Consider the following 115,343-nt stretch of genomic DNA (forward strand, 5'->3'; position numbering starts at 1 on the left):
GTGACCGATCGCGATATCGAATTGTTCGCCGAAGTCTCGACCGATCGCAATCCCGTTCACCTCGACGATGCCTATGCGCAGGACACAATTTTCGAGGGGCGCATCGCGCATGGGATGCTTACCGCGGGGCTGATTTCCGCAGTCATCGGAGAACAATTGCCCGGGCACGGCACGATCTATCTCGGCCAGTCGCTCAAATTCATGGCCCCCGTCCGCCCTGGCGACATGGTACTGGCTGAAGTCACTGTGACCGACATCGTGCACGGAAAACGCCGCGTATCCCTTGATTGTCGCTGCACCGTGGGTGATACCGTGGTGCTGAAAGGCGAAGCCACTGTGCTTGCGCCAAGCGCCAAATTCGACTGACGCGCGGGGCAATCCCGCGAGGGAGCCCTATGCAGATCCACACCCATTGGACCACCCTGCCCGAGACCGCAAAAGGCACCTCGGCAGCGATCGGCAACTTTGACGGCGTGCATCGCGGCCATCGCCATGTGATCGACATCGCACGCAAGCACGGCCCTCTGGGCATCGTGACCTTCGAGCCGCATCCACGTGAATTCTTCGCCCCTGGTGCGCCGCCCTTCCGCCTAATGAACGCCGACGCCAAGGCCAGCCGCCTTGCCAAACTCGGCGTCGAACACCTTTTCCAACTGCCCTTCAACGCGGCCATGATGGCGATGAGCCCCGAAGAATTCGCGCAGCAAGTGATCAAGGATGGCCTCGGCCTCAGCCACGTGGTTGTAGGGGCGGATTTCTGTTTCGGGAAAGCGCGCGCGGGCACGGCCGATAACCTCGTAGCTTTTGGTCGCGAGATGGGATTTGGCGTGACCATCGCTCCGCTGCTTGAAACCGATGCGGGCGTGTCCTCCTCGTCAGCGATCCGCGTGGCGCTTGCCGAAGGCAAACCAACACAGGCCGCCGAAATGCTCGGCCACTGGCACCGTATCGAGGGCAAGGTGAACCACGGCGACAAACGCGGTCGCGAGTTGGGCTTCCCCACGGCCAACATCTCCATCGACGGTCTTCATGCACCGAAGTTCGGTGTCTATGCGGTTCTCGTCGATGTGCTCGACGGCCCGCACAAGGGCAGCTACGAGGGTGCGGCCTCCATAGGCGTCAAACCGACCTTCGGTGCGAACCTGCCCTGTCTGGAAACCTTCATCTTTGATTTCGACGGCGATCTATACGACACCCGTATATCGGTTGCTTTCGTCGAATACCTGCGCCCAGAAGAGACCTATTCCGACCTCGACGCACTCGTGACGCAGATGCACGCCGATTGCGATGCCGCACGGCAAATCCTCGGAGATCTGTCGTGACCCTGCGCAAGCGTTTCTGGGAGACGGTACCGCTCGACCAGATGAACGATGAGGAATGGGAAGCGCTCTGTGACGGTTGCGGAAAGTGCTGCCTGAACAAGATCGAGGATGCCGACACGGGCGAAGTTTACCTGACTCGCGTGGCCTGTCGCCTGCTAGACGATGCCACCTGCCGCTGCGGCCAGTATGACATTCGCAAGAGCCTCGTGCCCGAATGTATCGTGCTGCGCCCTTCCACCATCAACAAACATGCTTATTGGATGCCCCAAACCTGCGCCTATCGGCGGCTTTGGGCGGGTGAGACGCTGCCTGAATGGCATCCGCTCCTGACGGGCGACCCCGAAAGCCCCCATGAGGCGGGCATATCGTTGCGTGGCGCAACAGTTCCCGAGTTCGAGGTGGACGAAGAGGATTGGGAAGGTCACATTATCGAGGAACCAACCTGAAAGGCCCGCCGATGCAGTTCGCCTCCGACAACACCTCCGCCGCCCATCCCGAGGTGCTGGCCGCACTCACACGCGCCAATGAGGACTACGCCCCCGCCTACGGTGCAGACCGATACACTGCGGAACTGACCGAGCGCCTACGCGAGCTGTTTCAGGCTCCCGACGCGCTGGTCTATCCCATGACCTCGGGCACGGCGACGAATGCGATGCTTCTGGCTGCGATGAGCCCGCCTTGGGGCGTGATCTACTGCCACGAGGATGCGCATATCGAGGTAGACGAACGCGGAGCAGTGACGCTCTTTGCAGGCGGGGCAAAGCTCAAGCCCCTCCCCTCGCAAGACGGACGCATTGACCCCGCACAGCTTGCGCAAACGGTGACCGTCGAGGCCGCACGCAAAGACATCCACGCCATGCCGCCCGCCTGCGTTTCCATCACCAATATCACCGAGAACGGCGTCCTTTACACACTCGCCCAGATATCAGAGATCGCAAGCGCCACCCGCTTGCCGCTCCATATCGACGGGGCGCGGCTGGCCAATGCACTGGCCGCCTGCGGGGCATCCCCATGGGAGATGACGCGCGAGGCCACGGCGCTATCGCTGGGCGGAACGAAATTCGGCGCTTTCGGCGCGGAGGCGGCTGTGCTCTTCGACCCTGCCCTACAAGAGGCCTTCGAGAGCCAGCGGATGCGCGGCGGGCAGAACCTGTCGAAAGCGCGGTTTGTGTCGGCACAAATGCTCGCCCTGCTCAAAGATGACCTGTGGATCAGGCTCGGAGCCCACGCCAACGCGATGGCGGCGCGGCTGGCCGAAGGGCTAGTCGAGCGCGGCGCAGAACTGGCCTATCCCGTGGACGGCAACATGATTTTCGCACGTCTGCCGCTTGCGCGCCACATCACCGCATGGGAGCGCGGCGCGGCCTATCACCCGATGGAAGACATCGCCACCGCCTCGGCACAGACGCCCGTGCTCGCACGTTTCGTGGCCTCATGGTCCACCACGGAGGCGGAGGTAGACGCGCTCCTCGCCGCGCTGGACTGACGCTCTACAGCGTGCCTAGATAGGTATCGAGCGCATCGAGGCGGTCCTGCCCCCAGAACCGCTCGTCGGTCTCCGTCACGATATAGAACGGCGCGCCGATAACGCCCGCGGCAAGTGCCTCTTCGGTATTTCGGGTGTAGACCTCGGCGCCCTTAAGCATCCCCGTCATCGAGAGCATCGGATCAAACCCAGTCTCGGTAAGCGCCTCGGTGATCACGGCGTCATCGGCGATGTCGCGGTTCTCTTCCCATGTCGCGCGGAAAATCCGATAGATCAGTGCCCCGACATCACCACCGCCCGCTTCCTGCGCCGCAATGATCGCATAGGCTGAAGGCGCCGCGTTGGTCGGCCAATGGTCGGGTTGCGGGTTCATCGTCAACCCCTTCTCGGCGGCAATGCGACGGATTTCCTGCATCCGGTAAACCTTGCGACCTTCGGGACGGTCAGCGGGTCGCGGCGCGCCAAGGCGGTCCATCATCACCATGATGTCGAAGGGCTTGTAGCGGATCGTCGCGCCATGCTTGGCCGCTATCTCCTCCAACTGCGTCCCAGCGAAATAGGTGAAGACCGAAAGGGGTGAGAAATAGTAGTCGATGTGAGCCATTTGGTCTCTCCTGCGCGCGTGAGTGTTTGCAAGACCGTATCTGGGTGGTAAGCGGTGTCAACGTCACGATTCTGTGACGTCAATTGGCCTACACACACGGGGATCAGGACAATGCCCAGCACCGCCGAACCCAAACTTATTTCGGGCAACGCAAACCGCTTGCTCGCTAACAACATCGCGCGTCGCCTGTCGATGCACCGAGGCATGTCCGTCGAGTTGTGCGACGCCCGTGTCGAACGCTTCAACGACGGAGAGATATTCGTCGAAGTTTACGAGAATGTACGCGGCGAGGACATGTTCGTGATCCAGCCGACCTCGAACCCCGCCAACGACAACCTGATGGAACTGCTGATCATCACCGACGCGCTGCGCCGTTCCTCAGCGGGTCGCATTACCGCCGTGGTGCCCTACTTCGGCTACGCACGTCAGGATCGCCGCATGAAGGCACGCACGCCGATCTCGGCGAAGCTCGTCGCCAATATGATGGTGGAAGCAGGGATCGAGCGGGTTCTGACCATGGACCTTCACGCAACGCAGATTCAGGGCTTCTTCGACATTCCCGTCGACAACCTCTACGCCTCTCCGGTATTCGCGCTCGACATTAAGCATCACTTCAAAGAGGAACTCGACGACATCATGGTCGTGTCTCCCGACGTTGGCGGTGTGGCGCGAGCTCGTGAACTGGCCAAGCGCATCGACGCGCCCCTCTCCATCGTGGACAAGCGCCGCGAACGTGCGGGAGAAGTGGCCGAAATGACGGTGATCGGTGACGTCAGTGGCAAGAAATGTATCATCGTAGACGACCTAGTGGATACCGCCGGCACGCTGTGCAAAGCCGCCGAACACCTGATTGATCAAGGTGCTGCAGAGGTTCACGCCTACATCTCACACGGCGTCCTATCTGGCCCTGCTGTCGAGCGTGTGACCAATTCCAAGCTCAAGTCGCTCGTCATCACCGACAGTATTGAGGCCAACGACGAGGTTCGCGCCTGCCCCAATATCCGCATCGTGCCTATGGCGCCGCTCTTTGCTCAGGCGATCATCAACACGTGGAACGGCACCTCAGTGTCGTCGCTGTTCGAGAACAGGACGCTCGTGCCGCTTTACGAAGGGCTTTACAGCACTGAGTGAAGCTCGCGACCAAACCCATCGACCATCGGGCGCCCATGAGGGCGCTCGTTTGCGTTTGAGGGTTAGGCTAACAGCCGCGACCGACGAAGCAGCTTAGGCTTCAAGATCCCAATCATCCTCATGGCGGACTGCCCCCATAGCAGTCCAATCCGCGCGCACACGTGCGACGCGGGTGTCGCCCCATGTGCGGAAGACGATGACAAAGTCGTCGTTTGTGACCAATTCCGCAGAAATATCCACGCGGTGATTGGTGGCCTGATCAATGTCGAGCATGGAGAGGCTAACGTGAACAGCGGGCACGGCAGCGAAAGACTCACCAAACTCAACAACGCGCCGCATTTCGCGCGGACCAGTGCCCGTCCACATCGCACCGCCATCCTGAAAATCGGAAAACAAAAGGATTGAGCCCTGCTCGATCCCCAACTGGTGAGTATTAATGCGCTTCATGTGTTCTGCCCGTATCCCCTTACCCGAAAGAATGCCCCGAATCCGTGGCGGATGGAAAGAGTGAATTGGCGCCACTCCGATGCATCGCTTGGTCCCCAAAGGCAAAAGGCCCCACAGTTTCCTGCGGGGCCTTTCAAATGTCGAAGCTGTCATTCCACCCCAAAGGGCAGTCAGATCAGAGGTTCGCGTGGAACCCCATGTCCTCGACTACATGCACGAGGTCCGAAAGGAATTTCTCGGTCACGTGATGCTCGTCGGGATGCGCCTCTTCATGCGATTTGGTCGCTTGGGCGATGAGGTCGGTGACGACCTCCTGACTCATCTCGCCGCGCGGCAGGGCCATTTCGGCAAGAACCGAAACGTTGCTCGCAGCGATCTCGGCGAAACCGCCGACGACGATGAAGTCTTCCTCACCGCTGTCACCCTTCACGGTGAGAACACCGGGACGGATGGTCAGGATGGTGGGCTCATGGCCCGCCATCGCGGTGAGATCACCCTCGGCACCAGGGATCCGCACCTCTTGGGCCGAAACGGACGCAAGTTTCCGTTCGGGAGAGACGAGATCGAAGTGGATCGTATCAGCCATGAAAGGCCTCCTTGAGGGGTTGCGGCTTAGGCGGCTTCAGCGGCCAGTTTCTCGGCTTTTGCGAGCACTTCGTCGATGCCGCCAACCATGTAGAAGGCCGCTTCGGGAAGGTGATCGTATTCGCCAGCCACAACGGCTTTGAACGACTTGATCGTTTCTTCGAGCGGAACCTGCACACCGTCGGAGCCGGTGAAGACTTTCGCAACGTCGAAGGGCTGCGAGAGGAAACGCTGGATCTTACGGGCGCGAGCCACGGTAAGTTTGTCTTCCTCGGACAGCTCGTCCATGCCGAGAATAGCGATGATGTCCTGCAGCGATTTGTAGCGCTGGAGAATACCTTGGACGTCACGGGCCACGTTGTAGTGCTCTTCGCCAACGATTTGCGGATCAAGGATACGCGAGTTGGAGTCGAGCGGGTCCACAGCGGGGTAGATGCCGAGCTCGGAGATCGCACGGTTAAGAACCGTTGTCGCGTCCAAGTGAGCAAAGGTCGTTGCAGGTGCGGGGTCGGTAAGGTCATCCGCAGGCACGTAAACAGCTTGGATCGAGGTGATCGAGCCGTTCTTTGTGGAGGTAATACGCTCCTGCATTGCACCCATGTCGGTGGCCAGCGTCGGCTGGTAGCCCACAGCGGAGGGGATACGGCCGAGAAGTGCGGACACCTCGGAACCAGCTTGCGTGAAGCGGAAGATGTTGTCCACGAAGAACAGAACGTCTGTACCGGACTGGTCACGGAACTGCTCAGCCAGCGTCAGACCGGTCAGAGCAACACGTGCACGGGCTCCCGGAGGCTCGTTCATCTGGCCGTAGACCAGAGCCACTTGGGACTCTTCGAGGTTGTCGGGCTTGATGACGTTGGATTCGATCATCTCGTGGTAAAGGTCGTTCCCTTCACGGGTCCGCTCACCAACACCGGCGAACACGGAGTAGCCCGAGTGCACCTTTGCGATGTTGTTGATGAGTTCCATGATAAGAACCGTTTTACCCACACCAGCACCGCCGAAGAGGCCAATTTTACCACCTTTGGAGTAGGGTGCGAGAAGGTCGATCACCTTGATACCCGTGACGAGGATTTCGGAGGCAGTGGACTGCTCTTCGAACGCGGGAGCGGGTTGGTGGATCGCGCGGGTTTCTTCTGCGTTCACAGGGCCTTTTTCATCGACGGGCTCACCGACGACGTTCAGGATACGACCCAGCGTCGCGTTGCCGACGGGCACGGAGATCGGGCCACCAGTGTCGGACACTGCTTGACCGCGAACGAGACCTTCGGTCGCGTCCATAGCGATGGTGCGGACCGTGTTCTCGCCGAGGTGCTGTGCAACCTCGAGGATCAGGCGGTTGCCGTTGTTGTCGGTTTCAAGGGCGTTGAGAATGGCGGGAAGGTCGCCGTCGAACTGAACGTCGACAACGGCGCCAATCACCTGCGTGATTTTGCCAGTAGCTTTTGCCATGTTTCGTTACTCCGGTTCTTAGAGCGCTTCGGCGCCCGAGATGATTTCGATAAGCTCGTTGGTGATGACGGCCTGACGCGAGCGGTTGAACTCGATGGTCAGTTTGTCAATCATTTCGCCTGCGTTGCGGGTTGCGTTGTCCATTGCGGACATCCGCGCACCCTGCTCGGAGGCGCCGTTTTCCAGAAGAGCCGAGAAGATCTGCGTGGCAACGCCGCGCGGCAGGAGGTCGGCGAGAATGCCTTCCTCGGAGGGCTCGTAGTCGTAGAGCGTGGCCGCGCCGTCCTTGCTCTCATCCGCATCCGTCTCGTAGGCGGCGGGGATGATCTGCTGGGCCGTCGGGATCTGGCTGACGACGTTGACGAACTTCGCGTAGAAGATGGTCGCCACATCGAACTCACCCCCGTCGAAACGGGAGAGGATGTCCTTGGCGATTTCCTGCGCATTCGCATAGCCGACGTTCTTGACCTCGGAGAGATCAACATGGCCGATCGAAAGGTCGCCGTACTCACGCTTGAGTTGCTCACGGCCTTTCTTGCCAACGGTAAGGATTTTCACCTCTTTGCCCGCGGCTTTGAGTTCGGCAATGCGTGTGCGTGCGAGTTTCACAATGTTGGTGTTGAAACCACCGCACAGGCCTTTTTCCGACGTCATGACGACGAGCAGATGCACATCGTCCTTGCCCGTCCCGGCGAGAAGCCGGGGCGCGCTTTCGGAGCCACCAACCGAAGCCGACAGCGCACCCAGAACGGCATTGAACCGTTCTGTATAGGGGCGCGACGCCTCAGCCGCATCCTGGGCGCGGCGCAGTTTTGCGGCCGCGACCATTTGCATGGCCTTCGTGATCTTGCGCGTGGATTTCACGCTCGCGATCCGGTTTTTGAGATCCTTGAGGTTGGGCATTAAAGCTTTCCTTCAGGACTAAGCGTAGGTTTTGGCGAATTCGTCCAGAACCGCTTTGAGCTTATCGGCAGGCTCGCCTTTGATTTTCGGGTCTTCAGTAGTGATCCACTCGAGGATGTCTTTCTTCTGACCGCGCAGGAACTCGAGGAGTTTCTGCTCGTATGCGCCAACTTCGCTGACAGGAATGTCATCGAGGTAGCCGTTGGTGCCCGCGAAGATGATGCAGACGATCTCGGCGTTGGTCAGCGGCGAGTACTGCGGCTGTTTCATCAGCTCGGTGAGGCGCGCGCCACGGTTCAGCAAACGCTGGGTGGAGGCGTCGAGGTCGGAGCCGAACTGTGCGAAGGCTGCCATCTCGCGATACTGAGCGAGCGACAGTTTCACCGGACCAGCCACGGAGGACATCGCCTTGGTTTGAGCCGAGGAGCCAACGCGGGACACGGACAGACCCGTGTTCACAGCGGGGCGGATACCCTGATAGAACAGCTCGGTTTCGAGGAAGATCTGACCGTCGGTGATCGAGATCACGTTGGTCGGAATAAAGGCGGACACGTCACCACCCTGCGTTTCAATGATCGGCAGAGCCGTCAGCGAACCGCCGCCATGATCTTCGTTCAGCTTCGCAGAACGCTCAAGCAGGCGCGAGTGGAGGTAGAACACGTCACCAGGATAGGCTTCACGTCCCGGCGGACGGCGCAGAAGCAGGGACATCTGACGATAGGACACGGCCTGTTTGGACAGGTCATCGTAGATGATCAGAGCGTGCTTGCCGTTGTCGCGGAAGTATTCGGCCATCGCAGTTGCGGTATAGGGCGCGAGATACTGCATCGGAGCGGGGTCGGATGCGGTTGCGGCCACAACGATGGAGTATTCAATCGCACCGGTTTCTTCCAGCTTTTTCACAAGCTGAGCAACGGTGGAACGTTTCTGACCAATTGCAACGTAGATACAGTAGAGTTTCTTGCCTTCGTCGTCGCCGGCGGCGTCATTGTAGGACTTCTGGTTGAGGATCGCGTCGAGCGCCACAGCGGTCTTACCCGTCTGACGGTCGCCAATGATCAGCTCACGCTGGCCACGGCCGATCGGGATCATCGCGTCAACGGATTTGAGGCCCGTTGCCATCGGCTCGTGAACGGATTTACGGGGGATAATGCCCGGAGCTTTCACGTCCGCGATGCGGCGCTCGGAACCTTTGATCTCACCCTTGCCGTCGAGCGGGTTGCCCAGACCGTCCACAACACGACCCAGAAGACCTTCGCCAGCGGGAACGTCCACGATGGAGTTCGTACGCTTGACGGTGTCGCCTTCTTTAATGTCGCGGTCGGAACCGAAGATAACCACACCGACGTTGTCGGCTTCGAGGTTGAGAGCCATCCCGCGGATACCACCGGGGAATTCGACCATCTCACCGGCCTGAACGTTGTCGAGACCATAGACGCGGGCAATACCGTCACCGACGGAAAGCACGCGACCGACCTCGGCCACTTCGGCATCCTTGCCGAAATTCTTGATCTGGTCCTTCAGGATCGCAGAAATCTCTGCAGCTTGGATACCCATTTATCCGACCTCTTTCATTGCATTCTGGAGGGAGTTGAGTTTGGCGGCGATCGACGTGTCGATCATCTTCGAACCCACTTTAACGACAAGACCGCCGATGAGGCTTTCATCCACGGTCGCATTGATATTCACGTCTTTGCCGAACTGCGCCTTAAGCGTCTTGGCGAGCTTGTCGGTCTGCGTCTTGGTCAGTGCCTTTGCAGACACGACATCCGCCGTCACCTCACCACGCGCCTCGGCCAGCATCTCTTCGAGAGAAGCCACAAGCTGCGGCAGGACGAACAGGCGGCGTTTCTGCGCCATCAGGGCCAGCGTGTTGGCCGTGATCGTCGACAATTTCGCTTTCTTGGCAAATGCGCTTATGCCGCCTTCGAGATCATCGCGGGTCAGAACCGGCGAGGACACGAAGTCACGGAAATCCGCACTGTCATCAAGAGCGCCCTTGAGGGTCGCAACATCGCCCTCCAACGCCTTGACGGATTTACCTTCACTGGCCAGATCAAACATGGCCGTTGCGTAGCGTGCGGCGATACCGCGGGAGATCGAAGCTGGTTCGGACACGTCCACCCTTCCGCTGTCTTGGGGCCGTTACCTCCCCCGTGTGCATTTTGGCGTGCACAGGCGGGCAAAGTTCGGGCAGCTAAAACCGCCCACGCGTCATGCGTAGGCTGCAAAATCGGCGTGGGTGTAGCAGAGCATCATCCGTCCCGCAACCTTGTTGCGCGACTTTAGCGCCAACAGAAGGATTAATGCCTCTTAGCCTTTTCAGTGACTTAGTCAATTTTGAGCTTCAAATTGGCAAGAAAAGTCGAATTCGCCGCAGCCACCAAACGGGATTCGCGCGATTCCTGTGCGACTTTTGCCCCTCGGAAGTCGCTCGGAGCGTTGCGACACGAAAGTGTCGCGGCACTGATTCATCGGCTCAAACGGGCTTCGCTTCGGGCACGGGTCGCAACCCGTCGAGCACCCGCAACGGACGACGAACAGCCTCGGGGCTGCCCGTGCCGCTTTGCGCATAGACCCGCTTGGACACCTCGACCATCAACACGCCGCTGGCCAGCACGGTGGACAGGGATCGCCCGACCTTCTCCCACGCGGGCCCCGACCGCAGCCAGAACCGCTTATGTGACGGGGGCTGATAGAGTGCGGCGCGATGGCGTTCGGGTACGAAACCCGCCCCTTTGAGCTGGGTTTCCAACTGGCCGAGCGAATAGGGGCGCCCGTATCCGAAGGGCGTATTGTCCGAGCGCGACCACAGTCCCGCGCGGTTCGGCACAATAAAGAGCGCCTTGCCCCCCGGCCCCAGCACACGCCAGCATTCTTGCAACAATTCGGTCTGACTGTCGGAGGTCTCCAGCCCGTGCATGACCACCAGCTTGTCCACGAATCCCGTCTGCAACGGCCATAGCGCCTCTTGGCACAGGACCGAGACATTGGGCATTCCCGCAGGCCACGGCATCACGCCTTGTTGATCGGGCATCAATCCCACCACGCGCCGCCCGTCCGCAAGATAGGGACGCAACAACGGCACCGCGAATCCGAATCCCGCAACGGTTTGACGCGAGGCATCAGGCCAGAGATCAAGCATCTGCGCGCGAATTGCCCGTTGCGCCGCGCGGCCAAGCCCCGTGCGGTAATAAAAATTCCTTAGGTCGACGACGTCGAGATGCATTGCTTTTTCAGACCTCGGGATCAATTGTCCCTCACAATAGCCAAGTCGCAAGGAAACGCCATGCCTCTCGAAATCGTCACCGTCCCCGCACTCGACGTCTTTCTCAACTACTATTTCCTGATCCGCGACACCGAGACAGATACCGTTGCCGTCGTGGATTGTGGTGGCGCGGCCCCCGTGCTCTCGGCGCTGGATGCGCACGGATGGACCCTCGACGAGATCTGGCTGACGCACCACCATTGGGACCACGTGGACGGTGTCAGCGATCTGGTCGCGGCAACGGGTGCCAAGGTGCGCGGCAACAGCGCCGAAGCGCACCGCCTGCCCCCGCTCGATCTCGAAGTCACTAGCGGCACATCCTTTGATTTCTGCGGCACGCGGGTCGATGTGCTGCCCGTCGACGGCCACGCCAGAGGCCATATCGCCTTCCACATCCCTGCCGCCAAAGCGTTGTTTTCAGGCGATAGTCTCATGGCTCTGGGCTGTGGCCGCCTGCTGGAGGGGACCGCCGAGGAAATGCACGACACGCTCACCCGCCTCGCCGCCCTGCCCGCTGACACGTTGATCTATTCGGGCCACGAATACACCAAGGGAAACGCCGCATTCGCCCTGACCATCGAGGCGTCCAGCGAGGCTTTGCAAGAGCGCGCAGCGGCTATCAATGACGTGTTGGACGCAGGCGGCGCGACCGTTCCCTCGCTGTTGTCAGAGGAGCTGGCCACCAACCCGTTCCTGCGCACCCACCTGCCGCAGATCAAGTCAGCCGTGGGTATGGAGGGCGCCAGCGACATAGCGGTCTTTGCCGAAATCCGTGCGCGCAAAGACTCTTTTTGATCCCCAGACGCTTGTAAACGCCGCTCACGCCGTTAGATTCAATCTTGAAAAGTCGATTGGCGCGCCCCGCCGAAACCGCACAAAAACTGGCTGTTCACAAAAAAGATATGTGAGTTAACAGTTTTTTCCCTTGAAGAGCGCGCATTTCAATCGAACTTTAAGAGTATCAGGCCACGGTTATCGAGGGCCACGACCTTAAGCCCCCGACAGCCCCCGAAGTAAGGAGCACTATCGACGTGCCGTCATTTTCAAACTCTCTCGAACAAGCGATCCATTCTGCGTTGGCGCTGGCGAACGCGCGCCGCCATGAACTTGCGACGCTTGAACACCTGCTCTTGGCGTTGATCGACGAACCCGACGCGGCCCGTGTGATGCAGGCCTGTTCGGTCGATCTCGAAGAGTTGCGCAAAACGCTTCTCGATTACATCGAGGACGATCTTTCGACACTCGTGACGGATGTCGAAGGCTCCGAAGCCGTGCCCACGGCTTCCTTCCAACGCGTCATCCAACGCGCCGCCATCCATGTGCAGTCCTCGGGCCGCACCGAGGTTTCAGGTGCCAATGTACTGGTCGCAATCTTTGCTGAACGCGAAAGCAATGCGGCTTATTTCCTGCAAGAGCAGGACATGACCCGTTACGATGCCGTCAACTACATCGCACACGGTGTCGCCAAGGATCCCGCTTTTGGCGAGAGTCGCCCTATCACGGGCGCCGATGACGCGGCTGACGAGACCAACCACAGCACCACCGAGGGTGGCGAGGACAAGGAATCGGCGCTCGCCAAATACTGCGTCGACCTCAACAAGAAGTCCGCGAAAGGCGATATTGATCCACTGATCGGCCGCGCCCACGAAGTTGAGCGCTGCATTCAGGTGCTTTGCCGCCGCCGCAAGAACAACCCGCTTCTGGTGGGCGATCCTGGCGTGGGCAAAACCGCCATTGCCGAAGGGCTGGCCAAGAAGATCATCGACGGCGAAACGCCCGAAGTGCTGGCCAACACAACCATCTACTCGCTCGACATGGGCGCGCTACTCGCGGGCACCCGCTATCGCGGTGATTTCGAAGAGCGCCTCAAAGCTGTGATGAAAGAGCTTGAAGATCACGACGACGCGATTCTGTTCATCGACGAAATCCACACCGTGATCGGTGCAGGCGCCACCTCTGGCGGCGCGATGGACGCCTCCAACCTGCTCAAGCCTGCGCTTCAGGGTGGCAAGCTGCGCTGCATGGGGTCGACCACCTACAAGGAATTCCGCCAGCATTTCGAGAAAGACCGTGCTCTGTCCCGTCGATTTCAAAAGATTGATGTCAACGAGCCTTCGGTCGAAGATGCCGTGAAAATCCTTCAGGGTCTCAAGCCCTATTTTGAAGAGCACCACGACATTCGCTACACCCACGACGCGATCAAGACCGCCGTGGAGCTTTCCGCACGCTACATCCATGACCGTAAGCTCCCTGATAAGGCGATCGACGTAATCGACGAAGCGGGTGCCGCGCAGCATCTCGTGGCCGAAAGCAAGCGGCGCAAGACGATTTCGCCCAAGGACATCGAAGCGGTCGTGGCGAAAATCGCCCGCATCCCGCCGAAAAACGTCTCCAAGGACGATGCGGAAGTGCTCAAGGATCTCGAAAGCGCACTCAAACGTGTGGTCTTCGGTCAGGACAAGGCCATCGAAACTCTCAGCTCCGCCATCAAACTGTCCCGCGCAGGTCTGCGCGAGCCCGAGAAGCCCATCGGCAACTACCTCTTCGCTGGCCCGACTGGCGTAGGGAAAACCGAGGTCGCCAACCAGCTCGCCTCCTCGCTCGGCGTAGAACTCCTGCGTTTTGACATGTCGGAATACATGGAGAAACACGCGGTTTCCCGCCTCATCGGCGCACCTCCGGGCTACGTTGGGTTCGATCAAGGCGGCCTGCTCACCGACGGCGTCGACCAGCATCCGCACTGTGTCCTGCTTCTCGACGAAATCGAGAAAGCGCACCCTGACGTCTACAACATCCTGTTGCAGGTAATGGACAACGGAAAACTCACCGACCACAACGGTCGCACGGTGGACTTCCGCAATGTGATCCTGATCATGACCTCCAACGCGGGGGCCACCGAACAGGCGAAAGAAGCCATCGGTTTCGGCCGCGATCGTCGCGAGGGTGAGGACACTGCCGCAATCGAGCGCACCTTTACGCCCGAATTCCGCAACCGCCTTGATGCCGTGGTCTCCTTCTCGCCGCTGCCCAAGGAGGTCATCCTGCAAGTGGTCGAGAAGTTCGTGCTGCAACTCGAAGCGCAGCTCATGGACCGCAACGTCCACATCGAACTCACCCGCCCCGCTGCTGAATGGCTCGCGGACAAAGGTTACGATGACAAGATGGGCGCGCGTCCGCTGGGCCGCGTAATTCAGGAACACATCAAAAAGCCCCTCGCCGAAGAGTTGCTATTCGGCAAACTCGCGAAGGGTGGTGTGGTCAAGGTTGGCGTCAAAGATGGCGAGATCGACCTGCGGATCGAAAGCCCCGATGCGCCACGCATCGGCCGCTCGAAAAAGCCACCACTTCTGACCGCCGAGTAATCCGGCCTACATCGCAAACGAATTGAGGCCCCGTCGCTTGACGGGGCCTTTTCCTTGCGCAAGCTTGGCACCATGCCGCACGCTTCTTTCCATTGTCGTTACACCGCACTTCTCACAGCCCTTGCTGTGACGGCCCTGCCCCACACCGCGCGGGCCAAACCGCCCCTGCTCAATCCGCCTGTAGAATGCACGCTTGGCGAGACCTGCTACATTCAGCATTTCGTCGACACCGATCCCAGCCACGGCTTTGCCGATTTCACTTGCGGCACGCTCTCCTATGACGGCGCGAAAGGGACGAGTTTCGGCCTGCCCGACCGTGCCGCGATGCGTGCAGGTGTCGACGTGCGTCCCGCCGCACCTGGCACGGTTCGCGCGCTACGCGATGGCGAACCCGACCGCCCCTTTGACCCGAACATGGCCGACGAAATCAAAGGCCGCGAATGCGGCAATGGCGTAGTGATCGACCACGGCGACGGCTGGACCACGCAATATTGCCACCTCGCAAAAGGATCGATCTCCGTGCAGAAAGGCCAGCGTGTCGGTATGGCGTCCCCCATCGGCCAAGTCGGAAAGTCGGGCAAGAGCAACTATCCGCACCTCAACTTCATCCTGCGAAAGGATGGCGAGGTCGTCGACCCGTTCAACCCCGACGGCATCATCGCCTGCGACGACATTCGCAAACTCGGAGGATCGCTGTGGCAAGCGCCCATGGTCTACCAACCTGGTGGGTTGATCGGGCTAGGCGTGAGCGATGCCGTGCCCGAATACGAAACGGTCAAAGACGGCACAGCAGGACGCGCAACCCTGCCCGCGAGTGCACCCGCTCTCGTCGTTTTTGCCCTCGCCTTCGGCACGCAGGAAGGTGACGAGCTGCGTCTGTCGATCTCGGGGCCAGAAGGGGAAATCACCTATCGCGAGTTTACGCTGGAGAAGCAGCAAGACCTGACCTACCGCGCAACGGGAATGAGGGGCGAAAACTGGCCCGTCGGTTCCTACTCCGCAATCGCCCAGATGCGCCGCAAGGGAAAGACAATCGACACTGAATTGATACGGTTCGACGTTGCGCCCTAAACCCGCCCGCGCCTATTTCTCTGTCAGTTTCAACTCGATGCGGCGGTTTTGAGCCAGTGCCTCAGGGCTGTCGCCTTCGGCAACGGGATGGTATTCGCCGAAACCTGCTGCCGCCAAACGGTCAGGCGGGAAGCCCAGTTCTTCCGACATGTAGCGCACCACGGACAAGGCACGCGCCTGCGACAGCTCCCAGTTGTCGGCATATTCGCCCGTCCCCGACAAGGGCACGCGATCGGTATGCCCGTCCACGCGGATCACCCAGTCGATTTCTGGAGGAATTTCGCTGGCCACTTCACCAAGGATAGAGGCAACCCGCGCGATCTGCCCCCGCCCGTTTGCGCCGAGATCGGCGGAAGCAGGCTCGAACAACACCTCGGAGGAGAACACAAAGCGGTCGCCCACGATCCGCACGCCCTCGCGGTCGCCCAGAACTTCACGCATCCGCCCAAAGAACTCCGAGCGGTAATTCTCCAACCGTTTGGCCTCTTCCTCCAACCGTTTGCGCTCGGCCTCTTCCAAAGCCGCCCGCGCCTTTTCTTCCGCCGCGACCTGCGCAAGCGCGGAATTGAGGCGCGCGGTCAGCGTGTCGATCTGGACCTCCGCCTGCACATCGCGCGCCACACGGTCGTCCAGCGTGGCTTGAAGCGACGACAGTTGCCCGCGCAATTCGGCGATCTGTGCATTCAGGAGCGCCACCTTGCGTGCGCTCTCCGCTGATTGTGCCTGTTCGTTTTGGAGAGCCTGACGCGCGGTTTCCAGCAGCGCGGCTTGGCGCTCGGCCTCGGTCACTTCCGTGTCCAGCCGCGCCTCCAACTCTTCGCGCGAGGCATTCGCCGCCGCTAGCAGTGTCAGGGTCTCTTCCGCATCGCGCCGCTGCTCCTCAAGCGCAAGCGTCATCGCGGTCAGCTCCGCATCCGACTCCTGTAATTTCTCCCGAAGCGCCTCCAGCGCCGCCGCATCTGCCAGCCGCGCCTTTTCCGCCTCGCTCAACTCCGTCTCCACCGCCTCGGCGCGCGCTACCGCCGTGGCCAAAGCCGCATCGCGTTCAGCGGCTTGCGCACGAAGATCGGCCACCAGAGCATCCAGCGCCTCGCGTCGAGCGGCGGCCAGTCGGGCTGTCTCGGTCGCCGCATCAATCTCGTCGCGGGCCTGCGCCAACGCCAGTTGCAACGCCTCGCGCTCGGAAATAATCTGCGCATTGGCGGCTTCCAGATCGGCGAGATCAGCCGCAAGCGCCTCCCCTTCCGCACGCGCGGCATCCCGCTCCGCCAGAAGACTTGCAACCTGCTCCTCGAAGCTCGCGATCCGCGCCGATTGCGCCGCCGTCTGATCTGTGAGATCGGCGTTCTGTGCCTGCAGCGTGGAGATGAGCGCGGCCTGACGATCAGCCTCGGCGCGGGTTTCCGAAAGGGTCGCGCGCAGGCTACCGAGTTGATCCTCCAACCCCATAGCGCGCTGTTGCTCCAAGCCGAGCGCCAGAGCCAGTGCGTTGACCTCGGCACCAAGCTCGTCGAGTTCGTTTTGCTGGCCCGTGATTGTTTCGTTCAGCATGTCCTGAACAACCATAAAGATCGTCAGCACGAACATCAGAACCAGCAAGAGCGCCGTCATCGCATCCACGAATCCGGGCCAGATCGACCCCGACATGCGTTGCGAGGAGCGGCGCAGGACGGCCATGGCTACCCCCTTGGCTCGCTGGTATCACGCAAGGTGCGCGTGAAATTGGCAATCTCGCGTCGAATTTCCGTCAGACTTTCCTGCCGCCCTGCCGAAATTTCTTCGAGGATACGCAACAATTGAACGTCGATGGAGCGCAGACGCATACGGCTTTCGGCATCGACATGCGCGCCGCCCTCGACTTCACGCTCCTGTAGCGCCGCGATCAGGCGTTCCTGACCATCGGCCACCCGCCCCAGCACATCGGCAAGCGCGGCATCGCCCTCCATCTTGTTCACCATCCTGTCGACCGAAGTCACAAGATCACCGATCCGCTCGTCGATCATCGCACGCGAGATATCGGATTGCGTAAACAGCGATTGAAGGGCTTCCATCTGCTGGCTCATGTGATCGAGCACCGCCGCCGCGCCGCTCATCTCTCCACCATCGGAATCCGCGGCCGAGAACCCGATGCGCGTGATCGAGGACATCCACTCTTCCAACTCGCGGTAAAAGCGGTTCTGACCGTGTGAAGCGAAGAGCTCCAACATCCCAACGACCAAAGACCCCGCCAGACCGAGAAGCGAGGAGGAGAAGGCCGTGCCCATACCGCCGAGTTGGCGTTCCAGACCACTCATGAGGCGCGCAAAGACATCCGTTGCGCTCTCGTTTCCTGAGGGCGCGAGTGAGCGGATCGTATCGACAACTGCAGGCACGGTCGTCGCCAAACCGAAGAACGTGCCCAGAAGGCCAAGGAAAATCAGAAGGTTGGTGAGGTATCGCGTAAAGTCACGCGCCTCGTCGATCCGTGTGGCGACAGAGTCGAGAATAGAGCGCGAGGAGGCCGAAGAGATCTGCAGATTTTTCTCGCGTCCACGCAGAAGCGAGGCAAGTGGCGCCAAGAGGCGTGGCGCGCGCTTGGTGTTTGTATCGGGGCGCACTCCCGTGAACCGCTCGATCCAACTGACGGAGGCAACAAGCTGCACCACCTGCCAGAAACACGCCAATACCCCCACGACAAAGACAATCGCAATGAACCCGTTCAAATACGGGTTTGCGAGGAACACGGGCGCGACACGCGGCAGCGCAATGTAGAAGCCGAAACCCACCAGCCCCAGCACAACGATCATCGAGACGATCTGGCGCACGGGTTGCGAGAAGTGATGCTCGGCCTCGCGATCGGGTTGGTCCATTGTGGCCTTATCCTGATCTGTGATTAACTAATATTTGGTGTGAGGATAGGGGAGGAACCCAGTCCTGCCAACACGCGATTTGCCTCGCCTTGATCGCACGCCTTCTGGGCGACGTTTCAGGCGCGGCGGCGACGCACCATTTCGGCCAGTTCGCTCAACTCGCGGTCTTCCATTCCGATCTCGGCAAGGTGCAACGCGGTGTTGAAGAGATACTCGCAGTTTGGCCCGCGTCCGCCCACAGCCTGCGCGATTACATCGGCCTGCCGTTCAAGGCTCATTTCGCCAGTGTACTGCTCGTGCACACGGTCGACGACATAGGCAAGGCTGTTGACCCTGCGCCCGTCATCAAGCTGTAAATCCACCCGTGTCTCCACATAGGCCGAAGACACCAACTCGCGCTCACGTAGCGCGATCAGGGTCGCCTCGGCTACATCAGGCCCGACATGAAACGCCAGACCACGACAGGTTGCCCTTTGATCCGCGTCGAGGGCAAGCACAAGCCCCGGCGCTTCGGGACTGCCGCGATGGTGGATCGACCACATACAAAAACTGCGCGCGTAACCTTCAAGGGTCGCGGGCACCCGTTCGAGAAACTCGAAACCAGGGTTCCACATCAGAGATCCGTAACCGAAGACCCAAAAGCCCGCGCTCACATCGATCCGCCCTAAACCTGCCGCTTGCCACGCCACCGCGTTCCCCGCTTTCCTATGTGCAACGCTCCCGTTAAACACGGGCGCACAATGACATTGAAGCCCCGATCTTGAAAGGTCTGCCATGCGTAAGGTTCTCTGGCTGCTCCTCATCGCCGCCGCGCTCTACTCGGGCTACTGGTTTGTGGCCGCCACGGGGTCGGAACGCGCCATCGCCGCGTGGCTCGACGGTCGCGAGGCAGCTGGCTGGCAAGCGGAATACGAGGGCGTGGAGACGGGAGGCTATCCACTGCGATTCGAGCGGGTGATCATTGCGCCGCAACTCGCCGACCCGCGCACAGGCGTTGCCTACCGCGCGCCTTTTGTGGAGATTTCCTCGGCCAGCTACGCGCCAACCGCACTGACCACGACTTTTGCATCCGAGGCTACGCTCTCGACACCGCTTCAAAAGATCGAGATCACACAGGATGAGGCAACGGCCGACCTCTTCGTGGAAGCAGATTCGGCCCTGACGTTGGAGCGCGCCGCCGTTACATTGCGCGACCTGTCACTCACCTCGTCCCTAGACTGGGGCCTTTCAGTGGCGGATTTGCATGGCGCGCTGGTGCGGCGCGCGGATGGAGAAAACCTTTATGACATCAACGCCCACTTCACCGACCTTGCGCCCTCGGACGGGTTGATCGCGGCTCTGGATGCCGACGGGTTGCTCTCGGACCGTTTCGAACAGCTCGAATTCGTTGCGCGAGTCGCTTTCGATACACCGTGGGATATCACCGCTCTGGAGCACCGCCGTCCACAACCGACACGGATAGAGCTAGAAAATCTGGCTGCCCGCTGGGGTAAGCTCGACCTGCAGATCGCGGGCAACCTCGACATTGACGCGCGCGGAGTGGCGACGGGAAGAGTCGCGGTAAAGGCACGCAACTGGCGCGAGATGGTGGAGATTGCCGTTGCCACGGGAGCGCTCCCCGCTGATCTGGAAAGCCTCACCCTGCGCGCGGGCCAGATGCTCGCGGGCCTCAAAGGCAATGCCGACACGATTGATGCGGAACTGACGCTGTCGGACGGCATGATCTCACTGGGCTTTATCCCTATCGGGCCTGCTCCACGTTTCATCATCCGTTAGGACTTTAACGGCAGTAAGATCGCGAACGATATTGCGCTGTATCGAAGTGGAAATGATCGCGGTGGAAGCGGTCGGCATCAGGACCGAGCACAGTGCCAAAAGGACCGCAGGCTCCGCGATGCATCGTGCGCAGGGCCGTGCCCTTGGCCCCCTTCCCCCAATCTTTCAGGACCGAGATCGTATTGCCATTCGTGAGCCGGACCCCGCCGATATCAATCGCCCGCCCTCGCCCGTGTTCGGAAATCTTTGCGCCCTTCTGATTGTTGCGCGTGCGGCATGCATAAGACGCCATGACATGCAGGCCCGCAGCCTCGCCCAAGGGTCGCACAGCGGGCTTCGCACTTTCCTCGATCCATGTGTGAAGCGCCTTCGCCGTTGTGCAATCCATGGTCGCGGGGCTCGAGAATTTCAGCCCCGCAATTTCGGTCACGCGCACAGGAGCCTCCACGCCGCAGCCCTTGATCCGTCCAGGGATCGCAGTGCTCGCCTGACCGCGAATGGCCGCATTGCCACAGACCGACCCCTTGTGCCCATAGCTGACCTTGGATTTGGCGAGGGCGGCTTGCGCCCGTTCAGCAAAATCTTCTGGGCGGGCTTGCGGCAGGGGCGAGTGTTTAACGGCAGGCGCCGACGGCTGCCACTCAGCCTGTGGAGGTTTGGGCGTTTCGCGCCCGATGTCACCTGCAGGACGCAGCACGGGGATGGGCGAACGAACAATCTCACCTCGGGCGGCCGATGCAAGCGTGGCGACCAAAAGCGCCAGCGTGATCGCCCGCCGCGCGCGCATCAATCGCTCTTCTTCGCGCGCCCGAAATCGGGGGCATCGGTGTCCTGACCCGCCTCAATAATCCCACGACGAATTGCGCGAGTGCGGGTGAAGTAGTCGTGCAAATGCTCTCCATCGCCCTGACGGATCGCGCGCTGCAGGGCAAACAGCTCCTCGGTGAAGCGGCCCAGAATTTCGAGCGTCGCCTCCTTGTTGGTGAGGAACACGTCACGCCACATCGTCGGGTCGGAGGCGGCAATTCGAGTGAAATCGCGAAAGCCTGCGGCAGAGAATTTGATCACTTCCTGATCGGTCACGCGGCTAAGGTCATCGGCCACGCCCACCATCGTATAGGCGATGAGGTGCGGCGCATGGGAAACAACCGCACAGACAAGGTCATGATGCCCAACATCCATACGCTCCGTCTGCGATCCAAGCGCACGCCAGAAGGTTTCGAGCTTTTCAACCGTGGCTTCTTCCGCTCCTTCTGGCGCGACGATTAGGCACCAGCGATTGTCGAAGAGTTCCGCAAACCCCGCGCGCGGCCCTGAATGCTCGGTGCCCGCCATCGGGTGTGACCCCACGAAGGAAACGCCTTCGGGCAGTTGTGGTAACACAGCGTCGAACACGGATCTCTTAACGGAGCCGACATCCGTGACCAGCGCGCCTTTTTTTAGGACGGGTGCGATATCGGCCATCACATCAGCCATCGCCCCCACGGGCACGGCAAGCACAACCAGATCGGCATCCTTCACCGCGTCCTGCGCACTGTCGCAAACGCGGTCCACGAGGCTGATCTCTCGCGCGGTGTCACGGGTGGCTGCCGAGCGCGCATAGCCCGTAATTTCGCCCGCAATGCCTGCGCGACGCATGGCCAGCGACATGGACCCTGCGATTAGTCCAAGACCGATCAGCGCGACGCGCTCGAAACGCACGGCTTCACTCATCGCGTCTGCTCCAGAAACTGACCGATAGTATGGGCAACACGGCGACATGCGGGCTCGTCGCCCACGGTGATCCGCAGGCAGTTCGGCAGACCGTAACCCGCCACGCGGCGCACAATCAGCCCTTGAGACTTGAGGAAGTCGTCACAAGCTTCGGCCTCTTCCTGCGACTGGAACCGTGCGAGGATGAAATTGGCGCAGGAGGTATCCGAAGGCACCCCATGCTCCATCAGCGCCTCGGCAAGCCAGCCACGCAAACGGGTGTTATCCGCGCGGCATTTCTCCACCCATGCCGTGTCTCGCACAGCCGCCTCGGCAGCCGCAAGTTGTGGCTCGGACAGGTTGAACGGCCCGCGCACGCGGTTGAGAACGTCGATGATTGCTTTCGGGCCATAGCCCCAACCAATCCGAATCCCCCCCAGACCGTACATTTTGGAGAAAGTGCGGGTCATCACTACATTTTCGCGCGCCTCGACAAGTGACGCGCCGCCATCGTAGCCTTCGACGTATTCGGCATAGGCCCCGTCGAGGACAAGGATCGCTTGTGGCGGCACCCCTTCGGCCAGACGTGAAACATCCGCCGCACCGATCATGGTGCCTGTCGGATTAGCGGGATTGGCGATGAACACCAGCTTCGTGCGCTCGGTGCAGGCCGCGAGGATCGCGTCAACATCCACGACCCGCTCGCGCTCGGGCACGCATACAGGCGTCGCCCCTGCGGCACGCGCGGAAATCTTATACATTGAGAAACCGTGCTCGGTGTAAATCACCTCATCCCCCACGCCCGCGTAGGCCTGACAGAGGAAGGTGATGATCTCGTCGGATCCCACACCACAAATGACCCGCTCGGGATCAAGGCCGTGCACCGCGCCAATCGCCTCGCGCAGCGCGCGGTGGTCGGTGTTGGGGTAGCGATGCATGGTGTGGACGGATTTGACAAACGCCTCCTTAGCCCCCTCGGGTGCGCCGAAGGGATTCTCGTTGGATGAAAGTTTGACCACATTGTCGACGCCCGCGACATCGCTCGTTCCGCCCTGATAGAGCTTAATGTCGAGAATCCCGGGTTGCGGTTTGATCTGGCTGGTCATCGGTCCACTCGCAAGTTGATACCAGCCCCTCTTAGCGTCGGGCAGACACCATTGCCAGATACAACTCGCACGAGCAACGTCACGAGGGATACCCCGTGCCAAAAGGCGCACAGGTCACCCACTCTCCTCCGAAATGCAAAAGACCGCCCCGGAGGGCGGCCTTTCGTAATTCTGTCGAATGTCGGCTCAGAATTAGTTCTGAGCGTAGTATTCGATCACGAGGTTCGGTTCCATTTGAACCGCGTAGGGAACGTCGGACAGGCCCGGCGTACGCACGAAGGTCGCGGTCATTTTGGAGTGATCGACTTCGATGTAGTCGGGAACGTCACGCTCGGCGAGCTGGGTCGCTTCGAGAACAACTGCGAGCTGCTTGGATTTCTCGCGGACCTCGATCACGTCACCCTCTTTCACACGGTAGGAGGGGATATTGACGCGCTGGCCGTTCACGAGCACGTGGCCGTGGTTCACGAACTGACGTGCAGCGAAGACGGTCGCGACGAATTTGGCGCGGTAAACAACAGCGTCGAGGCGGCGCTCGAGCAGGCCAACAAGGTTCTCACCAGTGTCGCCTTTCACACGTGCGGCTTCGTTAAAGATGCGCTTGAACTGTTTTTCCGTCAGATCGCCGTAGTAGCCTTTCAGCTTCTGCTTGGCGCGCAGCTGGAGACCGAAGTCGGACAGTTTGCCCTTGCGGCGCTGACCGTGCTGGCCGGGGCCATATTCGCGGCGGTTGACGGGTGATTTGGGGCGACCCCAAATGTTTTCACCCATGCGGCGGTCGATTTTGTACTTGGCAGACGTGCGTTTGGTCACGATCTGGATCCTTTCAGTTTTGGTGCATTGCGGCTTGCGCCCCGAATGCAAATGAAAGGTGCTGTCCTTTCCGTCGGACCCTCATGGTCCTCGGGCGACAGGCGTTCCCTTGCGGGAGCCACCAACACCAATAAATAAGACCGCCACCCTTTCGGGCTGCGGATGAGCGGGCTTATACCGCCGTTTGTGGGGGAGTCAAGCGAATGGCCTGCGTTTCAGGCGGCGGCGTGGAGCAAGATGGCCGCTTCCGCCGAACTTAACGTCCGTCGCGCGGCGGGACCATAGAGATCGGCACCACGATCAAGCTCGGGCATAACCGTCAGAAGGCGCTCCTGCTGCCCTGCATCAAGGGCGCCGAGATCGGTGAAGGCGGGGTGAAAACTTTCCGTCTCCAGCCCATTGGCAAAGAGCACCTGATGGCTTTCGAGCATGAGGTGGATATAGCTCACCTCACGGATGTGGCGGTCCACGACGATGGAGCGGTCGTTAACGAGATCCTGCGCGGCAACCAGCACTTCATCCGCGTTGAACAATTCACGCGCTGCCGCCCCTCCGATCAGCATCCTGTGGTGGGGCGATACAACAAGGTCGCTCGTCGGCTCCCCTACTCCGAGCGCATCGGCGCGCAATCGCACAGGTCGCAATTCGGGCATGGCATAGAGCCGCGCACCGCTAATGCGCCGACCGCCGATCCACATGATCTTCTGCGGGCCGTTATCCTTGGTCAGAACCCAGTCGCCTTCGGAGAGTTCAGCTACCGCGCGCGCGCCCTGCGGCGTCTCGATCATCGTCTGCGGGGTGAAGCAGATGGCTCCGCCCTGACACGCCTCCTCGGCCTCGCGCAGCGCCGCGATATGGCAGTCTGTCACCCAAAGGTCGACCCCTTCGGGCGGCACATCACCCAAACACATTACAAGTGGCGCGCCAAGTTGGGGCATGTCTATGAGGGTTAGCTCGTATTTCTTCAACCCGTCGGTCACATCGAAGCCGCCATCGAAAAGACGGTCCTGCGGCCCTGCTGGCGCCACGCGCCCGTCGAGCGCCGTCCCGACCAGACGTCGCACCATCCGCGCCGCGCGTTGGTGAAGTTCCGCGTTGCCGATTGCCTGATCAAGAACCAAGACACTGCGCGCACCATCGACGCACACCGCCGTCCCAGACCAGCGCATCGTCGCGCCAATCGTCACCGCCGAAAGAGGAGTATTGTGGAAACCATCGATCTCCACCTGCGCCCATGCGATGACAAACGTGCTTAAAGAGCCCGTCCCCATACCTGCTGCCTGCCATTTTATCGTCTTTTTATTGAGGCCAGCCTATCACAGGTGATTCGCAGTGTTAACAAAATTTGTCAGAGGGGCTGGAATGGGACCTGCCGACGCTTCTGCGCGCTCTACAGATAACGTATTGGGCCATGACTGTCGGCTACAAGAAGTTAGCACCCGCGCAAACGTCGATGCTCCCGAAAAAAGGTAAGGCAATTTCATGGTTCGCTTCACAATGGGTCAGTAGTCAGACCCATTGTGAAACCTGTTCTTCCATTAAGTGTGGTTTGCGCGGCTCTATAACGTGACGATCCCACTCACAGTTACGCCTCGGCATTCTCCACGATCACAGCGATGCCTTGACCGCCGCCGATACACATGGTGACAAGGCCAAACCGCCCTTTAATCCGTTTCAGTTCATAGGCCAGCTTGACCATCAGGATAGCACCCGAGGCACCGATTGGATGACCAAGCGCAATCGCGCCACCATTCGGATTGGTCTTGTCCTCGGGAAAGCCCAGATCCTTTGCAACCGCGCACGCCTGTGCGGCAAAGGCTTCATTGGACTCGATAACATCCATGTCGGCAACGCTCAAACCAGCGCGGTCCAAAGCTTGCTGTACCGCTGGAATTGGCCCAAGCCCCATAACATCAGGCGCAACGCCTCCGTGGCCGTAAGACACAATTTTTGCCAAAGGAGTGAGCCCCCGATCCGAAGCGACCGCGCTTTCCATCAGAACGACAGCAGCCGCTCCGTCATTGATGCCCGAAGCATTGCCTGCCGTAACCGAGCCGTCGCGGTCAAAAACAGGTCTTAGCTTGCGCATATCCTCAAGAGTTGCCCCATCACGAACACGCTCGTCGGTGTCAAATACGGCTTCAGAACGCCCCCTCTTCACAGTGATCGGAAGAATTTGCTCCTTGAAGCGACCCTCGGAGATTGCCTGTGCTGCGCGCCGATGCGACTCCACGGCCAAACGATCCTGAACATCTCTTTCGAGGCCATATTGTTTAGCTACATTCTCGGCGGTAACCCCCATATGTCCGTTTCCAAAAGGATCCGTCAGGGCGCCAACCATCATGTCGGTTGCGCGAATGTCTCCCATTTTCTGACCGAACCTCGCTTGCGACATCAGATGCCCCGCACGGCTCATGCTTTCTGCGCCACCTGCGACGGCAATTTCGGCGTTCCCGAGCAAGATGGCTTCCGACGCGGTAATGATCGCTTGCAAACCCGACCCGCAGAGACGGTTCAAAGTGAGTGCCGGGGAAGTTTCGGGAATACCGGCACGGATGGCAGCGACACGTGAAAGATACATATCCTCTGGCGCAGTGTGGATCACATTGCCAAACACTGTCTGCCCGACGTCTTTCGCATCTGCGCCAGATCGCGCGATAGCCTCTCGCGCGACAGTAGCGGCAAGTTCACAAGGCGATATACCAGCTAGTGCGCCACCCATTTCTCCGATGGCCGTCCGAACACCCGACGCGATGACAACTTCTCTGCAACTCATTTTCTTGGTCCTCTAGATTCATGGCCCCGCTCCTTACGGAGTTTCTTCGGGCGCTCTTGTACTTTAAGCCACATGACGATCGTCACCATGCCTATATGACGTGCTCTCGGCCTTCAACTATTTCGAGCGCTCGCTCGGCAAACCGCTCTGCAAGCAAGCCAACTTCGGCGGCATTTTCCGCCGCTGCATTACCCGCCTTTGCCCTGTCGGCGATCCCCACGAAGATCACGGCAAAACGAAACAGGGCGAATACCTTATGAAATGGAAGAAGCGGCCCGCTATCGGGCATCCCTTCCATATAGCGTGCCACAAACTCGCTCTCGTCAGGTATGCCGAGCGCCAAATGGTCGAGACCGAGAATCCCTCCATATTCTTCAGGCGTGGTATGCCATGGCATTACGCAAAACCCGAGATCTGCAAGCGGATGGCCAAGTGTTGAAAGCTCCCAATCAAGGATTGCTACCACTTCTGGCTTGCTGGGGTGGAACAACATATTTCCCATTCGGAAATCGCCATGCGCCAGTCGCACCATCCCGTCATCTTCGGGCAGGTTTGCAGGCAACCAGTCGGCCAATACATCGAGCGCAGGAATCGGCCCGCCGCTAGACTGGCGCCATTGCTTGCTCCAGCGGTTGATCTGACGCTCGAAATAGTTGCCAGGCTTCCCGTAGTCGTCCAGCCCAACTTTTTCTGGGCGGACGGCATGCATTTTGGCCATCGCATCAGCAAGCGCCATCCAGATGCCGCGCCGCTCTTCTGCTGGAAGCTCCTCCAACGCGCAATCGTCGAACACTCTGCCTTCGACCCGCTCCATCAGATAAAACGGTGTGCCCAGAAGTGCGGGATCCTGATGAAGCACCAACGGTTTTGCGACGGGAACACCCGTCGGATAAAGGGCCGACATGACGCGATACTCACGTTCAATCGCATGAGCCCCTGGCAAGATGGGACCAGCAGGTTTTTTTCGCAGCACCAGCCGACGGTCGCCATGCGTAACGAAATAGGTAGGGTTGGATTGCCCTCCGGAAATCTTCTCGATTTCAAGATGATCATGCGCACCGAAGTGATCATCGAGAAAGCCATGCAGCGCTTCGGGCGCAAAGTCGGGGGCAGAATTGGTTATAGAAGTCATGACGGACTAGCTTCCTTGTTCACTTGTCTGGTGTCGCAGCTCAAACTTCATGATTTTGCCCGTGGCTGTCTTTGGAAGCTCGGTAAAGACGATCTCGCGCGGTGCTTTGAAACGCGCCAGTCGCTCTCGGCAGAAATTCCGCAACTCTTCGGGTTCGACCGACCAACCTGATCTGACCTCGACAAAGGCACAGGGGACCTCACCCCATTTCGGATGCGGCTTCGCTACAACTGCGGCCAAGGCCACCGCGGGGTGAAGGTGCAGAACGTTTTCGACTTCAAGGCTCGAAATATTCTCTCCACCCGAAATAATGATGTCCTTTGCACGATCCTTGATTTCGATCTGTCCGTCGGGATGCATGACCGCCAAGTCTCCAGTGTGGAACACCCCATCCCGAAACGCGTCTTCGGTTGCTTGCGCGTCCCCGAGGTAGCCCGCCATGAGAGTGTTCCCTTGCAACACGATTTCACCAATCGTGTTTCCGTCCGAAGGAACCGAATTCATCGCGTCATCTACCACCCGAATGCGGTTGGCCGTCACATGACGGCTCCCTTGACGGGCAAGCAAATTAGCTCGCTGACTGGTTTCAAGTTCTTCCTCGGAGTCATCCAAGGTCCGCAGCGAAACTGGGCCAAATGACTCGGTCATCCCGTACAGATGAATAAACCCGAAGCCTATCTCATCCATTTGGGAAATGAGGGTGCTTGTCGGCGCGGCCCCGCCAGAAGCGACCGTCACACGGTTTGACGGATTTCGTAAATTACGTGCCTCGTGGTTGAGCAACATATAAAGAACAACCGGCGCACAGGCCATATGCGTGACGCCCGCGTTTTCGATGCTCCGGAAGATTTCCGTCGGCTCGACCTGATCGAGACAGACATGCACGCCACCTGCCGCCGTGACCGCCCAAGTGTGGCACCAACCGTTGCAATGGAACATAGGCAGAATCCAAAGGTAAACGGTTTGCTCATTGAAACCGAGTGCCAGCATATTGCCGAGCGCATTCAGGTAGGCTCCGCGATGGTGGAGTATCGCCCCCTTCGGGAGACTGGTTGTTCCAGATGTATAGTTGAGTGCAATCGGATGCCATTCGTCTGTAACTCGAGAAGCCATATCGACCGCAAGTGCAGGAGCAGCGCCAAGGAGCGCAAGCCCAGTCTCCTCATCACGCCCATCTGGGGCAAGACCGATGCATGGCAAACCGACCTTAACTGCCGCAGCCTTGGCAACGGGTTCACACAATGGATCGGCGATCACCAGACGGCTTTTGCTATGGCCGAGGATGTATTCAACCGCCTCTTCATCAAGCCGCGTATTGATCGAATTCAGCGTGGCCCCGAGCATAGGCACCGCGTAATGTGCCGCCAGCATTTCTGGTCGGTTAGAGCACATCATCGAAACAACGTCGCCTTGACCTATGCCCTGCTCCTCCAGCCAGGCCGCAAACTCCAATACGATGCCGTTAAATTCTCCATAACTCCAGCTTTGATCGCGCCAGATAACGGCTGTCCGATCCGAGTAGATGGACACAGATCTTTCGAGAAAATCCAATGGCGTCAACGGCCTGAAGTTGGCGTCCTTCGGCGCAAGGTATGCTTCATCCCGCATTGCTGATACCTCCTCAGTTTTCAGTGACATCCCAAGACCAGAACCCGCGGCCCTGTGCCTCGACGTGCCGATGCAGAACCATTTTGTGAACCTCATCCGCACCATCGACCAACCGAGCCTGACGGGCATAGCGATAGATCCACTCAAGCGGCGTGTCTTTGGAATACCCACGCGCCCCGTTGATCTGGATCGCTGTATCGGCGGCTTTGTGCAGAACATTGGCCACATGCACTTTTGCCATCGACACCTCTTTGCGGGCATAACTGCCGCGGTCCAATTCCCATGCGGCCTTCATCACCAGCATACGGCCGATCTCGATCTGCATAGCAAGATCCCCGAGCATCATTTGAACGCTTTCACGCTTTGAAAGCCGCTCGCCAAAAGCAAAACGCTCGTGCGCATAGGTGCTGGCGATTTCGACACACCGTTTGCTAAGCCCCAACCAGCGCATACAGTGGGTCAAGCGCGCAGGTCCAAGACGGATCTGGGTCACTTTCAGCCCATCTCCCTCGTTCATGAGCAGGTTCTCGGCTGGGATTTCCATGTCCTCATAAACGATCTCGCAATGGCCACCATGCTCCTCCGGCCCCATAATCGGAATACGCCGGTCAATACGGAAACCTGGCTCGTCCTTGCTGTGCAGGAACGCCGAAAGGCCTTTACGCGGATCATCCGACGTGCGCGCCACAAGGATAAAATGATCCGCGTCCTCGGCACCTGTGATGAACCACTTCCGTCCGCGGATTACATATTTGTCACCCTTTCTGGTCGCGGTGGTCAGCATCATGCCCCCAGGATCCGAGCCGGAACCGGGATGCGGCTCGGTCATGACGAATGCCGAACGAACCTTGCCTTGCACGATCGGCTGCAACCAACGTTTCTTCTGCTCCTCGCTCGCAACCTTTTCCAGCACCATCATGTTGCCATCATCAGGAGCCGCCGAATTAAAGACGGCGGGCCCGAAGATCGAGCGGTTCATTTCCTCATAGCAGACCGCCATACCCGCCTTATCAAGGCCCTGCCCGCCACTCTCTTCCTTGAGTTGCAAGCACCAAAGCCCCTCTGCGCGTGCTTTCTCTCGAAGATACTCCAGAATATCCGTCCTGATGTTTTCGTGCGGATCATAGTTCGCGCGATCTTCTTCAAGGGGTAAAATCTCGTCTTCAACGAACCGTGCAATGCGGGCACGAAAGTCCTCGACGCGGGGGGAAATAGTAAAATCCATATCAGATCCTTAGAGCGATGAAACAAGGTGGCCACCATCGGCCACGATCTCTGTTCCGGTCATGAAACGACTGGCATCAGAAGCAAGCAGGAGAAGCGGGCCATCGAGGTCTTCGGGTTGTCCAAGTCGTCGCTGTGGAACGCGACGGATCAAAGCCTGCCCAGCGTCAGATGCGAAAAAGTCCCTGTTCAGGTCAGTCTCGATATAGCCAGGGCATAGCGTGTTCACGCGAATGCCGTGCCGCGCCCATTCCAAAGCGAGCGAACGGCTTAACTGGACCACACCTGCCTTGGCCGTCGCGTAGGCGGCAACGTGGCCCGCGACCCGAAGGCCAAGGATGGAGGCAATGTTGATAATGCTGCCCTGTCGTTTTTCATCGACCAGACGTTGCGCCGCCGCTTGCGCCACGGTGAAGACCCCAGTCAGATCGGTATCGATCACCCGTCGCCAGTCTTCAGGCGCTGTCTTGAGCGCAGGACCGTCATGGGTCACTCCCGCATTGTTGACAACGATATCGTAAGCGGGCCCTTCGAAGACCGCTTTGACTGACGCAGTATCACCGACATCCAGCACAACATGGCTGGCACGTCCGCCTGCTTCTGTGATCTCGGCGACAGCCTTTACCAACGCGCTTTCACGCCGCGCACCCAGCGTCACAACCGCACCTTCCCGCGCAAGAACTTTTGCGAAATGCAATCCCAGACCACCTGAGGCGCCAGTTACGAGCGCCCTTTTACCTTCAAGTTGCCTCATGCTCGCACCTCGAGCAAAGCATCCGCCGCGGTTGCGCCATCGGTCGTAGTAATCAACGGATTGATATCAACCGCGAGCACATTGCCTGCCGAAAGCAATTCAGCGACTCCCCGAGCGGCCTCGAACACTGCCTCAGCGCACAGCCCTTTGCCACCGCGCACCCCATCGAACAGAGGGCCGATCCGTAGCCGTGAGAGCGCCGCCGCCACATCCTGTTGCGTAAAGGGAGGCATCAGCAGGCAATTATCAGGCATGGCCTCGACGGCGATTCCTCCGTCGCCAACGACGACAACTGGCCCGAACACCGGATCCAGATGCCCACCCACGACAAGTTCATGCCCTGACGAGAGCATCTCGGCAGAGAGAACCCCTTCGAATGCGACGTCCATTTCCTCGAGCTTCGCTTCAATTTCAGAAAAGTGCCGCGCGACTTCTTCAGGCGTCCGCAGACCTACACGCACGAGCCCGTGTTCGGACTTATGCGGAATTTGCGGGGAATTCGCTTTCAGAACTATTCCATCAGGACATCCAGTAAGGAAATTTTGCGCTTCTTCGACCGTGGTACAAATCTTCTGCTGAGGCACACGAACTCCTTTTCCCGCCACTTGGGCGAGTGATGCGAATTCGTCGAGTGTTGTCCGGCCATTGCCAGCTTCGACCACAGGTCTAACCGGGCCCCCAATGGCATTGCGAATGAGCGCAATATGATCGACAAATTGCGCCAGCGCACGTATCGCTCCGTCCTCGGTTTCGAAAGTCGGGATTCCCTTGCGCGCAAATGCTTCACGAACAAAGCGTTGTGGCGCCGCCAGAACCACTGGTTTTCCGAAAGCCTGCACGAAGTCAGCGGTGTCCTGCGCGAAACGCTCGAAATCATATCCCTTCCCGCTCACTGGAATACCAATCATCAGGATATCGATATTCGGATCCGCACCCACCTTGGGCAGCACTTTGCCGAACAGGCCGCTGTCGGTCAGCAATGCGGCGGTAATATCAATCGGGTTTTGGCTTGCCGCAAAATCTGGCAGCACGTCGCGAATGGCTTCTTCTGTTTGCGGCGCCAAAGGTGCCAGGTCCAGCCCGTAACGTTCGGCCGCATCGGCTGAAAGCACGCAAGTCGCGCCGCTGTTCGACACAACGGCGATCCGCTTGCCCGTCGGGTTCCAGCCTTGAAGATACAGCTCCGCCGCCTGAACCATCGCTTCTGTCCCATCTGCACGCCAAATTCCGTGACGTTCCAGAAAAGCGTCGATCACACGGTCCTCGGTTGCAATGGCACCAGTATGTGAGGCGGCAGCACGCTGCCCATCGGGAGAGCGCCCTGACTTCAGAGCAATAATCGGCACACCACGCACCCGCGCTCTTTCTGCGGCAAGCGCCAGATTAGCGGGATCCTGAAGCGTTTCCAGATAGAGAATGCAGAGCTTCACCTTCGGGTCGAGCACTACTTCGGCTGCCAGTTCACTTACGCTCACATCGGCATCGTTGCCTGTAGCATGGCAATGCCCAACACCGATACCGCGCTGACGTAGCAGACCATAGGGCACAACACTCATTGCGCCGCTCTGGCTGATGCAGGCCACTGGCCCAGCCTCGGGGGGCTCTTCGATAAACATCGTCGAAAAGCTCAAGATCGCGCCAGTGTTGAAGTCGGCCAACCCCTGACTGTTCGGCCCCACTATCCGCATCCCGCTACTGGCGGCAATGGCACGCATCTCTTCTTCAGCCTGCCTACCATCCTCTCCAGCTTCGCCAAACCCGCTGGCCATAACAACACAGGCCTTCACTCCACGTTCAGCACAACGGTGTAGCGTCTCGAGAACACGTTCTTTAGCGACCGCGATGATCGCCGCCTGCGGAACTTCAGGAAGCGCGTCTAGATCCGGGTAACATGGCAGATCCTGCACACTCTCGCGGACAGGGTTGATCGGATAAATCCGCCCTGAATACCCCATCTCTTTCATGAAGCGGATTGGACGCCCGCCAATTTTTTCAGGATTCTGGGAGGCCCCGAAAATCGCAACACTGGTAGGGTTGAGAAGAAAGGAAAGGCTCATGTTGTCACCGTAGGTTCGAAATAGGGAAGATTGTGAACGGGCTGCTCCCGCAGGCGCGCCGTATCTCCAGCGCGCAAATTGTTGTCGGCCAACGCCATAACGCGTAGCCCTTCTGCAATGTCGATCAGGGCAATGGCGTAGGGCAACCGTGCCTTCCACTCGGAGGTTGGTGCGCGATGCATGGTCGCGCAGGCCACGACTTTTCCGGCCCCTTCAGCTTCACGCCACTCTGGCTCGGGTCGTAGACAGGAGACACAAAAATCCCGCGCAAAAATCTGATTATGCCCGCAGCCGGAGCAATGCTGATAAACGATGCGCCCAGCTTCATTAGCCGCCGAAATATGGTCATCAATTGCTTTCATTCCGTCACCCCCGATCCGTTTCGAGAACAAGTCCGACGTGAGCCGAAAGCACCCCGCCATCGGCGTGGACATAGCCCGTGCGCGCTGGCGAGGGCACTTGCCGCTCCCCCGCGCGCCGCTGCATTTGCCGCGTCACCTCGACCATATGCGCCATCCCGCCTGCAACGCCCGGATGTCCATAGCTCAGCAATCCGCCATGTGTGTTGAGCGGCAGTGCGTTACCCTCATGAGCACCCTGCGCAATTTGACGTCCCGCCTGTCCGCGAGGGGCAAATCCGGTTTCCTCAAGCAAAACCGCGAGGGTCACTGTGAAGCTGTCATAGATTCCGAGAATCTCGACATCTCCGCGTTCCACACCGGCCTCGGCGAAAGCACGTCCTGCGGCGTCGGCTGCCCCATAGTTTTTGGAGTCTGTTGCGATTGAGATGTGCTGATGGTGATGCGCCTGACCTGAGCCAGAAATCCGCACTGCGCCATGTTCAGAGGGCTTCGATGAAATAACAAAGGCCGCCGCACCATCGGAAATCGGACAGCAATCAGCCAGCCGCAGCGGCGTCGCTATCGGACGAGAGGCGAGCGCCTCTTCAAGACTAAGTGGTGTGGTAATATGAGCGCCTTCCGTGCGTATCGCCTGTCGGCGCATGTAGACCGCAATCTCAGCCAGGTCCTCTTCAGTCGCTCCAGTCTGGTGAAGGTATTGCCCCGCCAAAAGCGCATAATAGCCAGGGATCATCGCACCAAACGGCACCTCTTGCCGCGCATGACCCACCTGCGCCAATGTCTGGATCGCCTGATCGCGACCGCCCACATTGGTCAATCGGTTCTCGCCGGCCACGACGAGAACATTCTCGCACTGGCCCGATTGAACAAGCAGTTTAGCCAGCATGATAAGCGCTGCACCCGTTGCCCCGCCAAGTTGCAGCGCATTGGCATAAGACGGGCGTAGACCAAAATGTTCGGAAAACAATGTCGCCAACATCAGGTGCGGCATCGCGGTAGAATAGCCCGTCACCAGCCCGTCGACTTGATTGCGTTCCAAACTTGCGTCGTCCAACGCGGCCCTTGCTGCACGGCTCATAAGATCAAGCGTGTCTTCTCCCTCACATCGGCCGAAAGCCGTAAGGCCTACACCTGCGATAAATGCGTTTTTCATTGCGCATTCTCCCGTTCTTCAGAGGACATCTCGATTTGGCTGAGTGCTGGACGAGAGACGGCAAAACCGATTCCGATTAGGATAAGTACAGCGCCAGCAACATCCGTGGGGACACCAGGGATAAGCATCAGCAGCGCACCTGCGGCCAGCGGCAAGCGCGAAACAAACCTGATCCTACGCCACAGCGAGCCAACAATCGCGCCAGCAAGAGCAACAACACCGACGATGGCCGTTGCAACAGAGACGAGTATGTCCAGCCAACCACCCTGCAGTAAGAGCGCCGGATCGAGAACAAACATGTACGGGACGATGAAAGCGGGAACGGAAATCGCAAGAGCGGTCCATCCCGTGCGCGCAGGGTCAGCTTGCGCCACGCCTCCTGCCGCATATGCCGCCACTGCAACAGGAGGGGTCACATTGCCAAGAATTGCAAAGTAGAAAACGAACAAATGCGCAGAGATCGGCTCGACCCCAAGAGAGACCAGCGCCGGAATAGTCACCCCAGCCTGCACGAGATATGCCGCCACGGTCGGCAACCCCATTCCGAGAATGAGTGACGAGAACATCGTCAAAACGAGCGCAGCCCAAAGCGATTGCCCAGCCAAGTCCAGAATTGCGTTATTGAGCGCGAGCCCGAGCCCAGTCAGGCTCAGCACCCCGACAATCATCCCAGACGCAGCACAGGCCACCGCAACTGGGCCCATCGCACGTGCGGCAGCCTCAATACCTTCGAGAATCCGACGAGGCAGTTGCCCGATTTCGCCTCGAAACAGCATGTAGGACGCGGCGACAACAAGCACCGAGGCGCTTCCCAAAACGCCAGCGCGCATAGGAGAATAGGCAAACACCGCAGCGGCCACGACGCCGATCGGCACGAGATACAGCACCCCGGTCCAGAGCCCGCCATCGATGCGCTCGCTTGAACGCGTGATCCCCTGGCGCACAGCTTCGAAGTGCACGGCACAGAAAATCCCGAGATAGAACAGGAAAGCGGGGACCACCGCCGATATCGCGATGTCCTGGTAGGGACGACCAACAAATTCTGCGATAACAAAAGCCGTTGCGCCCATAACTGGCGGCATTAGCTGCCCTCCAGAGGACGCTGCCGCTTCGACCGCTGCCGCGAAATGCGAGCGGTAGCCGTTGCGCTTCATCAACGGGATAGTGATGGCACCAGTCGTCACGACATTGGCGACGGCTGAGCCCGAAATCGTCCCCATCATTGCGGAGCCAACAATTGCCGCCTTGGCTGGGCCGCCCCGCAGACGGCCGGTCATAGCCAGTGCGAGATCAATCAGGAACTTGCCTCCGCCACAGCGATCGAGCAAAGCACCAAAGAATACGAAAAGAAAGATATAGGTCGCCGAGACCCCGAGCGGGATGCCAAACACCCCTTCTTTCGTATAGTAGAGGTGATCCACGATCCACGAGAGCCCGAAGCCGCGATGCCCGAATGCTCCTGGCAAGACCTGCCCGAAGGCGACATAGATCAAGAATGCAATAATGATCAGGCCAAAGGCCCACCCCATCATCAAAATTGCGACAACCAGAAGTCCCGCCATACCTAGAAGCGCCATCACGATAGACAGCCCATCGAGAGGCGTGACGTATGCCATTCTGTTGGCAAAGAAGTCCGCATTCACAAGGTTATAGATAAGAGAGATCGATAGCAGGACACTTGCCACCGCCATGACTTTATGGCGCAATTCGCCCGCCTGGCGACTTCTGCTCAGCACAAAAGCGGTGGTCGCAGCGAGCACCAAAAGCAGATGGGTATTCCGCTGGGTGAAACTCTCAAAAACGCCACTAGTGGCCGTCCAGAAGTGAAAGGCTGCAAGCAAGATACTTGCCGCGATGGCAACATGTCTCACGTTCTGTCTCCTTTTCAGAGCAAGCCAGTCACGCGTTCAGACACGCAACTGGCCCACATCTTCGAGCGTAATTATTGCTGGCTGAAGTAAGCGGCCGCGCCGGGATGGAGCTCTGCCCCGATACCGTTAGCAGCCGTGTCTGGCCCAAAGTTATTCAGGGCTGCATTGACCGCATGGAGCTTCTCGGCGTTCTCAACAATCGCGCGCGTGATTTTCTCCACCAGATCAGCATCAAGATCAGCGTTGGCGATCAGAACGTTGTTCATACCGATGGCTGAAACAGGCTCGTCTTGCCCCTTGTACGTACCGCCTGGGATCTCCACGCTGACGTAGCCACCGTTTTTCTCTTTCAGCTTCGAGATGCTGTCCTCATCCATCGGGATCAAACGCACACCACGACCAAGGGCAGCTTCGGTGATTGCCCCCGAGGGAACCGAAAGGATGCCCGAGAATACATCGAGATGCCCGTCCTTGAGCTGCATCGAAGCATCGGCATATGACAACCGCTCAACACGATCCATGTCGTCATAAGACAACCCGTTGAGGTCGAGAACAGCTTGCGTCAAAACATCAGTCGCACCCCCGACAACGCCTGGATTGATCACCTTACCCGAAAAATCCGAGATCGTTTGGATGTCGCTGTCCGCAGAAACCGCCATTTGATAAGGTGCTGGGTAAAACCCAACAACACCGCGAATGTTGTCCTGCGAAGCAGGGAATGAAGCTCCAACGCCGCCAATCGCGTCCACATTCGACGTCGAAAGCGACAGCGCCAAATCGTATTGCCCCGCATTAGTGCCAAGGATATTAGACACGGTCACGCCATTCACGACGCTCACGCGAGTACCAGGAATTTCCTCTTCGATAATTTTGGCAAGTGCCGCGCCCAATGGGTACCAGGTCCCTCCCGATGGCCCCGAGGCCAGAGTCAGGTTCTGCGCCTGCACGCCGCCTGCAAAACAGGTCATGCCAGCCAGCACAACTGCCTTAAGTGTTTCTATCTTCATCATTTCCTCCTCCTTGAAATTTAACCGTTACACGGCTTCGCCATCTCGCCCATCGTTGTCATTTTGATCAACGGGTCGGCCCGCCCCAGCCGCTAGTTGCTCCTCGACCATTGCGGCGGCCTCCTGCAACGCTGAGACAGCCAAATCACGGCGGCTACCTCCAAGCCGCTCGGAAATCGCCGCGACAGATAGCGCACCAACCACAACTCCTGACGGATCACGCACGGGCATTCCCATGCCCGTCATACCCTGAACAACAAAACTGGGAAGGTCCGTGTAGCCATCTGCGCGCGCCTGCTCGACTGCGACGGCAATGTCCTCCACATCAACGCGGTACTTTCCAAGCCTCCCACGCTGCATCTCGATCAAGCGGTTCCGCTCGCCTTCTTGTTCCCAAGCTAGGAGCGCCAAGCTGCCCGCCCCGACACCCAGCGGACGCCGACCACCGACATTGAGCGACAATGCCTGAATCGGATATGAGCCGATGTTTCGGCTAACACAGAGGGAATCGAGCCCATTGGGTACGGAAAGAAATGCAACATCCTCAAGCCGTTCGGACAGCATCCCTAGCGCAGGTCGCGCCGCCTGCCGCAACCGTGTCGTCGTCAGCGGTGTACCAAAGCTGGCCCGGAAATCGTCGGAAATCCGATAGCACCGGTTCCTGTCACGGTCGACGACACCAAGACCGATCAACGTTGAAAGCATCCGCGACGTTGATGTCTTATGCATGTCGAGCGCTTCTGAAATATCGCGCGACCGCAGTCCTGGCTCAGGAGCCGCGCCGATCAGACGCAATACAGCAACAGCGCGGGTAACGCCCATCATCGCTTTGCCTGGCGTATCCTCCGACGACGAAGGAGCAGGCGACGAGGACGCGCCGGACTGACCGCCCGATCCGCCGCCTGTTTGGCCTTGAGATTTTTTGTTTGCTTCTTTCATCATGTCCCTCTCAAAGAAACACATTCATCTCAGCATTCAACTTAAAAACATAGCTCTTGAGAGATAACGCGGCGCTCGTTTCGTTCAGCGCAACAGATTACTCAACGCAGATACCCCACAAGCGCGGCTGGAACATCTATCGGAATATCAAGCACTGCAGCGGCAAGCGTTTTGCCGTAGTTGTCCAGACACAGGTTCCGTGACACGCCGCCGCCCAACGCGCCTTCACAAACGAAATTCAGAACGCCCAACCCATCAATTTCGTATCTGTTGACGGGCCCCGTAAACGCAGCCCCAAACCGAGCGGCCACACGCTCGGCGGTGAGTTGGTTCAAAAGAAGCGGATAAAATGCGGGTTCATAGGATATGACGGCAATATTCGAGGTATTGCCTTTATCTCCCGAGCGAGTATGCGCCAACCGCCGCAGCATGACATCCATTGCAGCCTCCTAAACGAATTCAACCCGGCCCGATGCCGCTGTTTTATCAACCAGAGCCGACCAGATGCCGACCACCTCGCGCACACGCTCCTGAAACGGCACTCGCTTCCCAGTCGATGCGACCCCTGAGACAGCCATTCCGTCGACCTCTCGCCCGACCTTCAACGCTTCAGCGCGATCCATACAACGTGCGGCAACTCGGACGGCAACTTCATAGGGCTCGCAACTGGGCTCTGGTGAGGCCGCGCCGTGAATCGCATCGACCCCCAGAATGTCGATGCGCACATCCTCGGCTTTTAGCCCTACTATGGCGAAACGCTCCAAAAGGATGCGGCGCGCCAACTCGGCTTTCGCACGCGCGCCCGAGCCCGCGTAAAAGAACATATCTTCCCCGATGAACCCTTCGTGCGCGCCAACGGAAACCTTGTAACTCCCCGTCGCAGGCTTACCCGAAATGCCGCTTAGACGAACCTGATCAGGACCAGTCTCCTCAATCACAGCCGTTGAAAAATCCACGATGACATCTGGCGTGATGTAATTCGCTGGATCGTGCACCTCGTAGAACATCTGCTCAAGAACGGTGCGTCGGTCGATGAGCCCGCCAGTTCCAGCAATCTTTGTAAACGTCGCGCTGCCATCGGGCTCGATTTCCGCAATAGGAAAGCCGAGGTTCCACGGCTCGGGAACGTCCTTCACGCCAGGGTCGGCGAAATACCCACCCGTCAGCTGCGCACCGCATTCCAGCAGATGTCCAATCGCCGCGCCGCGTGCAAGGCGTGTAACGTCGCCTTGGTCCCAGCCGAATTCATGGATCATGGGCGCTAGGAACAACGAAGGATCGGCCACGCGCCCAGTGATCACCACGTCCGCCCCAGCTGCCAGCGCATCCACGATCGCATCAGCGCCCAGATAAGCTTCGGCCGAGATCAAATTGTCTCCAAGTGACGCCAGCGGTGAGCCAGTCTCGAGGATTGGGATTTGCGCCCCCCGCACCGTATCGGTGATAACCGCCCCCGTGACAGCGGCAACTTTCCAATCACTTCGCCCCATGGCATCAAGCATCCGACGAACCGTTTGCGCAGCACCTAACGGATTGATCCAACCTTGGTTCGAAATGATCCGCGTACCGTTTTTGACACAATGCGGCAGGACGGCACGCATCCGATCCTCCAGATAAGTGTCGTAACCGGCAAATCCCTCATCCGAACGCGCCCGAACCTGCGCCGTGGATATCGTAGCCTCGGCCATAGTTTCAAAGCACAGGTAGTCCAGTCGACCTTCGCGTGCGCTCAACTCTGCTGGAGAAATCCTATCACCCCACCACCCCGAGCCGCTGCCAATTCTGATATGCATTGTATCGCTCCCCCCCTCGTGACGGCCCTTCGGGCATCACGGCAAAAATCGTTCCTGACGATAGATGCCGAACCACTTTCGAAACATGTCCTCGGTATCAATGCAGTCGTTAAAGCCTGCCTGTCGAATTTTAGTCGTGCTCGCGATCACAGGATTGGGCGCCATCTCTTTACCGGTGGCCATCTGCCAGTCCGTGTAGCCCAAACTCTGTCCGACCACCTTGCGAATATCGCGCGGCGCGCGCAGCCCCTGCTCATCGACAATCGTGGCCCATTCCTCAGGGCTTGAACCATCAAGGAGAGTTTCCAGAAAAAACGGGCGCGCCTCCCCCATCTCCATGTCGAGCACATCGCAAATCGCTGGCCAGACGTTCTGCCAGACGAAGACATCCCCATTGTCGATATTGAAGATTTCGTTGCGGGCTGTTGGTGCTGTCGCCGCCCATGCACAGGCCCGCGCGATCAGATCCGCGTCTACTGCCTGATTGATCCGTTCCGGCCCGCCAGGATAATGCAGCGGCTCTCCCCGCCGGCGTTGGAGCGCCGCATAGACGCCAATCGCCGAAATCGGGTTCATATTGCTGCCGAAGGCTCCGCCGAACACGATACGGGGACGTAAAACTGTAAACGCCCAATCTTGCCCAGCTTGCTTGTCGCGAAGGTAGTCTTCTTGCAGCCAATAGAAGTTCTTGTGCTGGTGACGCGGCCACTTCTCTTTTGCGGGAATGGGCACTTGCGGCTCGATATGGCTGCCATAGGCCTTCGACCCCTGAAACAACGTGACATGCTCAAGCGGGCTGCCACCTGCCAACAGCGGCTCCATCACGTTGCGCAGCATTCGATCATTGTTCGCCATTTGCTCAGGGTCGCGCCAACCCTCAATCAAGCCATCTGGCTTTTCATAAACAGCAGCATACAGCACGTGAGTGATGTCATCCAAAGCGCCCAGAACTGAGGCGCAGGCTTGGGTATCGAGCAGATCAAGACGCAAAAACCTGTCATCGCCCTCGGGAACGCGCCGCGCGACGGGCAATACCGACCACCCCTCCAACTCACCAAAATGCCGCAGCGCGGCCTGTCCGATCACGCCAGTTGCGCCAAGAATTAAAATCTTTTTCTTATCAGCCACTTGGGGTTCCCCCGATCATTTCATTGTATTTGGCAGCCAGAGCGTAATCTCTGGCCATGTGACAAGTGCGATCACCACGATGAGCACAGCCAGAATGGGTTTAACCACACCCGCAAAGCAGTCACGCAGAGGGATGCCAGACACTGAAGACACGACGAAAACGTTCATCCCAACTGGCGGTGTAACAATACCGATCTCGGCCAGAAGGATGATCACGACCCCGAACCAAATTGGATCAAATCCAAGATGCTGCACGACGGGAAGCATCACTGGCACGGTCAAGATCAGGATCGAGATAAGGTCCAGAAACAGACCAAGAAACAGATAGATGAGCACGATTGCCCCTAGCACCACCACGAGTGGCACTTCCGATCCTCCCACCGCAGACGCAAGATCCCGCGCGATGCCTGACATCGTGATGAAATATCCAAAGATTTGCGCACAAACGATGATCAGCCCAATCATGGCTGTAACTGCGCACGTGTTTGAAAAAGCCTGCTTCAGCCCTTCAAATGTGCACGTCCGCGTCACCACCGCAAAGGAAAAGGCGGCAAGAGCGCCAACCGCGGAAGACTCAACGGGCGTCGCAATGCCAGTATAGATGAGCCCAGTTACCGTCCCAAACAGAAAGAGAAATGGCATCGCCACGCGGAGAGATGCGAATCTCTCCGCCCAACTGTATTGAACTGCGTTTTCGCGTCTTGGGGTCGTAAGCCAGATCGTCAGCGATAGCACCAACGTAACGAGCAGCCCCGGCACGATCCCCGCGATCAGAAGCGCCGAGATATTTGTGCCGCTCAAAAGGCCATAGAAAATCAGCGCAACACTCGGCGGGATCAACATGGCGATTGTGCCTGCCATCGACACGATGCCAGCGGCCGTGCGTGGCTCTACGCCATCCTCCAACATCGCGGGAATGCTGGTTCGAGCCAATGTCGCCGCAGCTGCCGTGCTCGACCCAGAAACAGCACCAAAAAGGGCCCCGGTTATAACTGTGGAAATGCCAAGTCCGCCCTTCAAACGACCAGCCCAGACCGAAACAGCACGAAACAAATTGCTCGATATGCCGCTCATTCCAATGAACTCAGCCATCAGAATGAACATCGGAATGGTCAAGAGCTCATAGCTCGCCAGTGAGGACTTCGGTGCCGTCGAAAGAATACCGATCAACGAGGGCATTCCCTTGAGAAGGTAAATCCCGACAACCCCGGCCAAGGCTAGGCTCAACGCCACCGGAACGCTCAACACGAGCAGGATCAACAGCAAGACAATAGGCAAAATGACATCAATCATAGTCAATCCTCGAGAAAGGCGACACGCCAAGCGATCAAAGCCAGCCGAACGGATAGCACCAGAAAACTGCCGCTGATGATTGCGCCCGTGGGCCATGTCGGCCACCGCACTGAGCCAAGCAGCGTCTCGCCCGCCAAAAAGCCTGCCATTGCCTCATCGGCAATCAGCCATCCGATCACGGCGACAAGCGCCGCGGCAACGAGCATCAGCACGGGATAGACGACTCGCATCAAAGGCTTGGGGAAGTTGTCGGCAAAGAAGTCGACAGACAAATGCGCGCCTTTTCGCATCCCTTGTGAAAAGGCGAGATAATAGGCCGCAGGCATCAGATAGAGCATTACAAAATCAAACGACCAGCCTAACGGACTGCTAAACCCATAGCGCAGGAAGACATCCACGGCTGTCAGCACCATTGCCACAGCAATGGCAATTGCACAGATAATGAAAAGCAGGCTTTCGATCACCTTCGTCACGGCATCAATCTTGCTATAGACCCCGCGAAATAGGCCGCCTCCGCTAGGGGATGGCGTGTCGGAAATGGAGTTCATAGATTTGCTCCCGATCTAGAATGATTGCCACCGCCCGAAAGGGCTGCGCGATGATGGCTGGATGCCAAATCTCTCTGGCATCCAGTTACCGAATGGTCCGATTATCGGTTTGCGATCTCGCGGAACTGGTCGTAAACGACTTGGCTCGAAACTGGGCGCCCAGCCAGCCCCTCGACCCATTGCTCGTGCACCTGTTCAAACCGCTCCTCAGCTTTTGAAAGCTCCGACGCAGGAAGATCCAGCGGTTGAATGCCATGTACAGTTTCCAACTGCTCAAGGCTCTCGGCCCATGTCTGGTTGACGAAGCCACAATAGTGCTCGGTGGCGTATTTACCTGCTTCCAGTAGCGCCACTTGTTCCGTCTCGCTCAACCGATCCCAAGTGCTGTCGCTGATCGAATAGGTCACGACAAAGCTGCCCGTGCTAAGATTGGGCGTGACATTATTCAACGCCTCTTCCAGCCCCCAATCCTCGACCAGCGGCACGGGCCAAAGCAAACCATCAAGCGTCCCGCGCGAAAGTGAAGGAAGCGTTTCCGATCCCGTCATGCGGATCGCGTTGGCCCCTAGTTCGGTCGCCGTCATTTCCATAGGGCCACCAGCCGTGCGGATGTTAAGCCCTTCGATATCGGCGAGCGTCGCAATTGGCGTCTCGGTCGTCAGAATGCTGTAGGGCCCAAGGTTCCCAGCAAACAGAAGTCGGATGCCGTTCGGCTCGAACTCGGCCTCGTAGAGCGCTCCACCAGGCTGGGCCATTTCATAGATTCCATTCGCCAGCGCACAGGAATCGAGCGGCATCCCTGGAAGTTCGGCCACCGTGGTCAGTGGAAATTTGTCAGTAATATAGGCGGGTGACACATGCGAAACATCCGCGACGCCAGTCTGAAGCAGACGCAGCATCTCGCCACCCTTGCCAAGCTGTTCGGCTGGGAAATAATCAAAGGCGATCTCCCCGCCCGACAGCTCTGTTGCCTTATCCATGAAGACCTTCGCGGCCTCGCGAGTCGTCGAGGCTGCGGGCACCTGCCAATCCGCAAATGTCAGCGTTGTTTCGGCCAATGCCGCATGCGCGTATACGCTCAGTGTCAGCCCGATGGCGAGCTTGTAGGTTGTCTTGATCATCCAGTTTCCTCCCTTTGGTGATCTAATAAATTATCGTGCCAGTTGCCTGGTCAGACTGTGGCAACAGGCGTGACTGGTGATCCGACCGCCCCGGGCAGTCGAAGCGGCGGAGCCGTAAGCAGAAACCTGTATCGGCCTCTTTCCGCCAACCATTCCGCCAGTGGCGTCAGGTGCCACAATTCACCAAGATGGATGCCCAGCCGAAACAGGCAGAGATTGTGTAGCGGCAAGATTGAACAGCATGGATTTGGCAATGATGCCGGATAGTCCTCGACGGCATAATTGTCGGTCGCAATCACTGATATCTGCGAATTCGTGATCCATTCCTGAAGTTTCGGATCACCGCCATCCAGAACAGCGCAACTGGTGTTGATGACTTCTGGATCGGGATCTTTTTTCATCCCAAGAATAAGATCGGACAGCCCAGTGTGAAGGCACAGCATATCGCCTGGCTCGACAACCACACCGTCTTGCGCCATCACCTCCATCAATTCGTCGTAGCCCACCACAGTGCGCGCATCGCCGAAGTGGCGGCGGAGGTCGACCATCACTCCGCGCCCCTGCACGCCAGTCTCGGCCATATTTTCGATGCCGAGAGCCTTTGCACCCGAAGTGCTGTGTGTCGAAATCGGCCCAGAGATTCCGCAATCGTCTGCACTATCAGGGCCCACGACGTCCTGATCCGCCCGATAACCGTTGTAATAGACGGGAATAGGATTGCCATCGTCATTCACATCAAACACCGCGCCAACATGACAAAGCCCATCCCATTGCGTCGAATATTGCAGATGGAGAATTGCGAGATCATCGGACAGAACATCACGAGAATCGGCGTTTTGGCTGGAGTAGACGTAGTTCATGTTCACCCCGCCGTGCCGCAAACACGGACGCAGGATCGGCGGGTGGCGGTTTTCGTTCATCCGATTTCCACCAGGATAATCGAGAGGCAAGCTAAGGCAGAACGAATGGCCCTCCTGCACTTCCCTAGCGGCGGCAAGAACGCGCTGTGGCGTCAACAAGTTGAGACGCCCTTTTTGATCGTCTGGCCCAAAATCTCCCCAATTGGAGCCTTCGGGTCGTTTTTTCCAACGCATGCTCATCCCAACAGATCCTCCGTTCCGTTGCCGCCGACAAATGCGGCCTCTGTCGGGGTGGCCAGACGCTCCGCGACACTCAACGGGCACCGCGTTTGGCTTTCAAATACCTTCACTATCTGGCTATGTGGCTACTTCTCTCCTCAGGAAAGCAGCCCGCGTCCTCCCCAACGCATAGCTATGGAAAGCGACAAGCATCACGGCAATCAACCTGCAACTTTCGGACGAAGCGATTAACTTACCAACTGTTTCGCACAGCGGAACTATTTGTGAGAGAACCCTAGAAACACAGGCAAACAAAAGACCTCAGAAGCCTTTTCAAGACAGAAACAAGCTAGTTATGCAGCTATTGGGCGCCAGCCGCAGCAGCGTCTGCGGGACGAATCCGTTCCTCGTGGCGCAACCACAGAATCCCACCTGACTGAAAAACTATGGCGACCCACCCAAGAAGTTGAACATTTACATGATACTTCGCAGATGCGTAGGTAATTCTCGATGGAAAGGGGGGCGCAACATGATGTCGGCAAACGAAATCGCCGAGGCGCTGGCGAAAGACATTCTGGCAGCGCCTCGTTCGGGCAAACGGAAACTTATCGCTTTGGCGGGGCCGCCCGCTTCGGGGAAAACAACCCTGTCGTGGGGGTTGGCCGACCTCCTGTCCCAAGCTGGCCACCGCACCGCCGTGGTACCCATGGATGGCTTTCATCTCGACAATCGGATCTTGGCCGATCTGGACTTGTTGCATCGCAAAGGCGCGCCTGAGACTTTTGATGCGGCGGGTGTGCTTCGATTGGCGCAGGCCTTGCCCAATGCGGACAGAGTTTTCTATCCGACCTTTGATCGCGACGAAGATTTCTCGCGTGCAGGTGCAGGAATGGTCGATGACGCCTGTGACTGTGTTGTGATCGAAGGCAACTACCTTCTCTACGATGCGCCAATTTGGAAAGATCTGCACCCCCTTTGGGATGTCTCGATCCGATTGGACGTTCCGCACGACATCCTGCGAGAAAGGCTGTTTCAACGATGGATCGATTTTGGCCTGTCTCCCCAAGATGCCGAACGACGAGCCGTGAACAACGACATGGTAAACGTTGAGGCAATCGCAAACCGCGCCCTGCCCGCAACAATCACGATTTGCGCAGAGGCGTCTACCAACGCTCCTTAACCATGGCGAGACTTTGATCCGTGCAACCACATACTCAATAACCGTTTTCGGAAGGGGTAAATCGCGAGCAAAATGCGTCTTTTGGGGGACGTAGGAACGTTTTTTCAAAAAAGTTTCGAAAAAGTAGCCTGCACTGCGACGGAAACCGAAGGTTTGGTCGTAGAAGGACGGATACACACAACAGGCTGACATAAAAAATGTTCAATCCAGAAAACAGGCCAGACGACTTCGGGCCCCAAGGCCGAGGTGGACGGATGGCTTTGTCTCGTGATTTTAGCGGCACGCCATTCGGGGCCCAACGCGCGGCACAAATATTGATTGCGGAGTTTCGGACGCCATGAAAATTTCAAGAAATCTGATCGTTGCCACCCTCTCTGCGGGGGTTTTGGCTGTGGCTTACGGGGTCGCGTTTGGCGTTCCCGCGAGTATTACCCAACTTTGGAGCGGCACCGCGACAGAGGGCGCCGCGACAACTGGCAACGCCAGTGCACAAGCGCCCGCACGAGGGCCACGTGGACAAGGGCGAGCGACGACCGTGGTTATGGAGCCGCTTGAGGAAAGCAGTTACACCCTCGACCTGCGGACAGTCGGCAGCGCCGTGTCCCTTCACAGCGCAGAGGTTATTGCGACAGAAGCGGGAGAAGTTGTCGAGACCGCGCTGCGTGCGAACCAGATGGTTGAAAAGGGCGATGTTCTGGTGCGTTTGGATGATCGCACCGAACAGCTTGCTTTGGAAATCGCGCGGGCGAACCGCGATCAGGCACAAGCGACAGTCACCCGCTACGAAGAGTTGAACAAGAACGGCAGCGCCGTCGTCACGCAGGTTGCCTTGTCGGAGGCCGAAGTGGCGCTGCGGCTGGCCGAAGCCAATGTCGGCCTCGCCGAAGATGCACTGGAAAGCCGAACCATTGTTGCGCCGATCTCGGGCCGTCTGGGTTTGAGTGATGTGAGCGTAGGTGATTACCTGTCCAATGGTGACGCGATCGTCACTGTGGATGACACCACCACCCTGCTCGCCACCTTTGAGGTGCCTGAGCGCTCGATCGGGTTGCTTGCAGAAGGGAAGCCCGTGTTCATCACAACGCCAACCTACACCGGTCGGATTTTCGAGGGCGTGATCACCGCTTTCGACAGCCGCCTCGATAGCGTCACACGCAGCGCCACGGTTCAGGCCGAGATCGACAATTCCGACGGGTTGCTCCTTGCAGGTATGACGTTTGCGGTCCGCGTGACCGATGAGACCGACCCACTACCTTTAGTGCCATCGACCGCAATCACATGGGATCGCACGGGTGCAGGTATCTGGGTCGCCGAAGACGGCGTCGCCAACCGCGTGCCTGTCACCATCCGTTACCGTGACGGAGATCAGGTTTGGGTCGAGACAGAGGCCCCGATTGGTGCGCAAATCGTAACCGAAGGCGCATCGAAACTGCGTGACGGATCGCAGGTCGCAACGGCTGAGACCCGCAGGAGACCAGAAACATGAGTTTCGAGAAACGAGCGCACAAGGCAGGTTTCGCCGACACCTTTATCGCGCGACCGATCCTAGGGATCGTTCTCAACCTGCTGATCATCATCGCGGGCCTAACAGCACTCAATAGCGTCGACATTCGTGAAATGCCCGATGTGGACCAGCCTGTTCTGTCCGTGCGAACAACCTATAACGGCGCAGTCGCAAGCACCGTTGACACGGAAGTCACACAGGTGCTGGAAGATGCCCTGAGTGCGCTGGACGGTATGTCTTATATCGAGTCGACGTCGAGCAGTGAATCAAGCCGCATCACCATTGACCTCTCCGATGGTACAGATGTCGACGTGGCCGCAAACGAGGCACGCGAGATTGTGTCGAACACGCTTCGGGCCCTGCCGGAAGACATCGACGATCCGAGCGTAAGCAAAAGCGATAGCAACGCAGATGCAATCATCCGTCTTGCCCTCTTGGGTGACGCGAGTTTCGACGAGCTTACGCAAATTGCCGAAGGTGCGGTCTACGAGCGCCTGTCGCTGATCGACGGCATCGCCGAGGTCACTGTGCGAGGCAATCGGGCCAACGAATTCCGTGTGGCGGTGAACCTGCCCTCGCTGTTGAGCCGCGGGTTGACGATCTTTGATGTCTCCGACGCCTTGACGCAACTGCGCGACGATACCGCTCTGGGATCGCTCTCAACAGAGTCCCAGTCCTTGTCCCTGCGCGTGGGCAACGAGGAGGTCACGGTAGAAACCATCAACCAGCTTCCTATCAATGACACCACGCAGGTCGCTGATGTTGCCTTCGTCCAACTCATTCCCGAAGACACTAGCGTCTACACCCGTGTGAACGGTGAAACGGCTGTGAGCCTCGACATCACACGGCAATCGGTGGGTAACACGCTGGAGATTTCGCGCGATGTGGGTGTCGCCGTTGAAGAGTTACGCAGTCAGCTTCCTGAGGGTGTGCAACTTCTGGTGACATCGGACGACGGGATCTTCATCGAAGGGTCCATCAACGAGGTCGTGAAATCCATCCTGCTGGCCACGGTTATCGTGGTCGCCGTGATCTTCCTGTTCCTGCGCTCGCCGCGCGCGACGCTGATCCCCGCTGTCACAATTCCCGTGGCGCTGATCGGCTCTCTGGCGGCGATATGGCTGACGGGCTTCTCAGTGAACACCATCAGCCTGCTAGCACTGGTTCTGGCGACAGGGATGGTGGTGGATGACGCCATTGTCGTGATTGAGAACATCGTACGAAAACGCAAATCGGGCATGGGTGCATTCGCGGCTGCGGCTGCGGGCACCAATGAAGTGTTCTTCGCTGTGATCTCGACCACGGCCACGCTTGCCGCTGTGTTCATCCCGATCTCCTTCCTGCCTGGACAGGCGGGCGGTGTGTTTTCGGAATTCGGCTTTGTGCTGGCGTTCTCGGTGACACTCTCATCGATTACGGCGCTAACACTGGCTCCTGTTCTGGCAGCCTTGTTCGATCCGGGAAAGACACAAGCAGCCACCAGCACCACCCCAAGTGCCTTTGCGCGTGCCTTTGATCGTGTGATGGATTTCGCGATCCGCACACCTCTCTTGGTGCTATCCGTCGCAATAGGCTTTGCCATGATCGCGGCAGGCGCGGCCATTACTCTGCCGTCGACCGTGACACCCGATGAGGACCGCGGATTCTTCCTCGTGCAGGCACGCGGTGCCTCCGACACGACCGTTGACTACCTCGACACGCAGGTCGAGATGGTCGAGGAAATCCTTGAGCCCTATCAGGAAAGCGGCCAGATCGAAGTCGTGCAGAGCATCATCGGCGTTGGCGGCGGGACCAGTGCCTTTATCGTCGTGCGCCTGCCCGACTGGACTGAGCGTGACTTTACGCAACAAGAGCTGATTGCCCAAATCAGTAACCAGCTCTCTTCCGTCCCTGGCGTGCAGGTTAGTGCGCGTTCGACCAACAGCCTCAACATTCGTGGCGCAGGCGGCGGGCTTTCATTTGCGGTCACTGGCACCAACCTCTCCGCCATGACCGAAGCCACGGAAGCACTTGTCGCAGCGATGGCTCAGGACGACACCTTCCTCAACCCGCAACTGTCCAACAATAGCGTCAATGCGGAACTGGAAGTGAACGTGGACACTGCCGCCGCCAGCGACATGGGGCTGAACAGTACGGACATCACATCCCTTGTCCGCGCACTTGTGCAGGGCAATGTCGCAGTCAGTGTCTTCGCTGATGGCATTGAGACGGACGTGAATGTTGTTCCTGGTGGACCGCCAATCGACGACGCCTCCGATATCGCCTCCATGTCGATCCGTCTCGATAGCGGCGCGTATATCCCGCTCTCCAGCTTGGCATCGCTCGAAATGGTCGTCAGCGATGCGCAGATCCAACGCCTTGGCGGAGCACTCGCAGTATCCGCACAGGCCAACCTTGGCGAAGGGGTCAACCTGTCCACAGCGATGGATCGGGTGCTGACAATTGCGGACGAGGTTCTGCCTGATGGTATGAACATCACCTTCACAGGCGAAGCCGCAACGCTCGATGATACGGCGACAGGCATGTATATGGTCTTCGGCGTCGCTCTAGTCGTGGTTCTTCTGGTCTTGGCCGCGCAATTCGAGAGCTTCGCCAGCGCAGTGGTCATCATGATGACGGTCCCCTTCGGCCTCGCTGCGGCATTGCTTGCGATTTCGATCACTGGCGGTTCGCTGAACTACTATAGCCAAATCGGTCTCGTTATGCTGATCGGCGTGATGGCGAAGAACGGTATCCTGATCGTCGAGTTTGCCAACCAGTTGCGTGAAGCAGGTGAGGACATCGACAGCGCGATCCGAAACGCCCTGCGCCTTCGCATCCGCCCTGTGATGATGACGATGGTCTCGACGGTTTTCGGTGGCTTGCCTCTCATCCTGACGTCTGGCGCAGGGGCCGAAGCACGTATCGCCGTCGGCTGGGTGATCGTGGGCGGGCTCGGTTTTGCCACCGTGTTCACCCTGTTCCTGACTCCGATCTTCTATCGTTGGGTCGCAGTCTGGGGTGCCGCACCAGGTGCCGCAGCACATCGCCTGGAGACCGAGATAGCCGAAGACGCGCGCGCGTAACTGCATCCCCGCCGGCCAACCGTTACCTGTAATTGCGATTGGTCGGCGCGGAACAAAGTGCTTCTATGGAAAACGAAAATGCCCCTCGCCAAGATCTGGCGGGGGGCATCACATTACAGAGCGCGGAAGCTCAATTCTCACGCACAGGCCCTTACCGCCCCGAGACATAGGGTTGTCCGAAAACGTCAGCGTAGCATCATGCAGGTTTGCGATGGTCTTTACCAAAGCGAGGCCAAGACCAACCCCGTCGGTGGTTCGGCTGCGTTCAAGGCGGTAAAGGGGCTTCGTGATATGTTCGACTTCTTCGGATGGAATACCCTCTCCATCGTCGGCCACACCAATTTCCCGCCCCCGCACAACTAGCCAAATCTCCGTGCCCTCGGCGGTGTGGCGTATCGCGTTTTCGAGAAGGTTCGCCAAGGCCTGTGTAAGCAACACACGGTCCCCTGACACGGTCGCGGGATCACTTATATCGAGCTTTAATGTTCGCCCTGATGCCTCGACCACATACTGGTAGGTTTCAAAAACCTCCTGCGCCAACTGCTCCAAATCCACCTTAGAGAAAGAGGCACGCGCCGTTCCAGCTTCGAGTTTGGCAATGCGGAGGAAGGCGTCAAAAATCGCGGTGATTTGTTCGGCCTGAACGATGGCGGCCTCAATGGCTGTGGCGCTTTCACTCTCCTCTTCGCTCGCCATCAAGGCGCGGTCCAAACGGATGCGCAGGCGTGAAAGAGGTGTTTTGAGGTCATGGGCAATGTTGCTGGCAAAATCCCGCGATTGACGGATCAGGACATCGAGTTGATCGAGCGTCATATCCAGTTGGCGCGACAGATCGCCGAGATCATCATGCCGCGCCACCCCGCCAACGCGCGCGGAAAGATCCCCTGCCCCGAAGTCTGTCAGCGCCGCAGAGATCGCGTTGATCCTGCGCTGTGTTCGCACGCCGAGATAGAGGCCAAGCAAGAGCGCTGAAAATGCCGCGCCGAGCGCCACGAGTCCCATCGTTTCCAGCATGATCTGCAAAAAGTCATCCTGACGCCGCAGGTCAGTGGCGACAATCAACTGCCCGCCCCTGACCGGACCTGCGAGATAGATCCAATCCTCAAACCCTTCTGGCGCGAGGTCGTCGGAAGACGGTGTTCGGTCGCGCGCCCAGAACCATTTGAGATCCAGCGAGTTGTGGATTCCAGGCGAGATCTGGCTCGGACCAACATGAAATTCGATGCGTTCGTTCTTGCCATCGGGATAGCGCGCGGGATCAAAGCCGTGATGTTCGATGTCCGTGCGTACTTCGGCAAATCGGCTTTGCAGATCATCCTCGATCCGCCGTTGCGTTTCGCGTTCAAACGCCGCAATCGCAACCGTCCCCGCCACTACAACGAGTAAAAGAAAAGCCAGCGTAATGGAGACGGCCTGACGCAGAGCCGACATACGCAGGAGCGCGGTTAGATCAGGAAACGGGTTCAAAGACATAGCCCGCCCCGCGTCTGGTTTTGATAACTGTGTCACCGAATGGCTTTTCGATCTTGGAACGCAGGCGGCTGACATGGGTTTCAACGACACTAGTGGTCGGGTCAAAGTTCATGTCCCACACCTTTTCCAGCAACATGGTCCGCGTCAGCACCCGCCCGTCCGAACGCACGAAAGTTTCCAACAGGCGGAATTCCTTCGGGTTCAAGTCGATCAAGATGCCTTGCCGCAGGCAACGCTGCTTGAGAAGGTCGAGCTGGATATCTCCCGCCACAAGGGTGGTCTCGTCCGCACGGGGCAGATCGGCGTGACGCCGCCCCAATGCGGCAACCCGCGCATCAAGCTCAGAGAAGGCAAATGGTTTGGGCAGGTAATCATCGGCCCCCGCATGTAGCCCCTCTACCCTGTCATCCACATCACCCAAAGCCGTAAGCAGCAAAACAGGCACACTGTTTTTGGCCGCGCGAATGGCACGCAAAACGGAGAGTCCGTCCAAGCCTGGCGTCATGCGGTCAAGGATCAACAGGTCATATGCGGAACTCGTGGCGGCAACCAGTGCCTCGCGCCCGTCCTGCACCCAATCGGTCACATGGCCCGAACGGGTCAACCCGTCACGCACCCAAGCACCGATTTCGAGATCGTCTTCCAACAACAGGATTTTCATGTTCAGCCATCATGCTCGGAGGTGGCGCGCCAAACAGAAGGCGCATTTGGTCAATGCCTCCTTCCTAATGGTGAATAGCCATAAGGACAAAATGCAAATACCTTACAAATTTGTAATCTTCGCTTCAGGCCACCGCAAAGACGCACCTGTATAGAGTGAAGCAGAAGCGGCCTCGTGCCCGTAAAAAGCAAGGACATCAATCATGCAAATGAAATTCGCACTGTTCGCTACCTGCCTTACTCTCGCAACCACAGCCCATGCCGAAACCTTTTCCGCCGACGTCTGGGTGGACAACTGGTTTTCCATGAGCGTCAACGGAGAACAGGTCGCCGAGGACAGCGTGTCGATCACCACTGAACGGTCTTTCAACTCCGAGAGCTTCACCTTCGAGGCGGAGCGCCCCTTTGTGATTGGTTTGACGATGAAGGATTTCAAAGAGAACGACACGGGCCTGGAATATATCGGCACACGCCGCCAACAGATGGGCGATGGCGGTGCAATCGCGCAAATTCACGATGCCGATGGCGGGCTTGTCGCGGTAACAGATGCGGGGTGGCAATGCCTTGTCGTTCACAAAGCCCCACTTGATACCGCCTGCGCCGAGGAAAGCGACCCTGTGGCAGGTGAAGGGGCCTGTGCCTTCGAGCTTACTGATGAGCCCGAAGGCTGGGATACGGCGGACTTCGACGCAAACGAATGGACTGCCGCCACGGAGCACAGTGTCCGCGAAGTCAGCCCGAAAGAGGGCTACGACAGGGTCGACTGGGACCAATCGGCCAAGCTGATCTGGGGTGCGGACCTGAAGACGGACAACACCATCCTGTGCCGCCTGACTGTCGAATAGGCCACCGAGACCATTGAGCCCATCCGCGCATGATGGCGCACAAATGCCTTCGCTTGCTCTCATTGAGAAAGATAAACCATGAAACAGATTTCCACCGCCAAACATCTAAGCGCCCTTGCCCTGCTTCTCGGCTCCGCGGGCCTCGCGTTTCCAGCACTCGCCCATGAAGATCATGACCACAGCCACGACACGCAGACGCATGATGCCCAAGCCCATTGCGATGCGGTTAAAGCCTCGGTCGAAGAAGCAGGCTTTGCCGATAGCGTGACAGTAACGTGCGAGAGCGGCAATGCGATCATCTCGTCGGACACCTATCCCGATCACGAGATGATGACTGGCATCGTTGGCACCAACGAACAGGTGCCAGTGCCTGCCAAACAATATGATGCCCCGATCCCGCTTGAGCCCGTTCTGGGCGACACACCTCAAACCCGTGACGCGGCCCTTGGCGTGGCGGTCAATGGCGTACCGATCTTCGATTATACCGGCGGCGGTGAGATGACACAGGAAGATCTCTATCACTACCAGACTCAGCACGACACCTATCAGACACAGCAGCTAGATGCCTGCGGCGGTCACGCAGGGCGCGGCGATGATTACCACTATCACATGAAGCCCGTATGTATGATCGCAGACATGGAAAACGCAGGCGATGATGCGATCATCGGATGGGCATTTGACGGTTTCCCGATCTATGGTGACAACAATCCTGACGGCACGCCGGTTGTCGAAGGGATGCTGGATGTCTGCAACGGCCAGACGGACGACATCTACGGCTATCGCTACCATACCTCCGAGGACGCCCCCTATATCGTGCAATGCCTGATGGGCGAAGTGGGTGACTTACGCGAACTGCCGCGCACAGCGCCTTTGGTCAATGCCGCCACAGGACAAGGCGCGGAGCCAGGACGCCCACCAGCAGGTGGGGTCGAGAACCTGATCTTCACGCAAGAAGAAGACGGCAGCCGCAGCATGGATTACAGCTATGAGGGCGAAGATTACTATATCCGTTACAGCCCCGCTGATACCGAGAACTGCTACAACTTCGAGACCAAAACCGTCACCAACGGCGGCGAAGTCAAAACTGGCGAGTTCTGCCGCTAGGATTGTACGCCAACGCTGCCCGCATTGCTAAACGGCATTGCGGGCAGTGTCCGTCTCAAAGCCCCTCACACACGGAAAATCTCGCCGCTCCCGAAAGCACGCCTTCTCTCGCGTAACCGAGAGTCCTATTCTCCACGGCGATAGAGTTCCGCCAATGGTGGGCTGTTAGGGGTCTATAGAGGTCAAGCCTGTTAAAAGAAGAACAATCAGTTCCGCTTGGCGACGGGTGCCCGTCTTGTCGAAAATATTGCTCAGATGGAACGCAACCGTCGTCGGTGCGATTGCGAGATCGCTCGCGATTTCGTCGCTTCGCAACCCGAGGGCAAGACGTTGGGCAACTTCAGCTTCTGTCGGAGTGAGGTTGAAAATGTCAGCCAGAACTTTGGCGGGCACAGCGGGGCGGCACTGGGGATCGGTTATGAAGGCGACACATTGCGCGTCCCCTTCAGAGGTGAAGGCACCCTCCAAAGCGCAGAAGGTCAAGTGGTAGTCCCGCCCTCCCGAAAGGCGCGGAATGGCAAGGCTGGAGAGGTAGTCGCGGCCTTGCGTCGACGCCTCACAAGCCGCGCGCCAACAGTCCCTCATGTCCGTCGAGATCTGCGCTGCGTCACACCGAATTCCCGTATCGACGGACAGCCCGTCGCCCATACGATGAATTTCCCGTGCGACGCGGTTTGCAAATACGACCTGCGTCGATGACAGCAAAACAACGCCGAAGGACAGCAGTTCAAAAACCTTGTGCAAGGCGTCGGGGGCGGGGGAGCCAGACGACTGGGCCGCCGACAACGTTTGACGCAGCTCCTGTATATTTTGGTCGATGCGATTAACTTCACGAAGTCGCGCCTCAATCGTGGCAAGCATGAGATCATAATCCACGGGCTTCACCAGATAGTCGTCAGCGCCAGCGCGCTTGCCACCGATGATGGCATCCCGCCCGTCGAGAGCAGTGAGGAAAACCAAAGGAACATCCGCGAGATCAGGGCGCTTGCTGCGCAGCGTTTTTAGAAACCCGTGACCGTCGAGCTGCGGCATACAGATGTCGCATAGAATGAGATCGGGACGTGTTGTGTCGAGAACGCTCAAGGCTTCGCGCCCTGTGGCCGCGCCTACGGCCTCATAGCCTGCCGCAATGAGTTCCTCGATAATATCCTGCCGCAGGTGTCGCTCGTCTTCAACGCACAGGATCGTCCTTTTCATGGTGTTGGCCGTTGTCGTCATTTCAAACAGTACCCCCAAAACCGCTCAAGCACCCGATGTAAACGGGAGCCCAGACGCGAACGCGCCATTGCGTCCGCGTCACCCGTTTCAGCACCCGTCAATCTCCACCTGAACAGGGGTTTCATCGACCACCTTCTCGCCGCCGCTGTAAACAGCTGTAACCAGTTCGGCCGACACGGCGTCGGATGAGAACGTAACATCCTCGTGGCTTCCGCCGCCACGTAGCAGCCATGTTGTCCGATCATCACTCAATGATGCGCTTCGTGCCTCGTCCTCCGTGGCTGCGGCGTAGACCGTAAACTGTGCTGGCTTGTATGTGGTCACGTAGATGACAAGATGAACATGCCCGCCATCGGGACCACTACCTGGTACCGTCATCCGAAGTTGCTGCGAAGCGTTGCGCCCCATGAGCAGGCAATTACCCGTGAAGCGATATTCATCGCCATCGACGGTCAGGACGGCTTCAGCTCCACGGGCGACCGTCTCGGCGTAGGTCGGTCCAGCCATAGCGATGCCGAGAACGATTGTTGATGTCACGGACTTGAGGGCCGTTTTCCACATCTGAGCGTATCCTTCCAAGTGATGCTGGTCATCATCGTAACGACAAACCAAGCGCATCTCCCCCTGCAAACGAAGGGGGACGGGCGGAGGCCAGTCCAATAATCTCCTATCCTATCAGAATACGCAGACTGGAGTTTCTGGCAAATGTGGGATTTTTCGATTGGCCGCGCGCTAAAGCTGATGGTGGCGACGCTGCCTTTTATCCTTTTGCGTATGGCCATCTATTTCGGCGCCGCGCTAGCCTATGTCCTGATGACGGGCGTGGGTGCGGGGATCGGCTGGGGCATTGGCGGCTTCGGTGACGAGGGATTCCGCGCGGCGACGACCTTCTGGGGCGGCGCGATTGGTTTTGGCGTGATTGCCGCCATCATGTATCTGGCGCGCGAATATATCCTCTACATCGTCAAGGCGGGCCATATCGCGGTCCTGATCAAATTGCTCGACGGTGAGAAGATGCCGCAGGGTCGGTCGCAAATCGCCTACGCACGCACGGAAGTAACGGAGCGCTTTGCTCAGGCTAGCGTTCTGTTCGGCATCGACCAGTTGGTGAAGGGTGTCCTGCGCGCGATCACGGGGCTGGTGCGGGGAGTTGTTACCATCCTGCCGATCCCTGGCGCGCAGCAGTTCGTGTCAGTCATCAAGGTATTTCTGAACATCGCAGTCGGGTTCATCGACGAGGTTATTCTCGCCTATGCCATCCGAACGGGCTCCACCAACGCATGGTCTTCAGCGCAGACAGGTCTGGTCCTTTATGCGCAAAATTACAAACCCATGCTCAAGAATGCCGCGTGGCTGGCCGTAATCGTCTACGGCCTGTCCTTTGTGATCTTTCTGGTGATGCTCGCCCCCGCGGCACTGGTTGTCTATCTCATCCCGGGAGCATGGGCGGCGGGCGGTGTGGTCTTTGCGCTGCTGTTCGCATGGTCTGTGAAAGCGGCCTTGCTGGAGCCTTTCGCAGTGGCCTGCATGATGGATGTCTACTTCCGCACAATCGAAGGTCAGGTCGCCGATCCCGCATGGGAAGCAAAACTGGAGAACCTGTCGGGCAAGTTTGCGCGTCTCAAGGAAAAGGCACAGAGTTACACGCCCCCCCGTGCGCAAGCCGATGTACCGCCCGCCACGGGACCGCATTCATGATGCGCACATGGGCTGACATTGGTCGGTTGGCCGCTGTCACTGCGCTCACGGTGGTCGCGGGTGCTGGTGCCTCTCACGTCGAAGCGGAGACGTGGGAGGCTGGCACAGTGACACTAACCCTCAACGAGCAACACTACGCGTTGCAGGCGTTCCAATGCTTGCGGGACTACCCGTCCCCCGTTGACGCTGACAGAACCGTCGCCTTCGCGCTGGATGCGGCAGCAACAGGGGTGCCCGATGATCTTCTCAATCCGCTGCGTGGTGTGCCCGAGGGGAGCGACGACGCAATGGTGGCACTGGTGCCCGTTCTCGCCCATGGCCCGATCCTGACCATTGCGCGCTATGCGGACGGAATGGAGGTGGTGGTTTTTTACCCTACGGCCAACCCCGACGAGGCACTGTTCGCAATGGCGACAAATGGCGGCTTGGACGTCTCACAAGAAGGCGTCAGTGGCGCGATATCTGTCAACACGTTAACGGGCGGCCCCGTCGGAACGCTTGAGATCGACGCAGCCTGTCCGTGAAACAGCGTGTAGCCCGTGGCGTAGACATCGCGCCAGAGGTCTGCTTTGCTCAAACCGCCAGCTCAACAACTTTAACTGGAGACACACAATGAACAGCGGCTATGCGCCAGTCATGTCCACAACAGGGCACAAAGATCATTGGGCGCCTCCCCTTTCGGCGCTGGCCGTAGTGATATTGGGTATAGGCGCAGCGGCAGCGCAGGCAGATGATCTGGACCTGCCCGCACCAACGGGCGAGGTCGTATTGACCATCACGGGAAACATCGCGCACCAAAACGCCCCTGATAGCGCTCTTCTTGATGCAGCCATGATCGATGCCCTGCCCCGTTTCGTTCTGGAGACAAGCACTGTGGTGACGGATGGCGTCAATCGCTTTGACGGTGTGTTGATGCGCGACCTCCTCGATCTGGTCGGCGCGGAGGGAAAGACGGTCACAGCCACCGCCCTGAACGACTACATTATCGACATTCCGATGGAGGACTTCGAGGGGTTCGACGTGGTCGCGGCCACTCATATGGATGGCGAACTCCTGTTGCCGAGCGACAAAGGGCCGTTGTGGATCGTCTATCCACGTGACGACCATGAGGAATTACAAGACATCCGTTACGACTACCGCTGGGTCTGGCAACTGATCCACCTCGACATCCAGTGATCCGTAGAACCGACAAACTGGCCTTTGTCGTGGCGTGCTGCGCCATTGCCGCTTTCGCGGTCCTGCTCGTCTTTGCCTTCTTCCGCCTTGCCGAGACAGAAGCCGAGATGCGCAGGAACGAAGGCGACAACATGCTCTGGGCGATCTCGCAGGCACATGCGGCGGCGCTTTTGGTTGATGCGGCAATTGCCAAGCAGGTCGGCCAAACGCAGACGGATGCCGAGATCGAGAGGCGCTATAATGTTCTTCTCAGCCGCCTGACGCTGCTCTCCGATGGACCTCAGGCGCGCTACATTGATGAACTTGGATTAGCGAAATCAATCGACGAAGCGCGGCGCGATATCATCGCGCGCGGCCCTGATATCCTCGGCCTGTCTCACGGAGACATTGAAGTGGCGGCGGGCCTACACGAGGAGTTGCAACCCTTGATCCGCGACCTCGGCCTCGCGGGCAACCGCTCGATGGTGCGGCAATGGGAAGGCAACGGCGCGCGCCTAGACAGGCATCGCGAAGCGATTACGCAAGTCATCATCTCGATCGTCGCGATCATTGTTCTTGGCGTGTTCATCTCGGTAACGATGCTGCGCGCCATGGCAGGCCGGCAGCGCTTTCGCCGATCGCTTGAGCACGAGCAGGAAATCGTGGAAGCCTATCGCAGCTTTGTCGCCTTGGTCTCCCACCAGTTTCGCACCCCGCTGGCCGTGATCGACTCTTCCATGCAACGCCTGTTGCGCAGCGGAGACTCCATGCCGCGTGCGGAGATTGCCAAACGGGCCGAGCTGGTTCGCGCCGAGGTCGGCGGCCTCACCGATCTGATCGGCACGACCCTCAACATTGCCCGCCTTGAAGCGGGACAGGTCACAACCGATCCGCAACGCTGTGAGATCGAAGACCTTGTTGAACAGATCCGTCGGCGACAACTGACCGAGACACCCGATCGCACCGTAGACGTGGTAATCGCTGATGAAGTCCCACCATACTTCGAAACCGACAGGCTTCTGGCCGAACAAATTCTGAACAACCTCATTTCCAACGCCGTGAAATATTCGCCTAGTTCCGAGCCTGTATCCATTCAGGTTTCCAGTAAGAACAGGCAGATACACTTTACGGTCACAGACAGTGGCGTGGGCATTCCCGAAGACGAGCAGGAGAAACTTTTCAAACGTTTCTATCGCGCGAGCACATCCGAGGGCGTCCCTGGTGTTGGCGTTGGTCTATCCGTTGCTCTTCAACTGGCAAGACTGCTGGGCGGGGATCTGGAATGCATCAGTCATGCGGGGCTTGGTTCAACCTTCGTTCTCAAACTGCCGATCGATTGGCCTGTATCGGACGGCAAGGCGGAGGGATAGCCCCTGTCCCACGCAACGCACCTGCGTTCCCCATGCGACGTTACCTGCCGACGGCCTCCATGCTGACACGGGTCCGCATCGCCATGCCGTCGACTATCCAGAAAGACTCTCCAGCGGAAAGCACGCCCTTACTCTCAGCAAAAATACGGATACTGAATTCGAACTGCCGCCCTTCCTGTGAAGTCCCGATCCCCTTTCCCGTCAAGCGGAGCAACGAATTGACATCGCATCCCTTCACAAGGCTCAGTTCACGGCTGCTGAGTTCGTGAATGTCGTCTTTGGACCATGTCCAGTCGTGTTCATCGTCGCCAACGGGCATCAATTCGACGGGGGGAACATCATCGGCATAGAACACAAGCGCCCCATCAACCAACGCAAGCGTTGCTTGGCTCGTTTGTACCTGAGGCAGCGGAACCACGTTCCCGCCCGAAATCAAGAAGCCCGGCCCTGTGATCACCGTGTAGTCCCCAACCAGATCCTCCAGTGACGGCTGATATTCGCAGTAGACCATTGGTTCGGCATCCTGAGCCAAAGCAGGAAGAGAGACGCAAACGATCGCGCAACATGCGAGTTTTCTAAGGCTTGTCAGGAGATCACGTTTCATATCTGGGGCCTCTCTTTTGGTGATGGGGACAACTTTGCAACGCTCTTTCGGCTACTCACCTGCCGCGGCGTTTACCCGCCCGAGAACGCTCTGATTGCTCAGATCAAGAAAACGCGCCTTCCTCATTTAGTCTGTAGCGCACGCCGTAAAAATCCAGCTCCGACATCGCGGTCATGATGACTCCGGCGGCGGACACCGACAAAGGGGCAAGCTCCCCAAAGACAGACAGAGTAATAGCGGTCTTCTCCATGTCGCCGAGCCTCGGAAAATTGGCTAACAAACGGGTAAATTTCGCTGCGCGAATACCCCAGAAACTACGCTGCGGCGGAGAATATGTCCCCCTTCGTTTAAAGGGGGCACTCCTGCGCCCATCATTCCAGCCGTATCTCTCCCGTCCCAAACGACGCACGGACGGGCCGTCATATCAAGACGCGCACCTCGACGTATCTCGTTCCCGTTAGAACGGTCAGTTATTGGGGGGAAGTGGTTTTTACCGCGGGCTATGCCGTGGTGGCCGTCACGCCGACTGGCGCTTGGAGTATGTCGGGGGCGATGAATATCCACCGCCCCCCGAAAGCCATCTATCTCAAAGCAGTTTCTTGCGAAGAGCCGATGAAATCACCTCACCTGCAATCACAAGAGCGAGGATCGTGAGCAAGACCATCGAGACTTCCTGCCATTGAAAGGTATCAATCGCGCCCTGCAAGATGATCCCGATGCCGCCTGCGCCGACAAGACCCAGAACCGTGGACTCACGCAGGTTGATGTCCCAGCGTAGGATGCTGATTGCAAAGAACGCAGGCATCACTTGAGGCACAATACCGTAGAGGACAACTTTGAACCGCGACGCGCCGCAGGCCTCAAGCGCTTCAACCGGATCGGTGTCGATCTCCTCGATTGCCTCGCCGAGCAGTTTGCCAAGAAACCCGATAGAGCGGAACATGATCGCGATGATCCCTGCGATGATCCCTGGCCCAAAGATGGCCACGAACAACAGCGCCCAGATGATCGTGTTCACAGAACGCGACGACACCAGAATGAAGCGGCCGATCCACAGGAACACCACATTCGGCGTCGTGTTCTGCGCCGAGATGTAGGCCACGGGCAAAGACAGCACGACGGCAAACATCGTTGCAATCGTGGCGATATTGATCGTTTGCCACGTGGCTTCAAGGATGGATGGCAGGTTGGTCGGATCTGGCGGCACCATGCGGGTGAAAAGGTCAGCCAGTTGCAATGGTGCATCCCAGACCCATTCCCAGATCACATCAATACTGCCAAGAGCCCAGACCACCACCAGCGTAACAGCCAGCAAAGCCACATAACGTTTCATACGCTGGGCGGGCGTAAACCGCGCCCATTCGAGAGTAGGATTCTGTGTCATGTCATCCGCTTTCTGATCATACCGCTGACGGCTTCGGAAATCAGGATCGCGCCGACGATAACCATGGTGATGGCAAGCGCGAAGTCGTAGTCGTAACGGCCAAACGCATTGGCAAGGGTCGCCCCGATGCCCCCCGCGCCCACGATCCCGACCACAGCAGAGGCCCGCAGGTTGCTATCAAGTTGATAGATACCCAGCCCGACAAGGCGCTGCATGATTTGCGGCACAATCGCGTAGATCATCGTGCTGAAGAACGGCGCCCCGACAGAACGCATGGCTTCAACCTGTCCAAAATCAATCTCTTCGATACGCTCCGCCAGAAGCTTGGCTACGAAACCAATCGAATAGACGGTCAACGTCAGCGTCCCAGCCAAGGGGCCGAAACCCACGGCCTTCACGAAAATGATCGCGACGATCACGGGATGGAAGCTGCGTGCAATAATGAAGATCCCGCGCCCCAGAAAGTAAACTGGTTTGGGCGAGATGTTGCGGGCCGCCATGAACGCCAAAGGTACGGACAGGAACATTCCAAGGGTCGTTGCAAGGATCGCGATTTTCAGGCTTTCCAAGAAGCCCGAAATCAAGAGACCCGAGCGATCAAAGCTAGGCGGAAAAGCACCGCTAAAGATGCGGGCAGCCCGTGTCATCCCCTGCGACGTGCGTTCCCAATCGACAGGCAAAGTTGCGACTGTCCCGACCACATAGGCCGCGACGGCGATATAAAACACCCATCGGACGACAGGTGATTTAATGAATGGCGTTTTGCGCCAAGTCGTCTGGGTGGTCATGCGACCGCCCCCATTTCCTGCCGATCCTCGGACGGGGTGCCCGCGTAGATTTCTTCCATCTGCGCGGCATCCAACGCGGCGGGTTTGTCGTCAAAAATGATCCGCCCGTAACGCATACCAACGATCCGGTCGCTGTATTCCTTAGCTTCGGTCACGTTATGGATGTTTATAATCACTGGCAGGTTCAATTCGCGCGCGAGGTCACGAAGGAGCGACATGATCTGCTCGGATGTTTTCGGGTCAAGCGACGCTGTCGGCTCGTCGGCCAACAGAATTTCGGGACGCTGCATCAGGGCACGAACAACTCCGACACGTTGACGTTCGCCGCCCGAAAGCTCGTCCGCACGTTTGTTCGCATATTGGGCAATGCCAACGCGCTCCATCAACTCGAACGCGCGCTCAATGTCTTCGGCAGGGTAACGCCGCGTGATCGCCGCCCATGTCGAGATATAGCCAAGCCGTCCCGACTGGACATTTTCCATTACGCTCAACCGATCCACCAGATTGAAGCTTTGGAACACCATGCCGATCCGACGACGCGCTTTGCGCAATTCCTTTGCGCCAAGTTTGGTGAAATCGGTGCCGTTCAGAGTGATGCTGCCCGATGTAGGCTCGACCAGACGGTTTACACACCTCAGAAGCGTACTTTTACCAGCACCAGACGATCCAATGATCGACATCAGCTGCTCACCCTCAACCGACAGGTTCAAGTCCTTAAGGACAGGCGCACCATCCCCGTATCTTTTCACGAGATTCTTAATTTCTAGCATGTTGCCTCTCAATTGCGCGCACCACCCCAGCCCGTTGGGTGGGGTGGCACAATGCAGATGGGATTAATTGTCAGCGAGGCCCTGTGGTGTGTATTCAACGCCGTTGGAGGCCTGAATTTCACGGATCACAGCCCACTGATCCTTATAAGTGATCGGGATGAACTTGCTCACGCCTTCGAATTCGTCACCCAGTGCGGTGCCCGCGAACTCAAAGGAGAAGAATGCTTCTTTGATCTTTTCGGCAAGCTCTGGATCCAGATCGTGCGCCAGCGTGAAGGAGGTTGTCGGGAACGGATCGCTTTCCCAGATCTTGCGCACGTCCGAAGGGTCGTAAAGCCCGCGTTCCGCCATGCGGTCCACCACTTCCGATGCAACGGGAGCTGCGTCGTAGTCGCCTGCAACTACGCCCAACATGGACTGGTCGTGGGAACCCGAATAGACCACTTCGTAATCTTCGTCAGGAACAACACCAAGCCCGGGGAACAAGGCACGCGGCGCTTGGTTGCCCGAGTTCGAGGTGGGCGACGTATGTGCCACGCGCTTGCCTGCAAGGTCAGACACATCTTGGATGTCGCTGTCAGCCTGAGTGAATACCTGAAGGCGGTAGCCGAACTGCCCGTCTTCTGCGCCCATGATCGCGAAAGGCACGGCGCCAGCGAGGTTCACAGCAAAGGGTGTGGGGCCTGTTGAGAAGCCTGCAACATGCAAGCGGCCTGAGCGCATTGCCTCGACCTCGGCGGAGTTGGATTGAACGGCAAAGAATTGAACATCTTTACCCGTTACGTCTTCGAGGTGGGAAATGAAGGGCGCCCAGATATCAGCATATACGGCAGGATCTTCAACTGGCGTATAGGCGAAAACCAATGTGTTCGGATCGTTCAGTTCCGCCGGATCGGTGGGGGTATCTGCAACGAGGTCGCCATTGGCATCGCAATACAGTGCGTCCAGAGCGCCGCGGTTGGGGCAGTCATCGGCGACAGCGGCACTAACACCACCAAGCACAATCAGACTTGCAGCCATAGCTGCATTGGTCAGTTTAAAAGTCATGTATCTCTCCCTAGTTTATTCTCGCTATCTGGTAGGATCCTCCAACCGCTACCACGCGATCCGGTCAGCCTAATCGCATCCCCCGGCTTGGCGCGAGGACGGCTGTGTTAACACTCCGTTACAACTATCCGATTTAATGTTAACAGTGTTACAGATGCGTTTTTTACGCCGACTTTTCCTTTATCCTCGCAGACATTAAGACAGGATTTGTCATAGCGCTGCATCGGGGAGGATCAGGGTGATGTCGGACATTCATAGCGACGAGCAAGCGCCGCCTGTCATCGCGATCATCGATGACGATCAAGAAGTGCGCGAAACCCTATGCGAATTGCTCAGCAGCAGTGGCTTCGTCCCGATCGCCTGCGAAAGCAGTGCCGACTTCATGAACCTTGGCGAGCCGCCCGCGGTCGATCTTGCGATCATTGATCTGAGATTGCGCGGCGAGTCAGGGCTCGATCTGGCCGTCCAGATTGGCGCGCGCTACGCTTTGCCTATTGTGATGCTCACGGGCGTTGGCGACGAGATCGATAAGATCATCGGCCTTGAAACGGGCGCAGACGATTATCTTATGAAGCCGTTCAACCCGCGCGAACTGGTCGCCCGCATACGGTCCGTCTTGCGCAGATACGGGCATGGGGTAAACCGCGCGCCCTCCCTGCCAGAAGACACGATTGTTTTCGGCAGAAAAAAGATCGACTTGAAAAGCCGTGTTCTTTTGGATGACGCGGGCCATGAAATTCCCCTGACAAACGGCGAGTATCGGCTCCTCGAATATCTCGCACGCAATCCGTCGCGGGTGATCTCAAGGCCCGAACTATTGTCGGAACTCGGCTCCGATATGGAACGCTATGTCGACAGAACAATTGACGTGTTGATCCTGCGCCTGCGTCGCAAGATAGAGGACAATCCCTCCAAACCCGTGCATCTGCAAACGCGTCGTTCGCAGGGGTATTTCTTCGAATTAGAGGCCAAATAGGTGCCCAATCCTCTTCGCAACCACAGCGTCAAAGCACGGCTTTCAATCGCGATCCTAACGCTATGCGCGGTGACAATGGTCATCTCGGTCGTGAGTCTTGTAATGCTCCGCAACGCCGAAAAATGGCTGGAGACAACGCACCGAGACACCCTGACGGAAGTGTCGCAGGCGATGGAGTTGTCACGCAACGCAGCCGACCTTGCAACGGCCGCCCCGTTTCTTTTGACGGTGCAGGTGCCCTACCAGCGGCAGGCCGATGCAGATGCTGTATTGGAAACGATCGAGCGCCTCGAAACGTTGACTGAGGGCAACGAGGATCTTGTATTACCACTTGCGCGCATCAGGGCGGCCATAGCCAGCCTGCTACGGGTGTCGTCCCCACAAAGCATGTTGCAAACTGAGGTCGCGCAGATTGATATGAATTTGGCGCGCCTACAGGTTCGGTTTCAGAGACAGGCCAATTCCACCGATGCGGCGCTTAACGACCGTTTGGTCTGGGCCGCATTGGACCGTCTGACCAGTGAGGCGCGCAGCGTTAGCCGTGCTCGTGAAATTCTGGAGGTGGGTGAGATCAACCGCCGCTACAATCAAAGCCGCGCCACGCTTCCCGACACCAAGGTTGCGCAGCGCGGGTTACAAGACATAGAAGCCGTTCTGACAAGCCAGTCCAGCGACCTGTTCCAACTCAAATACCAGTCCCTCACAGCCGCGCTGGATGCCGAAAATGCCCTTTTCCGTATACGTCAGCTATCGGGCGACATCAGCAGCTATGCCACCCAGCGTGTGCAAGCGGCGCAAGACCGCCTTGGCATGGCGCGGATGCGCACTACGAACGATCTTAAACTCGCGCAGGCAGGCGTTGCGCTCCTCGCACTCTTCAGCGCGGGCGTCGCCGTCATGTCGTCGCTCTATGTGTCGCGCTATGTGACGCGAAACCTGCGCCTCATTGCCGATGGAATGCACCAACTGGCGTCGGGCGACCACAATGTAACGCTGCCAGACAAAGACAATACGGGCGATGAAATCGGCCAATTGTTCAATGCGTTCGGCGTGTTTCGATCCAATGCCCGAAAGCTGGATCGTCGGACAGCGCAGATCATTCGCCAAAACACGCTCTTCTCCAGCGTCTTTAGTGGTATCAAGGACGGCGTGGCGATCCTCACACCACAGGGCTACATCGAAGCGGAGAATGACAAACTTCGCGAACTTCTGAATATTCCTGTTGATGCCGACACACATGCTAAATCCATGGACGATCTCTTTGCACTGTCTGCGTTTCGGCGACAGAACGATACGGATGATCGCGGGGGATACAACGAATATACGAACTTCAGAGGCGACGTGATCGAAGTGCGGTCCTCGCAACTGCCTGACGGGCGCTCGGTCTGGCTGTTGTCCGAGGCCACGGAGCGAAAACGCATCGAAGACCGCCTCGAAGAAATTCGCCGCGTCGAGGCACTCGGAAAGGTCACGGGCGAAGTGGCCCATGACTTCGGCAATATCCTGTCGACGATTTCGGGCAATCTGCACCTGTTGGAAACAGGAGATGCCGCTGCCACCTCTACCCGCCTGAGGCGCATCAGAACGGCTGTGGATATGGGGGTTTCGCTAACGGAGCGGCTGGTTGCATTTGCTCGCAAACAGCAACTTGAACCTGAGGTTGTCGATGTGGTGGCATTGGTTGAAGGAATGCAGGATCTGCTCGATATTGCCCTGCCCCAAACCGTCGCCCTGCATTTTGATTTGGGCGCCACACCGTTGCATGTCACTCTTGACCCTGGTCAATTGGAAAGTGCGCTTTTGAACGTATGTATGAACGCCGCGCAAGCGTTTGCGGACACAGGAAACATCTGGATCAATCTAACGTCGCAGGATGGGCAAGCGGTCCTATCCATTAAGGATGACGGGGCGGGAATGACGGAAGAAACACGCCGCCACGCCTTCGAGCCGTTCTATTCCGCCCGCCCGAACGGCGAAGGCACGGGCTTGGGTCTTTCCATGGTCTATGGTTTCGTCACGCAATCGGGCGGCAGTATCAATATTCAATCCGCTATCGGAGAGGGCACAACCATCTCGATCCGCTTCCCGCTCTCAGATGGGCCATTCGTTGCATCGGATGACATTTCCCATGCAGGAACGGCAGTCGTTGTCGACGACAACCCAGACACGGCAACATCCCTAAGAAGCGCCCTCGCGTCCATCGGATACAAAACGTCAGTCGCGACAAACTTCTCCGACGCCCGAAACAAGATACTGCAGACGCAAGACATCTCCCTACTGGTGTCCGACCTCAATCTCGACCACGGCCACTCCGGCACGCAACTGATCAATCTCGCACTGGAGCGAAACCAGAAATCCTATGCTATTTTGATATCATCACGTCTTCCGTCGAATATTCCAATGTTAAATCGGTTTGACGGTCGTTTCGCCATGCTCCCGAAGCCCGTCGCCAGAACAGACCTGATCCGTGCGGTTGCAGAGGTAAAAGGGAAGGCAGCCGAGGGCGGTTAGCATTCCATTCCCAACGGCGGGTTGAAAGGCGAAGAAGCCGAAGGTGAGCCAGGCTTTCATCGCACACAACGGGACACCCAATTATGGAGTAGGGTTTAGCGCGTGATTGGCGAGGGTCAGGCAAGTTTGGGCGTTCGGTCCCGTCTTTGATCTCAAGCGATTACCAGCACAAACGGTGAGGGTAATCGCCAACGCGCCGACGACAAGTGACAGGTTTCCTAGGTCGCGCAGCCGTTCGATATGACGACGATCCCTGCCGGTGCGAGCAAGCCTCGGGTCAGCATACCAATTGCGAAAAGTCGACGGATGGAATTCATTGGTTCAGCCATTCGCGAGGATGAGGCTTGACGCAGCGGCTTGATCAAACGAACATTTCAATGTTCGAAAATGCACCGCCGAGCCATTTCCAGAACATCCGGTACATATCTGCCAATGGCAGCCGACGAGATGAGTGACTGCCATGAAAGAACCCTCACGCACAATCGCCGTTACAGTGCTTGTCGGTCTCTTTGTTGTCTTAGGAACAGGCGTCCTGTGTGACCTCGCAACCCGCTTTCTCCCGACCCATGCGGAGCGGGTCACCATTCTTCGGCGCGACACGCATCAGACCGTGTTGCCAAATCTCGCGACCCGAACATACAGATTCACTTCAACCCGCCAAATCACTCTCGCGGATGTCGATGGAAAGCCTTTCACAATTGATGCACCGAAAGCGCTCTATGATCGGGCTTTTCCGAGCCTGATGATGGAAGGGATGTCGATGAGCATCCACCGCTCGGTTCTCTTCGGCAAACCAGTGACGCTCGAAGTCACGGAAGGTCCGATTGTTGATCTTGGCGAATTTCCAGCGCTCAGCCGCCTGCTGGATACCCCCGAAAGTGAAGATCTGGATCGGGTGACGACTTATGATTTGCGCCTACCGTATATTTTGAGTGCTGGATGGCTGGCGATGCTCGGGCTGATGGCATGGGTTATGATACGGCTGCCGCACAAGGAACAGTTCGTCTGGCCGCTCTTTGGGAGTGGAATGGCGATCTCTGCCGCGCTCGGCACATGATGGTGGGTGGGCTGAACTGGGTCGCGTGCCTGAGACCCCCATTGCATTCAGGGATCGGAGCACTCAGTTTTGGGAACACCAGCCAGCCTGTCCCTAATAACAGGATGGCAAAGCTTCTTTAAAAGGAGCCCGCGGATTACAGCCGTTTGCCGCAATTTGCGTGAATTTCGCCAATTCCAGACACTCGGACGCTTAGTTTGTTCCGTGTACGGCGCACGCCTTCTCTGTCAATTAAAAGCCAGTGGCTCATAATAGGCAGCAGCAGGCTCAGCGACGAATTGAAGCGGGATAGCAAATTCTTGACCTCAAAACACGACAATTTGGGTGCGTCTCGGCTGTCATGTGATATTTCCAAAGAATGGACATCATTCTTGCAACTACGATTATTGCATCGCTTTTTCTTGTCATCGGCGCCGCCGAACCCTTCGCTGCGCGCGTACGTCTCCCATACAGCGTGATACTTGCGATCCTTGGCATTCTGATCGGCACCGGAGCGACCTTTTTTCTGAGAACGGAACTTACGGACGCGCTTAACCCCGTTGCCGAGGCAATCCTGAACCTGCCGATCAGGTCCAATGCCTTCCTCTACGTCTTCCTGCCCACGCTGTTGTTTCAGGCAACATTGGGCATGAACCTTCGGCGGATGCTGGACGACTGGGTGCCGATCCTTGTGCTGGCGGTGGTCGCTGTCGTGGTGGCCACGGTCTCCGTCGGCTACGCGCTGTCTTGGGCGAGTACGTTGCCCTTGGCGGCCTGTCTTCTGATCGGCGCCATCGTGTCGACGACCGATCCATCGGCGGTGGTTTCTATCTTTCGCTCGATTTCGGCGCCGCGCCGTTTGGCGCGGATCATTGAGGGCGAGAGCCTTCTGAACGATGCAGCGGCGATTGCGTTGTTCGGTCTCTTCATGGGCTTCGTGATGCTGGGCATCCCAGACCCTGGCTTGGGCGATGCACTGGCACGGTTTCCGATCCTGATCGCGGGCGGTGCCCTGACGGGTTGGCTGGCCGCGCGGGCTGCAATCTGGCTTATGGCGTTGTTTGCCCGCCACGAACTTGCGCAGCTGTCGATCTCGGTGGCACTGCCCTACCTGGCTTACATCGTGGCTGAGCAGAGCGTGGGCGCATCGGGTGTGATCGCCGTGGTCGTCGCAGGACTGACCCTGAACCTGACGGCGCCCGGCCGCCTGCCACCTCAGTCGTGGACCAACCTGCGTGAGCTCTGGGACGTCCTTGCACATTGGGCTGGCGCGCTCATCTTCATCCTCGCCGCGCTGTTGATTCCCAGTTTGCTCGAAGAGGTGCGGCTCGAGGATTTCCTTCTCGTCGGCGTAGTCATCGGTGCGGCCATCGTTGCGCGCACCGCAATCCTGTTCGGACTGATGCCAATACTGACCGCCTTGAAACTCTCTCCGAATGTCGAACGCCCCTATCGGGTTGCGATCCTCTGGGGCGGTCTCAGAGGGGCCGTAACGCTCGCGCTGGCCCTCGCCGTGACGGAGAGCGTTCGCGTACCAGACGGCATTCAGCGCGTGGTCGGCATTCTCGCCACTGGGTTTACCCTGTTCACGCTTCTGGTTCAGGGCACCACACTCCGCTGGGTCATCGGGCGGCTCGGGCTGGACCGCCTGTCTCCGCTGGACGAGGCGCTATCTCGGCAGGTCGTGGCCGTTGCCTTACAGACCGTACGCGAAGACGTAGCGCGCACCACAGAGAACTACGAGCTCAATCGCGATACCGTGCGATCAGAGGCTAAGCGGTTTGGCGAACGCCTCGATCTGGCCGTGACGAAGGCTGAGGAAAGCGCCGACATTTTGGATCGCGATCGTATCGCCTTGGGCCTGATCGCGCTCGCGGGCCACGAACGCGACACGATCCTTGCACGGGTGCGCGAGCGGACGATCTCCGCCCGCATGGCGGAAGTGGTGCTTTCGGATGCAGACAACCTTATCGAAGGCGCTCGAACACAAGGTCGAAGCGGATACCAGCGCGCCGCGCGCCGAAGCGTCGCCTATAGCCGTGCCTTTAGGGCCTCGGTCATTCTGCATGGTCGTTTCGGAGTATCCGGCCCACTCGCCCGCATGACGGCCGACCGGTTTGAACAGTTGTTGTCGCAACGTTTGATTTTGCGCGATCTCGGGACATTCATCGACGGTCGCATACGCCGCATTCACGGACGGCGGGTGGCCGAGTTGCTACACGATCTTCTGACCCGACGGATCGAGACCCTTGAAACAGCACTGGAAGGGCTGAGGCTGCAGTATCCCGGCTACGCAGAAGAGCTGGAGCGTCGATTCATCCGCCGCACAGCACTACGCATGGAAGAGCGGGAATATGTCGCCATGCGCGAAGACGGCTTGATTGGCTCCGAAGTCCATACCGCGCTGATGCAAGATCTGGCCACACGCAGAGTGGCGGCCGAGCGGCGGCCGCGTCTGGATGTGGCGGTGCGGCGGGCGGCTTTTGTCGCGCAATTTCCGCTGTTTGCCGATCTTGATGACGGTGCCATCAAGCGATTGGCGCGCTCTCTATCAACGCGCTATGTCGATTCTGGCGAAGTGATCTTGCGCAAGGAAAGCGCCGCCAAACGAGTGTTTTTTATCGCGACTGGTGCCGTTGAACTTGAAAGCGCAGGTCAGACGTGGCGACTGGGCCGCGGCGAAATGTTCGGCCAAATGGCCATTCTCACCCACAAAGCTCGCCGCGCCGATGTCCGCGCCATTGCACCAACGACGCTGCTTGTCCTTGATGAAGACCGTTTCAGACGCCTGCTCCAGCGAAGCCAAGCCCTTCGCAAGGCTGTCCGCATCAGTGCCGAAAAGCGTGGGGTGGATCCCGCCGGCCTCGTGCCAGAAGAATGAGGGAGCGACACCCTGCCAGAACTGGCGGGAAGAAGTCCGCAGTCCACGGACTAAAGCGTGCTCTTCCCTCGCCATTCAGTCCGACCACCCCGTGAAGTCCAAAGGTGTCCAGTTGCAATGACACGTACTGCAACACAGCCTTCCGCCCGCTTCGCCCCCTCGCCTCTCTGTCGTCTGTGGGGTGCTCCCCATTCCAGTGGGCGCGGCGGCTTCACTTCTCGACCGACTGTGTGTCCGTTTCCTGCAATCCCGGATGCTTGCGTGCATTGAGTGCCAGAACATCAAACGGCACGGTGACGTTGCCGGCATTTTCAAATTTCAGGGTCAGGTCGTATGTTTGCCCCTCTACCAACTGGGCGCTCAGGCCCATGATCATCAGGTGGTTGCCCGCAGGTTGCAATGACACCGTTTCTCCGGCGGGAACGGGTAGCCCGTCAGGCAAGGCGCGCATTGTCATGACGTCGTTTTCAATCGTCATTTCATGGATATCCGTGCGTTCTCCGATTGGGGCTGTGACGGAAAGCAACCGGTCGTCTGTTATGCCGTGGTTCGCAATGGTCATATAGCCGCCGGCGACGGGCGCGTGTGGCAGGGTGGCACGGATGAATGCGCCGGTGACGGACAATTCCGCGACCTGCACTTCGTCTGCGGATGGCGTATGATCCTCCGCGACAGCAGACGTGGCGAAAGGCGTTGCGCCCGTCAGGACGGCGATAAGCAAGAGTTTCATGGTCTATCCTTTGGTGTCAGGGCTGTTCGGTGTTTCTGGAAAACATGGGGCGCTATGGCTGTGAGTGTGTCGGGTAGGCGGTTCCCGGAAAGGCATCGAAACGGCGCGAATAGGCGGGGCCGAGTGCTGCTTCTTGTGCCCGCATTTCGGCGCGTAGCGGGTCGCCCTGACGGCGTGAAACGCCGAGGCTTGTCAGGGTCGCGGGCTGAAGCAGGCTGGCGTTTGACCATAGCTCGACATTCCAGCCGTCTGCGCCTCGCCGCAAAAATGCGCGCGCACCAATGTTGCCGAGCGACCAACCTGCAATTGCAATGTTTTCGGACAGCACGACCGGAGCGATGACCGCATCAGGCGATCCAAGCGTGTGGCGAAGGCTGGCTGCAATGTCTGAAACGGCAGCCGCGCGGTCGATCGGCGGGGCTGCGTGTTGGATCTCGGACACAGGATCATGTTCGGTTTCTGTTTCGACGGGGTCGATCATGAAGAACATGTCGAACCGCCCGCGCTTTTCAAAAATCATTGTGCCTGTGAGTTCGCCGCCCTCCATGAGCGGACGGTTCACATTCGCCAGACTGCCGCGAAGCTCGCCGCGGGCAAGCAACACGATCTCGCCCGCCGGAATGTCGACCCAGGCACGTTCTTGCATTCGGATGTTGCCTTCGGCATCGGTGACGGGTTGCACAAAACGCACCGTGCCGAAGGGGGTTTCAATGCCCAGCAGGCGTTCGTCCTGATCGCTCTCATTGGACAGCGCCATATAGACGGCTGCGGAATTGGCATTGACGGGCGTGGCGGGCAGCGAAGGGTGGATGATCTGCAAGCCGTTCAGGAAGAATTCATGTGCCGTTGCGGGCACGGCGGCGCAAAGCGCGAGGATCAGGGCAAGGAACCTCATGGCATCATCCTGTTGACTGTGGCCGGATGGTCGTCAGGCCAGGGATCACGATAGGCGGGATTGGTCAGAAATCCTTCATCGGTGAGGCTTTCGAGGAAGGCAATGATATCCGCAATCTCTTGCTCGCTGGCTTTGAAGCCTACAACCATGCCGTCTTTATGGGGATTGCGGGCACCATCACCGGCATAAGGGCCATCCTCGATCAGGCGACCCGCGCGTTGATAATGGGCGAGAACATCTTCGAGTGTTTCGGCCGATCCATCGTGGAAATAAGGCGCGGTTACAGCGACGTTGCGCAGGCTCGGAGTGCGAAACCGCCCCATGTCCGCAGGATCGCCGGTGAACTCGTAGAACCCTGTTGCATGAGGAGGATAGACCCCCTTCCCGTCGATGTTGTAGAGGCCGGTATTGTGGCTTCCTGTCTCGGCCATCGCGCTGCGCGTGGTTTGCAGGTTGTCGGTGAAAAGCACGCCGACATGGCAGTGGTAACATTCAAAGCGATGATCAAAGAACAACTGTTCGCCGCGTTTTGCCGCATCTGACAATGCATCTTCCTCGCCCCAGTATTTGAAACGGTCATAGAGGCTGTCGAGAGAGATCAGGCTGCGTTGAAACGCGCCGAGTGCGCGGGTTACAGTAAAGAGATCAACCTGAGGCCGCTCGGGAAAGCTCTCGGCGAAGGCGTGCCTGTAGTAGGGATCGTCCGCGAGGCGGGAAAATATCTCGACCTCGCGCCCGTTGCCGCCCATCTCGTCAGGGTTGTCGCCAAACATCGGGATGAGCGATTGGAATTCCAGTGAGGTCATATGCGGGTTTCCCCAAGTGAGCAGGGGGAAGTATCCGACATTGGCCAGAGAAGGAGCGTTGCGAATACCGACAGTGCCCTCGATGCCTATGGCCAGTGGGCGCCCGTCGGTAAATGCGCGGGCCTGATCGTGGCAGGATGCACAGGCAACAGTGCGATCCAGCGACAGGCGCGCATCGTAAAACAGACGCCGGCCAAGCTCGACTTTGGCCGACGTCATCGGATTGTCCTCGGGCACGGGAGGCGGCGCCATCCATGCTGGAATTGGCCACACAAAGGGAGCGTCTTCCGGCAAGGAAATGCTCTGTTCCCCGCGCGCATGAGCCACGGTGAAGACCAGAGTTGTGAGCGCCACGAATGCCCTGCGCATGGCTTAACGGACCGAAACGAGTTGTTGGGGGCCTGCGGGAATATCCTCGTAAGCCATGCCAAGTTTTTCCATCACCGTTACGCAATCCGCATCGCCGGGGAAGGACATGCAGCCGGGGGATGTGTCCGCTGCGTTGATGCGCAGGTCTGCTTCGGCCACCACTGGCGCAGGGTCGATCACGACCAGATTGCTGGCGGGGTCAAACTCGGCAAAGGTCACAGACAGGTTGTTGGGGTTGGCACAGGCGCTCGGAGCTTCCGTTTTGGACGCGGCCTTGCACATGGTCGAGCCGAGATGGAGGAACCAGCCCTTCGGCCCGTTTTCTGCTTTGTCTGTCGGCACCATGTCGATGCGCACGAAGCGGTAGCCGCCGCGCCAGTTCCAGAACATGCCAGTTGCGTTCAGCGGGGCAGGGGCAAGCGTCGGGTCGCCGTGGTTCTTCTCGAAGGGCACGGCGATGTTGAACGCGAGGCCTTGGTATTCGCCTTCGGGAACAGTACCGCGCAGGCTGGTGTTCATGTCGGCATTGCCTGTGCCGTTGCAGCCCGCAGTGCCATCTTCGAAGTCCAGCAGGGCGATGTCGTCAACCTGCCATTTGCCGTCTTGTTCCAGCGCAATGGGCTGAAGCGTGCCATCGGTGCGGATGAGCGCCGGCGCCGATACGAACATGCGGTAGTCGGTGCCTTTAACGCTGGCGTCGGTGCTGCCCAGATTGTCGTAAGTCTCGGTGCAGGAAAACGCCTCGCCGTCTATTTCGGCGGTAAAGTTGATGGTGACGGGTTGTTCCGCGAATGCCGGTGACGCAAGCGCGGTGGCAGCACAGAGTGCGAGAATATGTTTCATGTTTTTAAGCTCCTTTAGAAGAGTTGGGATCGGTTGAAAGTTATCGGGGGACGTTCCGGAAGGCCGCGAGGGACGCGGCAGGGCGGCGACGCAATCTGGGTGACAAGGGCACGTCGGGTATCCTCTGGAATGGTGTTCGGGTGATTGGTACGGTTGGGGGCGAACCTGTGTGTCGCCAAGGCCCAAGGGGGCGCCTTCAACCAATCAGTCCAAATCCGGCTGCGGTGCCACGGCCATGACGCGTGTCGGAGATGACACGGTTTGCGTGATGCCAAGAACCGTCAGGAGCCGCAGAAAATGCGGATTCGATCAGGTCTTGCGCATGTGGCGCGAGGGTGGGTTGGAGTGAGCGGTATAAAGGCGGATCAGGCCAGCGGCGGGGCCCTTACGCCGCGCGCAGGGTCCAGAACTGCGCGTATGGCGCGGCGTTCCTGTGGCGCGATTACCGTTGCGACAAAGATGTAATCCGCTTCGACTCTGCTCGGCAGGTGATCGGGAAGAAGGACAGAGCCGATGATGTGGCAGGCCTGACAATCGCTGTGGGTTGTCTGGCCGCCTGACCCCGAACCACCACAGAGGTCTGATATATCACCGCCCGCGATGACATATGCTTCGAAAACGGGGTCAGAGGGGTTCGAGAGACGATGGGCAAACGCCGTCGCGACAAGCGCAACGGTCAACAGAGCAACAACTGCGACCCTGTGAATGTTATGCGATACCCGTTTGAACATGAAATTCGATTAACTATTTACCCATCAATGGTCAACACACCCGCCCCTGCCAGCACGCGCGATCATTAGCGCGCGTATCAGGAAATAGACTGGAATCGTCCAGAGCGGTCAGCCAATTGCTCTACTGCGGGCCGGGCTCAGCGGTTGCGGCCATGAGGCTCAAACAACCTGCAAAACAATCTTACCAATATGCTCGGAGGCTTCCATCCGCGCATGGGCCTCGGCGGCCTTTTCCAGCGGATAAACCGAGTCCATCACTGGCGCGATACGGCCCGCCTCCAGATGAGGCCAGACCTCCTTCAGAAGCGCCTCGGCGATCTTAGCCTTCGCAGTGTCGCTCTGGGGTCGCAAGGTTGAGCCGGTTATCGTCAGCCGCCGTGTCATTACCTGTGTCATGTTCAGTTGCACATCGGCGCCCTGCAGGAAGGCTATCTGCACGAGGCGCCCGTCATTGGCCAAGGCATCCAGATTGCGCGAAATATAGGGACCGCCCACCATATCAAGGATGAGCTGCGCACCGCCCGCGGACTTCATGACCTCGACATAGTCCTCGTCGCGGTAATTGATGACGCGTTTCGCACCCAAGTCTCTGCAGGTCTCGCATTTCGCGGACGAACCAGCGGTAGCGAATACCTGTGCGCCGCGGAGCGCGGCAAGCTGGATGGCGGTCGTGCCGATCCCCGATGAGCCTCCATGGACGAGAAACCGCTCCCCCTCCACCAGACCGCCGCGCATGAAGACGTTAGTCCAGACCGTGTAATAGGTCTCACAAAGTGCCGCGGCCTGCTCCATCGTCAAACCCTCAGGCACAGGCAGGGCATGATCGGCATGAGTCACTGCGTATTCGGCATATCCGCCCCCAGGCAGCAGCGCGGTTACCGCATCGCCAACCTGCCAGCGCGTCACCCCCTCGCCCAACGCAACCACATAGCCCGCGCCTTCAAGCCCAGGAAGGGGCGAGGCACCGGGGGGCGGCGCATAATTGCCTGCGCGTTGCAATGCGTCGGGACGGTTCACGCCAGCATGACTGACACGAATTAGGATCTGTCCCGGACCGGGCTGCGGAACCGGCCGGGTCGCAGGCTTTAGCACCTCGGGAGCACCATATTCGGAGATTTCGACCACGCGCATGGTATCGGGGAGTTTCATCTTTGAGCCTCGGTGTTTGGGGCTTGCGCCCAGGTGTCTGTATGAAAATTCGGTTTTCGGATCGCTCGAAGAGCGACGCGCCGCAAAGGTAGGCGGGGGCCTAGGAAGGGTCCCCGCCTTGTCGAATCAGGCCTTGCCAGTCAGGCGCATGAACTCGTGCAGCAGTTCAGCCACGCGACCCGAATAATTGGGATCACGCTCGGCGTATTCGTCGACCACTTCCATCGACTTGACGCGAAGCTCTTCAACGACGGCAGGCTCGAGATTGGTGATCTCACCGCCAAGCTCCTTTACGAACTCGTCCTTGCGCACGAGATCCTGATGCAGGAAATGAGCGCTGGCGTCGGCGCTGGTGGCGCGGACGATCTCGTTGAAGGTCGCCTTCAAATCGTCGCCGATGGCGTTCCACGCCTCCATACCGACCATGACCTCGCCGTTCAACTGGCTCACCAGATCGGGCTGGACGATGTACTTGGTCACTTCCTGGAAGTTCATACCCCAGCCGGTCGAGATCGAGCCCCAGTGCGCGCCCTCGACAACGCCAGTTTGCAGCGCCTGATAGAGTTCGCCGCCTGGGATCGACACAGGCGAAGCGCCCATCTTCTCAAGCACCATCGCGGCGGTGCCTGTGGAGCGCACCCGCCAGCCAGCAAAGTCTTCCTTAGTCACCAGCGGGCGGTTGGAGTAGAGTGCCAATCCCGCGTAAGAAACAGGGCCCGCCTGATAGATGCCCTGCTCGGCATAGGCTTCGCGGATAATGTCCAGCGCGCCCATCTCATACATGAACATGTGCATCTCTTCATGGCTACCAAAGGTGCCTATGTTGCCGTTGAGGTGGCCCGCAACGGGGATCCGGCCCATCCAGTAGGATGGATAGATAAAGGCGCTTTCCAACAGACCGCGGCGGACTGCGTTCAGCACTTCACCAGTGGGCACGATACCGTCGTTCTGGACGGGTTCGACAGTCAGCTCGCCGCCAGTTGCCTCCGTCACGCGGTTGGCGAAGTTTACGAAAACGTCCTCGTAGTACCAGTTGCCCGTGGGCCAGTGGGTCTGCATCCGCCAAGTGGTCTTGCTCTGGGCAATGGCCGCAGGCGCGGCCAGAACCGTGCCGAGCCCCGCCGCCGTACCTGCGGTCAAAAGGTTGCGCCGAGAAAGCGACTTCTTGTTTATCGTCATGTTGTTCCTCCACTAGGGTTAAGGGACCGCTCCGCATAGCTCCTCCTGCGAGGCGGTAGCTGCCGATGCGGGTTAGACCCGCTTCGGAAGATCGGTGAAATTGGTAATGATCTGCGGGAACAGAAAGATCAGCGCCCCGGTGAAGAGCATCAACAGGAAGAAGGGAGTGATTGAGCGATAGATCGCGCTGATCGGCGTTTCTGGACTCAGGATCTTCAGATAGAACAGGTTGTAGCCGAAAGGCGGCGAGATGTATCCGATGCACAAGTTCAGCTGGAACAGGACGCAGAACCAGATCGGATCGAAGCCAAGTTCAAGCACGATGGGAAAGAATATCGGCAAGATCAACAGAATGATCCCGATCGGGTCAAGGAACATGCCCAGCACCAGCGTCACAGCCTGCAGAATCAAGATCATCATCATCGGAGATACATCGAGGCCACGCAGGAAGCCTTGCATGAAAGCTGTGCCCCCTGCTCCGCCATAAACGGCGATGAAGGCGTTCGCACCAAAGACAATCCAGATCACCATCCCGGTCATCGCGGCGGTCTCAAAGCTGACGTCCTTAATGTAACTCCAGTTCAGTTCACGTCGGATCGCGACCGAGATGACCACGGCCGCGGCGCCAACGGCTGCGGCCTCGGTCGGGGTGGCGATGCCAGCGAAGATCGAGAGCAGCACCGACAGGATAATGATGAGCGGCAGGAAGACCGAGCGCAGGGCACGCAGCCGTTCGGTTAGCGGTGCCACTTCAGCGGCACCAGGGGCCAGCTCGGGCCGCATGTGGCTGCGGATTGCGACATAGGCAAGAAAGATACCCAGCAGCAGCAACCCCGAGACGAGTCCCCCCATAAACAGCCGACCGACGGACTGGCCAGTCTGCATGCCAATGACAATTAGCGTGATCGACGGCGGGATCAGGATGCCTAGCGTGCCCGAGGCCCCGATGGTGCCTAGCACGAAGGAGCGATCATAGCCGCGCTTGTCCATTGCTGGAATCCCGACAAGGCCGGTCGTCATGGTCGAGGCAGCGCAGCTCCCGGTCATCGCCGAAAGCGTTGCGGCGAACCCTGACGTGCCCAAGAGCAGGCCCCCGTTGGTGCGCCCCGACCACAGGTAAAAGGCATGATAGAGATCATGCGCGATCTTTGAACGTGCCAACGCCACTCCGATGAACACAAACAGTGGGATCGCCGACAGCAGGATCGACCACATGGAGCCGAACATTGTCGTGACGATCGAATACATGCCGTTTCCGCCGAAGGTCAGGAGACCAAAGATGACAGCGGTGCCGCCCATTGCGAAGGCCAGCGACACGCCTGACAGGATGGCGACAAGCACCATTCCGAACATGCCGATCGTGAGGATTTCAGGGCTCATAGAATTTCACTCCTCTGCGCTTCGGGGGGATGAATGTCGGCGTCGGGATTGACGATCAGCACCAGCGAGCGAAGCGCTTCGATCACCCCCTGGACGGTAATTAGAAGGGCACCCAGAAACAGCGCCAGCTTGATCGGCCACATCGGGTGACGCAGCACGCTGTCATCCAGCTCGTTGAAGCGCCAGGCGTCTTCGAACAGCCAGAACCCTTCCCAGACTAGGACAACGCCCCAGATGATAAGGAAGGCGCAATTGACCAAATCGAGAAAGGCGTTAAAGCGCGGCGACCGTGTGCCCAGCAGCAGGTCGACGCGGACATGGTTGCGGCGGATCAGCGTATAGGCGCCCACCATCACGAAATAAGCGCCGAAGATGCGCTGGGTGTAACCATGCGCCCAGATCGTGGGCTCGCCAAAGACATAGCGAGCGACCACCTCCCAGCACAAAACGACGATGCCGATCCAGATCAGGAAGGACACCGCCTTGCCGATCAGCACATTTAGATTTTCGATATGTCTGAGCAATGTCATGTCACGACCTTTCGGACTTCAGTCTCTCTACTCGGCTCTGTCTCGCCTGACGGGTCGAGACCAGCCGCCTGCATCGCGCGGATGGCGAAACGTTCGGCCAGCGGGCCGAGCTCTGCCGCCTCCTCCGAGGCGGCGTTGCCCGCCCCAGCGCGGTCAGCGATACCCACGAAAATCACCGCGAAGCGGAAGAGCGCGAAGGCCCGATGGAAACGGGTGAGTTCCGCCTTCAGGCGGTCATGGGCGTGGTAATGAGCCACGAACTCCTCACGCGAGGGAATGCCAAGCGCCGCATTATCGAGGCCCAGAATGCCGCCATATTCGTCGGGCGCAGTCTGCCAGGGCATGACGCAGAAGCCCAGATCGCCCATCGGATGACCAAGGGTCGACAGCTCCCAGTCGAGCACCGCGATGACCCGCGGCTCGGTGGGGTGGAACATCATGTTGCCCAGCCGGAAATCACCATGAGCGATGGAGACCGCACCGTCATCGGCGGGCATGTTGGCAGGTAGCCAGTCTATCAACCGGTCGAGCGCAGGGATGCGTGGACTGGGTGATTGGGCATATTGCTCGCTCCAACGTCGCAACTGCCGTGCGAAGTAACCGCCAGGCCGACCGTAATCGCCCAGCCCCACCTCCTCGGGCCGCACCGCATGAAGCTTAGCCAACGTCTCGGCCATGGACAGATACATGGCTCGACGCTCCTCAGGCCTCAGTCCAGGCAGCGCACAGTCCGAGAATACGCGCCCCTCAAGCCGCTCCATCACATAGAAGGGCGTGCCCAGAACCTCGGCATCTTCTTCAAGCACCAGCGCACGAGGAACGGGCACGTCGGTGCCTTCCAGCGCGCGAAGCACACGAAACTCCCGCTCGATGGCGTGAGCGCCAGGCAGGATCGCCCCCGCGGGCTTGCGCCGCAGCACCAGCCGCCGCGAGCCCCAAGTCACGAAATAGGTGGGATTTGATTGCCCGCCGCTGATCGGCTCGGCCTCCAGCGCGACGTCAGGGCCGTTATCCTCGGGAAAGTGACGGCTCAGCCAGTCGCGCAGTGCCGCAGTATCAAGGCCACTCATTGGGTCACCATTTGATTGGCGGTTTCCCGCAACAGGAATTTCTGGATTTTGCCAGTCGCGGTCTTCGGAAGTTCACCAAAGACGAAGCGACGCGGCCGTTTGAAACCCGCCAGATGCTCGCGACAAAACGCCTCGAGATCGGCCTCGGTCAGGCTAGCGCCTCTGCGCGGCTCGATAAAGGCCCAAGGCGTCTCGCCCCACTTCTCGTGCGGCGCAGCAACCACAGCGGCCAGCAGCACGTCGGGATGTTTGTGAAGCGCGGTCTCGACCTCGATGCTCGATATGTTCTCGCCGCCCGATATGACCACATCCTTGGCCCGATCGCGGATTTCGATCTGACCGTCGGGGTGGCGCACGGCGACATCGCCAGTGTGAAGGTAACCGCCAGTCAAAGCGGCTTCAGTCGCCTCGGCGTCGCGATAATACCCAGCCATCACCGTGTTGCCGCGCAGGACGATCTCGCCTTCGGTGGTGCCGTCTCGAGGCACCTCGTTGCCGCCCTCGTCGACAACGGCGATCCCGCCATTGGTGGAATGCCGGTAGCCCTGTCGCGCCAGCAGCGCCGCACGGTCTTCAATTGTGCCCGGCGCATCCGCACCAGGATTATTGAACGTGGCCGGTCCGTAGCTTTCGGTCAATCCGTAACCATGCAGGAGGTCGAAGCCCCGCTCCTCCATCCCCGCCAACAGGGTGGGCGTGGGTGCGGCGCCGCCGGTCATCACCTTGACTCGATGCGCAGGCCCAACCCCGCCATGATCGAGGATCATGTAAAGGACAACTGGCGCGCAGCACATGAAGTTGACGCGGTGCTGGTCGACCAGCTTCAGGATCGGCGCGGGCTCAACCTGCTCCAGACAGACGTGCAGGCCACCAACTGCGGTGACCGCCCAAGTATGGCACCAGCCGTTGCAATGGAACATCGGCAGCGTCCAGAGGTAGCTGGTCTCCGCTGTGAACCCCAGCGACATGACGTTACCGACCGCGTTGAGATAGGCCCCTCGGTGGGTGCAGACCACCCCCTTCGGGCGGCCAGTCGTGCCAGATGTGTAATTTAGCGCGATGGCCTGAGTCTCGGAGAGAACATTGCCCGACCAGTCGAGCGCAGGCACCGAACCGTGGAAGAGATCGAGGCCTTTCCCATCGGCTGGCGCGCCACACAAGCAGGTGACAGGCACGGTCGCCTGCGCAAGCGCCTCGGCTGTCCGCGGCTCGCACAGCACAAGCTTGCTGCCAGCGTGCTCGAGAATATAGGAAATCTCGCCCGACGAGAGACGGGTGTTTAGCGTATTGAGAACCGCGCCCAGGGCTGGCACCGCGAAATGCGCAGCCAGCATCTCGGGCCGGTTTGTCAGCATGACCGAGACCACATCGCCCTGCCCCACGCCCTGTGTGCGCAGCCAATCGGCCATACGGGCCACCAGCGCACCGAACTCGACATAGGTCCATGTGTGTTCGAGCCATGCCACGGCAAGACGTCCGCCGTGCACCTCGATTGTGCGATCCAGCAGATCAAGCGGCGTCAGGGGCCGGAAATTGGCGGCGCGAGCCGCAAGATGCGGGTCTTCAAACATTATCGGCACCTCCTCATGCCTTGATGTTTTACAGGATTGTCGAAATCAGCTTCCAGAGACCTCCCAGCTCCAGAAGTCACGGCGCTCCTTGCTCAGGAACCGTTCCAAGACCATCTTGTGGACTTCATCCGCACCATCAACCAGACGCGCCTGGCGAGCATAACGGTAGATCCACTCAAGCGGCGTGTCGCCCGAATAGCCCCGGGCACCATTGATCTGGATGCCCGTGTCGGCCGCCTGATGCAGCAGGTTGGCGACATGCACTTTGGCCATCGAAACCTCCTTGCGCGCATAGCTTCCCTGGTCGAGCGCCCAAGCCGCCTTCATCACCAGAAGCCGCCCGATCTCGATCTTCATAGCCAGATCGCCCAACATTTGGCGGATGCTCTCACGCTCACTCAATCGCTCGCCGAAAGCGTAGCGTTCGGAGGCGTAGTCCTGAGCAATCTCAACAGAGCGTTTGGACAGGCCCAACCAGCGCATGCAATGGGTCAGACGCGCTGGTCCGAGACGCATCTGCGTGACTTTGAGGCCAAGCCCCTCCCCCAGAAGCACGTTGTCGGCATCGACCTCCAGATTGTCGAAGACAAGTTCGCAATGCCCGCCATGCTCTTCAGGGCCCATGATCGGAATGCGCCGTTCGATGTGCCAGCCGGACTGATCCCTGTCGAAGAGAAATGCCGTAAGTCCTCGGCGTGGATCATCGGAGGTTCGCGCCATCAAGATAAAATGCTGCGCCGTCTCAGCACCAGTGATGAACCATTTGCGACCGGAGATAACATATTTGTCACCCTTCCGCTCGGCCTTGGTCAGCATCATCGAGGGATCAGAGCCAGAGCCGGGTCCTGGCTCGGTCATCGCGAATGCCGAGCGGACGCGACCCTCCACGATGGGAGCAAGCCAGCGCTCTTTCTGCGCATCGGTCGCGGCCTTTTCTAACACCATCATGTTGCCATCGTCGGGTGCGGCGGAATTGAAAACCACTGGCCCGAAAATCGAGCGGTTCATCTCCTCGTAGCAGACAGCCATACCAGCCATACCCAGCCCTTTGCCGCCCGTCTCGGGCTTGAGCTGCACGCACCACAGCCCCGCGGCCTTGGCCTTCTCGCGCAGCGTGCCCAGAAGATCTTCGTTGATATTTCCGTGGGCATCATAAGAGCTGCGCTCTGCCTCAAGAGGGATGATTTCCTCTTCCACAAAGCGGGAAATGCGGGTGCGGTAGTCCTCAATCTCGGGGGAAATCGCGAAGTCCATGATGATTCCTTATAGTGAAGTGACCAGATGACCGCCGTCGACCACCAGCTCCGAGCCAGTCATGAAACGGCCATGATCCGAGGCCAGCAGTAACAGCGGCGCAGATAGATCCTCCATTCGACCCAGCTGGCGCATGGGAATGCGACGCACCAGTTTCTGGCCCGCCTCAGTCGCGAAAAAGTCGCGATTGATGTCGGTCTCGATATAGCCTGGGCAGATCGCGTTGACGCGAATGTCGTAACGGGCCCATTCCAGCGCGTTGGCGCGGGTCAGCTGTACTACCGCCGCCTTGGCAGCAGCATACGCCGACAGTCCACCAGCCACGCGCTTTCCCAAGATCGAAGCGATGTTGATGATGCTGCCGCCCCGCTGCGCGGCGACCATCGCCCTTGCCGCTGCCTGCGACACAAGAAAGACGCCAGTCAGATCGGTGTCGATCACTTGCCGCCAATCTTGCTCCGGCGTGTCCAATGCGGGTCCGTTGATGGCGATGCCTGCATTATTAATGACGATATCGAAGCAGCGCCCATCAAACGCCTCAGCCACCGAGGCAGCATCAGTCACGTCAAGCCGCAGAGCGTCCGCCTGACCGCCACTGGCGGTGATCTCTTCTGCGAGAGCGGCGACCTTCTCGGCACGGCGAGCAGCCACTGCCACCTTCGCGCCATGCGAAGCGAGAACCCGGGCGAAATGCACGCCCAAGCCAGACGACGCACCAGTCACCAAAGCAGTGCGACCAGCTAGGTCAAACTCCACGCGAGCGGCAGATTGCGATACTTGTCCTAACACTATTAACCTCACTTTTCGAACGAACGCTCGATATATTGGTTGCACACCTCCTCTGGCGCTGGCAAGAATTTTATTGCAATCTGTGGGGGATTTTCCCCCGCACCCAGCAGGAGACAGGTTAACATGACGACCGAAGGGGCCCATCTACCCACGACCGAAGATCTCTGCCGATCAGTGCTCGAAAACAACCGAGACAGCATCTCGACACAAAAACCCGAGGTTGCGATACGCAAGCTCGGGCAGATTCTAAACGCGGCACTGGAACTGTCGAATAAGAAGGGGTTTCAGGCCATGAGCCTACGCGATCTCTCGCGGGCGTCGGGTGTCAGCATGGGCGGTCTCTATTCCTATTTCGACAGTAAGGATACGCTCCTCAAAATGATCCTCTTCGAGGTGACAAGCGCAGTCGAGGCCGCCCTCAGCCAGCCGCCAGCCGATGTAAGGCAGACACCGCGGGACCACTTGCTGTGGCTGATCGACACCCATATCAGGCTGACCGAGGCGATGCTGCCGTGGTTCACCTTTTCCTTTATGGAGGCCAAAAACTTCCCTGCTGCTGAACGAAAAAAGGCCATCGATAGCGAAGAGCTAACCGAGAGCTATTTTGCCGAGGTTTTGGCCCGAGGGCAGCAGGACGGCAGTTTCTCGGCGGACATGCCCCCACTAATGGCCGCGCTGACCAAGCCTCTGCTTCAAGATTGGTACGTCAAGCGAGCCAAGTACCGTCGACGCAAGATCGACATCGACAGCTACATCGCAATGGTCCAGGACATCGTTCTGGCCGCCTGCGGTGCGACCACGAAGTCCACCTCCAGAAAAACTGGGAGCGACACCCTCTGATACGGTCCGACGAGCGATCAGTCCCAAGAATGCCACAGCGCATTACGACCACAAATGAGACCGAATGGAATATCCTCGCAGCGGAGCGCATTGCCCGTGAGCCACGGATATCCGACGCAAAGGAAGCTCGCGATACCGCACCAAGTGTTCAGGCCTTGAAGTCGGCATTGGGTTTCGTCACCCCAACGGAATTCGGCGTATCGCAGTATCCGCAACTTGCGTTGTATATCGCGTTGATCTTTCTTCATGATCATCTCCTTCTTCTCGGTTCCGGGAGGTTGAAGGCAATGTCTCACGAAAAACGGCATTTCTATAGCGAACAAATAAAGTTCTTTTCACCGCGACGGAAATCGCCCGCGCCCGCGTAGAACTAGAAATATTCCACGTTAGGAGCCGTTTGATGATGAAATTAACTGACAGTCCAGAACGCTACGGGCTTATCAGCCGTTTTCTCCACTGGGGCATGGCGATCCTGTTTGCCATGCAGTTTGCGTCCGCTGCCGCGCATTGGGCCTTGCCGCGTGGAAGTTCCCTGCGCGAAACGCTTTGGGCCTATCATGTGAACTTGGGCGTTACCTTGTTGCTTTTGGTTGTTCTGCGCGGCTTGTGGGGGCTTTGGAACCTTCGCGCCCGCCCAACCGAGGCTGGCCCGATGGGCAAGGCGGCCAAGGCGGGACATGCCGCGCTCTATGCGCTCATGGCGATTGTGCCCTCCCTCAAGATCATCGGGGCTGCTGGCGGCACGCGCGGCTTCAGCTATCTTGGGTTCCAGATTTTCCCTGCCCGCGAAACCGCTATTGCATGGACGAAAACGATCTCGGAATGGCATGGCGCTTTGGGTTGGAGCCTTGCTATATTGGTCCTTGGGCACATCGGCGCCGCTTTGGTTTGGCATCACCTCGTCAAACGTGACAACGTTTTGAAGCGTATGGCGTAGCAGAAGAGACCACCAGTTCTCGTTCTTTGCTCGCACCAACGCATTGTTGGCGCTTCCGCGGCCCAATCCCCCACCCCGCACAGCATGAAACCGGACAAAGATTGAACGATCGTTCGCCCCATCGACATGAAGGGGCGAATTGCGTCCATTCGCCGCGCAACAGCTCGAAATCGCGCTTCCCAACGACGGCGTTTTCGCTGAGGTTGCGTCTATGTTTGCTTTGATCGTGCAGACCGACCCATAGCACTGGTGCCGACACGTCGGTGCGAGGGGGCCAAGTCCGCAATAGTTACGGCGAAAAACCTGTTTGGTTGCCTTGGTTGAATTGTCATCTCGGGCAAAAAATTGCACGAATGTAGGAACTAAACAGAATCGGAGGCTCCGTGTCGCTCTTTTTCGTTGTTGCATTGCCATTTTTGGGTGCGCTGCTGCCTGGCTTGATGAATTCGGCGGGAAGATCGGCCTGTGCTGGCGTGACCTTTACAGTGTCGCTTGCCGCCTTTGTCGGATTGTTGACCAACTTACCGACCATTCTGGCCGGCGAAGTCGTCATGGCACGTGTCGATTGGATGCCCCTGCTAGGGCTGAACTTTAACCTGATGCTCGACGGGCTCGGTTTTTTCTTTGCGTTGCTGATTTTGGGCATCGGCCTTTTGATCATTGCTTACGCACGGCACTACCTTAGCCGGAGCGACAATATGGGTGAGTTCTTCACCTATTTGCTGCTGTTCCAAGGCGCGATGGTTGGGATCGTTCTGAGCGACAACATCCTGCTTTTGCTGGTGTTCTGGGAGCTGACCTCGTTGTCGTCCTTCCTGCTGATCGGCTACTGGAAACACCTGCCCGCAGGGCGTCAGGGCGCACGAATGGCGCTGACGGTGACTGGTATGGGCGGATTGGCGATGATCGGTGGCATGCTGATCCTCGGGCAGATCGTCGGCAGCTATGACCTGAGCGTTATCCTGCAGAACCGCGACCTGATCCAGGCCGACCCGCTTTACCTGCCCGCGCTGATCCTGATCCTGCTAGGGTGTTTCGCTAAGTCGGCGCAGTTCCCGTTCCACTTCTGGCTGCCTCACGCTATGGCCGCCCCGACCCCAGTTTCGGCCTACCTGCACTCGGCGACCATGGTGAAAGCTGGGATTTTCCTGATGGCCCGCATGTGGCCCGTGCTGTCTGGCACGACCGAATGGTTCGTCATCGTCACCACCGTTGGCCTGATCACCATGGTTCTGGGCGCGGTGATCGCGCTGTTCAAACACGACCTGAAGGCATTGCTGGCGTTCTCGACCGTCAGCCATCTGGGTCTCATCACGATGCTGTTGGGCATGGGGACGCCCTTTGGCGCGATGGCGGCGGTTTTCCACATCCTGAACCACGCGACCTTCAAGGCGGCACTATTCATGTCCGCTGGCATCATCGACCACGAGACCCATACCCGCGACATCCGCCTGTTGGGCGGGCTGCGCAAGCTGATGCCGATCACCTTCGGGATCGCCACGCTCGCTGCGCTGTCCATGGCCGGCATCCCGCTGCTCAACGGTTTCCTGTCCAAGGAGATGATGCTGGAAGAAGCAAGCCACACGGTGCTTTTCGGAAGCACCTGGCTGCTGCCTGCGCTGGCGGTCTTCGGCTCGCTTTTCTCGGCGGCCTATTCCTTCCGTCTCATCGGCCACACTTTCCTTGGCCCTGTGCGCGACGACTATCCCTCCAAACCTCATGACCCAGGTGCTGGGCTGTGGCTGCCGCCCGCCATTTTGGTGTCGCTGGTGGTAATGATCGGTGTTGCGCCTTTCTTGGCAGAGCCCTTCGTGAAGCTGGTGACGGCCTCGGTTCTGGGTGACGCAGCCATATTGCCAGACGCGCATTTCAAGATTTGGCACGGGCTGGTGCCCGCGTTGTACATGTCGCTTGTGGCGGTGCTGGGCGGTCTGGTCATGCTCGCGGTCTTCACCCCCGCGCTCAGGCTTTGGGACAGGGCACCACGCCCCGAGGCAAAGGCCATTTTCGACGCTATAGTTGCTTCGGCCGTGAAGTTGGCTAAAGCGATCATCCTACCGCTGCACAACGGTGCTTTCTCGCGCTATGCAGCCATCGCCGCGATCGTGATGGTCGCCGCAGGCTACCACGCTTGGTCTACGGGCACCGTGGGCGCCGCAACTCGCACGATCCAGCCCGCTGGGGCAGTGCCTGTCGCTGGGTGGCTGATGCTTGTCGGGGCGACGATTGCCATGCTGCTTTTGCACCGCAACCGCCTACTCTCATTGATCCTGATTGGCATCATCGGATTGATGGTCTCGATCGGCTTCGTCTTTTTCAGTGCGCCAGATCTGGCGATGACACAGTTCACTGTCGAGGTCGTGACAATTATCTTGATGCTTTTGGCTCTGAACTTCCTGCCGAACCACACACCGGTCGAAAGCTCGCTCCTGCGACGAGTGAGAGACATGAGCATTGCCGTGCTGGGCGGTCTGGCGACCTTCGCGCTGTCGTTCCACTTCCTCCTGCGCGATGCGGACAGCACGCCAATTTCCGAGTTCCATCTGGCCAATTCCTATATCGGTGGCGGCGGCACGAACGTGGTCAATGTCATACTGGTCGATTTTCGTGGCTTTGATACCTTCGGCGAGATCATCGTCCTCGGCATCGCCGCGCTGCTGATATATGCCCTGACCGAGGCGCTTCTTGACGGGCCGGTACGCGCGCGACTTCTGAACCGTAAGCCGGACCAACCACGCAGTGGCGACAAGCACCCAATGATGATGGTCGTTCTGACCCGCGTACTTCTGCCAGTCGTCCTGATGGTCGGGTTCTATATCTTCCTGCGCGGTCACAACGAACCGGGCGGCGGCTTCATCGCGGGCTTGATCGTGTCCATCGGCGTGGTCATGCAGTACATGGCCAGCGGCTTCCGCTGGACCTCGTCGCGGCTGCGCTATCCCTATCACGGGGTAATCGGCGCGGGGGTTCTGACCGCTGGTCTGACGGGGATCGGTTCGTGGTTCGTCGGCAAGCCCTTCCTGACCTCGGATTTCACCTATGTGCGAATCCCACCCTTTGAAAAATTCGAGCTGGCCACGGCCGCGCTGTTCGACGTGGGCGTCTTCCTAGCGGTAGTCGGGGCGGTGATGCTGTCTCTTGAAAGCTTCTCGCGGCTGGCCCGATTGGCCAGCGAGCCGGGGGATAACGATGAACCGATGGATATCGATCCGTCACGCGAAGAGGATGGAGCTGCCAATATGACCTCTACCGGAAAGGTGGGTGCGTAACATGGAACTGCTTGTTGCATCCGCCATCGGCATCCTGACCATGGGGGGGCTGTACCTGACCCTTCGCATGCGCACCTTCCCGGTGATCCTTGGCGTGTCGCTGCTAACCTACGCGGTGAATGTCTTTCTGTTCGCCTCTGGGCGGCTGACCGTGGGCGCGCCACCAATCCTACGTGACGGCGTTGAAACCTATACCGACCCATTGCCGCAGGCCTTGGTCTTGACCGCCATCGTCATTTCCTTCGGGATGACTGCTGTGGTGGTGATGATCTCGCTTGGCGCGTTTCTTGGGTCGGACGACGATCATGTTGATGATCAACCCGAAAGCACGAACAGCAATGCAGGTGAGCCATCATGACACATTGGATCATTGCGCCAATCATCCTGCCCGCGCTGCTGGCCCCCTTCATTGTTCTGGCCGCGCGCTACCACATCGTCATCCAGCGCACATTTTCCGTCTTCGGCGCGCTTGCCTTGATCGTGATCGCAGCGGGCCTAGCGTGGCAGACGTCGGATGGCACAATCCTTCTCTATCAACTTGGTGATTGGGCCGCGCCTTTCGGCATCGTCTTAGTTGGAGACAGACTGTCTACGATGATGGTCCTATTGACGGCGGTGTTGGCGCTATTTGTGCTGCTTTACGCCATCGGATCAGGGTGGGATAACCGCGGGCGGCATTTCCATGCCCTGTTCCAGTTTCAACTGATGGGGATCATCGGCGCGTTTCTGACTGGTGACCTGTTCAACCTGTTCGTGTTTTTCGAGGTTCTGTTGATCGCCTCTTACGGCTTGATGATCCATTCGGGCGGAAACACAAGGCTGCGGGCAGGCGTCCAATATGTGCTGTTCAACCTCATCGGCTCCACATTGTTCTTGTTCGCACTCGGGTCGATCTATGCAGAAACGGGCACACTGAACATGGCCGATCTCGCTGCGCGGGTCGCGGCCATCAGTGCGGAAGAAACGGTCGGCATACGGGTCGCTGCGGTCCTGTTGCTTCTGGTATTCGCGATCAAGGCGGCGGTTGTCCCGCTGCATTTCTGGTTGCCGTCAAGCTATGCCGAGGCACCCGCACCTGTGGCGGCTCTGTTCGCGATCATGACCAAAGTCGGCGCCTATGCCATCATCCGTGTCTATACATTGATCTTCCCCCCCGACCTGTCGGTCACTTCGGGGCTACATGATCTGTGGCTAATGCCTGCTGCCTTGATATCACTGGCCATCGGGATGATTGGCGTGCTTGCTGCACGGCGTCTGGATCGGCTTGTAGCGTTTTCGATCATCGGATCGATGGGCATGGTCATGGTGTCGATCTCCTTGTTCACGCCAGCGGGCATCGCTGCGGCTCTCTATTACATCGTGCATTCAACATTGGCGGGGGCCGCGCTATTTCTGATCTGCGATCTGGTGCGCACTGGTCGGGGAAACGTGGACCTGACACCGCAACCGCCCGTCGCTGGTGCTGCATTGACCGCTGGGCTGTTCTTTATCGGCGCAATCGCAATGGTTGGCCTGCCGCCACTGTCAGGATTTCTGGGCAAGCTTTTGGTTCTTGATGCGGCTTTCGAGAGTGACGGGATGGCATGGATTTGGACCGTGGCGCTCGGCTCCAGCCTGATCGCCATTGTCGGCTTTTCCCGCGCAGGCAGCGTTTTGTTCTGGAAGGCCCAGTCTACACCCGCGCCAGATGAGGCCGAACCTGGAACAGCACCGTCCGCGCTATCTTATGCGGCAATTGGCGGGCTGATCGCAATGTTGGGCGCACACACGGTATTTGCGGGGCATGTCCACGCCTATACGACCACCATAGCGAGCCAACTCTTTACGCCAGGGCCCTATATCTCGACGGTTCTCGAAACACCTGGCAAACTTGATACGCCCGACGGAGATCACTGAAATGATCCGTATGTTCCAATGGTTGTTGCCACACCCGTTCCTGACCCTGCTTTTGGCGGTGATCTGGATATTGCTGCAGAACGAATTCTCGGCGGGAATGGCTGTCTTCGGCCTTATTCTGGGTATTATCATTCCGCGCGGCACGTCGGTCTGGTGGCCAGATACGCCGCAAGGATTGCGGCTGGGCAAGATGGCCACCTACAGCCTGATGGTTTTGTGGGACATTCTGCTGGCCAACATAGAAGTCGCGTGGATTGTGCTGACGGTCCCGAACGCCAAACTGAAGCCTGAGTGGATTGTCGTGCCGCTTGAACTGCGTCAACCTGAGGCGATCACCGTTCTTGCGGGCACCATTACGCTGACACCTGGCACTGTGTCGGCTGATCTGTCCGACAGGGGCCACAGCCTACTGGTGCATGTGCTTCACACAGATGACCCCGATGCCGTGCGCGATGAAATCAAATCGCGATACGAGCGCCGCCTGCAGGAGATTTTCAAATGAATACCGCCGCAGCATTCTTGGACATTGCGCTGATTATCGCCTTCGTTGCCTTGGTTTTAGGCCAAGTTCTGTCGATGGTGCGGCTGGTAATTGGCCCGTCCTCAGGCGACCGTATCCTTGCGCTGGACACGATGGTGATCAACGCCTTGGGCCTTGTCGTCGTCATAGGCATACGTCAAGGCGTTCACATCTATTTCGAAATATCAATGCTGATTGCCATGCTTGGGTTCGTTTCGACCGTCGCGCTGGCGCGCTTTATTCTTCGGGGGGACATCATCGAATGACTACCGAGATTATCGGAACCTACGCCACAGCCTTGTTTCTTTTGATTGGGTCGACATTCGTCATTATCGGCGTGATCGGGCTGCTGAAATTCAACACCCCCATGACACGCGTGCATGCGCCGACCAAGGTCGGCACCGTTGGCATCGGGATGCTACTTCTGGCCTCGATAGCGCATTCGTTCGTGCTGGGCGACGTATCGATCCATGAAACGCTGATCATGGCATTCCTGTTCGTGACCGCACCGATTTCGGCAAACTTTATCGCCAAGGTCAACATCCACAGTGGCAGCTGCGTAAAAACCCCGCCGCCGCCTGTTGATAAGACATGGTCGACCCTTAACACACCTGAAGGCGAAGAAGGTTCGGACGCATAAACTGGGATTTTCCCTGAGGATTGGCAGATAGCTCGCTCCCGCTGTGAGAGACGCGGAGGCAGCGCGCTCCCCCTCCCTACCAGCGACTAAGCGGGCCGACAAACTGCCGCCGCACCAAATGACCATAGGCTGCGACGACAACACGCGCCGCATAGCCATTGATGTTGTCTACGGCCTTTCGAACTTTTTCGCTCTCAGACCTCGGCGCTTGGGAGCTCATATCACGGCCTTGATCGTGACGCGGCGGGAGCAGAGCTAAGTCATCGAAATGCGACGCCTGAGAATGGAGTTTCATTCAGCCCTCAGGCAATCGCACCCGACGATTTAGACGCTACTTCTCACTTCTGCGCGTCGAAAAACGCGCGCGCAGCAACAAGTGCATCATGGTAGGCTGACAGTTCATCGTCTACCCCCTGCCCGCTTACCTCTTTTGCAACAAAACTTCCGCCGCTCAATATAATGGCTGTATCAAGCATCAAGTTGTCGATCATCGTGTGGTTTTCGATCATAAGTCCGTCACGCGCACGGATCACGTCGCCATCTTCTTCGAAGGGCCCTCCAGAATAGTAGTCTACCGTCAGGCGTGTGTAGTAGTCCCGATCAGTGTTGGTATAGCCAAAACAGGGCTTCCCTTGCGCACGCATATAGCCCACTTCGAATGCAGTGCCGACATCGGCGGAAATACCTCGAAACGGCGTAAGGTTTGCGATGATAAAATCGCTCGCGTCCATCATTGTCTCGTTCGCGACTCCGATCGACATCCCAAATTCATGAGGCGTATTTCCGGAAAGCTTGACGCCGTCCTCAGCAAGGGTCGATGGCTCGAAACCGAAATCGAGAGCCATTTGTCCTTTGCGGGCCATCACTTCGGACGCATTGCGCAAAAAGACTTCGGGGCCCGCCAGATAGACCCGTTTCCGGCCACTCATTTCATTTTCCCCTCATCTAGCGCCGCGATAATCCAGTTGCGCCATGTCTGGTCTTTGTCCGGAACTTCGGGAATGACCTTGGAAGCTTCCTCCATGAAAAAGCGGTAGTCGCGGCCCATTTCCTGCCCCTTCAATGTGTGCATGTCGAGCGCCACGTCAGGGATTTCAGGCAAACGTTCACCGAACTCGACCGAACGGCGCGCCCAGTTCACAAGATCATCCGATGTCCGCTCCTTTTCACTTCCCGCGATGGCACGAATAGCGTGCGCGGCGAAGAGAAAACGATCGCCCATAGGGCGTGGATAACGCGCGTGTTGCTGATAGAGCGTTTCGACCAAAGTCGGCAGCGAGACATTGCCCATGCCCACATCCTCAACGGCAATGACGCACAGGCGCGACCACATCATTTCTTCCATTTCAGGACTGGTCAGAAACATTTCCCACGCCAGCAGGATTGCGTTTTCTAACATTCCACGACGGAGCGATTTCTGGAGTGCCGAAATGACTTCGTCGGCTGCGAAACCGTGTTCGGTTGTTGTACGCTGCCATGGGTCAGGCGGTTGCTGAACGTTAATCATAAGAGAAATTCCCTTTTGGTTGATGCGGTTAAGACCAACGCGCCCGGACGGCGCGCTCAGCCTTTTGCGCAAGGAAGAAACAGAAAATTGCTGCGAGAGTGATGACAAGTGACGTGGCCAGTGCACGTTCCATCGCAAAGCGGCCCGTGGCTTCACGAAAGATGTATCCAAGCCCGCTGCGCCCCATCAGAAACTCCGCAAGAATGGCGGCAAGCACCCCTTCGGGCACCGTCAGGCGCAGGGCGATCATCACCTTCGGCACTGCCGCAGGTAGAACCAGATGGCGTAAACGCCGCATCGGACTGGCCCCCATAACGCCGAAAAGATCGTCGGAGCCGCGCGGCAAATCACGAAGTCCTGCACCAGCAAAGACGAATGTCGGAAAGAAGGCCGACACAGCGACGATCGCGACAACAGTTGAGATGTCATACCCCAGCAGACGCGCAAGGATCGGGATGAGTGCGACAATCGGCACGGAGGAAAAGATTAATCCCAAAGGCGTCAGCATCCCTGATAGCAAGCGGGAGGAATAGGCGAGCAAGGCGACTAACGCTCCCAGAAATACCCCGATGACCACCCCCGCAAAAGCCGTCGCCAGTGTTTGGGCGGCATTCACGAGATACAGCTTGGGATTCCCGATAATGTCTTGCGCGACAAGCGCGGGGCTCGGCATGACGATTGAATTTACATCGGCCAAAGTGACCCACAAATGCCACGCGACTAGCAGCCCCAAAATGGCCCAGTTACGCGCCAGAAATCCGCGCACACGCGTCATGAGAACCTCCGTAGCACATAGGTTTCAATCAGCCCCAGCAAGCCATAGAGCACCAGCGAGGTGACGGTTGTGATCAATACGGCAGCCCATAGAAGCGGGATTTGAAAGTTCTGCATTGCCGAAATCATCAATAGCCCGAGGCCACGGGAGGCTCCGAACCATTCGCCGACAATCGCCCCCATGAACGCCACAGGAACGGCCAGCTTCTGACCAGACACGATGGCGGGCAATGCAGATGGCAACTCTAGCCGCGCAAAACGCGTCACGGAGCGCGACCCTAGAACAGAAAACAGATCATGATGGGCGCGAGAAGTGCTCTCCAGACCCGATGTTGCGGCCACATAAGACAGATAGCCAACAGCAAGGGCCGCGATCGCGACGGGAACCGCATCGGGAGACAGTAGGATCATAAACACCGGAGCAAGAGCAATGGGTGGCGTGGCGTGAACCAAAGCCACAAAGCGGTCCACCCCTGCCCGCGATGGCGCGAACACGCGCACGACGAGCGCAAAGCTCAAACCAATCATAGTTCCCAATCCATACCCCCACGCGACAGATGCAAAACTCGATGCTGCTGCACGGCCCAACAGGGCGTGATGGGACGTATCCGCAATATACGCCAGCACCGTTGTGAGGCGCGGCCACGTCAACCCGGCGAGGCGATAAGCGCCAACCACTTCCCAGAGGGCAAAAAACATCGCGACACCCGCGACCGCAGGCGCAACACGGTTCATCGCAAAACGCATCTTCATCTAACCAGCTCCACCTGCCGATGTGTCGGGATCGAGAGCTTGTGTCAGGTCATCGACCAGCGCGTGAAACTCTGGCGTACGCATGACATCGGGATCGCGCGGCCGGGCGAACGGAACAGGCACTTCGCGCAAAATCTGGCCCGGACGACCAGTCATTACGATAATGCGGTCCGCCAGAAACAGGGCTTCCTCGACCGAGTGGGTCACGAGCAAAGTCGTTAAGGTCCGCGCCCCCCAGATGCGTTGCAATTCAACATTCATGTGCCGGCGCGTCACCGCATCAAGTGCCCCGAAAGGCTCATCAAGCAACAGGACATCGGGATCAAGAACAAGCGACCGTGCAATGGATGCACGTTGGCGCATCCCGCCTGAAAGTTGGCTTGGGCGTGCGGTCTCAAAACCTGTTAGGCCAACCAAAGCAACAAGATCGGCGATATATGCATGGTCGACTTTCCGCCCTGCGACATGAAACGGCAGTGCAATGTTCTGTGCAATCGTCAACCACGGCAAAAGCGCATGATCTTGAAACGCCACGCCCAACCGATGTGCTTGCGCAAGCTCGCGGGGCAACGCCCCCTCAATTCCGATTGTGCCCGATGTAGCGGTATCCAAACCAGAAATCAGGCGCAGAACCGTGCTTTTCCCACAACCAGACGGGCCGAGGATCGCAACGAATTCACCCTCTGACAGCTGCAAATTGATGTCGTGCAATGCGGCGATCTCATCACCGTTGTCCAACTGAAATGTCTTGGACACCCCATCGAGACAGATTGCCGCTTCAGACGAGACCAAAGAAGTTGATTGTTTCATAGTTTGATCCAGAGGAGGTAAAGGTCACCACGACACGCGCGCCGCGATGACCTCTTTCGTCAAAGTGATGCGAGCGCTTCTTCAAGCGGTCCGAGGTCAACGATTTCGGAGGCCAGCGGAGGCGTCTCAATACCCGATGCTTTCGCAATGGCCGCGACAGTCGTATCGACCAAATTCGGATCGAACCAGAATGGGCCCGGAGCATCATCGGCGGTCACAAGCTGCTGTCCGAGTTCCGACTGCCGAACCTGCTGACTTTGCTCAAGACCAAAATCCGCGCCGTATTTGCTCGTTACCAAAGACGCGGCAATCGCTGGATCTTTGCCGTTCTCGATCCACCCACGCGCCAGCGCGCGAAGATACCGCACCACGAGGTCTCGGTTCTCCTCAACAAACTTGCGCGACGCAACAAAAGGCCCCGCGGGAATGTCATAGCCAAGATCAGCCATCAAGGTGACGTGGAAATCCTTGCCCTCCACGAGCCCCATATTTTCAAATGTAATGGGCTGGTTCGTCGCAAACGCAAGATAAGCATCGCCATCACCCGCCAAAAGCGGCTCAGGAGAGAAGCCCGTCTGCACCAGTTCGTAATCGCCGTCGAGTCCTGCGTTTTCGAGTATGAAATTGATTGTGTTGGCATCAGCAGGCATCTGGCTCAGGATACGTTTTCCAATCAGGTCTTCCGGCTTCAATACCGGATTGGCCGCCATTGACATGATCGCGGCGGGACTTTTTGGAAACGCCCCACCAAGCACGATGAAGTCATTGCCGCGCGCCCTTGCCTCAAGAAGCGGCATCCAGTCACCACCAGCAATTTCGGCCTGTCCAGCAGCCAAACGCACCAAGACCCCCGGAGCATTCGGGCCACCTGGAGTAAACAGCCCTTCGATACCTTCCTCAGCAAAATAGCCGTTTTCGAGGGCAACCCAGAAGCCTGCGTATTCCACATTCGGAATCCAGCCCATTGCATAGGTCATAGGTGTCAAAGCCTGAGCCGACGTCAATCGCGGCATCAAAGATGCCCCCATGAGGCCGGCGCTCGACCCCAAGAAAAGACGGCGGGAGAGCACGGAGGAGTTTGTCATTTCTGCGAAATCCTTGGATTTTTAGATTGCTATGTAATTAAAGTTACAGAGACTGATTTTATGTGTTACTTTTATTACGCCCACCCAAAGGAAAATCTAGCAAGCGCACGGCACATGAGTGAAAACGTTTCGAAATACACGCTTCCCGCCCAAACATTGGTCGCAAAACGAATCCAGAGCGCCTATCCGAACCTGACAGAGGCACAGCGCAGATTCGCTACGCTCGTTCAGATATCCCCGCTCAAGGTTGCGCGTCTGAGCATTCACGACGTCGTTGAATTCGCCAATGTCTCCGTCGCAACCGCCAACCGTTTTGCAACGGCGTTAGGCTTTTCCGGCTATACGGAGTTCCGTGCGGAACTTATTCGCGGCTTTGAGGAGTTATTCGCCCCCTACGACCAGTTGGAACGCAAACTCGAAACCATGGACACCCCCACAGCTTTCCTGAAAGGATCGCTAAAGGAAGACATCGAAGATATCACATGCACCGCTGCGGCGATCTCGGAAGCCGAAGTGGAACAAGCTGTCACCCTGATCGCGAACGCCAAAAGAGTTTACGTCGCGGGCTTCGATCTGGCCGCGCATCTCGGAGGCATATTCGCGATCAACTTGTCCATGATCGGCTGCAAAGCAACCAGCGCGAGCAACGGCGGCGGTGGAATCGGTGCCATGCGCGATATTTTCGACTTCACGTGTGATGACGTGGTGGTGGCCATCGCCTTTCCCCACTACTACACCGACACGCTCCGCATCTCCCAATACGCCCATGACGCTGGCATCCCTGTTATATCTGTGACCGACGGCCCCGCCTCGCCTCTCGCCTCGATGTCGAAAACGTCTCTTTTCGTCCAGACAAATCACGAGTCACGCTATGTCACATCGAGCGCAATCCTGAGCGTTCTGGAAGGACTGGTCGCCGCCGTAGCAACGCGCAGGCCAGACGCCACCGAGACGGGACGGAAATTCGCCGAGATTGCATATCCATGGATGACCAACGGATCAAAAGGTTGGTGACGCGAACGATGCTGCGCATTCCTACGAGGCGAAAGCACGTGAGTGATACCTGAACGCACGGGTGAAGTCGGTTGCAGACATCCAATATCCCGTGGGGAGGGCAACGCCCCATGCGAAAAGGCAAGTCGTTCCGAAGACTGTCTCAAACAAGGAACTACAGCATATGGTTCCCGCAAGCTTCAACACAGGGCATTCGATAGATTACCAATTCAGTTCTGAATCGGCCCTTCGAGACCAAGCTGGTTCATTAGAGACCGCAGTCTGTTCAGGTCCAACATCAAGCCTCTTGCAGTCTCTAAATCCAACGTACCGAATTGTTCAAGATTTGTATGCAAGTCTGACACAAGGCTTTTCAGCTCATCACCGCCTGAAGTCTCGAATATCGAGATAAAACGCTCCAGAGATATGGTGCCGACACCCGCAGGCGTCATGGATCTGGCAGCTAGACCATCGGGCAAATCTCCGACGGCATTCACTGCCACACGCTCCCGAATAACCGACAGGATTTGATCGACGGCTTGTTTCGCGCCAGCGACGCGGGTCGGGTGGTCCGTATCAGCCGCCGCATGAGGCAGGAGGCAGAGTTTGTCTTCGTGCTTTTCCAATAGCGGGAGATAGGGGGCCATCGGACCAGTCACTGCGCCTGTCTCTTCAGAGACGAAAACATCTGCATCAATAATTGCCCGACCAATCTGGCCTGAAGCGAGCGCCGCTTCGAGCACCTTTGCGTCAACGAGTTCCCCGCGGTCAAAGTTGATGAGCACGCTGCCGGGGAGCATGGCAGAAAGAACGTCTGCGTTGATCAAACCGGTATTGGCAGGCACGCCCCGTTCGGCATCCATCGGGCCGAGACCGAGATGGACGGAGATCACGCTGGCTGAGGCCGCTGCCTCTTCGATCGTTGCGGCATAGGTAAAGCCCTCCGCCTCGATCCACTCCTTATGGCGCGGACGGGCGAAGATGGACACGTCCATATTGAACGCTTTGCCAAGCTTCGCGACCTCGCGGCCGATATTGCCGTATCCGATGACCGCGAGTTTCTGTCCTTCGACTTTAGAGGTTGGGAAATCACGCAAATGGCGTCCAGTGTCGAACGATCCTTCGGAAACGCGGGTGTGGAGCGTGTCGAACGGAAGGTCTGGCATAACGGACATGACGGCCTTCCAAACCATCTGAGCAGTCGCGCGGCTGTTGATCCCAGGTGTATTCATCAAAGGCGCAGTGCCGCCGAGGCCATTGCCCCCGCCCCAACTTTCGGACCCCATATTGCCGGTCCCTGCCCCAATGCGCACACCGCCTAGATCAAAGCGGCATTCCGCTGGGATGAATGTCGCGGCCGCGATCAACGCGTCGTATGCGTTTTCAGCGCAGAGCGAGAGAAGCTCCTCACGTGTCGACACATTCGGGCAATAATAGAACTCGACCTGAGAAGGATCGGCGGCACCCTTGGGCGCGCTCGTCGCTGGGCCGAAATGGAACACACATCCCTCGATCCCTTCGATATAGGCGCGCACCTCGGATGGGTCCGGCTGGCCGTCTGCATCAAAGGCAAGGCCGATCAGGTCAGTAATGAGAACGCGCGTTGGTCTGGTAATGTCAGTCATAATGATCCTAAAGGTGCAGTCGATTGCTTAGAGGTATTTGAAACCGAAACGATCAAGTCGGAAAGGGCTCATATCAATTGGAGCTGGCAGGCCAGATGCCATATCCGCGACGATACGGCCAGTCACCGCCCCACCGATCAAACCTTGGTGCCCGTGCCCAAAGGCATAGAGCACACGTTTATGGCGTTTTGAAGCGTCAATAACAGGGATTGAATCCGGCGTCCCGGGGCGATGGCCCATCCAACGATGAACTTCGCTCTTTTCGAAGCGCTTGAACATTCCTTGCGCCTGCTTAACGAGTATGTCAGCGCGTTTGTAATTCGCGGGAGCTTTGAGGCCCGCGAATTCGACTGTTCCGGCAAGGCGAAGCCCGTCTTCCATCGGGGAAGCAACGAATTTTCGATCTGCCGAAATAGTCTGCACTTTCAGGCCAGTGTCGGCCTGTGGCAGCATAACATGGTAGCCGCGTTCGGTCTCAAAGGGTATCCTGTCGCCAAGTTGACGCGCAAGATCAGCGGACCAAGCACCAGCGGCCAACACTATGCGATCCGCAGTGTAATTCTCTGACGCAGTTGTGATGCCTGTTGCCTCTCCGAGAGTGTAGGTGAACCCTGTTACAGGCTCTCTATGGAAACGCGCGCCTTTTTTCGTCGCCAACTTCGCCAATTCAGCAACAAGGCGGCCCGGGTTCGGGCTTTGACCCTGATCTGGCAAGTAAATCGCGCTCTTGAACCGGTCAGTTAGAGCCGGCTCCAAATCCTGAATATCCCCCGCGTTGAGGGTTTCAATTTTGACACCATGAGAGCGACGCAACCCCAAACCATAGGCACTACCGTCAGGGCCGTCCTCGCGCTCAAAGACAAAGAGCTGTCCACGTTTCTGAAGGAGATCAAGACAGCCCGCCTCCGCCATCATGGGTTCATAGGCTTCAAAACTCAGGCGGTGCAGGTCGATCATCGCCTGAGAAATTTTCTCAACCCGCGATTTGCGACCCGCGAGGACAAAGCGGATCAGCCACGGCAAGGCGTGAGGAAGATACGATAGCCGGATGAACAGCGGCCCCTCGGGGTCGAGGAGCCACTGAGGCACGTTTTTCAAAAGTCCCGGCATAGCATTCGGCAAGCAGGAGCCAGGGCAAATTCCACCAGCATTCCCGTAGGAACACTGATCAGGGGACCCTGGCTCGGCAGGATCGAAAACATCAACGGTAAAACCCTTGTCCAAAAGGGCATTGGCGGTGCAGACACCAACGATGCCTGCACCAATAACGATGGCGTGCTTACGCGTCGCGATAGAAGTCATGTTTCGACCCTGATTTGCCAATAGAACGCCGATGTTCGGAATTATGGAGCGGTAGCGTCTGGCTGCCCTGCACGGAAGGCAGGCATCGCTTTGCCGAAGGCCATTTGTGTCATACGGAAATCCGACAAATAGGCTTGGAATTTGTAGCCCATATCACGCATTTTTTGTCCGTATTCTACAGAACCCACGTGAATACCCGGAATAACTCCGTGCGCTTTACAGCGTTCTGCAATGAACTCGATGGCTTCAACGACGTCTGGCCATTTCGGGTCAAAACCGGGTGTATGTCCCATCGAAACGGCAAGGTCGGACGGCCCGACGAACACAGCATCAAGGCCTGGAGTCGAGAGGATTTCATCCAGATTGGCCACGCCGTCTTTATGCTCGATCATTGCGAAAGTGATGACCGTGTCGTTCGCATTGGCGAAGTAGTCGGCACCGCCATAGAGGCCCGCGCGGATCGGGCCGACGGAGCGACCTCCCTGTGGGTAGTAACGGCAGGCTTCTACAAACGCTTTGCATTCTTCGGCGGAGTTCACCATCGGGCAGATGATCCCGTAAGCACCAGCATCGAGCATACGGCCGATGATGGCCGGATCATTCCACGGCACGCGCACAATCGGAGTTGCGTCTGTGGTGGAGATCGCCTGAAGCATCGAAAGTGCGTCGGAGTAATCAGCCACGCCATGCTGCATATCAATCGTCACAGCATCGAAATCCTGCTGCGCCATCATTTCGGCCATCAGGGAAGAATTCGTCGCGAGCCAGCCAGTGAGAACTTCTTCACCGTTGGCCCAGAGTGTTTTGGCTTTGCTTTCGCGCATTATTTGGTTTCCTTTGATTGGAGGATTAGGAAGCAAGGATCAGATCGGCCGCTTTCTCTGCGGCTGCGATCGTTGTGATGTTGGTGTTGGCCGCGATGACCGAGGGCATGATGGAGGCATCGACCACGCGAAGGCCTTGAACCCCGCGCACACGACATTCAGGGTCGAGCACGGCCATCGGATCATCATCGCTGCCCATTTTGCACGAACAGGAAACGTGCCATCCCGACCAGACGGCATCACGCGCCCAATCAACGATTAGATCGCGATTTTTCATCATGGCGTGCATGCGATCTTGGGTGCCGAATTTGTGCTTGAGCAAGGTGTCGCGGAAGATCGGAAGGTAGTCGAACATCCAAGCGGCAGAGCCGGTTTTAAGGTAGTTGGACGGTTTGCGGACTGAGAGAGACCGCGCTTCCTCGTTATAGCCAGCGAGGAACCACGTGTTCACATGCTCGCGCACTCGCGGGTTCTCCATGATGCGGTACATGCGCTCGAACCCATCGACGAGACGCATCAAATCGCGCTCGTCCCCCGCCAAGTTCAGGTTCACGCAAGGTTCATCCCGCCAATCCGCAGAATTAAGGGTCACGTTGCCGCGCGAATAGCTCTTGTTCACACAGACATTGAGCGCCCCCATGGCTTTCCCGAGGGGATGCCAGCCTGCGCGGTTCACCGGCATCATCAGCATGTCGGATGGTGTGCAGCCTTCGTATCCGGACGAGTAGCGAACTCCGAGAAAGATGTGGCGGCGTTGACGAGGCTTTAGGCGTGCCGATTTCTTGAAATGCGCGCCGATGGCAAGGTGAGGGTGATCCATCAGGTTCGCGCCCACACCAGGAAGGTCGGCGACAACATTGATCCCGTGGCGTTTCAGTTCGGCAGCTGGTCCGATACCCGCACGCATAAGGATCGCAGGCGAATGCAAAGCGCCGGCACAGACGATCACTTCTTTCGCCTTGTAGGTGACAGGCGGCGCGCCTGCGGTGTTCGCGCGGACACCTGTTATCCGAGTGCCCTCAGTGATCAACGCTTCGACCTGTGTGTCCGCGAAAATCGTGAGATTTTCCCGCGCACGGACTTCTTTGGTGAGATACCCCACGGCAGTCGACACACGACGGTCGTTTTCATTGGTCAACGGAAGCGGGAAGGCCCCTTCCTCAAACGACGCGTTATAGTCCTCACGATAGGGAATATCCTCGGAGACGACATCGAGAACGCTTTTGGAAAAACCTGCCCAGTCCTTCGGGAAAACGCGGCGGATCGGCATAGGCCCGTCCTGATTGTGCATCGGACCGTCAAAATCCTGATCGCGTTCGAGCTTTTTGAGATAGGGGAGCATGCCTTCCCAGTCCCAGCCAGTCGCTCCGTTTTCGGCCCATTCATCGTAATCGGCAGGCAATCCACGCACCGCGAACTGACCATTGATGGAGGAACCACCGCCCATCACCTTGGCTTGTTCGAGACGCGTTGGCGGCACCGTCGCATCGTTTGAGCGCGGATTGCGCGCGAATACGCGCAAGGAAGACCAGTGATATTTCGGATCGAAGTAGGACAGACCCGGATAGCTATCAGCAATGACCTCGGGGACATCATCCGGAGGCGTGTCCGGACCAGCTTCCAAGAGCGCCACTGACTTGCGACGGTCAGCGGACAGGCGTGCGGCCAATGTGGCCCCTGCCGATCCACCGCCTACAATGACATAATCATATTTCATCGTATCATCCTTAGGCGTAGTTGATCCACACCGCCTTTTCGCGGGTGAAAGCTTCAAACCCGGCGCGACCCATGTCTTTGCCGAAACCAGAGGCTTTGAAGCCGCCAGCGGTATAGGTAAATTCCGGATCGCGACCGTGCTGGTTCACGAAAACCATACCGGCCTCAACCTTGTCGGCGACGCGCATCGCCTCTTGCATGTCGAGCGTGTGAACGGAGGCCGCGAGGCCGTAAACCGGGTGCTGCGCCTCTGCGATGGCCTCGTCGAGATTTGCAAACCGCGACACGGTTACAATCGGACCAAAGAACTCACCCAGGAAGCCGATGTTGTCGCGGGATACATTCGTCAGCATGGTTGGAGCGTAGAAGTTGCCTTCGTTGACGCTATCGAGGCGTCCTGCGCCGGTTAGAACCTCTGCACCCTGAGCAATTGTTTCCTGCACCATGTTGTCGATGCGGTCGAATTGCTTGGCGGAGATTATCGGCGCAAAGGTTGTCGTCTCATCCCATGTCGGGCCCGCTTTGATATCTTGCGTGCGTTCTAGAACTTTCTCGGTCAACTCGTCAGCGATGCTCTCTTCAATCAAGAGGCGCGATGCCAGCGTGCAGACCTGACCGCCGTTCACCATGAAGTTGTTCGCAACACGCGTCGCAATCATATCCATATCGCCGCAGTTCTTGGTCACGATCTGCGGGCTCTTACCGCCGAGTTCGAGGATGACAGGTTTGATGCCGGATTCAGCAGCAAGCTTCATGATCGCTTCGCCGGTTTGGGTAGAGCCGGTGAAGGAAATGATGCCGATGTCAGGATGGCGAACGATTTCCGCGCCTGTCGTATGACCGTAGCCATTCACCACGTTGAACAACCCGCCAGGAAGGCCGGCTTCCGCCGCGCATTCGGCCAAAGCCAAAAGGCTATGCGGCGTAATTTCCGAGGTTTTCATGACAACCGCGTTGCCCGCAGCCAGAGCGGGCGCGAATTTCCAAGCCGCAGTGATCATCGGGAAGTTCCACGGCACGATTGCGCCTGCGATGCCGTAGGCTTCGCGTTTGGTGTAGCTCAGAGTGTTTTCGCGGGTCGCGGTGACGGTGCCTTCGACCTTGTCACAGAATTCAGCGAAGTAGCGGACAACACCCGCAGTGCGGACCGCATCCCCGATGATCGTGCCTGACACCAGACGCGCAGAGCCCATGGCTTCAAGGCGCCCAAGGTATTCGGCCTTCTCTTCAATCTTCTCGGCAAAACGGAAAAGGATTTTGGCGCGCTCACGCGGCACCATCGTGGCCCAGCCAGTTTCTGCCAACGCCTTCTTTGCCGACGCGACAGACATTTCGACAGAACCAAGACCACCATCGGTGATCACGCCCATTGGCTTCTCGTCGGACGGGCGCAAGACGACAATCTCTTCGCCAGGGAGTTCGACGAACTTGCCCCCAATGTGGTGACCCGATGGAACGGAAACCGTGTCTGGATTGAATGAATACGTCATGATTTACCTCTTCGTCTCGACCTGTCGTCAGGCCGCAAGAATAGTTTCGCTAAACGGCGCGCATTTAACGGGAGTTCGTTTTGTCTCGTGCATACGAGCGCGGCGGGGAGGTGTGGCCAGTTGAAACTGTCCACACCGTGAATTCAGATCCGAGCGTCAGCCAGTGCTTTCAAGGAAAGGTCTCAACAGAGCTGCTGTTTCATGGAAGCGCCCGACGAAGCTCTTCAGGCGATCGTGGGTCGGATGTAGCAGGACGTCATTGGGCGGACCGTCTTCGGCTATGCAGCCCTGATCAAGGAAGATGACTCGATCAGCGATCTCGAAGGCAAAGCCAAGCTCGTGGGTGACGATCACCATGGTCATGCCCGATTTGGCGAGTTGCGTCATGGCCTTCATCACTTCCCCGACCAACTCGGGATCAAGCGCAGATGTCGGCTCATCAAAGAGCATGACTTTTGGATGCATGGCCGATGCACGCGCGATAGCGACGCGCTGTTGCTGACCACCCGAGAGTTGACGCGGGTATTTGGTTTCGTGTCCCTCAAGGCCCATCTGGGCAAGAAGGTCCATTGCCTCTTCCTTAGATTTCTCCGGGTCGGCACGCTTCACTGTGACCGGCCCCTCCATGACGTTTTCGAGCGCCGTCATGTGGGGGAACAGGTTGAACTGTTGGAACACCATGCCTGTCTGGGACCGAATGCGGTTCACCTCTCGCATGGGCACGCTGTTTGCCACTGTTTCCATGCTAGGCTCGACACCAGCATCAACGCCGGAGTTGTAGATATCTTCGCCTGCAATCGTGATCCGTCCACCTGTCGGTGCGTTCAGTAGATTGATGCAGCGAAGCAAACTCGTCTTGCCAGAACCAGAGGCGCCGATGAGGACGACAACCTCCCCTTCCATCACATTAAGGTCGATGCCGCACAGAACAGGTTTGATCCCGTAATGTAGGTGCAAAGCTTCGATCTGCAGGAGGGGCTTCTTCTTTTTGGTATCAGCGCTCATTTCACGGCCTCCGATATTTTTTCGAGTTTGCGTGACACCAGAGTGAGCGGCACGAGGAGGGCGAGGAACATGATGCCGACGAAGGTGTAGACCTCCATGGGGCGATAGGTGAAGGAACTCACGTAGCTCGCCTGGTAGAGAATATCTGGCACCGTGATCATGGACATGAGCGTTGTGTTTTTGATCTGGATAATCGACTGACCAGCAAGTGGCGGAATCATGCGGCGGAAGGCCTGTGGCAAGATCACGCGGCGCATACGCTGGTAATAAGTCATGCCGAGGGCGGTGGTGGCATCGGTCTGGCCGGGGTCAATTGACTGCACGCCAGCGCGGAGGATCTCGGCGTAAAATGCGGCAGCGTAGAGGCTCAGGCCCGCGAAACCTGCCCAGAACTTTGTAATCGAAAGTCCGGCGAAGATCGGAAAGGCGTAGTAGATCCAAAGCAGGATCACCAAGAGCGGAATATTGCGAAAGATCTCGACATAGACACGCCCAATGGTTTTGAGAAGTCGGGAGCCGGTCAATTGCATCAGACCGACGATCAGTCCGATGAAGAGGCCCGCCGAAATTGAGATTGCGGAGTAGAAGAGCGTGACCAGCAATCCTTTCCAGAACAGTGGCCAGTTCTGTATGATGACCGAGAAATCGAACATGTGCGTCTCCAGAATGCCGTTCGTCGGCAATTCTTATTTGCGAAGTGGAAAATCCTGGTCGGCCACAAGGGGAGGAAAGGCCGACCAGGAAGCTGCGTTAGGCCTTCAGATCAGAAGCTGAAGTTAGACGGCAGGATGGAGAGGTCGATCCCGCGGTCTTCCCAGGATTGCTGGAGACGGCCTTGCGCCAGACCAAGGGAACGCTGCTGCTGTACCCAGTTGGTCAGGAAGTTAATGAAGCCCGCGTTGCCGGATTTACGCGCCACGGCGAGGGTTGCCGGGTTACGGAGCATCGGTTCCGGAACGGACACATCGCCAACAGCCATTTCGGAGATCTGCAGGGCATCAAAGACAGAGAGAAGAACACCGTCTGCGCGTTTTGCCTGAAGCTCCATGATGGCGAGGTTGCGGTCTTCGACGACTGTGATGGATGCCTTCGGCAGCAGAGCTTCTGCAACGATCTGCATGGTAGAACCCTTCTGAACGACAACGGTTTTTTCCGGTGTATTCAGCTCTGCCCATGTTGCGATCGGGGCCCCTTCAGGGGTCAGCATGGCCCATGCGTCGGTGAAGAGCGGCTCCCAGAGATAGTCGACAACCAGACCACGGCCCGGGTTCGGGTTCACGCCGATGGCGACGTCGATCTTATTGGACTGGAAGTCGGCAGCGAGGTTGCCCCAGGTGGTTTCAACGGCAGTCAGTTCGACACCAAGAGCGTCGGCAACATCTTGCAGGAAGTCGACGTAAAAGCCGCTCCATTCGCCCGTTGCCGGATCTTTGATGTAGCCTGGCTCTTCACCAACCATAACGGGGATTTTCAGCTCACCAGACGAGCGGATTTCGTTCAGAACTGCGGACGGGTCTTCTTGGGCGACCGCGCCTTGAGTTGCGCCCAATAGGCCGACACCGAGTGCGGCAGCCCGCAAGATGTTTCCAAATTTTGACATGAGTGTTACTTTCCCTGTGCTTACTTTGTTTCTGAGTGCCAACGACCCTTTGGTCATTGACTGAGGAAACCTCGAGAGAGGGGATCTTCCTTCTCGAGGAAAAGTGTGCCCTGGGAAGTGATGTATGCACTTCCCAGGATCACAACTTCATAGCCATCCCGACCTTCTTGCGTGGTCTTTGCGTAGAGATTGGCCATAAATCCGACGCCGAAAATGTTCTCGGCATAATAGGTTTCGTCCGGTTTCAACTGTCCGCGGATGAGAAGCTGCGCCAAACGCGCGCAGGTTCCTGTTCCACATGGAGAGCGATCAAATTTGTTCGGGGCAAGAACGAGAAAATGCCGTGCACGGTCGTGTGCGTGTTCCTCGTAGAACAACACTGAAGGGGCCGGATCGCCTGCGATGAGCGGGTTGTCTTTGGTCGCAGCCGCAATGGCCGTCTTGATCCGCCAACCGATATCAAGCGCTTTTGACGCGTGATCGGGGCCAAGCGAAAGGCCCGCCTGACGCGCATCCACCATCGCATACCACATTCCGCTATAGAGAATGTCAGAGGTGATCTCTCCTACGCCAGGAACATCAACGGTGAGGCCCTGAACTCCCATGAACGCGGGCACGTTTCGAAGGGAGACATTCTCAAGGCTTCCGTCGTCACGCCAGTGCAAGTGAACCGTGACCACGCCAGCAGGCGTTTCGAGCGTAAATTGATCGCCCATCTCGCGACAGATCGCGCCAGTGTGAGCAAGCGTCTTCGCATAGCCGATTGTCCCGTGCCCGCACATGCCGAGATAGACATAAGAAGAGATAAAAATTGCTCCGAAGTCGGCAATCTTCGAGGGGACAGGGATCAAGCCGACCATTGCAGCGTGGCCGCGCGGTTCGTGGAGAAGAGTAGTGCGCAGATGATCGAAACGACGTTCGAAGTCCATCCGCTTTTCCTTCACGGTATCCCCTTTCAAATCAGGGATACCGCTCAGGATAACGCGAGTCGGGTGCCCAGCCGTGTGGCTGTCAATGTAGGAATATGCACCCTCAAAGCTCGTCATGCGGTCTCTTTTCCGAACTCTTGTTCAATGATGCTGCGAGCCGAATGCCAGATTTTCTCAATAAGCGCCGAAGAAAGGCGCTTTGCATCTTCCGCACGGGAATCGCAGATCGCCGCGAAGATCTCACCAGTCTCGTCGAAAGAAAGACGCACGAGGTCTGGCGCGGCCTTGTAGAGGTAAAAGCGATACCGAAGCGCCTGCATTTCAAGACCCTGCAACAAACGGCGTAGGGTCTGATTGTCGGCGAGCTCATAGATGAGCTCCGAACCCCGAACATCAGCCGTAAAGAACGAATGAGCATCTCCGGTCTCGCTTGCGCGCCGCATGGATTCCAGCGCCGCGCCAAGTTGCTCTTTCAGTTCGGCGTTCTCTGAACGCGCTGCAGCTTCAGAGGCAAGAGCCTCAAGCGCAATACGGCACGTGTAAACTTCATTGAAGTCACGCAGAGACATCGGCGCGACCCAAATCCCCTTGCGTGCCTGCCTTACGACCAGCCCTTCGCGCTCCAAGGTCCGCAACGCGTCGCGAACTGGGGAACGACTAACACCATATTTCTCCGCGATTTCTTCCTCTGTCAGCCGCGCTTTTGGCGCCAAGCCGAGTGTCACGATCTCCTCCTCTAACACCGAGGCGAGGTTGTCAGAGATTCCCGCAGAGAGGTTATGTGTTTTTCTGTTGTTCATGTGGACACCATACTGTGCTCTGTATACAATGCAATAGTCTTGAATGGCTTTCTGCCGCTTTCCGCCAAATCGTGAGGCGGTCACGACAGCAACCAAAAGCCACCATAGGTCAAATTGGCCAATGTATACAATGAACAACACACAGCAGGAGACCGTAATGTATAGTGAAAAGATCGAACTCTTGATCGACGGGCAATGGCGCCAAGGAAGCGAGGGAAAAACCGAATCTCTCCTCGACCCAGCTACCGAAGAGGTGCTCGCTCAAGTACCCCACGCGTCCGCTGCCGACCTTGACGAGGCCCTCGCCGCTGCGGCGAAAGGCTTCAAGGTCTGGAAAAAGAAAACCGCGATCGAACGCTACAGTATTCTTGCGAAGGCCGCCGACCTGATCGACGCGCGTAAAGACGAGATTGCGAAAGTCCTGACCCTAGAAAACGGAAAACCGCTCGCCGAGGCCGCAGGCGAGATTGCGTTCTCCGCTGAAGCGCTCCGCTTCTATGCCGAAGAAGGCAAACGCGCGTATGGCCGCATTGTTCCTTCGCGCACGCCTGGCGTTCGTCAGATGGTAATGAAAGAGCCGATCGGCCCCGTGGCTGCTTTCACTGCGTGGAATTTCCCTGCATCAAACGTGATCCGCAAACTCGGTGGCGCGCTGGCCGCAGGGTGTTCCATCATCATCAAACCCGCTGAAGAGACCCCAGGCACAGCCATTGCCTTCGGTCGCTGCCTTCAGGAAGCGGGCCTGCCTGACGGCGTTCTGAATGTCGTCTTCGGCGACCCTGCTACTGTTTCGAGCCACCTTATCGCATCCCCGATCCCGAAGGCTGTCACCCTGACTGGTTCCACAGCCGTCGGGAAGCTCCTGCAAAAACAGGCCGCCGACACCCTCAAACGTTGCCTTATGGAACTTGGCGGGCATGCACCCGTCATCGTTCATGAAGACGCAGATCTCGAAAAGACACTCGACCTCCTCGCAGCCTTCAAGTTCCGCAACGCAGGTCAGGTCTGCACTTCTCCCACCCGCTTCTATATCCATGAATCCCTTTACGAGCAGGCTCTCGAAGGGTTTGTCGAACGTGTAAAGAAAATCAAAATCGGCGCAGGCATTCATGAAGGGACCCAGATGGGACCAATGATCGCAGAGCGCCGCCTAGATGTCATGGACGGCTTGGTCGCCGACGCCGTTGAAAAAGGCGCAACACTCCTGACAGGTGGCGCACGGATGGCAAACAAAGGTTACTTCTACGCCCCCACCGTTCTCCGCGATGTTCCGGACAACGCGCGGATCATGTACGAAGAACCGTTCGGCCCTGTTGTCCCGTTCACTTCTTTCTCGGATTTCGACACCCTGATGGAACGCGCGAACTCCCTGCCCTACGGCCTCGCATCCTTCGTCTTCACCCAAGACGGCGCCCTCGCCCGCAAAACAGAAGAAGAGCTCGAAGCCGGCATGGTCGGTGTCAACTTCATGGGCATCTCAACACCAGAAACCCCCTTCGGCGGCGTCAATGAATCTGGCGACGGATCAGAAAGCGGAATCGAAGGGCTCGAAGAGTACATGCGTGTGAAATACGTGGCCGAGCTCTAGGGGCCATTCCTGAAGACGCACTGGCGGCAAACTCCGCACGCCGCCAGTGCTCATTGGTCATAATTTCTGGGCGCAGGACTACTGTTTCAGTCGCGGTGTCATGCGACGAAGGGTATGTTTGAGGTTTCCTTAATCTCCTAGACACCTGCCTTGTTCGCTTGCCTTTGTTTGATTTCATAATCAACTGGCGACCCAACGTATTTCCAGCGACGACAGGAGGTTTGCCGCCATAGCGGCTAAGGCGACGCTTGTATCCGATCTGTGCCGCAATGCCCGCGATACTGGCCGGATGCGCCACACGCCTCCCTAGCACATCTCGCTTGCCGCACTTGTGGCCCAGTTTTTCTAAAAGGCACGTCTTACTCGACTGAGGAAAGCACCCAGGTCACACGCGGTTCTTCTTTCTGGGGCTGTGTGCTCGGCAGGCGCATGATTTGTCCTGGGCTGGTGACGCCAGCCCGTGCACCGGACGTGGTGAAGGGGAAGCCCAACAGGTCGGTCTCAACGCCGACATTGAAGCCGAAGCCCTGCCCGCCATTGATACCAGTGCCAGCGAGCCGGCGGTTCAGAACCAGCCCCTCGGTCACGTTCAGGTCAATCTGGTTGGACTGGCTGAAGCTGTACTTGCCAGCGTTGATGGCCAGCGTCTGCGCATCGGCCACTGTCGAGAGCTTGTCATAGACCGCCTGCGCCAGCACTGAGAAACCTTGCTGGTAGAACCAGACATCACCACCGATAACCACGTCATAACCATTGAGCACCGGACCGGCATGACTGACCGAGCCTGTCGTGATCCGACCGCGCACAAGGTTAAGCGTGCCACGCGCCCAATCTCGCCCGCTCAGACGCCCGCGAACATCATCAAAATACTGCGATTCCGAGATGAACAGCACTGGGCCGTCACCAATCGAACTCACATCTACTTGTGCGGCCATGCCGTCGTCATTGCCATCGAGGGTCAGCGCAAGCGAATCCGTTGGAGTGACGTCGTAGAGGTATGCGTCGATATTGTCGGCATGCAGTCCGAGCGTATCACGCACGTTCAACAGCCCCGCATATAGTGTGGAGCCAGCGTTGCGCGCCCGCAGATCAGCGCTGTTCGGCGCTTGTGCTTCGCGCTGACCGTAGAGCTCGGGATGGATCAACTGAAGGGTCTGCTCATCGGCCAGATCGACCGTTGCACCGCCGAGGATCATCACGCGCAGCTCGTCATCCGCTGCCAGCGCCAGATCGGTGCGCGCGCCAAGCACGCCGAGCGTCATCCCACCGCTCATCGCATCCAAATACAGCGCTCCGCTCTCCGACAGCGCGAAGCCTGCCCGCAAATCACCCGCCGTCTCGGTGTAGGTCACGTCGCCGTCGGCATAGAAATGGCCAGTCGCGCCGTCGGACATATCACCCATAAAGCTCGCGCCCGTCTCGCCCGCGATCTCTCCATTGAAGGCAAAGAGCCGCACGTCGCCCCCCGTAAGCGCAGCGCCATCCGAGAGGATATCGCCCTGCCCAGAGGAGATAACGATCGGCGAGCCCCCTCCAGCCGTGATGTCGCGCACCGTGACCGAGCCACCAGCATAGAGGTCGATCAAGCCGTCATTCGTTTGCAGCTGATCCAGCCGGATCGAGTCACGCTCGTTGAGATGCATCGCGCCAGCGGCGACCGTTGCGGTGACGTGATCAAATGCCACTGGCAGCCCGTTTGGTCCAACCGGCAGCATCGACCCGAGGGTCAGGAGCGTTCCAGCCCCTGCTGCGTTCGCTTCGAAAACGGTACCGCTCTGGCCCGAGGCAATTGAGAGCGCGCCCTTGACCTCGACGGTCAGCGCAGGATCGGCAGTGCTTTGCGTCACCACGTGCGAGGCGATCATGTCGCCTGCGACGTCGAGACTGATCGTTCCGGTGCCCGCGTCAATCGAGGTGTCCGCCGCCTGTTGCAGCAACCCTGCCGACTTGATCGAAACTTCCCCGTCATGGCTGAGAATATCGGCGTTCGCGACAAGACTTGTCACATCCAGACCAATCGCTCCGCCCTGAGTGGTGATCCCTGGACCAGCCAGCAGCGTTAGCGGTGCATTCACCGAAGTCAGCGCGATCTCCCCTGCGCCGCCCGCAGTGACCTGTTCGAGATCGGTCGCCCGATCGCTCAGCGCGAGACGGATATCGCCA

107 protein-coding genes and 1 pseudogene (2 of these 108 running past the window's edge) are annotated in these 115,343 nt (G+C 58.2%); 32 read left to right on the forward strand and 76 right to left on the reverse strand.

Features of this window, described 5'->3' with window-relative positions:
• The 4 genes in view from ACN0SC_RS09365 to ACN0SC_RS09380 are tightly spaced (at most 29 nt apart) and all read left to right on the forward strand, a layout consistent with a single transcriptional unit that may run on beyond the window.
• Window positions 1–366 carry the 3' portion of a MaoC family dehydratase gene (locus tag ACN0SC_RS09365; RefSeq protein WP_417249408.1) on the forward strand. It extends 78 nt beyond the left edge of the window, so the window shows 366 of its 444 coding nt (coding positions 79–444); its start codon lies off the left edge, out of view; its stop codon occupies window positions 364–366.
• A 29-nt stretch (window positions 367–395) separates the two neighbouring features.
• Window positions 396–1,322, forward strand: coding sequence for a bifunctional riboflavin kinase/FAD synthetase (locus ACN0SC_RS09370; RefSeq protein ID WP_417249409.1), 927 nt, complete (start codon window positions 396–398; stop codon window positions 1,320–1,322).
• Complete coding sequence (locus ACN0SC_RS09375; protein WP_417249410.1) at window positions 1,319–1,768, forward strand: YcgN family cysteine cluster protein; 450 nt, start codon at window positions 1,319–1,321, stop codon at window positions 1,766–1,768. Before ACN0SC_RS09370 ends, ACN0SC_RS09375 begins: the two co-directional genes overlap by 4 nt.
• Window positions 1,769–1,779: 11 nt before the next feature.
• Window positions 1,780–2,808 carry a threonine aldolase family protein gene (locus ACN0SC_RS09380; protein ID WP_417249411.1) on the forward strand — a complete coding sequence of 343 codons (1,029 nt, stop codon included), beginning with the start codon at window positions 1,780–1,782 and terminating at the stop codon, window positions 2,806–2,808.
• A 4-nt stretch (window positions 2,809–2,812) separates the two neighbouring features.
• Here ACN0SC_RS09380 and ACN0SC_RS09385 read toward each other — a convergent pair whose 3' ends face one another.
• On the reverse strand, window positions 2,813–3,412 hold the full coding sequence (locus ACN0SC_RS09385; RefSeq protein ID WP_417249412.1) for a 2-hydroxychromene-2-carboxylate isomerase: 600 nt from the start codon (window positions 3,410–3,412) through the stop codon (window positions 2,813–2,815).
• Window positions 3,413–3,523: 111 nt separating this feature from the next.
• On the opposite strand from ACN0SC_RS09385, the gene ACN0SC_RS09390 reads away from it, so the two are divergent.
• Window positions 3,524–4,543, forward strand: a complete 1,020-nt coding sequence (locus ACN0SC_RS09390) for a ribose-phosphate pyrophosphokinase (RefSeq protein WP_417249413.1) — start codon at window positions 3,524–3,526, stop codon at window positions 4,541–4,543.
• Window positions 4,544–4,636: 93 nt separating this feature from the next.
• Here ACN0SC_RS09390 and ACN0SC_RS09395 read toward each other — a convergent pair whose 3' ends face one another.
• From ACN0SC_RS09395 to ACN0SC_RS09425, 7 genes are all read right to left on the reverse strand, one after another.
• Complete coding sequence (locus ACN0SC_RS09395) at window positions 4,637–4,990, reverse strand: H-type lectin domain-containing protein (protein ID WP_417249414.1); 354 nt, start codon at window positions 4,988–4,990, stop codon at window positions 4,637–4,639.
• Between the two features lie 175 nt (window positions 4,991–5,165).
• Window positions 5,166–5,576, reverse strand: a complete 411-nt coding sequence (locus ACN0SC_RS09400) for a F0F1 ATP synthase subunit epsilon (protein ID WP_417249415.1) — start codon at window positions 5,574–5,576, stop codon at window positions 5,166–5,168.
• Window positions 5,577–5,602: 26 nt separating this feature from the next.
• Window positions 5,603–7,027 carry a F0F1 ATP synthase subunit beta gene (gene atpD, locus ACN0SC_RS09405; RefSeq protein WP_417249416.1) on the reverse strand — a complete coding sequence of 475 codons (1,425 nt, stop codon included), beginning with the start codon at window positions 7,025–7,027 and terminating at the stop codon, window positions 5,603–5,605.
• Between the two features lie 18 nt (window positions 7,028–7,045).
• Window positions 7,046–7,930, reverse strand: a complete 885-nt coding sequence (locus ACN0SC_RS09410; protein WP_417249417.1) for a F0F1 ATP synthase subunit gamma — start codon at window positions 7,928–7,930, stop codon at window positions 7,046–7,048.
• Window positions 7,931–7,948: 18 nt separating this feature from the next.
• Window positions 7,949–9,487, reverse strand: coding sequence for a F0F1 ATP synthase subunit alpha (gene atpA, locus ACN0SC_RS09415; protein WP_417249418.1), 1,539 nt, complete (start codon window positions 9,485–9,487; stop codon window positions 7,949–7,951).
• Window positions 9,488–10,048, reverse strand: coding sequence for a F0F1 ATP synthase subunit delta (locus tag ACN0SC_RS09420; protein ID WP_417249419.1), 561 nt, complete (start codon window positions 10,046–10,048; stop codon window positions 9,488–9,490). It lies immediately after the preceding gene.
• Window positions 10,049–10,409: 361 nt separating this feature from the next.
• Window positions 10,410–11,159, reverse strand: a complete 750-nt coding sequence (locus tag ACN0SC_RS09425; RefSeq protein WP_417249420.1) for a class I SAM-dependent methyltransferase — start codon at window positions 11,157–11,159, stop codon at window positions 10,410–10,412.
• Window positions 11,160–11,219: 60 nt separating this feature from the next.
• Between ACN0SC_RS09425 and gloB the strand changes: the two genes are divergently transcribed.
• The 3 genes from gloB (at window position 11,220) to ACN0SC_RS09440 (ending at window position 15,631) form a co-directional block, all read left to right on the forward strand.
• Window positions 11,220–11,993, forward strand: a complete 774-nt coding sequence (gene gloB / locus ACN0SC_RS09430; RefSeq protein ID WP_417249421.1) for a hydroxyacylglutathione hydrolase — start codon at window positions 11,220–11,222, stop codon at window positions 11,991–11,993.
• A 236-nt stretch (window positions 11,994–12,229) separates the two neighbouring features.
• Window positions 12,230–14,560, forward strand: coding sequence for an ATP-dependent Clp protease ATP-binding subunit ClpA (gene clpA, locus ACN0SC_RS09435; RefSeq protein WP_417249422.1), 2,331 nt, complete (start codon window positions 12,230–12,232; stop codon window positions 14,558–14,560).
• A 72-nt stretch (window positions 14,561–14,632) separates the two neighbouring features.
• Window positions 14,633–15,631, forward strand: a complete 999-nt coding sequence (locus ACN0SC_RS09440) for a M23 family metallopeptidase (protein ID WP_417249423.1) — start codon at window positions 14,633–14,635, stop codon at window positions 15,629–15,631.
• Window positions 15,632–15,643: 12 nt separating this feature from the next.
• Here ACN0SC_RS09440 and ACN0SC_RS09445 read toward each other — a convergent pair whose 3' ends face one another.
• From ACN0SC_RS09445 to ACN0SC_RS09455, 3 genes are all read right to left on the reverse strand, one after another.
• Window positions 15,644–17,308, reverse strand: coding sequence for a peptidoglycan -binding protein (locus tag ACN0SC_RS09445; protein ID WP_417249424.1), 1,665 nt, complete (start codon window positions 17,306–17,308; stop codon window positions 15,644–15,646).
• Between the two features lie 2 nt (window positions 17,309–17,310).
• Window positions 17,311–18,480 (reverse strand): biopolymer transporter ExbB, encoded by a 1,170-nt coding sequence (locus ACN0SC_RS09450; protein ID WP_417249425.1) that lies wholly within the window; start codon window positions 18,478–18,480, stop codon window positions 17,311–17,313.
• A 116-nt stretch (window positions 18,481–18,596) separates the two neighbouring features.
• A complete protein-coding gene (locus ACN0SC_RS09455; RefSeq protein ID WP_417249426.1) occupies window positions 18,597–19,256 on the reverse strand; it encodes a gamma-glutamylcyclotransferase in 660 nt (219 codons plus the stop codon).
• On the opposite strand from ACN0SC_RS09455, the gene ACN0SC_RS09460 reads away from it, so the two are divergent.
• The gene (locus ACN0SC_RS09460; RefSeq protein WP_417249427.1) at window positions 19,255–20,256 is read left to right on the forward strand and encodes a DUF2125 domain-containing protein; all 1,002 of its coding nucleotides are present in this window, start codon (window positions 19,255–19,257) and stop codon (window positions 20,254–20,256) included. The genes ACN0SC_RS09455 and ACN0SC_RS09460 overlap by 2 nt on opposite strands.
• A gap of 4 nt (window positions 20,257–20,260) precedes the next feature.
• On the opposite strand, the gene ACN0SC_RS09465 is transcribed toward ACN0SC_RS09460, so the two are convergent.
• From ACN0SC_RS09465 to ACN0SC_RS09575, 23 genes are all read right to left on the reverse strand, one after another.
• Window positions 20,261–21,043 carry an extensin family protein gene (locus ACN0SC_RS09465; protein ID WP_417249428.1) on the reverse strand — a complete coding sequence of 261 codons (783 nt, stop codon included), beginning with the start codon at window positions 21,041–21,043 and terminating at the stop codon, window positions 20,261–20,263.
• Complete coding sequence (locus ACN0SC_RS09470; protein WP_417249429.1) at window positions 21,043–21,969, reverse strand: prephenate/arogenate dehydrogenase family protein; 927 nt, start codon at window positions 21,967–21,969, stop codon at window positions 21,043–21,045. The genes ACN0SC_RS09465 and ACN0SC_RS09470 overlap by 1 nt, the downstream gene beginning before the upstream one ends.
• Window positions 21,966–23,054, reverse strand: a complete 1,089-nt coding sequence (gene hisC / locus ACN0SC_RS09475) for a histidinol-phosphate transaminase (protein WP_417249430.1) — start codon at window positions 23,052–23,054, stop codon at window positions 21,966–21,968. The genes ACN0SC_RS09470 and hisC overlap by 4 nt, the downstream gene beginning before the upstream one ends.
• A 192-nt stretch (window positions 23,055–23,246) precedes the next feature.
• Window positions 23,247–23,867 (reverse strand): 30S ribosomal protein S4, encoded by a 621-nt coding sequence (gene rpsD / locus ACN0SC_RS09480; RefSeq protein WP_417249431.1) that lies wholly within the window; start codon window positions 23,865–23,867, stop codon window positions 23,247–23,249.
• Window positions 23,868–24,082: 215 nt separating this feature from the next.
• The gene (locus ACN0SC_RS09485; RefSeq protein WP_417249432.1) at window positions 24,083–25,138 is read right to left on the reverse strand and encodes a Hint domain-containing protein; all 1,056 of its coding nucleotides are present in this window, start codon (window positions 25,136–25,138) and stop codon (window positions 24,083–24,085) included.
• 314 nt (window positions 25,139–25,452) lie between these two features.
• Window positions 25,453–26,643 (reverse strand): beta-ketothiolase BktB, encoded by a 1,191-nt coding sequence (gene bktB / locus ACN0SC_RS09490; RefSeq protein ID WP_417249433.1) that lies wholly within the window; start codon window positions 26,641–26,643, stop codon window positions 25,453–25,455.
• Between the two features lie 91 nt (window positions 26,644–26,734).
• Window positions 26,735–27,775 carry a phosphotransferase family protein gene (locus ACN0SC_RS09495; protein WP_417249434.1) on the reverse strand — a complete coding sequence of 347 codons (1,041 nt, stop codon included), beginning with the start codon at window positions 27,773–27,775 and terminating at the stop codon, window positions 26,735–26,737.
• Between the two features lie 6 nt (window positions 27,776–27,781).
• Entirely contained in the window at window positions 27,782–29,383 is a 1,602-nt protein-coding gene (locus ACN0SC_RS09500) for an AMP-binding protein (protein ID WP_417249435.1), read from the reverse strand.
• A 13-nt stretch (window positions 29,384–29,396) separates the two neighbouring features.
• Window positions 29,397–30,608, reverse strand: a complete 1,212-nt coding sequence (locus ACN0SC_RS09505) for an acyl-CoA dehydrogenase family protein (RefSeq protein WP_417249436.1) — start codon at window positions 30,606–30,608, stop codon at window positions 29,397–29,399.
• A 9-nt stretch (window positions 30,609–30,617) separates the two neighbouring features.
• Complete coding sequence (locus ACN0SC_RS09510) at window positions 30,618–31,361, reverse strand: SDR family NAD(P)-dependent oxidoreductase (protein WP_417249437.1); 744 nt, start codon at window positions 31,359–31,361, stop codon at window positions 30,618–30,620.
• Window positions 31,358–33,418, reverse strand: coding sequence for an acetate--CoA ligase family protein (locus ACN0SC_RS09515; RefSeq protein ID WP_417249438.1), 2,061 nt, complete (start codon window positions 33,416–33,418; stop codon window positions 31,358–31,360). The genes ACN0SC_RS09510 and ACN0SC_RS09515 overlap by 4 nt, the downstream gene beginning before the upstream one ends.
• Complete coding sequence (locus ACN0SC_RS09520; RefSeq protein WP_417249439.1) at window positions 33,415–33,780, reverse strand: Zn-ribbon domain-containing OB-fold protein; 366 nt, start codon at window positions 33,778–33,780, stop codon at window positions 33,415–33,417. Before ACN0SC_RS09520 ends, ACN0SC_RS09515 begins: the two co-directional genes overlap by 4 nt.
• A 4-nt stretch (window positions 33,781–33,784) precedes the next feature.
• Window positions 33,785–34,933, reverse strand: a complete 1,149-nt coding sequence (locus ACN0SC_RS09525; RefSeq protein WP_417249440.1) for a thiolase family protein — start codon at window positions 34,931–34,933, stop codon at window positions 33,785–33,787.
• Complete coding sequence (locus ACN0SC_RS09530; protein WP_417249441.1) at window positions 34,930–36,804, reverse strand: TRAP transporter permease; 1,875 nt, start codon at window positions 36,802–36,804, stop codon at window positions 34,930–34,932. Before ACN0SC_RS09530 ends, ACN0SC_RS09525 begins: the two co-directional genes overlap by 4 nt.
• A 71-nt stretch (window positions 36,805–36,875) precedes the next feature.
• Window positions 36,876–37,814, reverse strand: coding sequence for a TAXI family TRAP transporter solute-binding subunit (locus ACN0SC_RS09535; protein ID WP_417249442.1), 939 nt, complete (start codon window positions 37,812–37,814; stop codon window positions 36,876–36,878).
• Between the two features lie 24 nt (window positions 37,815–37,838).
• The gene (locus ACN0SC_RS09540) at window positions 37,839–38,753 is read right to left on the reverse strand and encodes an IclR family transcriptional regulator (protein ID WP_417249443.1); all 915 of its coding nucleotides are present in this window, start codon (window positions 38,751–38,753) and stop codon (window positions 37,839–37,841) included.
• Window positions 38,754–38,851: 98 nt separating this feature from the next.
• Window positions 38,852–39,190 (reverse strand): hypothetical protein, encoded by a 339-nt coding sequence (locus ACN0SC_RS09545; protein WP_417249444.1) that lies wholly within the window; start codon window positions 39,188–39,190, stop codon window positions 38,852–38,854.
• Between the two features lie 9 nt (window positions 39,191–39,199).
• The gene (locus ACN0SC_RS09550) at window positions 39,200–40,543 is read right to left on the reverse strand and encodes an acyclic terpene utilization AtuA family protein (protein WP_417249445.1); all 1,344 of its coding nucleotides are present in this window, start codon (window positions 40,541–40,543) and stop codon (window positions 39,200–39,202) included.
• A 36-nt stretch (window positions 40,544–40,579) separates the two neighbouring features.
• A complete protein-coding gene (locus tag ACN0SC_RS09555) occupies window positions 40,580–41,671 on the reverse strand; it encodes an NAD-dependent epimerase/dehydratase family protein (RefSeq protein WP_417249446.1) in 1,092 nt (363 codons plus the stop codon).
• Between the two features lie 15 nt (window positions 41,672–41,686).
• Complete coding sequence (locus ACN0SC_RS09560) at window positions 41,687–43,060, reverse strand: TRAP transporter large permease (RefSeq protein ID WP_417249447.1); 1,374 nt, start codon at window positions 43,058–43,060, stop codon at window positions 41,687–41,689.
• Window positions 42,967–43,512, reverse strand: coding sequence for a TRAP transporter small permease (locus ACN0SC_RS09565; RefSeq protein WP_417249448.1), 546 nt, complete (start codon window positions 43,510–43,512; stop codon window positions 42,967–42,969). The genes ACN0SC_RS09560 and ACN0SC_RS09565 overlap by 94 nt, the downstream gene beginning before the upstream one ends.
• 101 nt (window positions 43,513–43,613) lie before the next feature.
• Entirely contained in the window at window positions 43,614–44,633 is a 1,020-nt protein-coding gene (dctP, locus tag ACN0SC_RS09570; RefSeq protein ID WP_417249449.1) for a TRAP transporter substrate-binding protein DctP, read from the reverse strand.
• A 50-nt stretch (window positions 44,634–44,683) separates the two neighbouring features.
• Window positions 44,684–45,553 (reverse strand): cyclase family protein, encoded by an 870-nt coding sequence (locus ACN0SC_RS09575; protein WP_417249450.1) that lies wholly within the window; start codon window positions 45,551–45,553, stop codon window positions 44,684–44,686.
• 688 nt (window positions 45,554–46,241) lie between these two features.
• Here ACN0SC_RS09575 and ACN0SC_RS09580 point away from each other — a divergent pair.
• The 3 genes from ACN0SC_RS09580 (at window position 46,242) to ACN0SC_RS09590 (ending at window position 51,461) form a co-directional block, all read left to right on the forward strand.
• Window positions 46,242–46,892, forward strand: coding sequence for a nucleoside/nucleotide kinase family protein (locus ACN0SC_RS09580; protein WP_417249451.1), 651 nt, complete (start codon window positions 46,242–46,244; stop codon window positions 46,890–46,892).
• A 337-nt stretch (window positions 46,893–47,229) separates the two neighbouring features.
• Complete coding sequence (locus ACN0SC_RS09585) at window positions 47,230–48,378, forward strand: efflux RND transporter periplasmic adaptor subunit (protein ID WP_417249452.1); 1,149 nt, start codon at window positions 47,230–47,232, stop codon at window positions 48,376–48,378.
• Window positions 48,375–51,461: an efflux RND transporter permease subunit gene (locus tag ACN0SC_RS09590; protein WP_417249453.1), complete on the forward strand. Its 3,087-nt coding sequence runs from the start codon at window positions 48,375–48,377 to the stop codon at window positions 51,459–51,461. Before ACN0SC_RS09585 ends, ACN0SC_RS09590 begins: the two co-directional genes overlap by 4 nt.
• A gap of 108 nt (window positions 51,462–51,569) precedes the next feature.
• Here ACN0SC_RS09590 and ACN0SC_RS09595 read toward each other — a convergent pair whose 3' ends face one another.
• Together ACN0SC_RS09595 and ACN0SC_RS09600 are read right to left on the reverse strand one after the other, a co-directional pair.
• A complete protein-coding gene (locus ACN0SC_RS09595) occupies window positions 51,570–52,934 on the reverse strand; it encodes a sensor histidine kinase (RefSeq protein WP_417249454.1) in 1,365 nt (454 codons plus the stop codon).
• On the reverse strand, window positions 52,912–53,595 hold the full coding sequence (locus ACN0SC_RS09600; protein WP_417249455.1) for a response regulator transcription factor: 684 nt from the start codon (window positions 53,593–53,595) through the stop codon (window positions 52,912–52,914). The genes ACN0SC_RS09595 and ACN0SC_RS09600 overlap by 23 nt, the downstream gene beginning before the upstream one ends.
• A 202-nt stretch (window positions 53,596–53,797) precedes the next feature.
• Between ACN0SC_RS09600 and ACN0SC_RS09605 the strand changes: the two genes are divergently transcribed.
• Both ACN0SC_RS09605 and ACN0SC_RS09610 read left to right on the forward strand, forming a co-directional pair.
• The gene (locus tag ACN0SC_RS09605) at window positions 53,798–54,439 is read left to right on the forward strand and encodes a PEBP family protein (protein ID WP_417249456.1); all 642 of its coding nucleotides are present in this window, start codon (window positions 53,798–53,800) and stop codon (window positions 54,437–54,439) included.
• A gap of 78 nt (window positions 54,440–54,517) precedes the next feature.
• Complete coding sequence (locus ACN0SC_RS09610; RefSeq protein ID WP_417249457.1) at window positions 54,518–55,543, forward strand: YHYH protein; 1,026 nt, start codon at window positions 54,518–54,520, stop codon at window positions 55,541–55,543.
• Window positions 55,544–55,708: 165 nt separating this feature from the next.
• Here ACN0SC_RS09610 and ACN0SC_RS09615 read toward each other — a convergent pair whose 3' ends face one another.
• Both ACN0SC_RS09615 and ACN0SC_RS09620 read right to left on the reverse strand, forming a co-directional pair.
• Window positions 55,709–56,740 carry a response regulator gene (locus tag ACN0SC_RS09615; protein WP_417249458.1) on the reverse strand — a complete coding sequence of 344 codons (1,032 nt, stop codon included), beginning with the start codon at window positions 56,738–56,740 and terminating at the stop codon, window positions 55,709–55,711.
• 108 nt (window positions 56,741–56,848) lie between these two features.
• The gene (locus tag ACN0SC_RS09620) at window positions 56,849–57,322 is read right to left on the reverse strand and encodes a hypothetical protein (protein WP_417249459.1); all 474 of its coding nucleotides are present in this window, start codon (window positions 57,320–57,322) and stop codon (window positions 56,849–56,851) included.
• 144 nt (window positions 57,323–57,466) lie between these two features.
• On the opposite strand from ACN0SC_RS09620, the gene ACN0SC_RS09625 reads away from it, so the two are divergent.
• From ACN0SC_RS09625 to ACN0SC_RS09640, 4 genes are all read left to right on the forward strand, one after another.
• Entirely contained in the window at window positions 57,467–58,459 is a 993-nt protein-coding gene (locus ACN0SC_RS09625) for a hypothetical protein (protein WP_417249460.1), read from the forward strand.
• Window positions 58,456–58,983, forward strand: a complete 528-nt coding sequence (locus ACN0SC_RS09630) for a hypothetical protein (protein ID WP_417249461.1) — start codon at window positions 58,456–58,458, stop codon at window positions 58,981–58,983. The genes ACN0SC_RS09625 and ACN0SC_RS09630 overlap by 4 nt, the downstream gene beginning before the upstream one ends.
• 88 nt (window positions 58,984–59,071) lie before the next feature.
• Window positions 59,072–59,635, forward strand: coding sequence for a molybdopterin-dependent oxidoreductase (locus ACN0SC_RS09635; protein ID WP_417249462.1), 564 nt, complete (start codon window positions 59,072–59,074; stop codon window positions 59,633–59,635).
• Complete coding sequence (locus tag ACN0SC_RS09640; RefSeq protein ID WP_417249463.1) at window positions 59,632–60,984, forward strand: sensor histidine kinase; 1,353 nt, start codon at window positions 59,632–59,634, stop codon at window positions 60,982–60,984. Before ACN0SC_RS09635 ends, ACN0SC_RS09640 begins: the two co-directional genes overlap by 4 nt.
• Window positions 60,985–61,024: 40 nt before the next feature.
• Here ACN0SC_RS09640 and ACN0SC_RS09645 read toward each other — a convergent pair whose 3' ends face one another.
• From ACN0SC_RS09645 to phnD, 6 genes are all read right to left on the reverse strand, one after another.
• On the reverse strand, window positions 61,025–61,588 hold the full coding sequence (locus ACN0SC_RS09645) for a hypothetical protein (protein WP_417249464.1): 564 nt from the start codon (window positions 61,586–61,588) through the stop codon (window positions 61,025–61,027).
• A 103-nt stretch (window positions 61,589–61,691) separates the two neighbouring features.
• Entirely contained in the window at window positions 61,692–61,838 is a 147-nt protein-coding gene (locus ACN0SC_RS09650; protein WP_417249465.1) for a hypothetical protein, read from the reverse strand.
• Window positions 61,839–62,174: 336 nt separating this feature from the next.
• Window positions 62,175–62,972 (reverse strand): phosphonate ABC transporter, permease protein PhnE, encoded by a 798-nt coding sequence (phnE, locus tag ACN0SC_RS09655; protein ID WP_417249466.1) that lies wholly within the window; start codon window positions 62,970–62,972, stop codon window positions 62,175–62,177.
• A complete protein-coding gene (gene phnE, locus ACN0SC_RS09660; protein WP_417249467.1) occupies window positions 62,969–63,760 on the reverse strand; it encodes a phosphonate ABC transporter, permease protein PhnE in 792 nt (263 codons plus the stop codon). The genes phnE (ACN0SC_RS09655) and phnE (ACN0SC_RS09660) overlap by 4 nt, the downstream gene beginning before the upstream one ends.
• Entirely contained in the window at window positions 63,757–64,530 is a 774-nt protein-coding gene (phnC, locus tag ACN0SC_RS09665) for a phosphonate ABC transporter ATP-binding protein (protein WP_417249468.1), read from the reverse strand. Before phnC ends, phnE (ACN0SC_RS09660) begins: the two co-directional genes overlap by 4 nt.
• A 63-nt stretch (window positions 64,531–64,593) precedes the next feature.
• Entirely contained in the window at window positions 64,594–65,577 is a 984-nt protein-coding gene (gene phnD, locus ACN0SC_RS09670) for a phosphate/phosphite/phosphonate ABC transporter substrate-binding protein (protein ID WP_417249469.1), read from the reverse strand.
• Between the two features lie 241 nt (window positions 65,578–65,818).
• On the opposite strand from phnD, the gene ACN0SC_RS09675 reads away from it, so the two are divergent.
• From ACN0SC_RS09675 to ACN0SC_RS09690, 4 genes are all read left to right on the forward strand, one after another.
• The gene (locus tag ACN0SC_RS09675) at window positions 65,819–66,553 is read left to right on the forward strand and encodes a winged helix-turn-helix domain-containing protein (protein WP_417249470.1); all 735 of its coding nucleotides are present in this window, start codon (window positions 65,819–65,821) and stop codon (window positions 66,551–66,553) included.
• A gap of 102 nt (window positions 66,554–66,655) precedes the next feature.
• Window positions 66,656–69,064, forward strand: a complete 2,409-nt coding sequence (locus ACN0SC_RS09680; RefSeq protein ID WP_417249471.1) for an ATP-binding protein — start codon at window positions 66,656–66,658, stop codon at window positions 69,062–69,064.
• Window positions 69,065–69,524: 460 nt separating this feature from the next.
• Entirely contained in the window at window positions 69,525–70,121 is a 597-nt protein-coding gene (locus ACN0SC_RS09685; protein ID WP_417249472.1) for a hypothetical protein, read from the forward strand.
• Window positions 70,122–70,479: 358 nt separating this feature from the next.
• A complete protein-coding gene (locus ACN0SC_RS09690; protein ID WP_417249473.1) occupies window positions 70,480–72,981 on the forward strand; it encodes a cation:proton antiporter in 2,502 nt (833 codons plus the stop codon).
• Between the two features lie 211 nt (window positions 72,982–73,192).
• On the opposite strand, the gene ACN0SC_RS09695 is transcribed toward ACN0SC_RS09690, so the two are convergent.
• The 13 genes from ACN0SC_RS09695 to ACN0SC_RS09755 all read right to left on the reverse strand — a co-directional run bounded on the left by ACN0SC_RS09695 (window position 73,193) and on the right by ACN0SC_RS09755 (window position 86,289).
• The gene (locus ACN0SC_RS09695) at window positions 73,193–73,711 is read right to left on the reverse strand and encodes a copper chaperone PCu(A)C (RefSeq protein WP_417249474.1); all 519 of its coding nucleotides are present in this window, start codon (window positions 73,709–73,711) and stop codon (window positions 73,193–73,195) included.
• Window positions 73,712–73,763: 52 nt separating this feature from the next.
• Window positions 73,764–74,606 carry a copper uptake system-associated protein gene (locus ACN0SC_RS09700; protein ID WP_417249475.1) on the reverse strand — a complete coding sequence of 281 codons (843 nt, stop codon included), beginning with the start codon at window positions 74,604–74,606 and terminating at the stop codon, window positions 73,764–73,766.
• Window positions 74,603–75,781 carry an MbnH family di-heme enzyme gene (locus ACN0SC_RS09705; protein ID WP_417249476.1) on the reverse strand — a complete coding sequence of 393 codons (1,179 nt, stop codon included), beginning with the start codon at window positions 75,779–75,781 and terminating at the stop codon, window positions 74,603–74,605. Before ACN0SC_RS09705 ends, ACN0SC_RS09700 begins: the two co-directional genes overlap by 4 nt.
• Before the next feature lie 3 nt (window positions 75,782–75,784).
• Window positions 75,785–76,624, reverse strand: a complete 840-nt coding sequence (locus tag ACN0SC_RS09710) for an MbnP family copper-binding protein (protein ID WP_417249477.1) — start codon at window positions 76,622–76,624, stop codon at window positions 75,785–75,787.
• Window positions 76,625–76,989: 365 nt separating this feature from the next.
• Complete coding sequence (locus tag ACN0SC_RS09715) at window positions 76,990–77,355, reverse strand: hypothetical protein (RefSeq protein WP_417249478.1); 366 nt, start codon at window positions 77,353–77,355, stop codon at window positions 76,990–76,992.
• 159 nt (window positions 77,356–77,514) lie between these two features.
• Complete coding sequence (locus ACN0SC_RS09720; protein WP_417249479.1) at window positions 77,515–78,504, reverse strand: NAD(P)H-quinone oxidoreductase; 990 nt, start codon at window positions 78,502–78,504, stop codon at window positions 77,515–77,517.
• A 126-nt stretch (window positions 78,505–78,630) separates the two neighbouring features.
• Window positions 78,631–79,683, reverse strand: a complete 1,053-nt coding sequence (locus ACN0SC_RS09725) for a TRAP transporter substrate-binding protein (protein ID WP_417249480.1) — start codon at window positions 79,681–79,683, stop codon at window positions 78,631–78,633.
• A gap of 72 nt (window positions 79,684–79,755) precedes the next feature.
• The gene (locus tag ACN0SC_RS09730; RefSeq protein ID WP_417249481.1) at window positions 79,756–81,063 is read right to left on the reverse strand and encodes a TRAP transporter large permease; all 1,308 of its coding nucleotides are present in this window, start codon (window positions 81,061–81,063) and stop codon (window positions 79,756–79,758) included.
• On the reverse strand, window positions 81,060–81,593 hold the full coding sequence (locus tag ACN0SC_RS09735; protein WP_417249482.1) for a TRAP transporter small permease subunit: 534 nt from the start codon (window positions 81,591–81,593) through the stop codon (window positions 81,060–81,062). The genes ACN0SC_RS09730 and ACN0SC_RS09735 overlap by 4 nt, the downstream gene beginning before the upstream one ends.
• Window positions 81,590–82,663 carry a phosphotransferase family protein gene (locus tag ACN0SC_RS09740; RefSeq protein WP_417249483.1) on the reverse strand — a complete coding sequence of 358 codons (1,074 nt, stop codon included), beginning with the start codon at window positions 82,661–82,663 and terminating at the stop codon, window positions 81,590–81,592. Before ACN0SC_RS09740 ends, ACN0SC_RS09735 begins: the two co-directional genes overlap by 4 nt.
• Window positions 82,660–84,234 carry an AMP-binding protein gene (locus tag ACN0SC_RS09745; RefSeq protein ID WP_417249484.1) on the reverse strand — a complete coding sequence of 525 codons (1,575 nt, stop codon included), beginning with the start codon at window positions 84,232–84,234 and terminating at the stop codon, window positions 82,660–82,662. The genes ACN0SC_RS09740 and ACN0SC_RS09745 overlap by 4 nt, the downstream gene beginning before the upstream one ends.
• Before the next feature lie 45 nt (window positions 84,235–84,279).
• Window positions 84,280–85,488, reverse strand: coding sequence for an acyl-CoA dehydrogenase family protein (locus tag ACN0SC_RS09750; RefSeq protein WP_417249485.1), 1,209 nt, complete (start codon window positions 85,486–85,488; stop codon window positions 84,280–84,282).
• Between the two features lie 9 nt (window positions 85,489–85,497).
• Complete coding sequence (locus tag ACN0SC_RS09755) at window positions 85,498–86,289, reverse strand: SDR family NAD(P)-dependent oxidoreductase (protein WP_417249486.1); 792 nt, start codon at window positions 86,287–86,289, stop codon at window positions 85,498–85,500.
• 111 nt (window positions 86,290–86,400) lie between these two features.
• Between ACN0SC_RS09755 and ACN0SC_RS09760 the strand changes: the two genes are divergently transcribed.
• On the forward strand, window positions 86,401–87,117 hold the full coding sequence (locus ACN0SC_RS09760) for a TetR/AcrR family transcriptional regulator (RefSeq protein ID WP_417249487.1): 717 nt from the start codon (window positions 86,401–86,403) through the stop codon (window positions 87,115–87,117).
• A gap of 17 nt (window positions 87,118–87,134) precedes the next feature.
• Here ACN0SC_RS09760 and ACN0SC_RS09765 read toward each other — a convergent pair whose 3' ends face one another.
• Complete coding sequence (locus ACN0SC_RS09765; protein WP_417249488.1) at window positions 87,135–87,365, reverse strand: hypothetical protein; 231 nt, start codon at window positions 87,363–87,365, stop codon at window positions 87,135–87,137.
• A gap of 152 nt (window positions 87,366–87,517) precedes the next feature.
• On the opposite strand from ACN0SC_RS09765, the gene ACN0SC_RS09770 reads away from it, so the two are divergent.
• The 7 genes from ACN0SC_RS09770 to mnhG all read left to right on the forward strand — a co-directional run bounded on the left by ACN0SC_RS09770 (window position 87,518) and on the right by mnhG (window position 94,379).
• A complete protein-coding gene (locus ACN0SC_RS09770; protein WP_417249489.1) occupies window positions 87,518–88,054 on the forward strand; it encodes a cytochrome b in 537 nt (178 codons plus the stop codon).
• Between the two features lie 383 nt (window positions 88,055–88,437).
• Window positions 88,438–91,323, forward strand: a complete 2,886-nt coding sequence (locus ACN0SC_RS09775; RefSeq protein WP_417249490.1) for a monovalent cation/H+ antiporter subunit A — start codon at window positions 88,438–88,440, stop codon at window positions 91,321–91,323.
• Between the two features lies 1 nt (window position 91,324).
• Window positions 91,325–91,681, forward strand: a complete 357-nt coding sequence (locus tag ACN0SC_RS09780; protein ID WP_417249491.1) for a Na+/H+ antiporter subunit C — start codon at window positions 91,325–91,327, stop codon at window positions 91,679–91,681.
• A complete protein-coding gene (locus ACN0SC_RS09785) occupies window positions 91,678–93,219 on the forward strand; it encodes a monovalent cation/H+ antiporter subunit D (protein ID WP_417249492.1) in 1,542 nt (513 codons plus the stop codon). Before ACN0SC_RS09780 ends, ACN0SC_RS09785 begins: the two co-directional genes overlap by 4 nt.
• Window position 93,220: 1 nt before the next feature.
• A complete protein-coding gene (locus ACN0SC_RS09790; RefSeq protein ID WP_417249493.1) occupies window positions 93,221–93,721 on the forward strand; it encodes a Na+/H+ antiporter subunit E in 501 nt (166 codons plus the stop codon).
• The gene (locus ACN0SC_RS09795; RefSeq protein WP_417249494.1) at window positions 93,718–94,005 is read left to right on the forward strand and encodes a K+/H+ antiporter subunit F; all 288 of its coding nucleotides are present in this window, start codon (window positions 93,718–93,720) and stop codon (window positions 94,003–94,005) included. The genes ACN0SC_RS09790 and ACN0SC_RS09795 overlap by 4 nt, the downstream gene beginning before the upstream one ends.
• Window positions 94,002–94,379: a monovalent cation/H(+) antiporter subunit G gene (gene mnhG, locus ACN0SC_RS09800; protein ID WP_417249495.1), complete on the forward strand. Its 378-nt coding sequence runs from the start codon at window positions 94,002–94,004 to the stop codon at window positions 94,377–94,379. Before ACN0SC_RS09795 ends, mnhG begins: the two co-directional genes overlap by 4 nt.
• A gap of 338 nt (window positions 94,380–94,717) precedes the next feature.
• Here mnhG and ACN0SC_RS09805 read toward each other — a convergent pair whose 3' ends face one another.
• From ACN0SC_RS09805 to ACN0SC_RS09830, 6 genes are read right to left on the reverse strand one after another with little or no spacing between them, the layout of a single operon-like run.
• Window positions 94,718–95,308 (reverse strand): nucleoside 2-deoxyribosyltransferase, encoded by a 591-nt coding sequence (locus ACN0SC_RS09805; protein WP_417249496.1) that lies wholly within the window; start codon window positions 95,306–95,308, stop codon window positions 94,718–94,720.
• A complete protein-coding gene (locus ACN0SC_RS09810; RefSeq protein WP_417249529.1) occupies window positions 95,305–95,994 on the reverse strand; it encodes an AAA family ATPase in 690 nt (229 codons plus the stop codon). The genes ACN0SC_RS09805 and ACN0SC_RS09810 overlap by 4 nt, the downstream gene beginning before the upstream one ends.
• Window positions 95,915–96,661 (reverse strand): ABC transporter permease, encoded by a 747-nt coding sequence (locus ACN0SC_RS09815; protein ID WP_417249497.1) that lies wholly within the window; start codon window positions 96,659–96,661, stop codon window positions 95,915–95,917. Before ACN0SC_RS09815 ends, ACN0SC_RS09810 begins: the two co-directional genes overlap by 80 nt.
• The gene (locus tag ACN0SC_RS09820; RefSeq protein WP_417249498.1) at window positions 96,658–97,413 is read right to left on the reverse strand and encodes an ABC transporter permease; all 756 of its coding nucleotides are present in this window, start codon (window positions 97,411–97,413) and stop codon (window positions 96,658–96,660) included. Before ACN0SC_RS09820 ends, ACN0SC_RS09815 begins: the two co-directional genes overlap by 4 nt.
• Window positions 97,414–98,223, reverse strand: coding sequence for an ABC transporter ATP-binding protein (locus ACN0SC_RS09825; RefSeq protein WP_417249499.1), 810 nt, complete (start codon window positions 98,221–98,223; stop codon window positions 97,414–97,416). It abuts the gene before it with no gap.
• A gap of 59 nt (window positions 98,224–98,282) precedes the next feature.
• A complete protein-coding gene (locus tag ACN0SC_RS09830) occupies window positions 98,283–99,236 on the reverse strand; it encodes an ABC transporter substrate-binding protein (RefSeq protein ID WP_417249500.1) in 954 nt (317 codons plus the stop codon).
• A gap of 186 nt (window positions 99,237–99,422) precedes the next feature.
• Between ACN0SC_RS09830 and ACN0SC_RS09835 the strand changes: the two genes are divergently transcribed.
• Window positions 99,423–100,322, forward strand: coding sequence for a MurR/RpiR family transcriptional regulator (locus tag ACN0SC_RS09835; RefSeq protein ID WP_417249501.1), 900 nt, complete (start codon window positions 99,423–99,425; stop codon window positions 100,320–100,322).
• Window positions 100,323–100,531: 209 nt separating this feature from the next.
• Here the strand turns inward: ACN0SC_RS09835 and ACN0SC_RS09840 are convergent, their stop codons facing one another.
• From ACN0SC_RS09840 to ACN0SC_RS09885, 10 genes are all read right to left on the reverse strand, one after another.
• Window positions 100,532–101,926: an NAD(P)-dependent oxidoreductase gene (locus ACN0SC_RS09840; RefSeq protein ID WP_417249502.1), complete on the reverse strand. Its 1,395-nt coding sequence runs from the start codon at window positions 101,924–101,926 to the stop codon at window positions 100,532–100,534.
• A 27-nt stretch (window positions 101,927–101,953) separates the two neighbouring features.
• A complete protein-coding gene (locus ACN0SC_RS09845; protein WP_417249503.1) occupies window positions 101,954–103,228 on the reverse strand; it encodes an NAD(P)/FAD-dependent oxidoreductase in 1,275 nt (424 codons plus the stop codon).
• Window positions 103,229–103,269: 41 nt separating this feature from the next.
• Entirely contained in the window at window positions 103,270–104,052 is a 783-nt protein-coding gene (locus ACN0SC_RS09850) for an HpcH/HpaI aldolase family protein (protein WP_417249504.1), read from the reverse strand.
• Window positions 104,053–104,077: 25 nt separating this feature from the next.
• Complete coding sequence (locus ACN0SC_RS09855; RefSeq protein WP_417249505.1) at window positions 104,078–105,769, reverse strand: GMC family oxidoreductase; 1,692 nt, start codon at window positions 105,767–105,769, stop codon at window positions 104,078–104,080.
• Between the two features lie 10 nt (window positions 105,770–105,779).
• Window positions 105,780–107,258 (reverse strand): aldehyde dehydrogenase family protein, encoded by a 1,479-nt coding sequence (locus ACN0SC_RS09860; RefSeq protein WP_417249506.1) that lies wholly within the window; start codon window positions 107,256–107,258, stop codon window positions 105,780–105,782.
• Between the two features lie 156 nt (window positions 107,259–107,414).
• On the reverse strand, window positions 107,415–108,263 hold the full coding sequence (locus ACN0SC_RS09865) for an amino acid ABC transporter ATP-binding protein (protein WP_417249507.1): 849 nt from the start codon (window positions 108,261–108,263) through the stop codon (window positions 107,415–107,417).
• Window positions 108,260–108,916, reverse strand: a complete 657-nt coding sequence (locus ACN0SC_RS09870; RefSeq protein ID WP_417249508.1) for an amino acid ABC transporter permease — start codon at window positions 108,914–108,916, stop codon at window positions 108,260–108,262. Before ACN0SC_RS09870 ends, ACN0SC_RS09865 begins: the two co-directional genes overlap by 4 nt.
• Window positions 108,917–109,026: 110 nt before the next feature.
• The gene (locus ACN0SC_RS09875) at window positions 109,027–109,863 is read right to left on the reverse strand and encodes a transporter substrate-binding domain-containing protein (protein WP_417249509.1); all 837 of its coding nucleotides are present in this window, start codon (window positions 109,861–109,863) and stop codon (window positions 109,027–109,029) included.
• Window positions 109,864–109,916: 53 nt separating this feature from the next.
• Window positions 109,917–110,909, reverse strand: a complete 993-nt coding sequence (locus ACN0SC_RS09880; protein WP_417249510.1) for a proline racemase family protein — start codon at window positions 110,907–110,909, stop codon at window positions 109,917–109,919.
• Window positions 110,906–111,592 (reverse strand): GntR family transcriptional regulator, encoded by a 687-nt coding sequence (locus ACN0SC_RS09885; protein ID WP_417249511.1) that lies wholly within the window; start codon window positions 111,590–111,592, stop codon window positions 110,906–110,908. The genes ACN0SC_RS09880 and ACN0SC_RS09885 overlap by 4 nt, the downstream gene beginning before the upstream one ends.
• A 157-nt stretch (window positions 111,593–111,749) precedes the next feature.
• Between ACN0SC_RS09885 and ACN0SC_RS09890 the strand changes: the two genes are divergently transcribed.
• Window positions 111,750–113,180, forward strand: a complete 1,431-nt coding sequence (locus ACN0SC_RS09890) for an NAD-dependent succinate-semialdehyde dehydrogenase (RefSeq protein WP_417249512.1) — start codon at window positions 111,750–111,752, stop codon at window positions 113,178–113,180.
• A gap of 184 nt (window positions 113,181–113,364) precedes the next feature.
• Here the strand turns inward: ACN0SC_RS09890 and ACN0SC_RS09895 are convergent.
• Both ACN0SC_RS09895 and ACN0SC_RS09900 read right to left on the reverse strand, forming a co-directional pair.
• Window positions 113,365–113,496: pseudogene (locus ACN0SC_RS09895) on the reverse strand (IS3 family transposase); the annotation flags it as partial.
• A gap of 43 nt (window positions 113,497–113,539) precedes the next feature.
• Window positions 113,540–115,343, reverse strand: partial view of a leukotoxin LktA family filamentous adhesin gene (locus tag ACN0SC_RS09900; RefSeq protein WP_417249513.1) — the 3' end only. The gene runs 16,124 nt beyond the window's last position; the window shows 1,804 of its 17,928 coding nt (coding positions 16,125–17,928); its start codon lies beyond the right edge, outside the window; the stop codon is at window positions 113,540–113,542.

It is taken from the genome of Celeribacter sp., assembly GCF_048261515.1.
Lineage (GTDB): Bacteria > Pseudomonadota > Alphaproteobacteria > Rhodobacterales > Rhodobacteraceae > Celeribacter.

Bases quoted from the DNA above. Each gene is read 5' to 3' on its own strand.
- ACN0SC_RS09510 (WP_417249437.1), bottom strand. From the start codon at position 31,361: ATGAGGCAACTTGAAGGTAAAAGGGCGCTCGTAACTGGCGCCTCAGGT.
- ACN0SC_RS09470 (WP_417249429.1), bottom strand. From the start codon at position 21,969: ATGAGTGAAGCCGTGCGTTTCGAGCGCGTCGCGCTGATCGGTCTTGGA.
- ACN0SC_RS09385 (WP_417249412.1), bottom strand. From the start codon at position 3,412: ATGGCTCACATCGACTACTATTTCTCACCCCTTTCGGTCTTCACCTAT.
- ACN0SC_RS09625 (WP_417249460.1), top strand. From the start codon at position 57,467: ATGTGGGATTTTTCGATTGGCCGCGCGCTAAAGCTGATGGTGGCGACG.
- phnE (WP_417249467.1), bottom strand. From the start codon at position 63,760: ATGACCACCCAGACGACTTGGCGCAAAACGCCATTCATTAAATCACCT.
- ACN0SC_RS09600 (WP_417249455.1), bottom strand. From the start codon at position 53,595: ATGAAAATCCTGTTGTTGGAAGACGATCTCGAAATCGGTGCTTGGGTG.
- ACN0SC_RS09485 (WP_417249432.1), bottom strand. From the start codon at position 25,138: ATGGGGACGGGCTCTTTAAGCACGTTTGTCATCGCATGGGCGCAGGTG.
- ACN0SC_RS09830 (WP_417249500.1), bottom strand. From the start codon at position 99,236: ATGCCGCGATTGACGTCGGCTCAGGCTTTGACACCTATGACCTATGCA.
- ACN0SC_RS09515 (WP_417249438.1), bottom strand. From the start codon at position 33,418: ATGAGCCTTTCCTTTCTTCTCAACCCTACCAGTGTTGCGATTTTCGGG.
- ACN0SC_RS09730 (WP_417249481.1), bottom strand. From the start codon at position 81,063: ATGAGCCCTGAAATCCTCACGATCGGCATGTTCGGAATGGTGCTTGTC.
- ACN0SC_RS09790 (WP_417249493.1), top strand. From the start codon at position 93,221: ATGATCCGTATGTTCCAATGGTTGTTGCCACACCCGTTCCTGACCCTG.
- ACN0SC_RS09520 (WP_417249439.1), bottom strand. From the start codon at position 33,780: ATGAAAGCAATTGATGACCATATTTCGGCGGCTAATGAAGCTGGGCGC.
- ACN0SC_RS09675 (WP_417249470.1), top strand. From the start codon at position 65,819: ATGTCGGACATTCATAGCGACGAGCAAGCGCCGCCTGTCATCGCGATC.
- ACN0SC_RS09560 (WP_417249447.1), bottom strand. From the start codon at position 43,060: ATGGCCCACGGGCGCAATCATCAGCGGCAGTTTTCTGGTGCTATCCGT.
- ACN0SC_RS09855 (WP_417249505.1), bottom strand. From the start codon at position 105,769: ATGAAATATGATTATGTCATTGTAGGCGGTGGATCGGCAGGGGCCACA.
- ACN0SC_RS09545 (WP_417249444.1), bottom strand. From the start codon at position 39,190: ATGGATGTCATGCTGCGGCGGTTGGCGCATACTCGCTCGGGAGATAAA.
- ACN0SC_RS09610 (WP_417249457.1), top strand. From the start codon at position 54,518: ATGAAACAGATTTCCACCGCCAAACATCTAAGCGCCCTTGCCCTGCTT.
- ACN0SC_RS09390 (WP_417249413.1), top strand. From the start codon at position 3,524: ATGCCCAGCACCGCCGAACCCAAACTTATTTCGGGCAACGCAAACCGC.
- ACN0SC_RS09410 (WP_417249417.1), bottom strand. From the start codon at position 7,930: ATGCCCAACCTCAAGGATCTCAAAAACCGGATCGCGAGCGTGAAATCC.
- ACN0SC_RS09505 (WP_417249436.1), bottom strand. From the start codon at position 30,608: ATGGATTTTACTATTTCCCCCCGCGTCGAGGACTTTCGTGCCCGCATT.
- ACN0SC_RS09700 (WP_417249475.1), bottom strand. From the start codon at position 74,606: ATGAGGTTCCTTGCCCTGATCCTCGCGCTTTGCGCCGCCGTGCCCGCA.
- ACN0SC_RS09835 (WP_417249501.1), top strand. From the start codon at position 99,423: ATGAGTGAAAACGTTTCGAAATACACGCTTCCCGCCCAAACATTGGTC.
- ACN0SC_RS09595 (WP_417249454.1), bottom strand. From the start codon at position 52,934: ATGTCTTTGAACCCGTTTCCTGATCTAACCGCGCTCCTGCGTATGTCG.
- ACN0SC_RS09780 (WP_417249491.1), top strand. From the start codon at position 91,325: ATGGAACTGCTTGTTGCATCCGCCATCGGCATCCTGACCATGGGGGGG.
- ACN0SC_RS09590 (WP_417249453.1), top strand. From the start codon at position 48,375: ATGAGTTTCGAGAAACGAGCGCACAAGGCAGGTTTCGCCGACACCTTT.
- ACN0SC_RS09750 (WP_417249485.1), bottom strand. From the start codon at position 85,488: ATGGACTTCGCGATTTCCCCCGAGATTGAGGACTACCGCACCCGCATT.
- bktB (WP_417249433.1), bottom strand. From the start codon at position 26,643: ATGAGTTGCAGAGAAGTTGTCATCGCGTCGGGTGTTCGGACGGCCATC.
- mnhG (WP_417249495.1), top strand. From the start codon at position 94,002: ATGACTACCGAGATTATCGGAACCTACGCCACAGCCTTGTTTCTTTTG.
- ACN0SC_RS09540 (WP_417249443.1), bottom strand. From the start codon at position 38,753: ATGATGAAAGAAGCAAACAAAAAATCTCAAGGCCAAACAGGCGGCGGA.
- ACN0SC_RS09825 (WP_417249499.1), bottom strand. From the start codon at position 98,223: ATGAAACAATCAACTTCTTTGGTCTCGTCTGAAGCGGCAATCTGTCTC.
- ACN0SC_RS09710 (WP_417249477.1), bottom strand. From the start codon at position 76,624: ATGAAACATATTCTCGCACTCTGTGCTGCCACCGCGCTTGCGTCACCG.
- atpD (WP_417249416.1), bottom strand. From the start codon at position 7,027: ATGGCAAAAGCTACTGGCAAAATCACGCAGGTGATTGGCGCCGTTGTC.
- atpA (WP_417249418.1), bottom strand. From the start codon at position 9,487: ATGGGTATCCAAGCTGCAGAGATTTCTGCGATCCTGAAGGACCAGATC.
- ACN0SC_RS09745 (WP_417249484.1), bottom strand. From the start codon at position 84,234: ATGTTTGAAGACCCGCATCTTGCGGCTCGCGCCGCCAATTTCCGGCCC.
- ACN0SC_RS09870 (WP_417249508.1), bottom strand. From the start codon at position 108,916: ATGTTCGATTTCTCGGTCATCATACAGAACTGGCCACTGTTCTGGAAA.
- ACN0SC_RS09875 (WP_417249509.1), bottom strand. From the start codon at position 109,863: ATGTCAAAATTTGGAAACATCTTGCGGGCTGCCGCACTCGGTGTCGGC.
- ACN0SC_RS09605 (WP_417249456.1), top strand. From the start codon at position 53,798: ATGCAAATGAAATTCGCACTGTTCGCTACCTGCCTTACTCTCGCAACC.
- ACN0SC_RS09585 (WP_417249452.1), top strand. From the start codon at position 47,230: ATGAAAATTTCAAGAAATCTGATCGTTGCCACCCTCTCTGCGGGGGTT.
- ACN0SC_RS09795 (WP_417249494.1), top strand. From the start codon at position 93,718: ATGAATACCGCCGCAGCATTCTTGGACATTGCGCTGATTATCGCCTTC.
- ACN0SC_RS09650 (WP_417249465.1), bottom strand. From the start codon at position 61,838: ATGGAGAAGACCGCTATTACTCTGTCTGTCTTTGGGGAGCTTGCCCCT.
- ACN0SC_RS09630 (WP_417249461.1), top strand. From the start codon at position 58,456: ATGATGCGCACATGGGCTGACATTGGTCGGTTGGCCGCTGTCACTGCG.
- gloB (WP_417249421.1), top strand. From the start codon at position 11,220: ATGCCTCTCGAAATCGTCACCGTCCCCGCACTCGACGTCTTTCTCAAC.
- ACN0SC_RS09370 (WP_417249409.1), top strand. From the start codon at position 396: ATGCAGATCCACACCCATTGGACCACCCTGCCCGAGACCGCAAAAGGC.
- ACN0SC_RS09400 (WP_417249415.1), bottom strand. From the start codon at position 5,576: ATGGCTGATACGATCCACTTCGATCTCGTCTCTCCCGAACGGAAACTT.
- ACN0SC_RS09495 (WP_417249434.1), bottom strand. From the start codon at position 27,775: ATGACTTCTATAACCAATTCTGCCCCCGACTTTGCGCCCGAAGCGCTG.
- ACN0SC_RS09550 (WP_417249445.1), bottom strand. From the start codon at position 40,543: ATGCATATCAGAATTGGCAGCGGCTCGGGGTGGTGGGGTGATAGGATT.
- phnD (WP_417249469.1), bottom strand. From the start codon at position 65,577: ATGACTTTTAAACTGACCAATGCAGCTATGGCTGCAAGTCTGATTGTG.
- ACN0SC_RS09460 (WP_417249427.1), top strand. From the start codon at position 19,255: ATGCGTAAGGTTCTCTGGCTGCTCCTCATCGCCGCCGCGCTCTACTCG.
- ACN0SC_RS09840 (WP_417249502.1), bottom strand. From the start codon at position 101,926: ATGACTGACATTACCAGACCAACGCGCGTTCTCATTACTGACCTGATC.
- ACN0SC_RS09535 (WP_417249442.1), bottom strand. From the start codon at position 37,814: ATGATGAAGATAGAAACACTTAAGGCAGTTGTGCTGGCTGGCATGACC.
- ACN0SC_RS09725 (WP_417249480.1), bottom strand. From the start codon at position 79,683: ATGACGATAAACAAGAAGTCGCTTTCTCGGCGCAACCTTTTGACCGCA.
- ACN0SC_RS09395 (WP_417249414.1), bottom strand. From the start codon at position 4,990: ATGAAGCGCATTAATACTCACCAGTTGGGGATCGAGCAGGGCTCAATC.
- ACN0SC_RS09850 (WP_417249504.1), bottom strand. From the start codon at position 104,052: ATGCGCGAAAGCAAAGCCAAAACACTCTGGGCCAACGGTGAAGAAGTT.
- ACN0SC_RS09770 (WP_417249489.1), top strand. From the start codon at position 87,518: ATGATGAAATTAACTGACAGTCCAGAACGCTACGGGCTTATCAGCCGT.
- ACN0SC_RS09380 (WP_417249411.1), top strand. From the start codon at position 1,780: ATGCAGTTCGCCTCCGACAACACCTCCGCCGCCCATCCCGAGGTGCTG.
- ACN0SC_RS09715 (WP_417249478.1), bottom strand. From the start codon at position 77,355: ATGTTCAAACGGGTATCGCATAACATTCACAGGGTCGCAGTTGTTGCT.
- ACN0SC_RS09860 (WP_417249506.1), bottom strand. From the start codon at position 107,258: ATGACGTATTCATTCAATCCAGACACGGTTTCCGTTCCATCGGGTCAC.
- ACN0SC_RS09450 (WP_417249425.1), bottom strand. From the start codon at position 18,480: ATGGACCAACCCGATCGCGAGGCCGAGCATCACTTCTCGCAACCCGTG.
- ACN0SC_RS09845 (WP_417249503.1), bottom strand. From the start codon at position 103,228: ATGACTTCTATCGCGACGCGTAAGCACGCCATCGTTATTGGTGCAGGC.
- ACN0SC_RS09440 (WP_417249423.1), top strand. From the start codon at position 14,633: ATGCCGCACGCTTCTTTCCATTGTCGTTACACCGCACTTCTCACAGCC.
- hisC (WP_417249430.1), bottom strand. From the start codon at position 23,054: ATGACCAGCCAGATCAAACCGCAACCCGGGATTCTCGACATTAAGCTC.
- ACN0SC_RS09645 (WP_417249464.1), bottom strand. From the start codon at position 61,588: ATGAAACGTGATCTCCTGACAAGCCTTAGAAAACTCGCATGTTGCGCG.
- ACN0SC_RS09445 (WP_417249424.1), bottom strand. From the start codon at position 17,308: ATGGCCGTCCTGCGCCGCTCCTCGCAACGCATGTCGGGGTCGATCTGG.
- ACN0SC_RS09740 (WP_417249483.1), bottom strand. From the start codon at position 82,663: ATGAGTGGCCTTGATACTGCGGCACTGCGCGACTGGCTGAGCCGTCAC.
- ACN0SC_RS09880 (WP_417249510.1), bottom strand. From the start codon at position 110,909: ATGACGAGCTTTGAGGGTGCATATTCCTACATTGACAGCCACACGGCT.
- ACN0SC_RS09680 (WP_417249471.1), top strand. From the start codon at position 66,656: ATGCTCCGCAACGCCGAAAAATGGCTGGAGACAACGCACCGAGACACC.
- ACN0SC_RS09615 (WP_417249458.1), bottom strand. From the start codon at position 56,740: ATGAAAAGGACGATCCTGTGCGTTGAAGACGAGCGACACCTGCGGCAG.
- ACN0SC_RS09500 (WP_417249435.1), bottom strand. From the start codon at position 29,383: ATGCGGGATGAAGCATACCTTGCGCCGAAGGACGCCAACTTCAGGCCG.
- ACN0SC_RS09620 (WP_417249459.1), bottom strand. From the start codon at position 57,322: ATGTGGAAAACGGCCCTCAAGTCCGTGACATCAACAATCGTTCTCGGC.
- ACN0SC_RS09565 (WP_417249448.1), bottom strand. From the start codon at position 43,512: ATGAACTCCATTTCCGACACGCCATCCCCTAGCGGAGGCGGCCTATTT.
- ACN0SC_RS09720 (WP_417249479.1), bottom strand. From the start codon at position 78,504: ATGAAACTCCCCGATACCATGCGCGTGGTCGAAATCTCCGAATATGGT.
- ACN0SC_RS09735 (WP_417249482.1), bottom strand. From the start codon at position 81,593: ATGACATTGCTCAGACATATCGAAAATCTAAATGTGCTGATCGGCAAG.
- ACN0SC_RS09685 (WP_417249472.1), top strand. From the start codon at position 69,525: ATGAAAGAACCCTCACGCACAATCGCCGTTACAGTGCTTGTCGGTCTC.
- ACN0SC_RS09760 (WP_417249487.1), top strand. From the start codon at position 86,401: ATGACGACCGAAGGGGCCCATCTACCCACGACCGAAGATCTCTGCCGA.
- ACN0SC_RS09765 (WP_417249488.1), bottom strand. From the start codon at position 87,365: ATGAAGAAAGATCAACGCGATATACAACGCAAGTTGCGGATACTGCGA.
- ACN0SC_RS09525 (WP_417249440.1), bottom strand. From the start codon at position 34,933: ATGAAAAACGCATTTATCGCAGGTGTAGGCCTTACGGCTTTCGGCCGA.
- ACN0SC_RS09890 (WP_417249512.1), top strand. From the start codon at position 111,750: ATGTATAGTGAAAAGATCGAACTCTTGATCGACGGGCAATGGCGCCAA.
- ACN0SC_RS09425 (WP_417249420.1), bottom strand. From the start codon at position 11,159: ATGCATCTCGACGTCGTCGACCTAAGGAATTTTTATTACCGCACGGGG.
- ACN0SC_RS09695 (WP_417249474.1), bottom strand. From the start codon at position 73,711: ATGAAACTCTTGCTTATCGCCGTCCTGACGGGCGCAACGCCTTTCGCC.
- ACN0SC_RS09865 (WP_417249507.1), bottom strand. From the start codon at position 108,263: ATGAGCGCTGATACCAAAAAGAAGAAGCCCCTCCTGCAGATCGAAGCT.
- ACN0SC_RS09820 (WP_417249498.1), bottom strand. From the start codon at position 97,413: ATGAAGATGCGTTTTGCGATGAACCGTGTTGCGCCTGCGGTCGCGGGT.
- phnE (WP_417249466.1), bottom strand. From the start codon at position 62,972: ATGACACAGAATCCTACTCTCGAATGGGCGCGGTTTACGCCCGCCCAG.
- ACN0SC_RS09690 (WP_417249473.1), top strand. From the start codon at position 70,480: ATGGACATCATTCTTGCAACTACGATTATTGCATCGCTTTTTCTTGTC.
- ACN0SC_RS09465 (WP_417249428.1), bottom strand. From the start codon at position 21,043: ATGCGCGCGCGGCGGGCGATCACGCTGGCGCTTTTGGTCGCCACGCTT.
- ACN0SC_RS09885 (WP_417249511.1), bottom strand. From the start codon at position 111,592: ATGAACAACAGAAAAACACATAACCTCTCTGCGGGAATCTCTGACAAC.
- ACN0SC_RS09635 (WP_417249462.1), top strand. From the start codon at position 59,072: ATGAACAGCGGCTATGCGCCAGTCATGTCCACAACAGGGCACAAAGAT.
- ACN0SC_RS09815 (WP_417249497.1), bottom strand. From the start codon at position 96,661: ATGACGCGTGTGCGCGGATTTCTGGCGCGTAACTGGGCCATTTTGGGG.
- ACN0SC_RS09805 (WP_417249496.1), bottom strand. From the start codon at position 95,308: ATGAGTGGCCGGAAACGGGTCTATCTGGCGGGCCCCGAAGTCTTTTTG.
- ACN0SC_RS09785 (WP_417249492.1), top strand. From the start codon at position 91,678: ATGACACATTGGATCATTGCGCCAATCATCCTGCCCGCGCTGCTGGCC.
- ACN0SC_RS09455 (WP_417249426.1), bottom strand. From the start codon at position 19,256: ATGGCAGACCTTTCAAGATCGGGGCTTCAATGTCATTGTGCGCCCGTG.
- ACN0SC_RS09580 (WP_417249451.1), top strand. From the start codon at position 46,242: ATGATGTCGGCAAACGAAATCGCCGAGGCGCTGGCGAAAGACATTCTG.
- phnC (WP_417249468.1), bottom strand. From the start codon at position 64,530: ATGCTAGAAATTAAGAATCTCGTGAAAAGATACGGGGATGGTGCGCCT.
- ACN0SC_RS09575 (WP_417249450.1), bottom strand. From the start codon at position 45,553: ATGAACGAAAACCGCCACCCGCCGATCCTGCGTCCGTGTTTGCGGCAC.
- dctP (WP_417249449.1), bottom strand. From the start codon at position 44,633: ATGATCAAGACAACCTACAAGCTCGCCATCGGGCTGACACTGAGCGTA.
- ACN0SC_RS09705 (WP_417249476.1), bottom strand. From the start codon at position 75,781: ATGCGCAGGGCATTCGTGGCGCTCACAACTCTGGTCTTCACCGTGGCT.